Below are 115,343 nucleotides of genomic sequence, written 5' to 3'. Positions count from 1 at the left end.
GATGAGTTTGATAAATTATCGACCACCACTACGTTATGATTTGATGATAATAGTTCGATGATAGTGTGACTGCCGATATATCCAGCGCCACCAGTGACAAGAATATTCATATGCTTATTATACTACAAAAAGTCTATTTATTTTAGTTAGCACTCTTGCACTGAGAGTGCTAATTTGTTATGATAACTACATCAAATTTCACCATTCTGTCTTTTACTGGGGCGCAACAAATTAGGACTAAAAACCAAAAGGAGGATTTTATGCCACCAAACATGAATCAAGAAGAAACAACTAAACCACTCGAAAAATTTGGTACAGACATAACGGCGTTAGCACGCGAAGGTAAACTCGACCCAGTGATCGGTCGAGATGAAGAAATTCGACGCACTATGCAGATTTTAAGTCGCCGCACTAAAAATAATCCCGTCCTCATCGGTGAGCCAGGAGTTGGTAAAACCGCAATTGTTGAGGCGTTGGCGCAGCGAATTGTCAAAGGCAACGTTCCCGCTTCACTGAAGGATAAGCGACTAATTTCCCTGGAAATTTCCAGTCTTCTGGCGGGCGCTAGTTTCCGCGGACAATTTGAGGATCGATTGAAAGCCATTCTGAAAGAAGTAGAAGATACGGCCGGTGAGATTATTCTTTTTGTCGATGAAATTCACACCATGGTTGGTGCTGGAAAAAGTGAAGGCAGTATGGACGCGGGCAATATGTTAAAGCCAGCGCTGGCTCGCGGAAAATTACACATGATTGGCGCGACGACACTCGCTGAATATCGCCAGTATGTCGAAAAAGATGCCGCCTTAGAGCGAAGATTCCAACCAGTTTACGTTGGCGAACCAAGCTTTGACGACACTGTTGCCATTTTGCGCGGATTGAAGGAAAAATACGAAATTCATCACGGAGTAAAAATCGCTGATGACGCAATCGTGGCGGCCGCCAGATTGTCCACCAGATATTTGCCCGACCGATTCTTGCCAGACAAAGCAGTCGATTTGCTTGACGAAGCGACCAGCTCGCTCAAAATGCAATTAGAAAGCGTGCCGATTGCGCTGGATCGATTGAACAATAGACGCTTGCAGTTGGAAATCGAGGAAGCGGCATTGAAAAAGGACAAATCCGACCACGCCAATATTCGCAAAGATGAAATCAAGGAACAAATTGCCAAAATTCGCACAAAAGCCGAAGTAATTGATAAAAAATGGCAACACGAAAAAGACATTTTGCAAACCGTCAACATGGCTACCGAAAAAATGGACAATCTGCGCTCACAATTAGAAATTGCTGAACGCGACGCAGACCTAGCCACCGCCAGCCGCATTAAATATGGCGATTTGCCGGAGCTGGAGAAAAAATTAGCAAGCGCCCGCGAAGAGCTAGCGGCAATTCCAGCTCACGACCGATTACTCCGCGAAGAGGTTACACCTGACGATATCGCCGGCGTGGTGGCGCGCTGGACCGGAATTCCGGTGGAGCGATTGATGGAAAGCGAATCTAGCAAATTGACCAAATTGGAGGAATCAATCAGCCGCCAAGTCATTGGGCAAGATCGCGCCGTGGCAGCTGTAGCGAGCGCCATTCGTAGGTCACGCGCTGGACTTGGCGACGTTAATCGACCGATTGGCTCATTCCTATTCCTCGGACCTACTGGCGTGGGAAAAACAGAAGTAGCGCGCAGTTTATGTCGTGAATTATTCGACGACGAGCACGCCATGATTCGAATTGACATGAGCGAATATATGGAACGCCACGCCGTAGCCAGATTGATCGGCTCGCCTCCAGGATATATCGGCTACGATCAAGGCGGTCAATTGACGGAAGCCGTTAGACGACGCCCATATAGCGTGGTTTTGTTTGACGAAATCGAAAAAGCGCACCCCGACGTATTTAACGTACTATTACAGGTTTTGGACGACGGTCGATTGACGGACGGACAAGGACGAACGATTGACTTTAGCAACACCATTATCATCATGACCAGCAACGTCGGATCGCAAATGATTATGGACTACACGGGCGACGACATTAGCTCGCTTGACAATCAAATTCTAGAAACGCTTCGTGGTCATTTCCGTCCAGAATTCTTAAACCGAATTGACGACATCGTGATTTTTGATCGCATTCACCCTGAATCGATGCGCGCAATTGTTGATGTGCAATTAGAAAAAGTTGTTCGCCAAGTTAAAGATAGTCGCGACATAACGCTGGATTTCGACAATAGCGTTCGTGACATGTTGGCGCGAGATGGCTACGACCCGAGTTTCGGCGCTCGACCGCTTAAGCGTTTGATTCAAAAACGCGTGCTTGATCCTTTGGCGCTCGAACTGATCGACGGGCGAATTCACGACGGAGATACAGTAAAAGTTGCTGTCGCGGATGATCGAATTGCCTTTACGAATATCGTATAATAGACGCATGGATCAAATTCGCAACGAGTACTTGGAAAATCATACCAACAAAACCTATCAAGAGCGGATGAATCAGACAGCGTCATCCAAATTCGGAGCTATCGCAAAACATCTTGGTAAAAACGTTAAATTGCTTGATTTCGGTTCTGGTTTCTCGCCAGAATTCATCAAACAAGTGACGCAAACAGAAACTCACTACGTAGCCTATGATGTTTCACAAATTGTTCAATCTCAGCTTCAAGAAAATAACATTGATTTTGTTACTAAAGAACAACTTGAAAACACCAAAGATGAGTTCGACATCATCTATATGTCGAGTGTATTTCACGAATTGATGAGCTATCTATCCCGACCCGAACGCACTAAAACGTTCGCAATGCTAGACAGAGCACTCAAACCTGACGGTACCATTATCATCCGCGATTGGGGTCCCGGCGAGACGCCAAACCTAGTCACGTCTATCAAAGTAGCATCCGAAGATGTCAACGATGAAGTTTACACATGGATCGAAGCGCTTGTTAAAAATTCAGTAATTAGCATGCCTACTATCGTTTGCGACGACAATGATAATCCTATCGTTCCGTACATCTACAAGGCAAATAGTCAAACTATTTATGAAATCATGTTTCACGCGGTTTGGGAGCTAGATTCACTTGAACGCGAATCAAAAGAATCGTACGCTATCGAAAAACACCTTATTCACAAATGGATTTGCGCGCCACACGGTTACAAGATAATACAGTCGCAGAATGAATTCGATGAAACCTATTTGCCACATTTACAAAAATACTTCAAAATTGATAGTATTCCATGGCCAACAAAAGTTATTTACGAACTAAAAAAGGATATAGTAAATAACACACCAGCAAATTTTATAGCACAACTACCACAATGAGTTACAACGATAAGCACTACAAACTAACCATCAAATCAGCGTTTCTAGGAATCGGCAGAATGCTTGGTTTGCCGAAATATTTCCTAATAACAATTGTCGCGACCGTCGCCTTCGCCGTGGTAATTTATTTCGCAATCAACGCCAATTTTTACGGACCACTAATGATGTCGCGTTTACCAATCCTCGATAAAATCGCGCTGCTCGGTTCGATGATTATAGACATCTTCAAACAAAGTTTCACTTCACCAAATGGCGCGCTACTTATGGTAGTATCAATTCTTCAAGGCGTATCGATCGCCGCTGTAATTTTTACAGCAAAGAATAATCGCGACAATGAAAAAACTGTATCTCGACAAGTCGGATTAAGCGGAATTGCATCAATTGCCGCAACAATTGGACTCGGCTGCGTTCCCTGCGGAACATCACTAATCTTACCAATTGTAACCCTATTTTTCTCAGGAGCTGCCGCCGCCACCGCCGCAAATATCGCCAGTACAATAGTCCTTTTGTTGGCTTTACTGCTCAGTTTATTCTCGCTATATAAATCAGGTCAAATTATTTTTATGTACACAGAATTATCTAAACAGGAGAAAATATGAATCGACAAAAATCATCAGGCATAGCGCTTATTTGGGTTCTTTCGGGAATTGTAATCGTGGGAATTGTAGCTTTGTTTATCTATGGAATTGTCAATCGCCCGCCGAATCGTCACATTGGCGATAATAAACCGTGGAATGAAAAAATGTCACAAGGATCCGCTGACGCGAAAAACGTGTTCATTGATTATACTGACTACTTTTGTTCATTTTGCGCCGAGGTCGAAGCCGCAACCAGCACAGAATTCTTCAAAAATGACTATGTTAAATCCGGCAAAGTTCGTTATGAGCATCGTGTGGTAACGTTATTAAAAGAGATGACCAACAATACCGAAACCGGTGCTCACGCTGCGTTTTGCGCTGCCGACCAGGATAAATATTGGCAATATACCCACGATATCGTCCCGCGCATTAAAAGCGATTATTTCGATAAAGGAATTGGCGTGAAAAACGTTGCTGTGCCGAAAAAAATCCCTGCTCTTCCACTGGAATATTTCCTGACTTCCGCTAAAAATGTCGGCATGAATGAATCGCAATTTTCCGACTGTATGACTAAAAAACCGCACCAAAAAGAAATTGATGACAACACACAAAAAGCTCTTTCTCTTGGCGTGAATGGCTTGCCATATATGGTTATTAACGATTATCAAACCAGCGGATTCGTCGGCGGAGAAAACGGATTAAGAAGCATTCTTAAGGCTGGCGGCGTTAAATAATTGTCACTATTTCAGTTGACTCATAAATCCACGCAGTTGAGATAAAGTCCGCTCTATTCTTTCATTAGTCCAATATTTATCTGCCGTAATACTATCGTCGCCAGTTGATTCCTCTTTGTAGCGGCCGATAATCTTGCCGTTCTTGACAATCGATACATCAGGCACAAATATTCGAGGATTGCCATTTTTATCTTTTTCCAAATACGGTTCTAATTTCTTGACCAATTTTTGGTAAACTTCATTGTTGCTAGCGCGAGCATCGCGAATATTCAAATAGTATATTTTATCAACACCTTCAGCCCGAGCTGCCCGATCAACGTGTTCGCTCAAATGCTGACACCACGGACATTGCGGAAAGCCCAAGAAAACCACGCCGCTGCCGTTATCAAAGATATCAAGGACTTCTTTATCGCTGGCATAAACGAAGCGATTATTCGCCGCCACTCGCGGATATTCTGACTTGAATTTGGCGGCGTCGGACACGTTAGTAGACGGAGTCTTTGGCTGCTCGGCAGAATACTGGCGGTTATACCACAGCCCAGCCGCAGCGCCGCACAAGATGATTATGACGGAAATAATCGCAATAAGTTTTTTATTCATGCCAAACCTCTTTTTCATAACGTCGTATCCCACTTCCGCGCGCGAATATGACTCATCTCTAGCTCTTGCGCTTCTTCAAATGTCATAATTCCCCCTTCTGGTGTAGCTTCACTATAGCTAGTCTAATTATAATACAGCGTTTAGCATTATGGAAAACGGTAAAAATCGCACAAAATAGAAAGGCATTTTTCCAAAACATAAAAGCTGTTTTCGAAAACAGAAAGAATGTTTTAAGCGACAGATACGGCTATTCGATAAAAAGCAAGCGAAAACGGGCAAACTACCGATATTATTTTAATAAAACCGCCAGACGATTAGAGTTTTGCTCCCCATTTCCACCTGAAAAGCTTAATCACTAGACGGGCTTCTACTTGACTAGTCGCAATCGCTCAATCAACCAATCCCGCGGCAAAATCGACAAGAACCAGCCAGCGCGTGGCCCGGAATCTTTGCCAATGAGCACGCGGTAGATGGTGGTGAAGAGCTCCCGCGGCGGCAGCAAACCGCTTTCCTTGTAGGCGTAAATTGCTTGATGAAACCAGTTACCATCAGCCCCAGCCGGCGCCTCGGCGATATCGTCAGCTAATCGCCTCAAGTATTCTTTTTGCTCTGGCGAGAACTCATCGGGATTTACCTCGTCCGTCAGACGAAACTTCAATGACTCGGGCGCCCACTTTTCCAGCCACCGACTGACATAGCCTAGTTCTGTGATGATCACTGCTTCTTCCTCGTCGACGATGCGGGCGTATTCCGGACTACGCCGCAAAATCTCTACTGTTTTTACCATGTCGCACAGCGCCGCTTGGTATGAAATAACCAGATGCGAGAATGGAATTGAGCTGACCGCTGGCTGATCTAGCCCGTCAGTACACAAGAATAATAGCTGTTTATCAAGCTCATTTTGCGGATGCTGCTTCATCGCCGCGAAGTCGTCAACCAGCCGCACCAGGCTATCGGTCTCGTCAAAATACAGTCGCTTGGCCGGCGAATACCGGAGTATAAAGTAGCGCACTACCTCAGGCGGCAGCATATCAACAACGTCGTGTGCGTTCACGCCAGTACCCTTGCTGGCGCTCATCTTTTTCGTATCACCGGTGCGATTAATAAATTCATATGGCACTGGTACTGGCGCATCAATGTCATAAACCTCGCGAGCGATCCGCTTGCCGGTATCATACGAGCCACCCTTCGTCGCGTGGTCACGGCCAAACGGCTCGATATCAATGCCGAGCAGCCACCACCGCCCTGGCCAGTCCAGCCGCCAATCCAACTTTACCTGCCCGTCATCATACCGAACTGTGTGCTCCGAGTCATCATGGCTACGATAGGTAATTGTTTTTGTATCGCTATCCATGCTGATGAAACGGCGATTTTTTAGCCGATCATGCTCCATGATTTGAATTGGCGACCACTGATCATCCAGCTGCCGACCCGATACTTCCTGGATGGCTGACTTAGCTTTGTCAATGCGGCTCAGCGAGCGCTCGATGGCCGGCACAAAGAAGCCGCTGCGATATTTATCGCTGGCATAGACCACGTCCATAGTCACACCAATTTTATCGGCGCTGTCGAGGAATGGCTTCAAGCAAAAATCCGCCCACGAATCATATTGATCATCTGGTGACGGCACCATACAGAGCGGCATACCCAAGTACTGCTCATAACTATCCGGCAAATTAACCGGCACTTTACGAAAGGCGTCGAGGTTGTCTGAAACGTGAACGTGGCGCGCCCGAATGCCTGCTTTCTTCAGCGCCCGCACCACGGCGTCAGCAATGACGATCTCGCGCAAATGCCCCACATGATACACCCCCGACGGTGACGCACCCGAGGAAACCAAAATCTCTTTATTAGCATCCTGAAACGTATTTACTATATCATCGAGCCACTTCATGTGCTATATTATACACTAGTGAGCAATCATTCCGGTAATATCATAGACATAGTCCCATTTTCTACCTATCATGAGAGTCAAAAAAGCAATTAAAGTATTTGAAAAGATTCGCGACTTACCCTACGGAACAAGTGGCAGTAATGAAGTGTGGTCGTGTTACCAAAAATGCGTACTCCTGAAACAAGAACTGCAGCACATCGGCATTACCAGTCAATTGCTAATTGGTGTTTTTGACTGGCAAGACCTGCAGATCCCCGAACACATCCTCAAAATTCGCCGCCAACAATATGAGAGGCATGTGATACTACGCGTGTTTATTGATGAATTTGCGTACGATGTCGACCCATCAATAGATATTGGGCTTACACCAACGTTACCTATGGCTTGCTGGGATGGCAAGTCAAGCACAACAACCATGGTACCACTGCGATGCCTGCGCGTCTACCGGCCACATTCCTTACATGAGCGTATTTTATCACAACTACGACGTAAGATATTTCGAAGTAACCCCGAGAGTTTTTATACTGCAATCGACATATGGTTAGCAACCATACGAGTAAGTTGATATTTTTTATTTTAGTGTGCTATATAACAATATATAGCTTTTACTCAGAGCTGCAGAGGGTGAAAATCACCTTCTCTTTGAGTAGGCTTGAGAGGAACTACTGTATATGGAGGCAGTTACTTGTTTCTCGGATTGAAAGATCCGCATTCAGCTTGAGCTCGTTCGGCGGGCTATTTTCATTGATATTATATTATTCCCACCTAAATAATTTAATAGCCACAAGGTAAATTACGAAAGTCCAGGCTGCAATAATTCCAAATTGTGGCAAGACCTCCATAAAACTTGCGTGCTCGGTCATAATTAGTCGAAAACCATCCGTGATTGGAGTTATGGGAACAAATTGAGCAACGCTTCGCAACCATTCTGGAAATAGATAAAGCGGGATAAATGTGCCAGACAGAAACATCATTGGAAAAGAAATCAAATTGCTTAATGCAGAAGACTGATCTTCGTTTTTCGACCAGCCAGCAATCAATAGCCCCATTCCCACCATCATGAATGCCGATAATATAGATATAACCACAAACAACGCCCAATCGCCTCGCATATTAAAGTGAAATATCAAAGCGCCAGCGACAACCATCATGATCAAGCTAAGCAAGGAAATAATCGTATAGTGAATTGCCGTAGAGATAATCAACTGCCCAGAAGTAAACGGCGCTGCACGTAAGCGTCGGTACGAGCCACGCTTCTTTTCGGCTGGCATTTGATTAGCTAGGCCAAAAATACCCATACTTATCAAGCTGAAAGTTAATAGCCCCGTAAATATGTAGTCAAACGACTTTAATTGTTCATCGCCAACCGCTTTACCAACAGCTTTAAGCGGAGCTTCGGGCTGGCCCATCTGACTATTGATGTTATTGGTAATTTGATTCATCACTGCCACTAGTGTATTACCCGCTTGTTCAGAACCTTTGGCGTAAAGAACATTCATCGTGCCTGTTGGAATAGGATGATTGCCGTTATTTTTTATCGCACCAAAATCACTCGGAAGTTCAATAATACCGTTAAGTTCCGACCGCTTCATCTTTTCGCGCGCGTCATTCATATCTTTAACGTCTTTAATTTTGAGAATTGAATCCTTCGAATTTTCTTTGGCATTTTTAACGAAACTTTTGGCAAATTCCGTCTGTGAATTGTTGACAATTGCAATATTAAAACTGGTCGAATCATTACTAAAAACCGACCCGAACACTAATAGAAAAATCAGCGGAAAAAGGAAAGTAAAAAATAGCGCCATTTTATCTCGGACGAAACGCTTTTGCTGAGCGCGAACTTGCCCGAATATTCCAATCCAATATTTTTTCATATTAATCCCGAATTGCCTTTCCTGTTAAATCAATAAACACATCCTCTAAGTTGGCCTGCTCGACAACTTGCTCTTTCTTAAAACCGCGCGCCAATAATTGCTGGATAAGATTATGTGGCGTATCAATTGTGATAATCTTACCGCTGTCCATAATTGCCAGACGGTCACATAATAATTCCGCCTCGTCCATATAATGCGTCGTCAAAAGAATCGTAATTCCCTCGTCGCGAATTTCCTTAATCAAGTCCCACAAATTTCGGCGCGCCTGCGGATCAAGCCCTGTGGTCGGCTCGTCCAAAAACAACACTTTTGGATTATTCACCAATGTCGAGGCAATCGCAAAACGCTGTTTTTGACCACCAGAAAGTTGCTCGACGTAATTCTTAGCCTTTTCCGTCAATTGAACCTTAGCGAGCAGCGCCTCGGTATCAACCGTCCGACCATATAAACTACCAAACATTTTCAATTGTTCACGCAAAGTCAGTTTGTCATAAAAAGCCGTCGACTGAAGCTGAATACCAATTATATTCTTAATATCTTTAGGTTTCTTAGCGACATCTATGCCGTCAATTGTAGCCGTGCCGCCATCAATTGATCTGAGCGCTTCCAACATTTCCAGCGTTGTTGTTTTACCCGCGCCGTTAGGACCAAGAATCCCAAATATCTCGCCCTTTTTAACTTCAAACGACACGCCGTCGACCACGTTATTTCCATCATAAGTTTTAACGAGTTTATCGACTTTTATAATTGACTCAAGTTCCACTCCGTAAATTCCTCTCTGTTGTAATTTTGATCAAGCTAGTCTCTACTTATTGTCAATAATAACAAAACCAAAGTACTAGTGCTATACTTATAATATGCGCATTCAGAGAAAAAAAGCAAAACCAAAATCGAAAAAACTATTTATTATCATACCGTTTTTGATATTGCTATTTTCAGCAGGGCTATTTGGGATATATTTCCTCAATCAATCACACTCGCGACAAACGACTGCACCATCTGATGAAAAGTATTATTTTGCCGATTCGAAATATTCTGGCATTCGCTCAAAATTTGTCACCAGAGATAACAAACGGGAAAAAGTTTCAATTGAATATCCGATCACAGAAAATGAAAAGATTAATCGCTTAATTAGCGAGTCGATTGATAAAATTGATCGCGATTTTCAAAATACGGTTTTACTGGCGACGGTTTTTGATAAGCCAATGACCGAAACGATTAGCTATCAAGTCACGCACAACACTTCAGAAGCGTTGTCGATTGTCGTCAATATTAAGCAGGATATGAACGGCGCGCATCCAGCATCAATGACGCAATTTTGGACTTTCGACAAAAAATCTGGCGAAATTGTCGGCTTAGCTGATTTTACAGAACAGTCTGATGAGGCTGCCGAAGCAATTATATCCGCTGCCAAAGATAATATTTCTCAAATCATCAAGCAACGCCAACAGCCAGAAATTGACCTGAATGAAATTATAAATAAAGAGGCTTTGTCTAATTTCATCATCACCAATAACGGCAATTCATTGGCTTGGCCACTCGGTCAGGCGTCGCTACTGCCATCATCATATGGAGAATTGACAATTACCGTGCCAATCTCCTCCGTCTCTAAACATCTGCAAAACCCAACGGCGAGAAAATTCGCCAACATCCCCAAACCTGCAGAAAAACCAAAACCAGCGCCCGCAACTCCAACGCCTATCGTCGCAAATAAAACAATTGCTCTAACTTTTGACGACGGACCTGGACCATACACCGAAAAACTGTTGGACATATTGGATAGGTACGACGCCAAGGCGACATTTTTCCTAATCGGCAGCAAAGTTTCAGCACGCGCCAACACATTACGCCGTATGCAGTCGCGCGGACATCAATTAGGCAATCATTCTTGGTCGCATCCAGAGTTAAATAAGGTTTCAGCAGAGCAACTCGCTAGTGAAATTGACCAGACAAATAACGTCATAAAACAAGCCGTCGGCACCAAACCCAACATCATACGTCCACCATACGGCGCGTTTAATCGAGCAGTTTTGGATCAATTCCGTCAACGTGGAATGTCGGCAGTTGTTTGGTCTGTCGATACGCGCGACTGGGCTGATCGTAATAGCGAAATCGTCTGTTCAAGGGCTGTCGCTGGCGCTCGCAACGGAGCTGTGATTTTAATGCACGATATTCATCAGACATCCGTGAATGCTGTTCCTTGTATCCTTAGCTCACTCAAACAACAAGGATATTCATTCGTAACGGTACAAAATTTAATCGGTGATATGACACCGGGCGCCGTTTATCCGTAAACTTAATCAATCTCAAATATCTTATATTTTGAAGTTGCACCGCGCACTAATTTAACTTCGGAAGACGCAACCTTAAAATGTTTTGCCAATAATTTAATAGCCGCCGCGTTGGCTCGACCTTCAATTGCTGGGTCTTTGACATAAACCGTCAATGTGTCGTCGTCATTTTTCACAACTTCCTCACGATGGCGAGAGTTTGGTTTAATGTGTACGGAGATTTTCATAAAATCTTAAAAATCTATCACTTCCAATTCCCGTGGCAAGATTTCTCGCGCAACTTTACTCATCATATTTGTCCATTATATATATTTCTGTCTCATCAAGTGACATAATGTCGTCCAGATCGGTAATAACCGTCTCGTCTATAAAACCAACTTTAGACAGCTCTCTGAATGACGATAGTTGCAACCATGAAGAATTCCAAACACCAAACACCATTCCATCTGCAATTACAGGACATCCGTATAATATAGAAATAATTGAGTTGCGTGACACAAGTCTACACAAAGGTTCGTTAAATTTTCTATTTCTGTCTAATTTAATACTAATACGTTGTAGCCATATATCTAAGTACCCCACATTTGGAACATCGGAAAACTTACGTATAATTTTTTGGTGTATATCCCCTCGTTCCTTTTCCGCCTCAAACGATATCAACTTTGATATCACAGAAGCGCCAGTTGCATATGTCCGAGGATTATTAAGCATTATATCCACTACGGTAGCAATCATCGCATCGCTCTGAAAGGGCTTACTCTTAAGAGCTTCTATACGCTTTCGAAAATCCCCAAGCAACCTATTTACGCTTCCCGAATTTTTATGTATTTTTGAGAAGTTCCTTATATAAAGTAACTGATGCTGTAGTCCAAGATTATTATCTCCATAATTAGATAAAATCAGGCTAATCTTATCAGCCTTAACCGAAGTGTCAATAACATTATCCGCGACCACCGTCTTGTTTGGATTCAATTTGAAATTTAATTCCGCTAATATACCACTCAACTCTAGAAGAATTTTTTCAGCATCTTGACGACTATTTGTGAAAATTCTATAGTCGTCCCGATATCTAAGTATCTTATATTCTTTAATCTTCGCTTTTCTCAGCTGCTCGCTTAACAACATATCTGCGAAGCCAAGGACCATTTCCGCAATTAAATCAGACACCATGTTGCCTTGAGGTATGCCGTTTGTCTGTCTGTTATGCATATCTTGCAAACAATTGTCGATACTATTTCCTAGCAGCCCGCCTTTTCTATCTAGCCCTCTGTGGTTACCTTTCGCTATTTTTTTATCATGAAGCGCCCATGCAACTGAATGTGTATACAGAGACCCGTAACAATCTGTGATGTCTGTAGTAGTAAGATACTTGAATTCTAGCGATAATTTGATTGACGCCTGTTCCATCTCGCTCCACCAACGATTTATATTCTCTTCTTTTTCTGTATTTCCTTTACTCTCGTCAGGTTTTTGTGGAATGTTTATCGCAATAATCTTATTATTGCTTCGCATCCTTTCGAAGCGCTTCTTAATAAAAGTCCAATTCTCTTTCTCTGTAAGTAAATTCACTAGCTCAACATAAAGAATCGGGTGAACAAGTTCGTATGGTCTCCATGTGTATGCACCATCCTTGTTAGCGAGTAACGTATAATTCACACCCTCAAAAGCACCTGGACCTTTTGCATTCTTACTACTATTCCTATAGTTTCCTTTTTGCACTATGTTATCAGCACAGTCTAATAGATTTTGCATATTAAAATAAGTAGGCAAACCAAAATTGCAATATGAATTAGGTCGTAATAATAAATCTCTAGCTTCAGAATGCTCTAATTCTAAGATAAGCTTACCCATTATTTCGCAATCTTCCAAATAGTATCACCTGTTGTCATATTAAACATTATACTATGTCCCATTCTTATCTTATGATTATTTCCTGTTTTATCGAAGAGATCTTAATAGCCAAAAAACCTAGCAATTCCGCTAAAGGTAAAAACATATTGACGCCATAGCTATTCGAAGTCGTATCATCTTCCGGATTCAACGGACTGTCATCAGCCCAAATCCCCGAATAAACGCCGGATATATTTGTATTATTCGCATCATCTTCGCCACAATTATAATTAACTTTTTCCTCCGATGAATTATCTGACGAAACAGGAATTTCTTGAAGAACTGGAATATTTAATTCCCTGTTCAAAATATTATCGGTATCATCACAATAATCGCTCGATTCTTCAATTTTTACAGAGCATTTTGCCTCATCGCAATCATCCGTAGTAACCAATCCCCTACATTCTTCAGCCAATTCAGCTTTTTTCGCGAGTTTTTTCACAACCTTATCGACGATATTATTCCGATCAATTACATCATCGGCTAATTTCAAATCGGGAGTAAATTGTCCCATTATTTCAGGTCTATTGGTCGGCAATTCTTCCGATTCACGCGTAACTTCTTCGCCCAACTCTGCGCAATCACCCAAATCATCCGCCATATTATCTGTTTCATTCACGACCGTACAATTGTCAAAATCTTCATCCACAGCAATATTCTCTGAATCTTCGAAACATACTTTATGCTTTCCAAAATCACATTGCGGTAAAATTGGCAAATCCTTCTTATTTTCTGTCAATTCAACAGATTCAATTCTTTTACGCACAGCCTCATCGTTAAACTCTGTCTCAGCTGGCGCATTATTATTGTCATCTTTCATCACCACATCAATTTCATTATTGACTTGAACAAAATCACGCACAGGCGAGGAGTTTGTCTCATTATGAATAACTTTCTCAGCCAAACCTTCCTTTGAAGTAGAATCTTCCAAAAACAGTGCAGAGTTTATATTATTTTCATCCCCTATATAGTTATCTTTCTTTATAGGTAATTCTCTCGGCAATTCATCCTCTTTATCAACAGCCGGAGCTTGATTCTCAGAAGACATATCTTCTTTATGAATGTCTACTTTTTCATCAACGTCTTCCGAGTCCATCGAGTTAATTTGACTAGCCGCCTCAGTCTCGCCCGACTCTTCGTTAATTCTCGGCTGAATATTTTCTTTGATTATTTTCGCGCTTGGAATATTTTCCGACGACACACTCTCACTATTCAAACATTCATCATCATCCGTCGGCTTGTTCGCCTCATTATTTTCCGCCGACACGCGCATCGACGCATCATCATCGCTCACTTCCGACTTAACCGCAGGTTTTTCTGATACGGATTCAGGTTTTTCATTTTCCGGTGGACTATCTTTTTCAATCGACTCGGGCGGCTTCTCTTCGTTATCAGCACTGACATATCCAGCAACAACAACATCACAACCATCGTCCATTAAGGCAGACAAATAACTCTTCGGCTCTTCTGCTGCCGGCTGTAAATTCTCTTCAGCAAAATTTCGCATTCTTAGTATTGAGCAAGTTCCCGCCGCAGCGCAACTGGCGCATGCTGCGCTGGCTACGTTTTGGCAAATTTCCGATCGTCTTTCGTCATTCAAACATTCCTCTGCTACTTCCGCTTCATTTTCTTCGGCAAATGACGTATCAATTTTCTCACCGCTAGCAACCGCTTCTACCAAATTTAATTCAGTCGCATCATCATCAATTTCTGAAGATAGATCCTGAAAATTAACATCGCCATTCAACGCCGAGAAAACATTAAAATCGCCCGCTCCATCTGCCAAACCTTCGTTCATTGCTCAAAAAACGTCTCCGTTGAAATTTTCAATTCGCTCACACCAGCGACGGATAATTTTTGCCAAACATCTCTAACAAACGGCAAACTTCCACAGACCAAAAAATGCGCATCTTCTGGTGTTTCGTGAACAATTTTTTCCACATTAAATCGACCGTTAAACCAACCATCTTTTTCTTCAACTTGCTGGCGAGTGCTAAACTTCTTCACTTTAATATTTGACGCTGCTAGCTCATTTCCAAAAACCATATATTCTGGCGATTTTTGGCTAAAATATAAAAACGTCGGCTGGCTAGAACTTGCCATAACGCTCCAAATTGGACTAAGTCCGCAGCCCGCAGCAATTCCGACCAAAGGACTTTCTGTTTGCGGATTAAAATCGCCATAAGCGTGGCTAATTTGTAATTTATCGCCAACATTACGTGAACATAAATAGCTAGAAAATTCACCACCAACATTCTTCACGGTAATTGACATTAGATCATCGTCAGGAGTAGAAGAAATACTATAAGCCTTCCCTTCACGCACACTACTACCATCAATAAAAACCGTAATATATTGTCCGGCGGTAAAGTCGAACGGTCGTGTAAAATATAACGTCTTCACTTCAGGATTTTCCTGACGGACGCGCACAATTTCAACCTCTAATGAATCACACATTCTCCAACGTACCTTTCCATTATTTTCTGAGCTTCTCTAAATTCTTCGTCAGTAAAAGTGTGGTAATTCGCGAACTTTGGACTAATTGTCGTGCCAGTGCGAAAATGTTGCAAGGCAAATCTCTTCGCGCCCTTAACCAACTCGCCAATCTTCTCAAAATCGCTAACTTCCAATTGCTCGCGGACAATCGTCGTACGGAATTCGTGATCAATCCCCGAATCAATCATCAACCGGACATTCTCCTTAATTGCTTCCAAATCAATCGGTCGCGCCGCAATTTCAACATATTTTTCCAGCGGACCTTTTACATCCATCGCAATAAAGTCGATCAGCCCTTCTTCGACCATTCCGCGAACTATATCTGGATGCGTACCGTTGGTATCCAATTTAATATCAAAACCAAGTTTCTTAATCATCCGACATAACTCCGGCAAATCTTCATTTACCGTTGGCTCACCGCCAGAAATCACCACGCCGTCCAGTCGACCAACTCGCGACTTTAGAAATATCATCACTTCATCAACTGGAAGGCTCGGCGCTAACCGTTCAGGCAATACCAATTCAGGATTATGGCAATAACCGCAGCGCATATTGCAACCAGAGAGAAACAGAGCTGCCGCCACGTGCCCTGGATAATCCACGAGCGACAGCTTCTGAATTCCACCAATTGACACCTTAAGCTGCCGCGACGGCGCTAAGTCGCTGGTGTTCGGCGGCATTGTCATAATGTTCCCTCATTTCAAATTCCGCTTGCTTGCCCTTATTCCATTGAGAAACTGGACGCAAGAAACCAACCACGCGTGAGTAAACTTCAGTCGCTTCACCACACTTTGGGCATTCTGGATGTTCACCAACAATATAGCCGTGATTCTTACAAATTGAGAAGCTTGGACTGAACGTGAAGTATGGCAATTTGTAATTTTCACAAATCGTTTTCACCAATTTTTTCAAAGTTTGCGGATCGTCCATGCGCTCGCCCAAGAAGAAGTGAATCACCGTGCCGCCCGTGTACTTGGTTTGCAAATTGTCCTGAAGATCCATCAACTCAAACAAATCGTCCGTGTAATTAACTGGCAAGTGGCTAGAGTTGGTATAAAACGGACATTTAACTTCCGCGCCAATTCCATTAGCAAAATGCGCTCGATCTGGGAAGCTGGCTTTATCAAGCTGCGCCAATCGATAAGTTGTGCCTTCAGCTGGCGTTGCCTCAAGGTTGTAATTATTGCCAGTTTCCTTCTGATATTCCACCAAACGATCGCGCATAAAATCAAGCGTTTTCTCAGCAAAAGCTTTACCTTTTTCCGTGCCAATATCAACGCCCAACAAATTAAGCGCCGCCTCGTTCGTGCCGATCAAACCGATAGTTGAAAAATGGTTCTTCCAATATTGATTGAAACGCTGTTTAATGTTTCGCAAATAAAACTTAGTGTACGGATACAAATTAGCATCGGTCAATCGCTCCAAAACTTTACGCTTGGTCTCCAAACTGTCCTTTGCCATATCCATAAGTTCAGCCAACCCCTTAAAGAATTCTTTTTCGTTCTTAGATTTTAGAGCCAGTCGTGGCAAGTTTATCGTTACCACACCGACCGAACCAGTCATTGGATTTGAGCCGAACAGACCGCCGCCACGATATTCCAATTGACGATTATCAATACGCAATCGACAGCACATCGAGCGCGCATCTTCTGGATCCATGTCGGAATTAATGAAGTTTGAGAAGTACGGAATGCCGTATTTAGCGCTAGCCTCCCACAAACTTTCAATTACCGGATTATCCCAATTGAAGTCCTTGGTGATATTAACCGTTGGGATTGGGAAGGTAAAGACTCGACCATTAGCGTCGCCTTCAGAAAGAACCTCCAGCAGCGCCTTGTTTAGCATATTCATTTCTTCTTGATATTCGCCATAAGTCGTGTCCTGCATTTCGCCACCAATAATCACTGGATTATCTGCCATATGCTTTGGACATTCAAGGTCAAGTGTAATGTTGGTAAACGGCGTCTGAAAACCAACACGAGTCGGCACATTAACATTAAAGACGAATTCTTGAATAGCCTGTTTTACTTCTTCATAGCTCAATTTGTCGGCACGAATAAACGGTGCTAATAGTGTATCAAAATCAGAAAAAGCCTGCGCACCAGCCGCTTCGCCCTGTAATGTATAAAAGAAGTTCACGACTTGACCAAGCGCTGATCGGAAATGCTTAGCTGGCTTAGAGGCAACCTTACCAGCCACGCCAGTAAATCCTTCTTGTAACAAGTCAGTCAAATCCCAACCAACACAATAAACGCTTAGCAAGTTAAGGTCGTGAATGTGCAAGTCGCCTTCTTTGTGAGCTTGCCCAATCTTCGATGTATAAATTTTATCCAGCCAGTAAGTCTTCGTAATCTCCGCTGAAACATAGTTATTCAAGCCCTGCAGGCTGTAGCCCATATTAGAGTTTTCATTAACTTTCCAGTCCAAATTTTCCAGATATTTATCAATCAAATCAACGTGCGCATTAGAGGTAATTTCGCGCAATTTTTTATGCTGATCACGGTAAATAATGTATGCCTTTGCTGTCTTCTTAAACTTAGATTCAATCAACGCATCCTCAACAATATCCTGAATATCTTCAACGCTTGGTAGACGCTTTTGGTTACGAGTTTCCAAAACACCCAAAACTTTGTCGGTCAATTCAACTGCTTGAGCGGCGTCAAATTCACCAGTTTCCAGTCCCGCCTTTTCAATTGCTTTTTCAATTTTTTTCCGATCAAATTTAGCAGCTCTACCGTCGCGTTTTTTAATTGATTTATACATTCCCCCTCCTTATTTATAAAAACAGCAAACCAGCCCAACCTCTCCAGTGGGCACATGTTGCAAAAAACGTTATTTATTTTCTAAAACACCATATGTAGTGCTTAATATTGAATATACACGCGATATATAGCGTCTGTCAATGAAAGTACATTGTATTATTTACATTTATGATTTCTTTACATGGATTGCAATAAATCATAAGCAACAGCCGCTGATAACGCCTGCATTTGACGAAGATTATCACCCGGCTTGAGTGGCGGCTTGAGACTACGTATAATGAAAAATCCGACAAATGACGCCAGCATTTCCACGTTCAACTCACCTAGCCACGGCGTTACGTCATGGCCATGGCGCGCCATATCAACCAGAAATTCTGTCGCACCAGATCCCTGGGGTGCATAGGAAGCCCAGTTCCAGTCAACCAACTTCAACTCGCCAGTTTGCGGATTAAATGCCAGATTATCACTACGAACATCCGAATGATTAAAGCAGTCCTCCGTCTGCTTGGCAAATTCTTTAGCGCGCACCGAAATATCAATCAACTCATCGCGCTTTTCTAACAGCTCAATTATATTCCGACAACACCACTGATTAATCTCCAACTGACTTGGCAATAGTTTTTGATAGTTATTAATCAATCGACGACGAATATCAGTATCAGCAATAATCTGATCAATCCCATCATCTAAGCCAAACTCTCTCGCCACAAATGGTTGTAATTGCAATTCTTCAATTAGCTCCTGTGGCAATTTTATTTTTTCCAACTCGCGAACCGCGGTTATCACCGTCGAAATATAACGTTCCGCGACAGAGTTATCCGTCGGAGGTTGCCACAACCACCCATCTGACGAAGCGTAACTGCTCATCATCAACACGTAACCGTCATCAGCCAATTCAGTCCAATCAGCAACATATTGCGGATAAGTTTTCTGCAATAAGCATGTTACTGCATAATCTTTTTTTAGCCAGCCTAATTCCCGCTCACCCTCATCCGACAATAAATCAGCATCAACTTCTTTAACGAAAATCGTTCGATCGCCAGACGACACTAATGCTCGACGATTAAGCGAAAAGCCGCCACTTACTGGCGTGATCCGTAATTCAGATGAATCAACGTTCAGCTCCGTCGCCGCACACCGCAAAGCTCTGTCGGTTAATAATTTATCGTGATCTGGCAATGTTCCCATGCATAAATTATAACATCAGACAACTTAAATCCGCTTAGTAAATATCATTACTCTATTATTACGAGTTTGGGAATTTTTTATCCACTCCCCTGCGCACGTCATCAAATTCAGACCCTCAGATACACCATCAGCTGGCCGAATAAAACTATTCATATCCACATCAGATAATTTAACTGTTTGTTTTTTTATCACCTGATAACGTAGTATTTTACCGTCACCACGCTCGACACTAATCGTATCACCAGTATTTAGAGACTCTAATTTATTAAAAATCCCGCCCAACGTTGTACCGGATGCATGTCCAATAATTATTGATGCGCCTAACTGACCTGGTTTAACACTGCCGGTATACCATCCAGCATCAAAGATGTTGACAGGTGACTGCATTGAACCGTCCGAATTGACACTCATTTGCAAAACCCTAGCTTTAACCCCCAACTTCTCAATGGTGATGACTCGCGGCAAATCTGCAGCAACCCTATATTTGGCAATGGCATCATCTGAGACTTTAGTTTCATCTTTACCCTCACTATTTCTACGATCATTAGAATCATCGCTGCGTGCTGTTACTGGCGCCCCATTAACGGCGTTCTTTATTCGACTATTCAACAGCCAGGAGTCAACAAACGAATATATCGAGATTGTCAAAAGAATAACTGCAATTACGCCAGGAAGCTTTTTACGAAAATTACCACCTAAAATATTTCGCAAAGATTGCTTAATATATCTCTGCTTGCTACCCCGAAAATCACCGACAAACACAGACTCTCCATAGATATCTAGCAAGCGGGCTGCTCGAGTAAGTTTTTTATTAATTAGCGTAGGTTTCTTTGATTTTATACACTGCCGAGGCTGTTTTGTCTTAGTCGACACAGAATGATGAGCAATATCCGCAGTATGCTTCATATTCACACTATCAGTCACATTTACAACAATATCACTCATCAGCCTGCGTCGCGGTACAACCACTCGACCCCTAGCCTTTGGCGGTGTCTGTAAATTGCGTATATTTCGTTCTCCCCGTACCATATCTACCTCATTGTAGCCAACAGGCACGCTCTGCGTCAAACCGCTTATGGCGTGCCTGTCGATTTTTTAAGCCTTTACTTCGGCTCTTTACTTCTTACTAAGACTCTTTCGCTTTGTTACGAATAACAGAGCGGCTGCTGAAGCTACTCCAGCTATAGCCCCAATCAAATTAACAGACAATTTTTCACCACCTGTATTTGGAGCTTTTGGAGCTTTTGAGTCATTCTGTGCCGTCAGTACAACATCATTACCGTCACCGCCAACATAACTAATCTTGAAGGTTGCACCGCTTACAGTTACCTCTGCACCTTCAGGTAAGTCCTTAAATGTTCCTTGAACAGGGTTAGTGCCGTTGTTGCTGACTATCGTAAAGGTATCGCCCTTCTTAATGACACCACCAGCCAAGTATGTTAAGTCTAGACTACCATTTAGATAAACATCATGTGCAACAATCTGATCATAGTGATCTTTGTTTAAGATTTCCGCCTTATAAACACCGGTATTCTGTAGAGCGAAGGTTTCCAATACGGTAATTTTACCTGGTGAATTACCCGGAGCAACAACACCTGATACATAAAGACTTTTCACAGTAGCGTCACCACCGAACACGCCGCCTTCATCAACACTTACCTCAGAACGGCTACCATTTAGTAAAACTGTTTCACCTTTTTTAACAGTCACAAACTCATCAGGTTTGTCGCCGTCTAATTGTATTGTTTTAGCTTCATGAGCATTACCAATCTGACCATTCGGCGTGCCACTGGTGTTATTTGAAGACTCAACCAGTACTGTACCTTCATTATCTTTATGCGCAACCAGCTTACCTGGACCACTAAGTTTACCGGTAATCTTCAATGTGACATTTGACGCTAGCCGATATTCAACATCACCGTTAAGTACAATGTCACCAGACAGAACAGTCGTTACGCTCGAAGCACTACCACCACCGCCGCCTTGACAACCCATTCCGTGAGAAATCATCGCACCATTTTCAAAAGTGATTTTGCTAGAACTTGTTTCATTGTCATAATAATCAATATCTAACTGACCTTTATTTTTAACCAAGATACTATTAGCGCCAGCTAGCGACACACTAGCATTTTCTCCGACAATTTTTTCTGCAGCTTTTATATAACCATCTATATTATTACATCCAGCATTAGTAACCTCAAAACGGCTTATTGTCGGTTTGCCATCAAATCTACCATCAAATCCATTCGATTTCAGATTTGATAAGCCAGTGACAGCGCCTGTAATATGAACACCTGGTATTTTATCTTTACTGTCGCTACTAGTCTCGTCGCCAGTAAATTCAGCATTTGAGGTAAATCGCATCGTATCAATGCGATAATAGGCGCAAAATTTGTCGTCAGGAAGACTACCCTTTTTAACCTCTAATCCTGACAGAGCTACCGTTAAATCGTTCTGAATGTTTTCATTAGGCCCATCAACACACTTAAATACCAACTTAGAACCTTCTGTTGGTACCTGACCTTCTTTCCAGTTACCAGCGGTTGACATTTTATGGTCACCAGCTGAGCCAGTCCACGTAAATGAAGCTGGCGCAGCACTTACCGGCGAATGAAGCGCCACTATGCCAACAATAGCCGCCACCGACGCGGCGCCGATTATTTTAGTATAAGAAACACCCATTTTGTTTCCCTCCCGTACACGTTTGTGTTTTAATTTAATTTGTGACTTCACAATATCATTACTAAATGAGCTTTACAAGCATAATTGTATAAAATACAACAAAAAAAACTATATATTCTATCTGTTCTTTCGATAAAACCTTACCTTTGTTCCGCATCAAATATTCCAGAACACCATATTCCTTAGCGGTCAAGTTAATCTCCTGCGAGGTCATCGTCGCCGTAGGTTTGTTGTTAAATTAACTTGTTCTCATTTATACCTTTTTCATGGTAATTATTCCTCTAATTAATGCTATTTATATAGTAAATAATGGTTCTTTAATTTTGCTGTAAAATTGACTATTCTTCTTTTATTTTTATAATGCTTGTTGTTATAATTGGTGTCTAACATAAATTTAAGGGGAGTGTATGTTAATAAGAAAACGCTTTTTAAATACAAAAGTTAAAATATTAACCGGCATAATGATAGCTGGATTAGTTGTCAGTGGATCACTACTTACCTTGCCAACCGTACAAGCTAAGAATACTGTTAGCGATGATTATCCACTAAATGATAGCGCCAACTGGAATCAAGAGCCTGTTTGGCGTGATGAATTTAATGGCACGTCATTAGACGCAGAATCTTGGAATGTGCGCAGTGGCGGATGGGGTGCGAACCACGTTCAAAGTTGCTATAGAAATAGAGAAGAAAACGTGAATGTTAAAGATGGCAGTCTAAATCTGGTTGGGTTATATAAGCCAGGCGAAAAGTGTAGTGGCAATGAAAAAAGCGGCAATTTCACCTCTGGATTCGTAGAAACGAAGGGCAAAAAAGCTTGGACTTACGGCTATATTGAAGCTCGCATAAAAATGCCGAATAATAAGAGTACTTGGCCAGCATTCTGGATGAGTCCTAACGAATCTGCATATGGTAGTTGGCCTCGCAGTGGTGAAATTGATATCGTAGAAACTAAAGGCTCTAACTTAGATTACGCAGCAGCAGATGCTCACTGGGGAATCTCACCAGGATACAAGAAGCATGCCCAAGGTAAAAAATTGCCAGCTGGATTTAAAGACACTACTCAGTGGCACACTTACGGCGTAAAATGGACTGAAGGAAAATTGGAATATTACATTGACGGCGTAAAGTTCCATACCGTCAGTAGTTTTGGATGGCCAAACGCAGCAAACACACCTTACGGCCCATTCGACAAGCCGTTCTTTCTACGACTTAACTTGGCAATCGGCGGCGACTACATTGACGGCAATGGTAGCAAGTGGTCAAATGCCTACAACGCTCTAGCTGAATATCCAAAGTCATTCCCGGCAACTATGTCAATCGATTACGTCCGCGTATACGAAAGGCGAACAGCTAAAGAAGTTAACGTACCAGACAATAACTTGCGCGCTCAACTTAATAAAAACCTGTCAGCAGCACTTAGTACTAATCGTAAAGACGATCAAAAAATTACTGACGTAGAGTTGGAAAAATTGACAGATCTTAACCTAGATGCAGCCGACAACGCATCAGAAGCAGAAAAGATTCACGATCTAACAGGATTAGAAGCAGCTAAAAACCTTAAGACTTTATCTCTTAAGAACAACTCTGTCTTCGACCTAAGAGCGGTTTCCAACATCAAATCTCTAAAGTCAATAAACCTAACGATTAATCGCTAATTAGCTTAGGCGTTTACAGGAAAATTGTCATCTCATTACGGGGTGGCAATTTTTTATTTCAACCTGAAACTCCAGTATTCGACATCTCTATAGTTCTGTTGTTAAAATAACTACATACTAAACTTTACTTTTATTCCGCTTATTGTTATAGTGGTGTTAAATATCAAAATATTGGGAGAGATAAAAAATGTTAATAAAAAAACGTTTTTTGAATACAAAGCTTAAGTCGGTGGCTGGATTAATGGCTGCTGCGGCTATCATTGGTGGATCAATATTCACTCTGCCTATAGACAATGCCAAAAGCGCAGGAAGTCCATATCCGCCAACAGATAGTGAATATGAGAAAGTCTGGTCAGATGAATTTAATGGAGATTCACTAGATACGAACGTATGGTCTCCATACACAGGAGGCTGGAACGCTAGTGAGGTTCAGGGGTGCTATACAGAATCCGCGGAAAATATAAACGTCAGTGGAGGTAGCCTAAATCTGATCGGTCTATATAAACCAGGCGTAACCTGTAATAAGGGTAAAAATAAAGATTTTACTTCTGGATTCGTAGAAACAAAAGAGAAACAAGCTTGGACTTACGGATATTTTGAAGCTCGCATAAAAATGCCAAATAATAAAAGTACCTGGCCAGCATTCTGGATGAGCCCTAACGTAAAAAGATACGGTGAGGGGTGGCCTATGAATGGCGAAATCGACATCGTAGAAACAAAGGGTTCTGATTTGGACTATGCTGCCGCGGATGCACACTGGGGAAAATCCATAACCAATAAGACACACAAGAACAGCCACAAATCGGACCTACCGGCAGGCTTTTCAAATACTACTGACTGGCATACGTATGGGGTAAAGTGGACTGAAGGAAAGTTAGAATACTTCATTGATGGAAAAAGCTATCATACAGTTGAAGGATTTGGTCAACCAAATGCCGCAAACACACCGCACGGGCCATTCGACGTACCATTCTTCCTGCGTCTTAACATGGCAATTGGCGGTACTTATATCGACGGCCCTGGTGGTAAATGGTCGAATGCCTACAATGTCGTAGCAGAAGAACCAGGCACATTCCCTGCAACTATGTCAGTCGACTACGTTCGTATATACCAAAGACGACAACCTAAAGAGGTTGAAGTCAAAGACACGGGACTACGCAAGCTACTCAATGAAAAACTAGGAGAGAAACTTGGTACAACTCGTACAGAAAATCAAAAAATTACTGACGTAGAGTTGGAAAAATTGACAGATCTTAACCTAGACAACTCAAACATTACCAACCTAACTGGAATAGAAGCTGCCAAAAACCTTAAGAATTTGTCGTTAAATCACAACTCAATCTCAAACCTAAGCCCACTAGCTGGACTGACTTCCCTAAAAACTCTGTCACTTAAAGAGAACAAGATTACAGATATAAGCCCACTGACTGGACTAACTTCCCTAACTTCATTAAATCTTGAAGATCAACAACCTAGTATTAAACCTAACGACAAATCTTTTGCTTCACCATTAAAGGATTTGGCAGGAAATGTAGTCTCCGTGACCAACTCAGCAGACGTTATTAACAGCACGGCAACTCCTGGAAATATTCAGGTGCTGTCACTACCAGCCAGCGGAGCATCTCCTATCCTGAATACTCTTTGGACAAGAAGTGTAACAATCGGAACAGTTTCAGCTACATTTAGCGGTACTCTGGCTATTGACACATCAGTAATCCCTAGGACAGCACAGCCACAACCTCAACCGCAACCACAACCGCAGCCACAACCTGCTAGTCCGTCAGCTGCCGCCCACAATCCAGCTAATAAGCCTCAAAATGCTGTAAGTGGTCTACTCGCAAACACAGGATTTAATGTCTTCTTAGGTGTTATCGCCACTCTAGCACTAGTTGCTGCAGGACTATTCATTCTACGCTAACATGCAACTACATAAAATTACCACCCCGTGATGAGGTGGTAATTTTTTATTGAGAACTGGGTTTTTATTGTCGAGAGGATTGAGAAATTGGTTGAGGTGCTACGCCAGACTGTGAAGCGTCTGATGGTGGCGTGTTTGTTGTGTTATTTTGAGCCGATGGAGTTTGCCTAGCCGAAGATGAATCTGATTGACCGGGTTGTCCAGGTTGAGCTTGAGACGTGCTGCCATTTCCGCCAGATTGTTGCCTAGATCCGCCAGGACCGCCTTGAGATTGGCTCATTCCTGGAGGACCGCCAGCTTGCCCGCCTATTTGGCTTCCGCTTGAGCCGCCAACTTGCATGCCCGCAACAAATCCCAGTCCACACAAAACCACGCCACCAATTGCTATTCCCATTGCCGCACCGACGCTAATTGAGCGTTTTTCGTTCGAAGTGTTTTCTGAATTGTTAAAGATATTTTCTGGCGTTGTTTGAGATTCTTGATCTAATTTTCTCATAATATTTCTCCTTTGGTTAAATTTATTTCTTATGCAGATAGTTCGTATAATGTTACATCACTACCTCCATAATTAACGACTTTACCGTTTTTCTTAATCCAATTTGTGATTTCGCTATTTCCACCGTTTGGACCGCCACCATGACCGTGCGAGCTAGCGGCGTAATATTTCAATTTGCCATCCGCCACCAATTGCTTAAATTGTTCAAGTGTGAGTGGCGTGTCGCTGCCGTTAAAGCCACCAATTGCCATGACTGGTTGACCGCTAGTTAGCTGAATTGCCGCCGATTCATTAGCGCTATCCACCGCCGCCAACCAAGTCGCATTATTTTGGTTTTGTAAAAGATACTGAACCAACGCGCTATCTGCCTGAGATTTTTCATTATTACTTCCCTGCATCGCCGTTGAATTCGGGCCAGCCGTCGGAATACTGCCTGTATGCGTGACGTTGACGGTCGACAGCGTGTAAACAACTGGAGCAGTCATACACGCAGCCACAGAAGTGATAATTGCCAAGTTCTGAAGCCAACGTTTCGGCGTATACAAATTGACCAATAGCCCAATCATACCGATAGTTCCCAGAATACCAACTATCCACATTAGCCAAGTCATCGTACCAGCATAGCTAAGGATAATTATCGCAATCGCCGCCGTTACACCGACCAACATAGGCAAAATCCAAGCATACGACTTTCGCCTGACGTACGCACCCCACAAAAACGGCACACCAATTCCAACCAGAGCCGCCACAGCCGGTGCCATAACCACCACGTAGTACGGATGAATTACGCCGCTAGTCATGCTAAATATTACGATGTGAATGATCAGCCAAAGTATCCAGAATATTACTGCCGCTCGTCCGCGATTAGTCCGCGGAGTTTTGCGTAAAATCCACAAGAGTAGTCCGCCACTTGCTAATGCTAAGACTAACAACCATGCGATGTTCGGTCCGAAATCATTATTAAATATCCTAAATATTCCCGTTTGCCCGCCAAATCCAGTACCTCCAGGACCATGACCGCCACTGGGAGCGCCACCCATTCCGCCAGGACTTGCTATTACCATTCCACCACTCGGAGGAGTCCCGCCACCTCCACCGCCGCGGTTTCCTAATAGTCGACCAAATCCGTTATAGCCAAAAATCAAACTCCAAATACTATCGTCATTCGTACTACCAACCCACGGTCGATTGCCAGACGGCGTCAGCCAAACAAGCACACTCCACCATAAAGTCGACACCGTCGTAATCACGCCTGCAAACATCAAATGCAGAAATCGCGTAACAATTGGCGGCTTGGCGAACGCCAGATAGGCAATTACCATCGCAGGTAAAACCATCAAGCCCTGAAGCATTTTCGTATTAAATGCTAATCCCGTAAACAGTCCCGCCAGACCGAGCCATAAAAGCGGACGCCTACCTTCTAATGACCTGAGAAATGCGTAACCGCTGGCGGTAAGCATAAATGTCAAGATAGCATCTGGATTATTAAATCCGAACATCAACGCCGCAACAGGAGTTAACATTAATGTGACTGCAGAAATTATCGCACTAGTAAAGCCGAATTGCCGTTTCACTGCCGAATATAACAACCAAACCGAACCGACGCCCGCTAATACGCTCGGCAGTAGCATTGAAAAGCTAGAAAATCCAAACAGTCGAGCGCTAAGTCCCATTATCATCGTCGCCAGCGGAGGCTTATCGATTGAAACATAATTCGCAGCGTCCAAACCGCCAAACAGCCACGCCGTCCAGTTTTGGCTTGCTGCCTGCACTGCCGCTGCGTAATAGCTATTCGCCATACCATTATGCATCGCGCCAAACAAATACAACGCGCCCGTCGCAATCAACAGCATCGGAAGCGCCATTTTCTCAAGCCACGAACGATTGTTCAATTCTTTATTAACTCGATGAAGTCCTTTTAAGTCATCGACCGCAGTTTTTACAATCTTCACACGACTATCAGTATCTTCAATCCAAGTAACGGGCTGCTCGTGAATCGGCACGCCTGCGCGCTCCGTTTTAATCAAAAACTCGGTGTCGAAGAACCACTCATTGTCCTTAATTTTTGGCAAAAATCTCTTCGCCACGTCACGACGAATTGCCTTAAACCCGCACTGCGCATCGCTAAATTTGGTTCGCGACGTCAATTTTATAATCTTGTTATAACACCGTGAAATAAACTCCCGCTTAAAACCGCGGCTGGTCTTTGATTTTTTCATCAATCGAGAACCAATCGCCACGCCAGCTTCGCCCGCCACAAGCGGCTGAATCATTGGCAGAAAATCATCCAAGCTGGTGGACAAATCGACATCCATATACGTCAGAATATCCGCCTGACTGCTTTGCCAAACCTGCTTTAATGCTCGCCCGCGACCACGTTCAGCTAGCCTTACAACACGAACTGATTGATGATTTTGCACCAAGTTTTTCGCTATTTTTAAAGTGTTATCTTGGCTACCGTTATCTGCGATCGTTATCTGATAGCGATATGGCAAATTTTCCATCATATATTCGTCAAGCGTTTCAATGCTGCTTTGAAGAATTTTTTCCTCGTTCAGCACCGGCACGACTATGTCGACAAATGGATTAGCTATCGCCCGAAACGGCAATGGACTAGAATCGGACGTAATAAGTCGCGGCCTAGCTAATGATTGGGATGTGGTTATTACTCTCATGCAAACCACTATAAACAAGCATTCTGTAAAAATGCTTTAAATAGCAAGATAAGTAAACTGTGATACTAAAGTACAATTATTAGTTAATAAAAACTATACGAACTAGATAATGAACTTTTTTGATGATATACCTAGTCCTTCATGGATTTACGCAATTTTTCAGTGAGCAGATATACTGTTGTTGAAGGATTTGCATCTACAGGACTCTTTTTATCTTCAATAGCCTCCTTAAATATTTTTTCTGCCCGCTTCACCGCCATACTATAGTTAGAATTAATTCTATCAAAAACATCGTCACCATGAGTATAGCAGCCCAAATGAGATTTCAACTTTTTTTCAATAATACTTCTATGTATAGATGCTGAAACATCTTGTAGATGAAGTAAGAACCACAATTCAAATGAATCATTTGAATATGCTACCTGTATATCTTCTCTACATGCTAATTCTAGTGCACGATTAAATGTTTCCTTGTCGTTTGGTTTGCCAAGATCGACATCACGATCAAACACAACCCATGTCTCGTCACCTTTTATATAGCGTTTTTCTTTCTTATACTGCCCCCTTAATTCAATCGCCTTTTCAACCAGCCTAATCCTTGAATCTTGTTTATCGACAGACTCAATACGAGGTCCTGTTGTGCTCCTAAAATGTTTAAAATACCGAGATTCTGTTTTTCCTTCAGTAACAATCAAGAAAAATTTTCGCTCATCTAACTTTCCAGAAGGCCTTTTTCCGCTTAAAGAAAACTGACTTCTACTTTTACTGCTAGAATGAGTCATGTATCACCTTTATTAAGCTTCCCAAGATTTTATAACAGGCACCGCACCAAACCTACCTTCCAAATAACGCTTGGCAAGATCGTACTCCTTTTTTGTTTTGTATTCCGATAAACATCGCAATACTGAAGCTTCACCAGCGCCTTTGTCTGCAAACCAAATCTGATCTCGCCGCAGATCAAGTTTGCCGTTTAGGGAATTCTTTGCAAGAAGAAAAGTTTCATGACTTGTAAAAATAAGTTGAGCTCCATATTTATTTAATTCAGGGTTTTGAAATATCTCAACTATTCTTTTAGTCAAGAAAGGATGTAAGCTTGATCCAAGCTCATCAACCACAACCACCTCGCCTTTATTTAAAGCGTCCAACAACACAACTGCCAATATAAATATCTTTTGTGTACCCAAGGATTCATTACCAAAATTAAAGTTCCGACTCTCTGTAAGCTTATTGCCACTATTGTCATAAATAAAATGACTCGACTCTACTCTATAACTAAAGCCAGCTCCATTAGACATTGCCCTTTTTAACTCCTCCGGAATACCAGCTGGTAACTCAGCAACGCTTACTTCTGACTTGTCTATGAATATATCGTTTATGCCTATGTCTGCTTTATTTATGAAATTTATAACCTGCATTCGTAATTTTTCATCAATAATACAACGCTCTAATATATAACGCCTCAATTCATCAATATCGGTACTATCTATAATTTTTATTTGTTCTTTTACTATCTCAAGTAATTTATGTGAGTACGGATCCGCCAAATTGGCAAAGACGTTGACAGCTAACGCCGTACCTAAGACACGCCTCGATAAAGGCTCAAGGTCGCCTTTAACCGTACTGTCAAACGTAAATTTATTACCGCTTCTTTCAAAAATCATACGCGAGCGTCGATTTGTTTTCGGTCTGTCTACTATGCTAAGCCATTCAGAAACTACACCAGAATTATCAACTTCAAATCCATAATTATACTGTGAAACAGTATCTTTATCCCATAAAGATAATTCAAAATGTATTGGCTGACTACTATTATCGGTGTTTAGCAAGAATGGTTGTAAAAGTGGATGTCTATTAATAGGAGAGCCTACATGGTCTGTATTTAACATTGAATCTATCATACACGAAAGAGCTTTAATAATATTAGACTTTCCTCCAGCATTCTGGCCAAATATACCAGCAACAGGTAAAATATCATCTTTGAAATCGGTAGTTGATATTGCAATACCATCATTTTTAAGTGGCTCTGCTAACAAGGATATGTTAGCTGTTTCCTTGAATGACCTGTAATTTTTAATAGTGAAGTCTATAATCATAGTGTTCACATTGTATCATATTATCCTCTATAAAACAATGAGTAACGCGAAAAAATCGCATACTTGCTAAAAATATCTATAATTTAGCTTAATTTTTATTATTATGACTGCAGTAAGTATCCAGTTTGGTAGATGAAGTCTTATAATTCTATTTACAGCCTTTTTACAGCTCCACCTACTATGCTCACCAGCATGAATCTTCGCAAACAACTCACCACCTTCGCTGCCATTGGCGTTCTCAACACCGCCGTTAATATAACTCACTGTACTGCTACTATTGGCCGTCATCATTTCAACCACCGCAGCTATGCTATCAATAGGCAATTCACCTTCAAAACTAGCCGCCACCAGCATCAGTCTGATGTGGAATTTTGTGTGGTACCGAATCGTATTTCAAGGAACAAAGAAAAAACACCTCCACAGAAGTGTCTTTTCTTGGCTCCGGCAGCTGGGCTCGAACCAGCGACCTATTGGTTAACAGCCAACCGCTCTACCACTGAGCTATGCCGGAATATGTCTTGTATTATAGCGAGTTTTTGAATAGTTGTAAAGTTACTGACGGACAATTTCCAATGCTTTTTTTAAAATCTCCACTTCCGAGCGTGATTTTTCGTCGTCCTCGGCTTCTCTCTTCTTAATTTCTTTCGCTAAATTCTGCCACCAAACTTCTTTTTTCTCACTACTCAGCGTCAAAGATCTAACTTCGCCGTCCTGCTTCTCCAAAAATCCCGCAGCTACCAAATTATCAACATGTTTTGCTACCGTCGACACCGATTTATACCCCAAGGCGCGCATAATTTCCCGAAGTGTCGGACTGTAGCCATTGCCCTTTATAAATCCATCGATAAAATCCAGCATTATTTTTTGCTTTTTCGTCAGTTTCATATCTAAAGTATACACCATACGCTATACTTAAAATATGGCAAAAAAATACATTAACGACGTTCGATTCTGGCTATTGGCTATTATTATTTTTGGCGGCGGCTTTGCCCTGCATCCCAGTGTCGGCTTATCAATTCTGGATTTCCCGTCACTACGCGTAGGATTATATCAAATCGTCGCCGTAAGCCTACTGCTATTTTCCTTGCCATTACTACTTAAAAAACGCCAAGAACTACTGAAAAACCGATGGCTAATCGGCGGATTTTTGGCAATTTTTATCGCCATTGTCGTCGGCGTATTTTTCGCAGAAGCACGCCTGCGCACCGCGTTATATTCATTATCGCTATTATTCTTACTCACCGTCGGATTATCCGCTGGCTTAATTTATAGTGAATTGTCAAAATCAGAAAAACGTAAACTCATCAGCGTCGGACTGTGGAGCGGGCTGGTTTTTGGGATTTTAGCGATTATTCAGCTTATCGTCGCCACTTTTGAGCCAACGGGATTTGGCACGCTTTGCGCTGGTTGTAAAGCCGACGTTTTTGGATTTCCACGAATCAATTTATTCGCCGCCGAACCACAATTCTTCGCCAATTCTCTACTTCCAGTATTTTTCATTGCGCTCTTTCAATCAAAATCTCGCCTAGCCAAATTTAGCCTATTTTTCACAACTCTTGCCATATCTTTAACATTTTCCCGTGGCGGATTTTTGGCAATTTTTATCGCCATAATAGCCTTATTTATAATCGCTTTCGTAAAACGAATTGACGCATCTTTGATTCGTAAAAAACTTCCAATCATCTTCACTGGATTACTATTCGGATTCGTCTTATTATTCTCGTCAGCCAACATTAGATACGCCAACACGCCCTTCATCACGCACAATACCTTCGTCAGTATGGTCGATCAATTATCTCTCGGGAAAATTAAGATTCCGCAAAAATCCGTCACCAAAAATCCGTCACCAAAACCCGCCGAAAACATTCCACCAAGCAACAGTTCTTTCCAGCCTGCCGGTTTTGTTGAAGCTTCCGCCAATGACAGACTCAGCGCCAGTGACTTAGCCATAAAATCTTGGCTGTCATCACCACGAACGTTCTTCTTCGGCGTCGGACTCGGCAATCTCGGAAATTTCATCCAAAAACACCTTCGCGTAAACGTCCCAGCAGACCAAACAGTCTACGTTTTTTACATATTATTACTCAGCGGCTTAGGAATTGTTGGGCTATTTACCCTTCTAATCGCCCCATTGATAATCATATTTTTCGCCATAAAAAATATCCGTAAAATTAAAGCTCAATTTATCTTGTCGCTGACTGTCGCGATGTTTGTGCATTTTTGGTTTTTTGGCAGTTTTATAAATACGATTCATTGTTTTGCTATAATCGGCATATTTTTGTATAATTACCCCAGAGATTATGCGGAAAAAGTCTGATTTTTACTTCAAAATTGTTCTGGTCGTTCTTGATATCCTAGCTTTATTGAGTGCATTTACTATTGCCTATATTTTGCGAATTTCCCTGGATCCTAGACCATTCCATATCAGCATCAACGCTATAGATTTTATCACTTCCATCTTTATGACGCTGCCATTATGGATTGTGATGTTCTATTTCTTTGGCTTATACGACCGAGAGATTTACACGCACCCATTGCGAAACTTTGGACGAATACTTTTGGCATCAATCACTGGAATTATGATTATGATTTCTGTGACGTTCTTTACTAATACTCCATTATTCCCAGCCAAGCTTGTCGCGGTTTACGCCACTGGAATTGGCTTCATCTTACTAATGATTTTCCGCAGCGCCGCCAATATCGTTCGTCTGAAACTATTAAAACGCGGCTTGGGAGCTCGCCGTGTTGTATTAATTGGCAATTGTGATTTAACTCACGTTTTGACTGATTTCATAGAAACTAATCCGTTAACTGGTTTTAAGATTAGCGGAATTGTTGCGCAAACCCAATTCATTCCTATTGGATTAAAAAAGCTTCGACGCTCGTCATTAGAGTCGGCGCTCACCAGAGATAAAATTGACGTCATCATCCAAACCGACTCAAAAAACGTTAGCGAACATTATCAAATTGCCCAGAAACATTATCTGGATTTTTATCAAGCGCCAGAATTCGACGGAATTATGACCACCAAGCACACTATTGATATCATCGACTCCGTGCCGCTAATTCACACTCATCCGACGCCGCTAATGGGTTATGGGCGAATTGTTAAGCGAATTATGGATATTGTAGGCGGGACAATTGGGATTATCATCGCCTCGCCAATTATGCTTTTGGTGGCAATTGCCGTAAAAATCAGCGACCCGGCGGGACCGATTTTAATGCACGGCAAACAACAAAAACGCCTCACTCGCTACAATCGACCGTTTAAGGTCTACAAATTCCGCTCACATTATGCAAAGTTTGATGGCAAAACCGACGAAGAAGTCTTTCGAATGGTTGGCAAGCCTGAACTAATTGAAGAATACCGTAAAAACGGCGACAAGCTTGATCATGATTTTCGCGTGACGCCAGTTGGTCGGTTTATTCGCCGCTTTAGCCTTGATGAATTGCCGCAATTGTTTAACGTCGTAAAGGGCGACATCAGCCTGGTTGGACCGCGAGCGCTAGTACCGCACGAATTAAGCGCCTACGACAAAAAACACGTTTTATTAGCGGTCAAATCAGGACTCACTGGACTGGCTGTAGTGTCTGGCCGACGCAGCATCAGCTTTGAAGAACGGCGACGAATTGACTTATATTACGTCCAGAACTGGAGCATCTGGATGGACATCACGATTTTATTAAAAACCTGCTTGGTTATTTTCCAGAAAGATAATTAATGAGTAAGCCAAAAATTGCCATAGTTCACGATTGGATTTACGGCGGTGGAGCCGAAAAGGTCGTTTTGGAAATTCACAAATTGTACCCAGATGCGCCAATTTACACTTCTTTTTGTAGTGATGAATGGCGAGAAAGGTTAGATAATAAAGTCGTTACTGGCTATTTACAAAGATGGCCGTTTTCAAAAATCCGACGATTGTTGCCACTTCTTAGACAGTGGTGGTTCGCTAAGCTTGATCTTAGCGAATTTGACATTATCATCTCCAGTTCGGGAAATGGCGAGGCAAAATTTGTTCGCAAATCCAGACCAGATCAACTTCATATTTGTTATTGCCACACGCCAACGCATTTTTATTGGCGACATTATGACGAATACATCAAACGACCAAGTTTCCGTCCGCAATGGCTGGCACGCCTAGGCTTAAAAACCCTAGTTCGACCACTGAAAAAACGAGATTTCAATGCCGCTCAGCAAGTTGATGTTTTTATCGCCAACTCTACAGGAATTCAGGCTGATATTGAAGAGTTTTACCAGCGAAAAAGTACGGTTATTTTTCCACCAATTGACGCGTCGAGCTTTTCGCCGCTTGCTAAAAATCGCAAGCAAATATCCATCCCAAAAAAACCTCGCTGTCTAATTTGGGGGCGAATTGTACCGATGAAACGGCTTGATATTGCTATTAAAGCTTGTCAGAAACTTGGCTGGCAATTAGATATTATCGGAAAAGGGCCTGATGTTGATAATCTAAAAAATATCGCCGATAAACACGCTAACTTCTTAGGCTTCGTTGATAATGCCACACGAGAAAAATATATTAAAAAAGCAGATTTGTTTATTTTTTGTTCACACGAAGATTTTGGAATTGCGCCAGTTGAAGCGTTGGCATCTGGCATTCCAGTAGTCGCGTATGAAGCCGGCGGTGCACTTGATTATATAAAACCTGAAAAAAACGGCTGGTTCTTTTCTGAGCAAACAGATTCTTCATTGATAGAAACCTTAGAGAAACTTCCCGGAAAAAAAGTTTCACCAACAAAAATCTCAGTCACGGCAAACGAATTTTCAGCTGCAATTTTCCATAAAGCGATAAAAAATATAGTTGATAAATCATGGAAGGAACATTATCGTGAAAATCGTAATTGACGCCCGAACATTAAGGACTAGCACTGGTCGGTACATCGAACGGCTGATTCATTATTTGCAGAAAATTGATAATAAAAACGATTATGTTATTCTGCTCAAGCCAAAAGATTTTGACAGTTGGCAGCCAAGCAATCCAAGATTTCAGAAAGTTATTTGCCCATATAAAGAATACTCTTTTGCTGAGCAAATCGGCTTTAAAAAACAACTTGAAAGTCTTCATCCAGACTTAGTTCATTTTGCGATGGTTCAGCAGCCTGTTTGGTATAATTCCAGTCCAGTTGTCACTACAATGCAAGATTTAACCACTGTTCGTTTCAAAAATCCTGATAAAAATCCTGTCGTTTTCTGGATTAAGCAGCAAATTTATAAATGGGTCAATAAAAAAGTTGCGAAAAAATCTTCGCATATCATCACAATTTCTAACTTCGTAAAAAATGATTTGATTAAATTCACCGGTGTAAGCCCAGAGAAAATTACTGTAACTTTGGAGTCTGCGGATGAGTTACCAAAAGGCAACGAGCCTGTTGATGAGCTGATTGGTAAAAAATTCATTATGTATATCGGTAGACCGACGCCACATAAAAACCTTCGACGGCTAATTGACGCATTTGCTTTGTTACAGAAAAAATATCCAGATTTAACGCTGGCTTTGGCGGGTAAAAAAGATAGCAATTACGCTCGCCACGAGACATATGTAAATGAGCGTGGAATTAAAAACGTCGTGTTTACTGGATTTATATCAGACGAACAATTGCGCTGGATGTACGAAAATACGGCAGTTTATTGCTTCCCTTCGCTCAGTGAAGGATTTGGTTTACCAGGATTAGAGGCAATGCTACACGGCGCGCCAGTCGCTTCGAGCACAGCTACTTGCTTGCCAGAAACCCACGGCGATGCCGCTCACTATTTTGATCCTTTCAGCGTCGAGGATATAGCAAAATCAATTGACGACATCTTATCCGACGACAAATTGCGCAATGAACTAATTAAAAAAGGCAAGAAACACGTTAAGACATTTTCATGGCAACGCATGGCCGAGCAAACTTTGGCTGTGTATGAAAAATATGGTCGGAAAAGTTGAGACTGAGCTAAGCCTGAAGCTTCTTAGCTATATCGCCACATTTAGCCGCAACATCCCTGCGCGCTACTAGTACGCCATCGGACGTATTGACGACTACCACGTTATCAAGACCGATTACCGCTACTGGTTTATCTGGCTGTTCATTACGAATGTAAGTGTTGTCGATGTCAATAGTATGAATATTCTCGCCGCGAACATAATTGTCGTTTTCATCCTTAGCTACCGCATTATGTAAATCCTTGAAATTGCCAATATCCATCCAGTCAAAGTCAGCCGACACTACCGCCAATTCGGCTGCTTTCTCGATAAGAGCAATGTCAATAACTTGATTATCAAGCTCTAAGTACGTCCTATTGTATTCTTCGCCACCAAACTCAGCAACAGAAGCTAAGGTTTGATAATTTGACCACAAATCAGGAGCGCTTCGTTTCATCTCATTCATAAAAACGTCAACTGAGCCAACAAAATAGCCACAGTTCCACAAATAGTTCCCCGACTCAACATACTGCTTCGCCGTATCATAATTAGGCTTTTCTTTGAACGACTCAACGTTATAAACACCCGCTCGAGCATCAATCACACCATCGCGTTGAATATAGCCAAATCCAGTCGACGGGAAGGTAGGCTCAATACCGATAAGCGTAATGCAGCCGCGGTCACTAGAAACGCGCGCCGCCGTATCGAACGAATGGGCAAAACCTTGAATATCGCGGACGTTGTGATCGGAATGAATAAAAGCAATAGGCTCAGTGTGATCGTGATTACGATTGATATAATCTAAGGCAAATATAATACAATGCGCAGTCCCTCGTCGTCCTGGCTCAATCAAAAACGCTTCGTCTGGCAATTCTGGCAGTTGCGCTCTAAGCGCTTCAGCGTGACTGGCTTCAGTTACTACATAAACCGTATCACCAAGCTTCCTCGCTCGATCATAAGCTTGCTGAACCATAGTACGTTCACTGGTCAATGCTAAAAGTTGTTTCGGTTGAGTAGAAGTTGAAAGAGGCCATAGACGCGTACCTGAGCCACCAGCAATTATTACAGTTATCATACTACATATTATAGCGGTTTAAGCACATAAATGCTATCTGTTTCCGAGCAAGGATAAAAACTTATTTGATTAAATATATTGACGACTCTAATTTTTATAGCCAAATTGTCTTGATTTATCTTCTAGCACACCAAAAAAGTCTTTTATCTCCGCGTCTGTCGGTTTTACTGACATCAACGCAAGTGATCCTAGTACCATTTTACGCAAATCAGCTGCTTGCTGCTCAGCTTCAGGTCTTTTTAATAGATAATTAAGCTGAAGTGCAAATTGTTCATATCGCTTCCTATCGAAAGCAGGATTACCTGTTTCCTGCTCAACCTGAGCTTCTGGATACATAAGGTCGGCTTGGATATCACCTACACGTTCTCCATTAGCTCTTGCAGCTAGGGGATTATCGTACATATAAATCCAGTTATTCATCCCCGGTCTATCTGATGGGTATCTTAGCAGATGTTGCATTCCTTGACGATTATAACCTCGTGGACCGGCAAGCGCATCCGCTGGCAACCCTAGTGTACGCTCAAGCACCCAGCCAGCCAATTCTTCTGTGCGCCGTTGGAATGGCGGCATTGATTCTTTCGAACGCTCCGTCCTTCCAACAACAACAATTGAATGATCATCAAGCATATCAGCAACCTCACGAGCTATCGCTGGTGTTGATGGCTTTTCTGGTTCATGGGTGATAATTTTATCCCCACCTTGATCTAGTACGTATTGTGCGCCCTCTTGACGCTGACTAGCAATTCCTGGTTGACGAGCGGCCAGAACAGTAGCTCCACGGGCACGTAAAGCACCTGCAACTTTATTATCAGGAGACCCATCAACTACAACAAGTGGCAATTCCAATCCTTTCCATTGATTTGCGGTATCAAGCGCAATCTCGAAACGAATATCATTAAGATCAGGATAATATGTTCCAGTCACACCGACAATCGGCGCTCCTTCTATAATAGAACTTTTCACACCTAGTATTGTATCACATTGACCTTAATTAGTCAAGTTTATCAAAAATATTCCGCACAAACGAAACAGCGTCTTCCACGCGCTTCACGTTCTCGCCCTGCTCGCCTGGACGCATCTCGATTGAAACAACACCGCTATAATCAATACGTTTTAACGCATCAGCTGCGGCACGATAATCAACATCATCACGATCGTAAACTCGATCCAGCATAGGAGCGCTAATATGGAAATGCTTCAATATATCGCCATTATCTTGTATTGATTTGCTAATATCATCGCCCGCTAGAGCCATACATGCAGTATCAAGATGCAGGCCAATTCCTTCCGAGTTGATTGTGCGAACAAGTCGTGCGCCCTCATCCGCCGTTGTTATATAATCACAGTTATATTGAGGAGCGTTCGGCTCGATACAAAGCATCGTATTATACTGCTTAGCGGCATCACCAAGCTCAGAGAAAAAGCGATTGGCAATATTATCTGCCTCTTCTGTCGACATTCCGCCTCGCTGTCTATTCTTTGGCGATCCAAAAACTAATCGACTAGCGCCCATATCGCCAGCTAATCGCAAAAAATCAGCGAGGTATTGACGTGTTTCATCACGAAGCTCGCTTGATTCAAACATTTTAAGATCAGGTCGCGCAAATAACATCGACTGAAAAGCTACAATCTCAATATCGTATTTCTTCCACCATTCGATATACTCATTGATCTGTTCAATAGTAGCCTTAGTTGGATCACTCCAAATCTTAGTTGGCGCAATCTCAATATAACGCACGCCAAGCTCTTGCAGTTTAGCTGCAACATCCACCTCTTCTTCGTTAGTCCAGGCAATATTTGATATAGCTAATTTCATATTCATATGATGATTATATCACTACTAATCCTAAAGACCACACTGTTCTTTAATATATTCAATCTCCTGACCAATAACATGCGAGTCTAGAGGGCCGCCCATCTCAATCGATACCCAACCATCATATTTAGCCTTCTTAATGGCCGTTATGTAATCCCCTTGGGGAATTTCTGGCGCAAGCGAAAGTCGCGCTAACCCTGGAGCACTAATATCGATACCGCGCACATCATACCCGCTAACAGTCAAACTTAGACCTTCAGGACCATCCTTAGCACCATACATCGCTGCTGTATCGGGATGAATTCCAAAACCCGGATTATCAACACGATTAGCTAATTCCATAGCATCATTTAAGTTTTCGACAAATTTATTACCATAACCCGATAATGGCTCGAACGCTATTTGAGTACCATTATCATAAGCCACGGTAGCAACCCTACCAAGTAATTCAGACGCCAAATCCATAGCCTGCTCACCACTCAACTCACTCGGGTTGCGTAATCCAGGTGAACCAAACGACATTGAATCCGCACCAATCTTACCAGCAAGTATAGCTTGACTTTCTAGATGCTCTGCTAAACGATTACGCTCATTCTCACTTCCAAAAAGTGACATTCCCTTAGCTCTATAAGTCAAAGACTGAAATCCAAAAACTTTCAACCCAAGATCGCCAAGTCGTTTAGAATAATCTTCAGCATCTTGCCCCATCTTTTCAATACAGTCCTTACGATCCTGCCCAGAAAGATCGGTAATTTCCGGTAGGTGTGGCCAGATAGTTGGAGGCGCAACTACTATTCCATCAAGTCCATTCTGATATACACAATTTAACGCTGCTTGTTGGTCTTCACCAAAAGCGATGTTTGATATTGCTAATTTCATTGAATCTACAGACTTCATATTTATATTATAGCATAATTACCTACTTCTTGCAACAAACTTTTTAATGTCATCTAACTCTTGTTCTTTTGTATAGAGATATTCTCCCTCACCTCCATAAACAGACGCGTATTTACTATGCATATCCCAATATGCAGGATTTATTCCCTCTGGCTTATTGGTAAAATCTATACCAAAAGCAACCTTCGCAACTTCTCGCGTACTGACTGGTGGCGTAGCAAGATTGACTAATGGTAAATTATTCTCCAAAGCAATGTTAATATCTCGCCAGATGTTATCAAGATTATAATATTGGTACATACCATCAGCGTGTATTTTTTCAACCATATTGTTATTCATCAGATCATAAATAACATTCTTCTTCAAACCGTCACCAAATAAACCCGGCAAGCGGACAATAGTCGTGTCAAAATTCTCGCGACAAAATTGCTCAAGATAATACCTGTTAACTCCGTACGGCAATAGACCTTCTGTTTCAATAGGCGTATCTTCATTGGCGCCATTTGGATTTTTATAAACTCCAACTGTTGAAATTAGTACAAGTTTCTTAATTTTCGCCTTTTCGATGTGCGATATAAAATCTTCAATTTCTGCACGATCAACTTCTGGCTCTTGATTAATTCGCCACATCTCAGCACGATTCGCGGCGCTAACCACGAGATCATACTCTTTACCTTCAATATCAGATATGTTCTTACTATTATAATAATCGTCAAACTCGTGTTGGTTCTTAATATTTCCGCCAACAAATCCAGTGTATCCAATCAGTGCAGTTTTCATTAATATAATTCCTCCTATATTTATTATAGTAGATTTTATATAAAAGACATAACACTAGTTAGTATAGACATATCCCTGATATCAATTTAGAATAGTTTAAGTAATATGAATATACGTAAGACTCTAAGTAATATAAATCTTAAACGAGCGCTACTTTTTACTGCAGTATTTGTAAGTGTCGTTTATATACTAGTTTTTGTAATTTTTGCTACGCTTGCAGCACTGGGAAACGGCTTAGCTATGGATTCGTATGCAGCCAATGGAACTTTCCAATTATACAACCCACTCCGTCGCCTACTGGACGGTGAAGTTCTGGCACGAGATTTCCCATTCTTTCACGGAGTCGGAGTTCCACTTCTTCATTTTCCATTATTTTATATTATGGGACACAATTTATTCGCCGTGGAAGTTGCAAAATTGTTAGTATCGCCAATATTATTCCTCGTTTCGTCCTTTTTTCTGTTTTGGGCTTATTTTAGAAATGTTAAAAAATCCATTTTCGCAACTAGCATATTCACAATAATCTCTATTGACGCTATTGACGCTATTTGGGCAGGCAATTCTCTTCTCGGCCTCAGAACAACATTCCCGTTTATCGCTGTAGCTTTCATGTTATGGCGTCCGAATTGGCAGATGACTATTGGCAAAAATAAAATTAACCTCTATTATCCTATTTTATATACAATTATGGGACTTTCTGTCGCGTGCGGCACTGAACAAGGACTAGCCTTTATTCTTGCTTACGTTATCATTAAAGCCATTCGATACATTCGCTCAAAAGAAACCACAAAGAAAAAGATAATGATGTTTTTCGGAGAGTTGTTTGGTGTGGCAATTGCAACTTACGCCATATTATCAATTATGACGCTCGGTCATGCACACGACGCGCTTCGTTACGCATTGATTGAAGTTCCTAAAGACCAAGGGTGGTATTTTGGGGCTCCTCCAAATAGTTTCCTGCAATTAAATACCCTTGACCAGCTAGTCACAAAAAGAATGTTACTTTATATGTTACCTGTTATGATAGGCGGAATTGCTGCATATATAATAAGCATAAAGAAAAAAATATTATCCAAAAAAGAATTTTCCACCTTTTCTATATTATTGCTGTATGGAATTATAGTGTTCGCCGTCTCTATAACTGGCTATTGGGCGCCTGGCGCACAACTTATACCATTAGAAAGAGCTGCAGGGTCTATTCTTGTAATGGTCTTAATTTACGCAGCGGATAAAATAATCCGAACAAAGAAGACGAACGTTAATGCTATAAATAAGAAAGTTTCGTTTATAGTGTTCGGACTACTACTCGGCTGCGTAGTTGCTATTGGATACAACACGGCGATATTCCTGCAAAAAATTAGCTGGATGCCAGTAAAACACATTGTCACCGAATCAAGGAAGGCTAGACATTCTACTGACAACTCTGAATACGTTAGTGTTACGTGGAAAAAGCGATTAGAGGCTTTTGCGCCGTACATTAAAAATGGTGCTAGTATCTGGTCTACTTACACCAGCGTTTATGACTCTATTCACAAGCAGAAAAACGGATCTTCGGGAGGGGAAGACTATATTATACATGCATTAGGCCCCGATAGAAGAGATAAATACACTAAAGATTTTATAGAGCAGAAACCTGATTACGTCATAACATTAAATCCGTCATATTTTGTTTATGAAGAATGGCTATGGTCGCGTCATTGGCAATTTTACAAAGAACTTTTGAATAATTATACCGTAATTGCGACAAATGATTCTCACGTATTATGGAAACGCCAATCTGATAACGCAAACCAGAAAACCACAATATACCCAGAACGTCACGTGCAAAAATCTTCAAACGGAGATTACGTTATTAACACCGGCACTGGCAATAATATTAGAGTGTTTGAGATATCTGTGCGTTACAAGGCAAAAAGTACCTTACCTATGACCTCTAAGCTGCCGAGATACCTATTGGAAATATCTGGATCGTCGCTACAGGAATATCCAATATCACTGCCACCGTATAACACCAGTTGGAGTTTTCCAATAGCGCTAGGACCAAACGACTCATCTGTACGAATCTCGCCTAAAGCCTACAGTTTGATACCAGGAGTTTCGTTCGAAATACAAGACATGTCTTATCGCGAGATGCCTGTTAAAGAAGATAACTTATATATCTATAAGAGTAACTTCTGCCTACATAACGCCGATAAATGTGTAGAAACTAATAAACACTAATCGCGAGTGGTTTAACAATATTATCGTAAACGGACTATTTTTTAGGCTTACGATATTTTCCAGCCACCGCACGAAGTAATACGTTCATAACGTGCATATTCCCCTTGATTGGGCTAATCTTCGTTGGTGTTTTACCCTTCTTCGGATATGTTCGTATAACTGGCGTTTCAGCCGTTTTATACTGCTTACGACGGCTACTTTCAATAGCGAGATAATAATGAAGTTCGTAAGTTTGAAATATATCACGGAATACAGCAATATCTGGATCTTTGAGCAATTTTGCGCTATAAGCACGGAATCCATTTGTCGTATCGGTATGTCTTTTTCCAGCCGCAAGACTTATCAATGGCGCGTGAATAAGATGAAGACCAACTTCCCTCGAGAGCGGCGTATTTACAGCCTTACCGCCTGGTATAAATCGTGAGCCTTGGACGTGATCATATCCTTGGTCAAGCAATTTAATAAAGTTAGGAATTCTTTCTATACTATCCTTGCCGTTTCCATCGACAACCACAACGCCCTCATAACCTTCAGAGAGAGCCCAAGCAAACGCCATTCTCATCTGTGCGCTCAGTTTACCCTTACCTTTTTTCGTCAATAAAGCTCGCACGTCTTGAGACTTTAGAAAATCAATCCCAAGCGACCCGTCAGTACTTCCGCCGTCAGCCACCACGATATCGATTTGCTCAGCCAGCGGTTTCATCTTCTGTAGCTGTTTTTGGATGCGCTCTCCTTCATTGATAACAAAAACACACACACAATATTTATGCTTCTTCTTATTTATCTCATCAATTTCAAACTCTGGGAATTCCCATTCTGGATGTAATTGATTTATTTTCTCAGAAGTTATTTTACTCATATTATTACTCCGAAAGATTTTTCCTTTCCGTATCGGCAATAGATACCGTACTACTTAATTCATCCATCACTATATATGAAGCATCGTCTCGCGCCTCTTTAAGTATTTTTCCAACATATTCCGCTAATACAACCAAAAACATAAATAGCAAGAAAAACATCACAGAAAGCTGTAAGGACATAGTTGTCCATCCCGCAGCCACGTCGCGCTTAAATACTGACACACAGACAACGTATAATGCGTAAATTAGATTAATAACACTAGCACCGACGCCAACCCACGACATAGCCCTTAGCGGTTGAGTGGAGTGGCTAGCTGCTATATCTATAGCCTCCAACACTCCCGTGCGCAGTTTACGTGTCTTTACTGGATCTATTTTTACTTCATAGCGATATTCTGCGCATTTATATCCAATTTGACGAATCAAATGACGAATATGTCCATCGTGCCTATTTGTAGTAGAAACAGCTTTTACTGCGCGCCTACTGAGTGCGATAAAATATGTCGCGGCGGCAGGAATATCAACACCAAGATATCGACGGTTATACCAATAAAATGTTCGCCTACCTAAATCATCTTTCTTTGTATGGTTAGTTGCTATTCCATTAACGATATCGTATTTCTTGTTTTCTTCGACGATAGAAGGTATGGCGTCTATTGGGTCAATTGCTGGGTTGGTCAATACTACATAATCACCAATTGCTCCTTGAATGCCAGCCATAAGAGCGATGTCGTAACTATACTCCCTAGACATACGGATTAAGCGTATGCACGGCAACACCTTCAACATATCTATTACTTCATTTACAACTTCTGGCTTCAATTCATTATCTATCACGATAATTTCGTAATTTTCATAACTACCACCAAGTAATTTCGATAAATCCGTTAAATATTCACCCAAGCCAGTATAGTTACGATCAACTCCAACCACAACAGATACAAAAATATCTTGTTTCTTTACAGTTTTATTAGTTTGCTTTTTCTTGACCATATATCCTCCTCAATTCCTCAAAAGCATCATAAATATTATCTAATTTTCCGCCCATAATACAAATATATCCATCGTTGCCAAAGTCATTTCTGAACAATATCGGGCGACTATCATCGTCTTCACTCTTCACTAAAACTGTCTTCACTTCAACGATAGATTCACGATATTTCATATCTTTCAAGGCTGGAATAAACCTCACAACATCATTATACATCTGCCTATAGTTTGATTTAAAGGGGCGATTTTTCAAATATTCATGAGTTTTGATACGCTCGGCGCTAGTATTTTCATCATCAATCCACGATTCATGTGGTGTGTAACGAACGTGCGAAAGAGTATATAAATTCTTCGAAGGAAATGGCATAATCGAGAAAAACGGACCATCCATCACCGTTATGCTAAAATCCTTAAGCTGCCGGGGTAGCTCAACAAGACACATCTCGGTAATTTCATGCTTAAGTCCAACTAGCGGCAATCCAGATGCACGATGCAACGTATTGATATTTGAATAAGTACAGTTTAAAACAAAATCTGCTTCATAATTACCACGATCAGTAATAACATTTATTTTACCCGCGCCGCCAGCAGGCAATTCAATTTTGCTGACAGATTCTCCAGTATGAATACTAATGCCCTTATATTTATTAATGCGCTCTACCAAAAGTTCTCTTAGCTTTCGTGAATTGAACGCGTATTCTTTAACCTTAAAAACCTCTTCAATCAACGACGGATTAAACATTTTTTCTATATCATGCGGAGCACGCTCAATTTCAGAACCAATCTTTTCGCAAAAATGTTCAAACTGCTTAGCGTTAACCTTTGAAAGATGCTTAGCGATTCCATAATATTTCTCAAAATTAGATACTACAGCTGGACCGTATTCATCAACAAAAACTGGGAAGTTAACCGCTGAACGAAACCCAGTCAAAACACTGCGAGGATAATGATATCCATTATGGATGCGCGCCTGATTCACGTAAGAAGCTCTGTCCATCAACGCAGTTTCTTTCTCGATAATAATTATATTATCTACGCCAAGCTCTTCGTGCAGATATAGTGCTATTCTTAGCCCATAAAATCCACCGCCAATAATAACTGTACTATTCATATTTCACCGTCCTTTTTACTACATAATCAGCCCATAACCCAATCAATATATATACGAACAATAGCAGAGGTATGTAGAATATAATGCCGTTTATGTGAGCGTGTGGTAATGCGTGACCCGGCATAAGAGCAAGCCAACAAAAAGCTCCAATAACAGAGAAATTCATAGACCAAAGGAAAGATCTGCTATATTTCTTACCAATAATCTTTCTGGAGCTAAGAATAATCAAATACCCAAGAATAGTCCAGAATAGAATAGACTGTATAAACTCGCCAAACATACCATTAATATGTACAGGCAAAGTAATTGCTGGCAGTAGCAAATAATTAACGACATTTACAATAATATACTTATACGTTTTTCCGCTATTATTAGCCATATTGTCCAGATTAACTATTTTATTTATGAAGTTATAGGATTCAGGTCGTAGGATTTTAAAATTACCGACGGCATATGCCCTCATAGAACGTATACCAGAAATTCCCCTATCCGACGCCCTGGCATTTATGGCACTTGCGGCTTTATCAGATGATCCGTAATAATCAGTAAGCGACACAAAGTTTACCCAATAAGCACCAAAAAACGCGACAACCGTAGCAGCAAACACGGGCACTGCTTGCTTCCAAAGATTAATGATTTTCACGTTTTTATGAACTAATTCAAAGAATATTATAGGAACTAATACTGATATAGCGATTGTCGATACATATTCATATCCGTTCAGTAGCTTGAGGAACATAGCTACAGATTCGATAATGTAAAATAACCAAAGTTTTTTTGATTTCTTAAAATATTGATAGCCAACAAAAGATATTACAAACGGAGCTATCAACAGCGGTTCTATCCAATATATATTGCGAGCATACCCAGTAATCCAAGGACTAAAGGCCAGCATCACAACAAAGACAGAGGCGGTAATCCTACCGAATAGCGCTCTTATTTTTTGAACAACTAAGGCCAGTAAAAATGCGGTAAGCACAGCCAGGAATATAGACGCTCTTTTGATGTAAGCTGGAATTTTGGAAGCATCATTCGGAGATAATCCAGCTATAACTCTCGCCTGTAAACCGTATTGAGATACATAAGGTTTTACCTGAGACGGATTACAATCTTGGCTCATCATTATCTTATTGTAATCTTTACTGTCAGTTGCTATTAACGGACCTTTGTAATCATATTTATTTTTGCAATAAGCAGTTTTCTCTACTATGGCAGACGAATCTTTCTGAAAACCGTCAAACCATCCGTTCCATAGTCCTGTTCCAAAAAAATTACCAATAAATGATATTGATAATATAAACCAGACTACAAAAAAGAAAACTACCCCAGGTTTATTCTTACTCCACTCTTTCATTACAAGTATCATAATAGCACAAAATAGACTAAAGAAGCTACCTAGTCTATAATCTGAATTATGAATAAGAAAGATTGTGTATTGTCTATTATTATAACTGCCCACCGCGAGGGTCTTGTTGCGCATAAGACTATGAAATCAGTCGAGCGTGCTGTAAAAAAAATTGAGGAAGCGTCTATATCTTATGAAGTGATAGTTTCCATAGACAGAGGTGATGATCAGACTATTGATTATTTCAATAACTATACCGGCCTGCCTATACACATATATCAATGGGATCATGGAGATCTTTCAAGTTCGCGAAATAGCGCCATAAAAAAAGCGCATGGTCAATTTGTTTCTTTTATCGACGCCGATGATTTAATGAGCGAAAATTGGCTACATGACAGTGTTCAATTGCTATTAAAAAAACCTTACGGGAAATATGTTGCCCACAGCGCTTATACTATAGAATTCGAGGGCGCGGACTCTATTGTCCAAAAAACTGGCTACACCACTAAGGACCAAGATATCTTATTGAGCGTTCTATCTGGACGCTGGAATTCCGTTATCATCGCACCGATTACGCTTCTTAAAAAATTCCCGTATGCACCAAATAGCCCAGGATATGGATATGAAGACTGGTACTTAAGTTGTTGCTTGATTGAAAATGGCGTAAAAAATATTCTCATTCCACAAACAGCAATATTTGTACGTCGCAAGTCATCAGGATCAGAGTGGGCACGCCAAAAAGCTAGTCGATCATTACTGCACGCCCACTCAATATTTAAGCCGTCCAATTTTCGCTCTATAGACATCAACAAAATCCACGTTCCTCAATCAGAGCAACACCGTCAAACAAAAAACACAATCAAAGAATTAATCATAAGATCGCGCATACCGTTAGGATTGATCCGCCGACCCCTGGCTATAATACGCCGTGGACGTAGTACATTACTGAAACGACCAGCGCATTCACAAACTGCAGAATCTATACCAAAATGGCTGAAAACAGAATGGAAAGCTCTTCACTCAATAGAAAAAGAAATTTTTCCACCATCACCGCTACCAAGCACATACCACACAATCACCGACGATCATTATCGAGTTGGTCTTGCGTATTGGGAAATATGTAAGGAATTACGAAGTGACAGCTACGATTATGTCCTATTTGTACCCTGGCTTAAGAGAGGCGGCGCAGATTTATTTGCCATCAATTACGCAAACACCGCGTCTTCAATAGGAAAGAAAGTACTCGTTATCTCCACTAATGAAGTTCCTGCTGACTATTCAGAATGGAGGTCACAGCTAGATAAGAAAATAGATTTCTTACAATTTGGGACAATAACTCGGTTCTTTAGTATTGACCAAAAATACAGACTACTTGAACAATTGATCGAAAACACCAATGTTAAAACTTTACACATTCTTAATTCCGAGCTGGCTTATGATTTTGTGCGTGATCACGAAACATACATAAAAGCGACCAACAAGCGAGTAATAGCTACTGCATATAGTCAGAGTACTGATGAGACGGGACGAATTTTTGGATTTTCGCACAGTCATATACCACAGGTATATCAACTTCTTGATTTAATTACGACAGACAACGAAGCAGTAAAATCTATGTGGGTCAACGAATATGCTTACGACCCCAAAAAAATAATCGTACATCATCAACCGCTGACAAAAAATCATTATCCTGTAGTAGATGAATTACCGAATAGCCGTAGAATATTATGGGCTTCTCGACTGGCGCCAGAAAAATTGCCTAAATTAGTATCGGAAATTGCAGACCTTCTCCCTGAAGACGTTCATATAGATATGTACGGAGATCCTTCATCAGAGTTCCCTGCAAGTAGTCTATCACCGCATCCACGTGTTCATTATATCGGTGGATTTAACGGAGTAGCATCTCTGCCAGCTGAAAAATATGACGCTTTTCTATATACCTCACTTTTTGACGGTATGCCAAATACGCCAGTTGAAATAGCTTTGCGCGGACTGCCAATAGTTGCAGCTAGAGTTGGCGGACTTCCTGACTTTATAGGTGAAAACGGCTTTATAGTTGACGATATCACTAATCCAAAAGCATATGCGAAATGCATTAAGCAGACTCTGGATGATATAGAGTCATCGTTCAATAAAGCCAAAAACTTGCGGGAGAAAGCATCCCGCGAGTTCTCGGAAGATTCGTTTATAGGCGAAGTTAAGGGTATGTTCTCAAATAATTAAGGAAGAACCCTCATCTCAGCCTTCACCACCTCTTGTCCAGTTTCGAGAGGTGGTGTTTTGTAGTCTTGCCACCTTCTACCGTCAAATGTAGAGAAATATGCGTTATATGTACCTACTGGGAATGGACGAGTTGCTTTGAATTCTAACTCTTGATTTGACTGAATTGTTGATGGAGAAAGACACCCTAGATCGTAGTTTTGCCCACTTTGATTACGTAGGATTAGACAAGTGTACTCACTGGTTGTTATTGGTTGATTAGAGGAGTTTTTTAGTTTGAATGTAGTTGTGACTGAATCGCCAGAACGAGGGTTAGCGCTAGAGAATGTTATACCTTGAGTGAGTGTTAAGCTAGGGAGAACTGTGAAGGTGGCGCGAGAAGATTCCTTTCCTGTAAGTCCTGGAGGATAAGCCCCTTCGCGCCATACTCCATTGTCATAAAGCGAAAAGAACGCTTCATATTCACCAGGCTTATTAAACGTACGACTCAGAGAGAAGCTCGATTGACTCTTAGGTGGAATTCCGCCCGTAGGCAAACATCCTAAATCATAGTTACCACCCTGCCGCCTGCGAATGATGTAGCATAGCTGCTGATTATGATTAGATACACTAGAGCTAAGATTCTCTAACTTGAAAGTACCCGTTAGCTGCTCACCTACATGTGCAGTAGTGCTACTAATTGATAGTCCTTCAGAAAGAACGACGTCAGGAAGAACCCTCATCTCAGCCTTCACCACCTCTTGTCCAGTTTCGAGAGGTGGTGTTTTGTAGTCTTGCCACCTTCTACCGTCAAATGTAGAGAAATATGCGTTATATGTACCTACTGGGAATGGACGAGTTGCTTTGAATTCTAACTCTTGATTTGGCTGAATTGTTGATGGAGAAAGACATCCTAGGTCGTAGTTTTGCCCGCTTTGGTTACGTAGGATTAGGCAAGTGTACTCACTGGTTGTTATTGGTTGGTTAGAGGAGTTTTTTAGTTTGAATGTAGTTGTGACTGAATCGCCAGAGCGAGGGTTAGCGCTAGAGAATGTTATGCCTTGAGTGAGTGTTAAGCTAGGGAGAACTGTGAAGGTGGCGCGATTACCAGCACTGGCGTCCGTAGCTACAGGATACTGAGCTTCTGTCCACGTCCTACCACCGTCAAGAGTCCCGCTAATTCTTGCTCGATACAGTCCTTCTTCACGCGGTAAAAACTCTTTATTGTAATTGTATACAGCGCCTGGAGATAATTGATTAACCGTGTCAAAGACAACGTCAGCATTCTTTCCACTTGGACTTGTTATAGCTAAGCCAAAGTAACCAAGATCAACAGGTTTGGCACTATTATTTTTCACCTGAAAGCCCACGTTAACTGATTGATTTTTATGAATACGTGAAATCTGTGTCGTGACGGCAGACACTACCGTTGGAGGTGACTGAACAAATGTTGTTACTTCACGAACATTTCCCGCTGAAGATTCTGGATAATTGTCGCTCCACCCGCTACCATCACGATAATTACTGATCCAAAACTTATAATCACCTTCTTTATCTAATCTAGTGGACGCTCGATAAGTGTATGATTGCCACGGCTCAAGAATAACGCGCTGACTGCCAAAATCGTAATTATTCGAATTGCTATCCCGACCTGCAATTACCATCACACCTAAGTCGCGACGCTGATTAGTGGAATTACGAATAGTAAAAGATGCTGTTATTTCCATATTCGTAAACAATTTTGATCCGGTTTTTTCCGTCTTTATGGATAATGGCGAATCAATTTTGACAGAATTTAACGGAGAACCAAACCACTCATTGAAAAACCTCCAGAAGTTTCGATTGCCATAAGCTCCGCAATGTGCGGTTCCCGCGCCAGCATCCAAAGCCCCTTGATTCGGCTGATATGGCGTGTAGTTATACAGGCTTGCGGTCGCTTGGTTCTCAATATATACCCAACTTCCGCCACAAGATACATCTGGATTGTACTGGATGTAGTTGGTTCGACCCGCCTTGTAACGATATTCATTTGGTCTATTCGCATAAAGTCGTAGTTGGCGCGCAGCCATACGTAATTGGTTGTATAGCCCGGCATATTCGCTTGAACAATTTGCAGTATTTCCTGGACCGTTGTCCGGGCAAGCAAATCCCATAGCATATTTATATTGACTCTTTAAAGGCCACGAGTCGGTAAACAAAGACCCCTGTTCCTTCTTCAATATCACTAACATGACCTGTGGGTTAATGCCAAATTCTTTTGACACATTCCAAATAATTTGTGCAGTAGATAATCCACCACTAAACCAGCCGCCGCCTTTTTCAAATGAGGTTTCTTTAGTGTTTGGATTCTCGTGATAATTACGCAGACAAACATACGGCGGACCATGCCAGCCACGGTTAACGGCATATTGCGCTCGCGTGCCGCCACCATATTCAGACCGTCCAGTTCCCCATGTATCACAGGCAGGAGTATGGTCGTTTATAAAATTCTGGATATCTTGAACGCTAGCAAACGTATTTGTATCATAAAAAACATTATCATCAATAATCCTACCGGCATTCCAAGGAGATAGCGCTCCAGTCCTCGGCCAAAAAATAAACCCTAAGACAATAACACTCACCACAGCTAACGTGCAGCTGACATATTTTAATCTCGTCCACTTCGTACGTCTTATTTCAATCACCGCAAGCTCTCCTTACGGAATGACGGATTATTCGAAGATTCTCCTGTATACAATTTTGATGAATAACTCACCTTTACTGATATATCCGACCCTGATGGTAACTCTGACAATGACACCTCAATCATATGACAACTCGTCGAACTTGGACCAGCAAATGAACTAGATTTACGAGAAATACTTCCGCCAGCCCAATACAGTGTAAATTCACAACTACCACCGTTCTCGACAATGGAGTTAACCCCTCCATCAATCTGTAAATATTGCTTATCTGCACTCAATCCATATCCGCTCACAATTGGAACTACTGATTTTTTTGACTCTGACGACTGCTGATCTCCAGTATTAATTGATTTATCAGGACTATATCCGTCGCGTTTTTCGGGCTTCGTACTATTGTCGTCAACTTTCTTAGAGTCTTCTTTTTTATCTGTAGACTCTTTCACTACGGGATTATTAGCGTCAGTATTATTTTGTTGTGGCCTGTAAATATACGCAACTGTAGCACACACTACTAAAGCTAAAGCCAGCGTAGAGGCAAGTATAATTCTAGTTTTTTTCTTCATTTTTTGTTTGATTTTCACGATACAATCTCTCGTTTTATTTTATTGCTTATAATAATAACATTTCAGTAATAAGATTTCAACGCCGCTATAAAAAATGTTATAATATCACATATGGTAAAAAAGACTTCTGAAGATAAAACACCGCTAGTATCAATTATTACTGCAACTTATAACGATGAATTGTATATAGAAAATTCTATTCGCTCTGTTCTATCCCAGGACTTTACTGATTTTGAATATATTATCATAAACGACGGCTCCATTGATAATACAAAAAAAATCGTTCAGCGCCTTCAAAAAGAAGATAGTCGCATCCGCCTCATTAACCAGCAGAATAAGGGTCTCGTTGCTTCGCTTAATCGTGGCATAAATGAAGCCAAAGGAAAATATATCGCTCGAATAGACGGGGATGACGAATGGCTGCCTCATAAACTAAAAACTCAGGTTGATATGTTGGAAAATGATGACGAGTTGGTTCTCGTTGGCGGCGGCGCAGAAATCATTAACCAAGACAGCGTGCCTACTGGTTTTATTATTAACGTTACTCGTGACAAAGACATTCGGCTTGGTCTTTGTATTTTTAACCAATTCTGCCATTCGTCAGTAGTTTATCGTAAGCAGACAGCAATTGAGGCGGGGCTATATCCTAATACGTGTCCAGCCGAAGACTATGACCTGTTTAGTAGTTTTGCTAAATATGGCAAACTAGCTAACGTCGCTTATCCTATTTTTAGATATAGAATTAGCGATGGCAGCATATCAGCTCAAAGACGCGATGAACAAAATCTCCTTGCTAAAAAATTATCATATCGCAGTTGGGATATTATTTCCCCAAATGTTACATCTAGATCAGAAATCAAACAGTCTTTTAATTATTATATGAAAAGTTCTGTTACTGACGACTTTGGAATAAGCCTTAAACATGCGTATATATTTATACTAATGCGCGTCGGGTATCGTATGATTAAAAAAGGCAATGTTCTACAAGGATTGCATCAATTGTGGAATATAGCATCGACTGGACGAACTGCCGCCAGAATAGTTGTTAAATGGGGTCTTGATATTATTAAAATCAAGCTTCATCTATCAAAATAAATTAATAAATAGACTTTTCTCTATATTATTTCTTACTAGTATGCCACTTGCGCGGAATCATAGTTAAACCGCCAAATGAATGCTCGACTACGGAAAAATCATTCGTAATAATGAACTCTTCAGCACGGTACATCACGTCATATTTCACAGTACCGTTGTGGTTAAGTAGATTAACGTCAACATAATATGACCCTGGACCTAAATTCGCCTCGATATCAAGAGCTAATTTATTATCGCTAGGTAGTTCAGGAAATCCCTCTCTATTGGTAATAAAATTCGACACCAAATTGCTATCTTTACGATACAAATCCACCATAATAGCCTTAGTCTTATCATTATCCCATGACAAGTCAAGAGAAATTATTTCTCCTACTTTAAAGCTGCGGCGCTTCTTACCTGTTTTATCATATATGGCGGTTTTAATACTTTTACCTGTATATTGATGTTTTTGGTCTACATCTTTATCTATTACAGCTTGATTGAGCCTACTGTATTCATCCGCAACCTGCACTGGACTACCTTCTTTAATAATCTTGCCCTCGTGGATCAATACGGCTCGATTACAAAACTTTTTAACAGTATCCATATCATGCGTAACCAATATAACCGTTTGTTTACTGGACTTGTATTGTTCAAAAACATCTATACACTTGCGCTGAAAAGCTTCATCACCGACAGCCAATACTTCATCAAAAATCATAATATCATTGCGCGCTTTTATTGCTACTGAAAACGCCAAACGAACCTGCATACCCGATGAATAGTTCTTTAATTTCTGATCCATGAATGGCTCAAGTTCCGCAAACGAAACGATATCGTCATATATCAGTTCCATTTCCTTACGCGTAAATCCAAGTAGAGCACCATTCAAAAAAACATTATCTCTACCAGACAGCTCTGGATTAAACCCAACCCCCAACTCTATGAAAGGCGTCAATTTGCCATTTATTTCAATGCTTCCGCTCGTTGGCTGATAAACTCCAGCTAGCATCTTAAGCATAGTACTCTTACCTGAACCGTTTCGACCAACAACACCAAAAAAATCACCTTGATTTACATTAAAGCTAACGCCATCCAACACTTTCTGAACTGTCTTTTTATTCTTCTTAACAATGTTAACAAAGGCACTTTTGATACTAGAATTCTTTGACTGTGGAAGAATAAATTCCTTATGTATATCTTTTACTACAATTGCAGGTTTTGTCATTTAAATGTCCTCCGCGAAAAATCGTTGTCTACGCTGAAAATACCAACTTCCTAAACCAAACATCACAATAACTATAATGATTGGAATAAACCACAATAACGGATTATGAAAAGTCTGCCAAATAGTTTGAGACGCGGGATTGTTAGGCATTAAAGCGTGTCTGGCGTCTTGGATAATCTGCGTAATTGGATTTAAAAATGCAATCTTTTGTATGACTGACGGCATAGAAGTAACCGCAAAAATAATACCGCTCGCATAAAGTCCTGCCTGCAATAAGATTTCCCATATATAAGCAATATCGCGAAATATCACATAAAGAGCAGAAAGTAGCAAGGACAATCCAACGGACAATATAAATAGCTCAGCTATCGCCGGAATAAGCAGCAACCACGAAAAAGTAGGAAATAAACCACTAAGAAATGCAAAAAGTATCACCACTATCATTCCTAAGCCGAGGTTAATAAGTGCAGACACACTGCTTGCAATAACCAGAAGATGTCGCGGAATTGCCACTTTGCGGATCAACTGCCCATTATCAACAACTGAACGCGTGCCTATCATAGTAGCCTCAGAGAAAAAGTTCCACAACACAATTCCCATTAGCAGCCAAACACCATAAGATTCAATACCTTTACTACCCTGAGGAAATGCATATGTAAACAACACATACAAAATACCAAACATAAACATAGGTTTTAAGAGAGACCAAACATATCCTAAAACTGAACTTTGGTATCTGACCTTAAAATCGGTACTGACTATTGCGCGTAAAATCGCCTCATTTTCTTTATTCACAAGAATACGCATCTCCTTACGATTATATCAAATTGCATAAAAAAGATATATACTCTATAGTATGAGTGCTTTACGAATCGTCTTAGTACGCAACGCCGCATCTTATGATTTCGGCGGGGGCGAGCGTTTTCCTATCTTCCTAGCAAAAGAACTACAAAAATTAGGACATTTTCCAATAATTCTAAGTCACCATAAAAAGTTGCGTAATTACGCTGAACACGAAAACATTCCACACTATCGATCTTGGTGGTGGTCTAAACAAAATTGGAGCGGAAAAAATACTCTGCTCGTACCGTTTTATATATTGTGGCAATTATTGCTGACTATATATTACGCCATTCAATTTAGTAGATTTAAAGTGGACGTTGTGCACTTGCAAAGTAAAGATGATTTCATAGCTGGATCTATTGCTGGAAAACTTGTTGGTGCTAAAGTGATTTGGACTGACCATGCCGATCTCAAACATGTCTGGAAAAATCTCTGCGTAAAATATAAGAATCCAACAGGTAAACTGGTTGCATGGTCAGCTCGCTTTGCCGATGCCATAACCGCAGTCAGTAAAAGTGAGCAAACCCTTATTTCCAATAATCTACCTGCAAACTCACCAATTCGCAATAAAATAATCGTTATTTACAATGGAGTTGAAGATCAAAAGCAAAAATACGAATCGCCTAAGAATACGACATTTACTTTCTGCATATCTGGTCGCCTTGTTATAGACAAAGGTATCAGAGAAGCGATTACTGCCTTTAAAGAATTTAACGCTACGTATAAAAATTCACAATTAGTATTTATCGGCGACGGCCCTGATCGATTACAATTTGAGAAACAAGCCAAGAGGCTGCCCGTTACTTTTTATGGATATAAGACAAATCCCCTACCTTATGTCGCATCCGCTGATGTATATCTACACCCAACATATCATGAGGGATTTAGCGTTTCCTTAATCGAAGCTAGTATGTTAGGGCTGCCTATCATAGCGACCAATGTTGGTGGCAATCCAGAAATTATTCACAATAATAAAACGGGACTTCTCATTCCCTCTAAGGACGCAGCGGCATTACGGGATTCTATGAAAAAATTATATGAAGACAATAAGCTCAGAATCAGTTTATCTACGGCAGCTCGACAACAATATTTAGACCTATTCGTATTTCATAACATAGTGAAGACGCAATTTATTCCTATATACGAAAATGGTATACTTTAATATATGAAGATTCGTATTGAAACCGCTGCATTAACTGCCCCAAATATATCTGGAGTGGGTCACTACACACGAATGCTCACTAACAGCCTAGCTACCTATTCTCCATCAAATACGGAAATATCAGCATTTTACTTTAATTTTCTTAGCAAGCATAAAGACCCCGAATTAAATAAAGCCGTCAAGCACGAAAAACATATTTTTATGCCGCAGCGCTTGTTCACAAAACTTCAAAGTTACAATATTCCGCTACCGTATGATCTATTTTCCCCTCGCGTAGACGTATCAATATTTCCAAATTTTGATCTATGGACAACAGTAAAATCCTCCATCTCCGCCGTAGTTATTCACGACCTTGGATATTTATATTTTCCTGAGACTATCGAGCAACGCAACTTGGCGCATCTTAGGAGATGCGTTCCTCGCTCTGCCAAAAAAGCCGATATAATCATTACAGTTTCAGAGTCAATCAAATCAGAGATTATCGCCGAGTACAAAGTCCCCGCATCAAAAATTGTTGTAACGCCTATACCAGCAGACCCAATCTATCGCCAACCTAGCACAATAGACGTCGCGACCAAATACAAATTACCAACCAAACGATATATTTTTTCAATCGGCAATTTAGAGCCGCGCAAAGACTTACCGACAATGATATCCGCTTTTCGATCACTACCGAAGGAAATTCGCGAGAAATATTCCCTAGTTCTAGCGGGCGGAAAAGGATGGAAAACGGAATCCACTGAACGCGCCATAAAGGAAGCTCAAGCTGCAGGAGAAAATGTTATACGTCCAGGATACATACCTCAAGAAGACGTTCCTGCATTCTATCAACAAGCTGACCTTTTCTGTATGAGCTCTATCTATGAAGGTTTTGGAATGCCTATCGTCGAAGCCTTAACGAGCGGAACTCCTGTTGTCGCCTCAGACATTCCAGTATTGCGTGAAGCTGGAGGCGATGCTATTTTGTACGCTCAACCCAAAAATCCTGAAGATTTTGCTGAAAAGATTTTATCTATATTATCCAATCCGAATAGCCGTAAAGAAATGAGTGATCGTATGCAAGCACAGGTGCAAAGAATTTCATGGGAAAAGAATGTAGACACCTTAATGAAATCATTTGAAGAAGCTTTGAAATAATTATGAAAACCATCACCCTTCTCGTCCCAGTCTACAACGAAGAATCCGTTTTGCCGAAATTATTTAAGCGCTTGGACGAATTTACAAAAAACACACCCAATTATCAATTCGAATTTCTCTTCATAAACGACGGCAGCACCGATAAATCTTTTTCAATCATAACCGAGCAATCGAAAAAAGATTCTCGAATTAGCTACATAAATCTATCACGAAACTTCGGCAAGGAAATTGCCATGATAGCTGGAATTGACCACGTAAAAAGTGACGCTCTGGTGATTATCGATGCAGATTTACAAGACCCGCCAGAGCTCATCCAGGAAATGATTTCGTATTGGGAAAATGGTTACGATGACGTCTATGCTCGCCGCAACAATCGACAAGGCGAAACCTGGCTGAAGAAAAAAACTAGCCAATGGTATTACAGAATATTGCAAAAATCAACCAATATTCCCATTCAAGTCGATACTGGAGATTTTCGCTTGTTGGATCGCCGATGCATTGAGGCTTTGCAAAAATTCCGCGAATCTCAGCGCAACACAAAAGCAATTTTCAGCTGGATTGGATATAAGAAAAAAGAGATATTTTATAATCGTGATCCCAGATTAGCTGGTCAAACCAAGTGGAATTACCGAAAACTACTCAATTTGGCAATCGACGGAATTACCAGCTTTACTACCGCGCCGCTACGAATGGCAACTATTTTCGGCTTCATTATTTCGCTTATTGCTTTCATTTGGATTATATATCTTTTAGTTCGCCCTTTGTTCGGAGTTTCTACTGGAGCTGGCTATTCTTCCTTAATGGCAGTCATCCTGTTTCTCGGCGGAGTTCAGTTATTATCTCTGGGTATAATTGGCGAATACGTGGGACGGATATTTATTGAAACAAAAAACAGACCATTATATTTAATAGAGGAGTATCATGCAGGAAATATTAAAAAAACACGCCGATAAATTCAGGTTTCTTATCGTTGGCAGTACTAATACAGTACTAGATTTTGGCATACTTTTTAGCCTAACAATCTTCTTAAATATCCCAAAAGAGTTTGCTAATTTTATATCAACATTCGTTGCCTTTTTGTTCTCATTTTTTGCAAATAAAAAATACACTTTCAAGTCAACATCCCAAAACTTGAAAAAACAATTTCTTTTATTCGCTGCAGTTACACTATTTGGTTTATGGGTAATTCAGACAATTATTATTGCTATTATTACACCGATATTCATAAACTTCGGATTAAATAAATCACTTGCTCTATTAATTAGCAAGCTAGCCGCCACAGTAGTCAGCCTCGTCTGGAATTACGTTCTATACTCCAGAATAGTCTTTAAAGACACTAAGAACTCTTCTGACTAATAATTAGCCGTCGTTCGCGACCTTCACCTTCAGAATGCGTATCAATATCGCTATATTCACCAGCCAAGTGATGCACCGTCCAACGATCAGCAGCATTCAAATCCACCACCTTTGACTCGCCAGTTCGTCGAACTTCCTCAATCCAGCCACGCGCCTTTTCGGCAATTTTTTCAGCGTGCTGCTTTTTATAGTCCGCAATATCCAAATTCACCCGAACAGTTGACGCTTCTTTATGATGAAGCGCTGTCGACAAAAGATTCTGAATACTACGCAATGTTTCCGCATTTCTACCAATTAAAATACTACTTCGCTCACTATGTGGAATTGAAGCTACAACAATTCCATCTTCGATTTTTACCGAAACTTCCAGATTCAAGTCAAAGAATGTTAGCAAATCCTCTAAATATTTTTTTACAAATTCAACCGTTTCAATTTGGTCCATAAATCCTCCTTAATCCTTAGCCTTGATCCGAGTTATCCTGGCCTCTGTAGCCTTTTTAACACGTTTGTCAATTTTTGTCGATGCTTTAGATTTTTTATCTGCAATTTCTTGCATTTCTTTAGAGTCTTGCTTGAAGATGATATAGTTCTGGAGATATCCCACGGCGCTGGCTGTTGTCAAATAAAGCGCCAAAGCCGCTGGCAAATACACAATCACGAAGAACATCATTACTGGCATAAATTTCATCATTTTTCGCGTCATAATAGCATTTACTTCTGCCTGATCTGCTTCTTTTCCATCGCCAGCCTCAGCTAAAATGTCACGCAATTTACGATTGCTGTCAGATTGAGGCGACAATTGTTTTGAAGTTAAATATTGCAAATATGCCGCAACTGCTGCCAAAATAACCAAGCCAACAACAATACCATTCTTTGATATCGCGTGTTGTGTCAAATCTATAATTCCCAGGAAATTCTGATTAAATTGATCTGGATTATTTACTAGATTATTAGCAACCGGCAGATTTTTCATAAAATCATAAACATATTTTCCTAAGTCGGCGCGGCTAGAAACGAAAATCTGCACCACTCGATACATTGCAATCAAAATTGGCAGCTGAATAATCATAACGCCAATTGAGCCAAAAGCGCTGACGTTGTGTTTTTTATAAAGCTCCACCATCGCTAAGTTGCGCATTTGTGGATTTTTTGCGTACTGTTTTTTGATCTTCACCAACTCTGGCTGCATTTTACGCATGGCCTTTGCTTGATGAAGTTGCTTTTTAATCAGCGGCCAAAGTAAAAGTCTTACAATGATCGTAAAGATAATAACGCTAACACCAAAATCCGGAATCAGACTATAAATAGCCATTAGCAAATTTAAAATCGGTCGAACAATAAACTCATCAAAAAAACTCATGTCTTAATTATAACAAAAAAGCGCCTATTTATACAGTTGAGCTTGAGAGAAAAGATTCTTTATCGTCTGTTTCAAATCTTTATGTGACATCGATAAAACTTCCGCCGAAAATATAATAACAGCCACATCTTGGTCATTTTTCATATTAGGAAGTTCCAAACGAATAATTTCATAAACACGTCGACGTATACGATTCCGACGTACCGCTGATTTTAGAACTTTTTTACTAACAACAACCGCAAACCTGCTATGACTTCGATACGGATTTTTTACGTATTTTATCGTGGCTATAGACGAACGAACCGCCTGTCCATTTTTATAGACAAACTTAAGACTGCCATGACCATGAAACCGATTACATTGTTGTAACATATTTTACAATTATATCAAAAAATCCCGCCTTCATCGACGGGATAATTTTTAGCTATCAATTAAATAGCAATTTTAGCGCGACCCTTTAGGCGGCGGCGCTTCAAAACCAGCCTACCAGCCTTGGTAGAAACTCGTGCCCTAAAACCATGCGTCTTTGCACGGTGTCGGGTGTGTGGTTGAAATGTTCGCTTTGGCATATCAACAAATAGTATATATTCTTTCAATACTTTTTGCAAGTCGACAATGACTTTTCCACTATCGACGTATATTTTTCCACAGTTTTAACAGATGAGAATTTTAATTGTGGAAAACTCTACCCCTGTTTTGGATGATAACATTTCTACTCCGTTCATACTTGTGGAAAACTCCCCATATTTGCTATAGTAAGGATAGTTAACAGAATTTGAGGGAGTAATTTTCGTGGATAGTCATGCGGTTTGGCAGGGTGTTTTAGGTGAGATTGAAGTAACTGTATCGTCTTCGTCGTTTACTGCGTGGTTCAAAAATACCAAATTGGAAATAATCTCCGACAAAGAAGTTCTTATAATTGCGCCGAATATTTTTGCTAGAACTCAACTTGAAAAGCGATTTCATCCACAAATATTAGAGGCCTTGGCTCACAACGGCATCAATGCCCCGTCTATTTCTTATAACGTCGAATCTAGCAATAAAAAACCGCGCGTTAATCGTGAAGTTGATAAAAGCGGACAAAAAGAACCAGCGAAGCCGCTGATTCTACCGTCGAGGAAATCTCATTCTAGCAATCTTAATCCCAGGTATACCTTTGACAACTTCATCGTTGGCTCAAGTAACGATTTGGCCTATGCTGCTTGCCAAGCGGTCGCCGCACATCCAGGAGAAAAATATAATCCGCTCTATCTTTATGGAGGTTCTGGACTTGGTAAAACTCACTTAATGCAAGCTGTTGGTAACGAGATAGTTAAAAAACAACCTTCGGCGCGAGTGCTTTACATCACTACGGAAACGTTTGTTAATGAGTTTCTGGATTCTATTCGTTTCAAGAAAAAAGGTTTTTCTGATAAATATCGCAATGTCGATGTCTTAATTGTCGATGATATGCAATTTATCGCCGGGAAAGAAAAAACTCAGGACGAATTTTTCCATACATTTAACGATCTTCATCAGAACAATAAGCAAATTATCATTAGCTCAGATAAACCGCCAAAAAGTATTCCTACTCTAACCGATCGTTTGCGTAGTCGATTTGAATGGGGTATGGCAATTGATATTCAGATGCCCGATTATGAAACTCGTTGCGCTATTGTTAAAGCGAAAGCCGAACTCAGCAACACCGAACTAGATTCCGATGTCGTAGAATATCTGGCGACCAACTTTAAGACAAACATTCGCGAACTGGAAGGCGCTTTGAATCGACTGCTTGCTTATGCGGAAATGCAGAATTTCACGCCTGATTTGGCGGCGGCTGAAGGAATTTTGGGAGATATTAAACGCAATAGACCACAACACATAACCGCCAAACAGATACTTGATAAGACGGCTCGTTATTATAATATTGACGTAAAAGATATGTGCTCATCCAGACGAGACAAATTTATCGCAATGCCAAGACAAATTGCGATGTTTCTTCTGCGTAGTGAGCTGAAAATGAGTTTTCCGAAAATTGCCCAAGAGCTTGGACGAAAAGACCACACGACCGCTATGCATTCAATTGAAAAAATTACTAAGGAAAGTCTTACCAACGTCAGTATTCGCGAGCAAATTAACGACATCAAGGATAAATTATATGTTCATTAATTGTGGAAAAGCTGTGCAGATGTTGTGTTTTCGCGGTGACTTACCAACACACAGATCTGTGGAAAGAAAACGACGAGTCGGCAGGCAGTGGAATAATACACAAATATCCACTATAAAGTCCACAAATAACACACAGAGTTTTCCACCTATTTTATCGCCACTTCACCCCTGTTTGAACACATTTTTTACCCAGTTTCCACAACGCCTATTACTATTAAGACTAATTAAAAATTAAGGAAAGTATAATGAAAGTATCAGTCACCCAAGAAAAACTTGCAAAAGCACTTAATCTAATCAAAGATATCGCATCAAGTCGCAATGAACTGCCGATATTGAACAATATTTTACTTCGTACTGATGGAGGAAGATTATTGATTGCTGGAACAAATTTGGAAATTGCTTCCACTCAATACATTGGTGCGAAAATTGAAGATCATGGATCTATTACAATCCCTGCCCGATTAGTGTCAGAATTCATTACAAACTTACCAAGCGGTCCGGTGCAACTTGAAACTAAAAACGAACATTTGCATATAACTTCAGGAAAATTCTCATCAGTTATCAATGGTGTGGTGGCTGATGAATATCCTGAGCTGCCTACAATTGATGAAAAGACCGCTATGCAATATGAAATTGACGTTGAGGATCTTAAGAAAGCCATAGTCCAAACAAAGTTGGCTGTCAGCTCTGACGTTACGCGAGCGGTGCTCACGGGAGTTTATTGGCATAATTATGAAGGGTCATTGTATCTGGCTGCTACTGATGGCTACAGGTTAGCAGAAAAGCGTCTGATAAAGTCGGATAATGAAGTTTCAGCTATTATTCCCGCTTCTACTCTGACGGAAGTCAGTAAAAGCGTCGGCGATGAGAAGAAAATTACGGTTCTTTTTGACGATTCTCAAGTTTGTTTTAAGACGGGAGATATGGAAATTGTTAGCCGATTGATTGACGGAAAATTCCCTGATTATCGTCAATTAATTCCATCAACTGCTGAAACTGAGATTGTTATTAAGAAGTCTGATTTTAGTCGAGTTACGAAAATTGCGGCGTTATTCGCGCGTGAATCTGGTGGTGGAATTACAATTACCGCGTCAGAGGAAAATTCTCTGCTTTCTATCCATTCGATTGCGTCTGAGCTTGGCGAGAATACTTCAGAGGCAACAGCCAAAATATCCGCAGACGGTCAAGTAACGCTTAATTCACGTTACCTAACGGAGGTTTTGAATATTATTGACGCAGATGAAATCGTATTTTCGTTCAATGGTAAATTATCGCCGTGTGTAATTCGAGAGCAGATAAAAAATCCTGATTATACACACATTATTATGCCGCTTAAGAGCTAAATATCTCTGTAGGTGTAGCACCAGTCGGGATTTGATCCTCTACATTGAACTGCAGCTCCTGTAGATTTCTCTTTCTCTGTTGGCCAGATGTGATTATTGACTTTGATGTCATAGTCTTCTTGGTTTATCCCCTTTTCTTTTAGCTTGGCAAACGCCTCGTCAATTTGAGAGCGATTAAAATAGTCCGTTACTGTTATACATATTCCTATAGTCTTATCTCCTCCAGATCGATATCTGTCGCATGGAAATATATAGAAATCTCTGCCGTGGATAGGTAAAGATTTGATAGCGGGATTTTTATTTTCCAATTGACGAGTAGCTTCTTTACCTTTTTTACCAGCTATACCCTCCTTGATATCGGTGTACTTGTCTTTTGCGTATTCTTTTTTAGCTTCATCTGTAATAGGTTCTAAGGCGAATATTATGTTTTTCTTCTCGTTTTTGTTAATATTTATTTCTGTAGTATAACTTTCAAATCCGTTGGCTGAGAAAGTAAATTTATGGTTGCCGTGCTTTACTTTAATATCTTTCCTTGATGAAATTCGCTGGTTTTTTACGTCACCATAAGACATCGTCAAGTTGTCGGGTATGGAATATACGTATATAGTAGCGTCGAATTGTAATAGATAAATTGCGTAGATTATAAGCGAGATGGATAATCCTACGAATGAAATAATAGCAATCTTAACTTTGCGATCTAATTGCATAAAAGTATTGAACATAATTATTTATTTAACCTCGCTACTACGTTAGTTGAATATCCCAATTGAGTTTGTACACGACCAATATTTGCGTATCTAGGAGGATGATCTCCAAGAGATGCTTCTACCGCAACGTTACCATCTCCTTGATCTCCGATATATATCATTGTGTGTCCGTATGATCCTGTACCACTATGGACTAATATATCACCAGGCTGAAGGTCGCTAGGAGATTTAGTATTTATGATGGTATATTTTGATGAATTCATTACATAATCTCTTTGGATGCTGGTGCCTGCTGGTGGGTAGTCTGGGTCAGCTCCACTGGCACGCATAACGGTAGCGACATATTTTCCACAGTCTGTCATATCGCCACCCGCTTCTGGGTTATATTTGGCACGAGCGTCTTCGTATGCCTGCGAGGATGTACCTGGATTGTCTTTATTTATAAGCCCTTTTGCTGTTTCTACTATATTTCCAGAATGAACGCCGCCACTATTTGCGCAATTTGATACATTAGCTGAGCTATTTTCACTACCACCTTCTCCTGTAGATGTTGGATCCTTGTAGTTCGGGTGACCTGATTTTGTAAAGTCGCTGTTAAATAGTTCGTAGATATTTTTAAGATAGTTTTGAGTTTCTGTTGGAGCATCAGTTAAGGGGCTGGAGTCAGACGTGTGGTTTTGAATATTACCTCCGCCCCAGTTGTAAGCACCCGCTGCATATAGAATTGTCATAGGTTCCCGCTTCCATGGGCTGCCAATATCCCCTAGGGGAGTGTTCTTGTCGGTACCCATATCTTTAATTAGATCTGCAGCTGCGAAAACTGCGTCATAAGGGTTCATAATATCAGCCTTGCCGTCGCCGTCTCCGTCTTCGGCGTGACCACTCCACGTTCCCGGCATAAATTGCATAGGACCACTAGCGCCAACCGGTGAAGATGCCCATTGAGAGTTTAGTGGTTTCCAAGTGTTTCCCTGTTCTGTTAAGTATAATGCTGCTAGAAAGTTAGGATTAACGCCGTGCTTTTCTGCTGCTGCGGAAAAAATTTTCCCCCAGTCCGACGGGATATTTTTAGATAATTCGGCTGACACAGATCCTGCAGCGTTAGCGCAATCAGCCTCTCCACTTTTATACCAGAGAATATCATTTGTAACATATGAGTCTGGATATCCTGTAGCTATTGCTATTGGCTGTGTCGCAATAGAGACGGATGCAATGAAATATATGAGAATAGATAATTTCTTGCGCGTGAAATAGTTTACCTTGTATCTAATATTATGACTCATTTTAAACCTTCCTTGCATACTCCCAGTGCCACGGCTCAGGCTTACTACCGCCAGGCTTTGCCCAAGGCGGATTAACGTAGCCGTATTTATGTGCGTTCGCCTCGAGCCATTTATATGCGGGAGAATCAAAACCTCCAACATTAATGTCTGCAGCAAGACCCCAACCGTGTTTTGATATGCATGGAGGGGCTGGAGCCGCTCTTGATCCTAGTTCTTTACTGTATCTAATTTGTGTTGCGCAATCTCGATATGCTTCATTAATGGTTAAGTCTGATCCGTTATCGGCTTTGTATGCTTTATTCATTTCTTCCATAGCTGTAGCTGCTTTTTTGTGCATCTTATTTTCTGATGAAAAAGATAGAGCTTGTAAATCTGAATCTGGAATTTCTCCGTTGCTATGGCCTCCCCATCCGTCTTGTTGTGCTTCTTCTAATTGCGGCTCACCAACTGCCTCGCCATTATCTGGGGCTTTAGTCGTGGTTGAAGGAGCGTCTTCTTCGTCATCTTCACCATTGATTGATTGGGCAATTTGGAAATCAATTAGCAATACTGACATTGCGGAAAGCTTTCTATCGTCGTATTGCTTAGCGGAATTTTCAGTTCCAAATGACTCATTTGTAATATCTTTCCCTTCTTCATCTTTATATGTTTTTTCAGTAATTTTTGCGACACGTGTTGAATCTGATGGCGCTGTACACCCGCCATTACTAAACCAATAGCTTCCGGTGCTAGCATCTCCACAGTCTTCTACAAAGTCATGAAGAGGAGTGTCTTTAACTATATATCCATTATTCATGAGATCGGATATATCTGCGCCATCTGGAATGTCCATATCTTTCTGTATCCATCCTTCATCTTCGGCAATTTGAATAGCTTCCTCTACTGACATGTTTGCTTGGCTGTTGGTTATACCAGTACACGGTAATCCTGCCATATTCACGGCTGGATCTTCCGATGACCCACTGCCCATAGAAAAGTCTTTTGCATATCCGCAATATTTATCAGAATACATACCGCTTGCTGCTTTTGCAGTGGACGAATAAGATAGTGCCATAGAAGGTAGCCTGAGAATATTAGATAGCATTGCTACTGGAGTTTTACTATAAGTTCCATTAGCCATCATCATATTGCCCATATTATGGAATATACTACCTAAGAATGTATATCTACTGGATGTATCAAATGGACTTAATGAGGCGATATCCATTTCTTTTTGGAATTCTTCGTTGGCTATTTGGATTCCGTTGAATTCTGCTAATTGGCTCATTTTAAGCCCTGGTAACATCTGCCCCATAGATCCGCTTGCAAAGAATGCTGCCGCTCCGACGCCAAGTGCATCACCCAAATCCTTATACTGAGCATTATTTGATGTAAGCATACTTACTGCCAATTCTTTGAGGACTCTCTTTACGGTATCGCCAACGGCATACTTAAGTAGTTCTGTGGTTACTGTGGCTAATGTCTTTTTTGCAATCCACTTTGCTAATGATGTTAATCCAAAAGTGGCTGCCCCGGCAGCGTCTATTGTTAGATCTACTATTTGAGAAGTGTACATAGCAACTGGACTTAGTATATAATTGCACACTGGTTCGCTAGCCTCTTCGGCGGAATTGAGAGTGCGAACTATAGGATTTGTAGCTACTGAATATCCAGGAATGTAGTTTTTTGCAATTCCAGGCTTGTTGTTATTTACGCCCATTGCTGATAGTAAATACGGAGAATCCAATGCCGATCCTTCGGCGTTATCGGACCCCTTCATCTTTCCTCTTTCGGTTAGCATAGTGCCGATGGTTTCCATCGTTTCCTGAGAGAATCCACTGCCACTAGAGTCGAGTCCAGAAGCCTTAGCTTGTGAACCAGGAGATAATATTACATCCATAACTAGCCCTAATAAAGGTACTAACTGAATCGCTGCTACTCCTGATGCGATGATGTTGGGAAGTTTTAGCGCAAGGCATATTCCTGCTGCCGCGACGTATACTAGCCCGCCTTTTTTTAGTTTCTCTGTTGATTTTGTAACTCTTTCATTGATTCCACCGATAGCCTTGTCGTCGTTAAAGCCTGGTAATTTTTCTTTAAGTTTATTTGCCTTTTCTTTTACTCCGAGTTTTTTGTCAATTTTTGAAATTGCACTATTTCTTTTAAGACCAAATTTCTTGTAAAGCCTACTTATATGTTTTCCTGTCCAGGCGCGGAAACGCATTTTAAATAAGCCGGTTCTGCCATAGACTTTACTGGCAATTTTACGATTCTCTTTCTTCAGCAATTCGTCTTTTAATTTCGACGACTCAATAGGTTTCCCATCGTTTAGTCCTTCCACCTTCCAGTGTGTTGGTTTTTTTTCTGGATAACCAGTTTTCTTCAGCTTCATTTCATTGCCATCAGCATCGACTGGAATAATTCCCGATTTCTTGAATTTCGTTAGTGCTTTATAGGACAATTTTCCTGTTCTACATCGTATCTTCTTACTGCTATTAGCACAGATTCCTGGGCCATCTTTAGAATCCAGGAATCCGTTCATAACCTGTTTACTTCTGGATATTTTAGAGGGTGTAGCGGAGTCATTTTTCCAGGTGAAATTCTCCATAATATTTTGTAGCATTGTCGCTGGGCTAAGAAATATTCCCATAATTCCACCGCCCAGTCCTAATATTCCGGCAATAGCTGCAATTGGTCCGCGTTTTTTCAGTAAAGACTTGAATGTCACTGGACTTTTCTTTTTTCCCGCAGATGGCTGATAAAAACCGTTGCCTGGAACAGAAGATTCTTGGTTATTAACGGCAGCGCTGGCGGAATCGTTTTGATTAGAATTCAAATCCGAATCTTTATTATCAAACTGAGATTCAAGGTCATTTATGGCATCTTTTTCGCGATCACTTAGCTCTGACCCGCTGTCGTAGTCAGCCGAGATTTGATCAAACTTAGCCTGTTCAGCAGGATTTAATCTGCTGTCAGTTTCGGAATCTGTCGTATAATCAACTCGTGCCATATTTTCTCGCTATTTTTCTACACCGCTCCGTAGCCGCCGACTGGTGAATCTGACGGTTTTATTTGTTGTGATACAGGATTTGTATTGATCAAATTATATTCGGTGTCACTAGCCTGAATTTGAATGTGAACGTGATTTTGTCCAGCAAAGAATAATCCTTGCCCAACTGGGAAATTGGCCAGTCGTTTCTGCTCTTCGTCTGTCAATTTAAACACTTGCGCCAAAACGTCAACGGCGCTGGCAGACTGTTTCAAAAGTAGCTGCATCGAGGAGTTGGAAACGATTGCTCGCCCCATTTTACTTCCGACGAAGTCTTCCACATCCTGCGTGATAGTCGTTAAGCCTAATTGATATTTGCGGGCGCGCTTGGCTAATGAGAATAAGAAGTTGGCAGAATCGTCATATTTCATCAGTTGCCAAGCCTCGTCAACAATCAACATACGTTTCCTCTGGTCGGTACGCGTAATATTCCAGATGTGATTCAGAACAATATACATCGCCGTTGGTCGCAGTTCATCTTCCAAGTCGCGAATGTTAAAGACAACCATATTATTATTAATATCAATATTACTCTGTTGCGAGAATATTCCAGCAAACGTTCCAGAGGTAAATTTGCGAAGTCGCTGAGCCAGGCTTGGACCAGTTCCGCCCATGTGAAGCAAGGTGTCGTATAGGTCGGAAATCGTCGGTGGCGTAGAATTGTGCGTCAATGGATCCGAAGTAATGCCGACGCGCGCGTAAGTGTCGATTAATGCTTGATCAATATCAGCTTCTTCCGCTGGTGATAGTCCTGCTACAACTTGTCCACCAGCTCCTGTTCCTGCACCACCCAGCATTTGCCTGAGTAGCCCGTGTAATGTCACTAAATTAGCTCGCAGTGCGTCATCTGCTTCATCAGTATCAATAACACGCGGCAAATCAAACGGATTGATTCTCGTGTCACTACTTAAGCTCAATCGAATATAGCTGCCACCAACTGCGTCGCATAGTTTTTGGTACTCATTTTCTGGGTCAATAATCACAATATCAGCCCCGACCATCATGCTTCTTAAAGCTTCCAACTTAACGGTAAATGATTTACCAGCACCAGATTTAGCAAACACGACCATATTGGCGTTTTCCAGAGAGAATCTGTCAAAAATCACCAATCCATTATTATGCATATTAATTCCGTAAAGCACGCCCTTATTGTCCGTCAAATCGGCTGAAGTGAATGGGAAGCTGGTTGAAATTGCACCAGTATTCATGTTGCGGCGAATCTGTAGTTCATCAGTCAATTGTGGAATAGAACTATTCAATCCCTGCTCCTGCTGGCTGGAAGCCACTTTTGAGAACACCAATTGCTGACCAAAAATAGTTTCAATTTTATGTTGGATGAAGTTTAGTTCGTCCAAGCTGTCGGCGTAAAGCGTGATATATAAGCCATAGCGGAAGAACTTTTCGGCGCCAATCTGCAATTGATCGCGCAATTCTTCAGCGTCTTGCAAAGCCGCTTCCAAGCCTGGATCGCGCACCTTTCCCTTTTCCATGTTTATATTCATGGTTGCTTCCAGCTGAGTAACTTTTTTGCGCAGGTTATTCAGAACAATTTGCGTATCGACTGGATAAATGAACATACTGATATCCAGCACTTCATCGATGTTAATGATTGAGCTAAGCCAGCCGGTGTAGATTTGGCGAGGATAGCCATAAACATACATCGTGCGGCCATATTTTGAGCCAAGTCGAAAATGGTCAGAATGAAGTTCAATACTACTTGGCGCGATAAAATCACGCAAAGTTCTAACACCAGTTAAGAAGGCTTGCTCGACTTCGGCTTGCTCCCTTGCTCGTTGCTGAGCAGCAATATCAACGGCATCTAATTTCTTCTTTGCCATTATGACCTTCCTCCTCTCGGTGATGGACCAGTTCCCTTAGTTACGTAAGTGGTCGTAAGTTCGCTTGGGTCAATTTCTTCTAGTGATTCACGTGACGACGTGTCGGGATTATATGAAGTGTAGAACAACTCGCCCAATTGTCGAGTATTCAATTGCCAACTTTTTACGCCCATTTGGAATAGTCCGTTCATAACCGAATCAACGCGGTTTTTAATTTCATCTTTGGCTTTGGTGTAAGTAATTTGGTCAATTTTTGTTACGGTTGCCTCTTTTTTCCCACTGAAGAAGCTATTGAACAATCCCTTAGTCTGTTGTTTGAAGGCATTTTCCTCGCCAGCTGGATAATATGGGACGACAACATAAAAACTCTTATCCATAATGTTTGCTTCTTGCGCCAGAATATCAATGAAATCCATATAATCGTCCATTAGGACGTTGAGGAGCATATTGTCTTGATTGCGTCGAATTTCAGCCAATCTGTCCAGATACGGACCAATGTCCACGCGGCGTGAACGGATAAGAACCTGAATTGGGAAATATAGAGAGTTGATGAAGTTTTGATAGCTGAACTCAATTCCCTCTCTTTCGCGTGAACTCATCAGATCAAAGTTGATTGATTCACATTCCACTACCGCCCGAAAACTGCCATCGCTCATGATGATCATATTTTCGCGCATCTCAGAAAAAAGCAGCGTATTCTGAGTGCTAATCGGTCCTTTTTGCTTCTTATTTTCAGGGGTTTTATCTGGAGATGGCGCGGTTGGACTTGGTCCCGAACCAATTGCCCCTGATGGCTGCTGAGAGACACCAGGAAGAGCCGCATTGGTTTGCGGAACCTGCTGATAAGATTGTTGATTTTGTAACTCTGGTTGCATAAACCCCACCTAACGTAGTGAAATCACCACTTCCTCATCTGATAATTTATTTTCTTGCTGAATTCGATTTGCCTCACGCGCAATTGTTTCAATCGAGAGGTCGCGGTTATTTGCCAGTTCTATTATAGCAGGTGACACCTCATTTACGCTAGTTTGCGGCGTAGTTGTCGGTCGAGTTTGAGCTGGAGCGCTCGCGGCAGGCCGTTCGGACGCTGGATTTAATACAGATTGACGCATCGTTGGGTACGGATTCATTTGTAGTGGTGTGGCTGGAGCAGGATTATCTGGCTGAGATGATTGAGGTGGTTGCGCGGGAGGCGGCGTAGCAGATTGCCCTGTTTGCATCTTTTGGATAACTTCTTGTCGCCTACGAACATCTGACTGATTTATTAAATGATTGATATTTTGCGCCGTAGCACTATTTTCATCCAATATGTCGTTGGCTGCCTGTCCTTCGTTGAATAAATCGGCACGCATCGAGCTATTCGGATTATTGACGCCACGAATTGACCAACCTTGACTGTCTACCAAATTCGCCAAATATGACAATCTTCGCTGGACTTCGGCTTGATCATAATTATTACCGTAAGTCTTTTCCTCGACTTTTGGCGCGATAACTTCGACTAATCTTTCAATTCCATCAGGCTGCCATAGTCGCTTTTTTGGTTTTAGCATAAAAGAAATAACTGCCGCCAAATAAACTTCCATTGGCTGGTCTTTTTTAAGAGGTAAAGCCAGGGCTCCAAAGAATAAAATTATCGGCACAGGAATTATTGCCAAGGGTAGAAAAATTGTACTCAAACCGTACGCAATAGCGATTCCGATAACAGCTATAATTAAGAACACAAACTGTCGGAAACTAAACGGCCCGAGCAGTTTGTCCTCCGCCTCGACATCTTGAGGAACTTTATACACCGACATACTGCTTATATTATATCAAAATATGGGGATTATAACATGTTGCGGAAAATCTTAAATTGTTCTTTAGTTGCTTTAGTTGCATTGGCCGATAGTCTCTTGTCGGTAAGAATTGTGTCGATAGCTTCCTTAAGATCTTGGCGTCCCTCATTAGTAAGAACAGATGTAGTATTTACAGCTTCCATTAATAACTTAACAGCATCAGCATCCGTAGTCGCTAAAGTTTCTGGTTTATATTTACCGCCTTGTAGCCAGTCAGCGAAGTAATTCATGAGGTCGTCCCTGTTATTAATATCACCCTTTAGCATATCGTCAATAAGCTTACCGCCCAAGAATGACGCCTTATTCTTTACACCAGATTCTGCTAATGCTGAAGCTGCGGAAGAGTAGAATTCTGGCGGCAATTCACTAAGAAGTTCGGCAACTTCCGCTGCGGTACCGTATTTAATCTGCTCTTCAATTGCAGCTTCACGTACAAATATACTATCTCCAGATAAATTAACTCCACCAGGAAGACTTATAGATACTTTATCTAGGGCTAATCCCTGCCTCTGTTTTGCATCCAATTTGTAGTGCTTTATAATTTGGCGAGCCTCATCAATTGACTTGGCATATTCGCTACGGCTGGTTGCTATGGCTGAAGCTAAGGCTGCATTTGCACCAATCAAATTGCCATTTGCATCTTTGAATACATTGCCGCCAGCCCTCTCCCGAAGTTCCTTGCTGTTTATCAATTGCTCTGCAAATTCACTATGCTGCTGGCGTTGAGCGTTATTCTTAATTAGTCCAGACACTGCAATTTCGGTTTCTAGGTCTTTAATATCATTCATGAATGCAGTTTGCTGCTGATGAGCTTTCAAATCTTGTCGAGTTGCATAGGTAGCTGACACGGCTCGTAGAGCGCGATCGTACAGAGGTCTCTTCCCATACGTATCAGTTGGTGCGTGACCCAGCGTAGCTTCGGTGTAGCGATTGTCATCTTGTGCGGATAACAGATCTGCACGCCTGGAAGCCTGCCTGGCCTCTAAGTCTAACTTCTTATACCTGGCTGTATCTCTAAATGAATTCTCGGCATTTTTCTGTGAAGTTTCCAGATCTTTTTTGAGTGCTCTACCTTTATGATCTGCCCAACGGCGTAAACGATTTGGGTTGAATCGCGCCATATTGGGGTTAGCCAGTTTCTTGTTTTTAATGGTCTCACGACGATCTTTAGACCAGTTCTTAGACCTGTCGTATAATCCCTTATTCTTGTCATTAACAAACCCAGCGAATTTACCCAATACTCCGCCGCTAAGTTTCAAGACGATAGGAGTTAAGGCTAATGGTATAACTTGAACTGCCATTCCTAAGATTTGCATTATTCCACCATTTGCTCCAGTGGCGTTTTGGATAATTATTATTCCAGCCAATTGTGCCCCACCGAATATTACAGCGAATGCCGGGAAAAATACTAACATTGTAAAGAATAAGTCTCGCCATTTCTTAAACCATTTTTCTGTGCCAGGAAGTAAATAGCAAACGAAGGCTAAAGGTGAAATGATAATTAGGATTACAATTAAAGCTTGACGTGCTGCCATAATTAGAAGCACTAAGAGAAGCACTAGACCTATTCCTACTAATGCTGATAGTGCCAATGGTAGTAGTTCTGCTCCCATAGCCACTGTTGCGACCACCCCACCAGCTAAAGCTCCGTTGGATAATATCATCACAATAAGTTCTGACCATGTCCAACCTACGCCCGTATTTTCTCCTACGGTGGATATTGTGTTTTTAATCCCCATGAAAGCGTCTTGGAAAGCGTAACCAGTTACGTTTGACAAGTCTAGCAATACAGCACAAAACGTGAACGATAAATTGACCAACACCGCCGCAATTACTAACCTAGGGAGCATTTTTTTAACGCCGTAATTGCTAATTCCTACAGAGGTCAATTGTGAGTAGATAATCACCAGAAACGCCACGATAAACGCCACGTTGCTAATGTTTCGCATAATGACCCACGCCAGATAAATTCCGCTGTTTTGGTTGGTTGTTTCTAAAGGCTTAGTTTTTAAGAATTCCTGAAGTGCACTGTACATAAGATCAATACCATCAGCCAGCCAGTTAGAAACTGGACATATAAACCATCCTATTCCCTGCACGTCACAAGAAGTGCTGGTTGAATTTTCAGATGGCGATTCAATTGAAATAGTTGAAGTGCTGGTTTGTTCGTAGGTGTTCGGTGGCGTAAATGAATAAACCGCGTAAGTCGCGGAACTTAGTGAAGATATTTCGCTTGATGGGAAATAAATAACCTTGGTTTCTTTTTTATTCTTATCTTCATTAACATAAACAAGCGAATTATCAGGTAGGTTAAATTGTTTGATCTTTTTATCATCACTTATTTTTGTATATTTTTCTTTATTATAGGTTAAATTATGACCGCTCCATTCTGCGTCTACGGCGTAAACAGAGATTGAGTGTGTTAAGGTATTAAGAAAAATGCCCACCAGCATCCCTGCTATCAGCAATATAAACCACTGCAGCCACTTGTTAAGAAGCTGCTTACGGGAAATTAACCACTCCATCTGAGGTTATATTAGCATTTTTGATGGAAAAAGTCAAGAGAAGAAGCTGTGTATGATTTTTTCTTGCTTAATGCCTTATGCTGTATTTATTTGCCGTATTTATTGACCTCTTCTGTAGTAGGAATAATTATCCCCCAGAACTACTATTATTCTCATTATTATTCTCATTATTATTATTATTATTCTTATTATTAGCAATTTTATTTAATGCTTGAACGACTTCTGGGTCAAGCTTAGCAAAAGTTGATCCTGATGGGTTTATTGCACTTGTCGCTTGGTCACTGCTTATGCCGCCACCGTTAATCCTAGCAAGCTGGGAACTTTTTGTCATACCAGTAAATTTATCTAGGGAAATAGACTCTTTCGCTGCCGCATTATGAGCACCATCTATAGTTGAGCCTTGTCCGCTTGCCCACTTTAGTAATCCAGGGTCCTTATCGAATACACTGCTATTAGACTCTTGAATATTGCTTCTAAGTTTCGCACTCATGTCGTCGCTCATGTAGCGTTTAGATTCACTTTCACTAATCGCCTGATTATGTGCGTCAATACCCCCTGGACCTCGACCAGACAAGAGTATGTTTTGTGCGGCTCGAGCTTTTACATCGTCTCCGTTTTTGATGGCATCAGATAAGGCAGATTTCAATTCTTGTATGGAAGCATTTCCGAAACTTATTTGTGCGTTTTTAACTTCTGTAGAAATTAATGAATGAGTCATCTCTTGAATTCGCGCCTTTGATCCAGGCAATTCTAAGCTACGCAGTCTGCTATCATATTTTCCAGAGGCAAGAGATTCTTTGAACCCTTTATCTGCGTATGCTTCATAGTTTGCTTGATCAATTTGACGAAGTTTTTTATTGTCATTGAACCGCTTCATGGCTTTATGGGCGCCGATAGTGAATGGATTTTTTCGTCCACCTATACCCTTACTTAAAAACTCTGCCTTCCTAGATGACATCATGCCTGAAGCTGTATTTGACACTAATCCGCCAAGCCGTGAAGCACCCAATTTATTAGCAAAGCCACCAATGCCACCTATGATTTTGCCCATGATTGAGTTGGATTTTATAGCTATAACAGCTACCATAAATGTTCCAATAAATAGTGCAGCTAAAGCCATGAGTCTCTGTATACTACTAGACTCCCCTGATCCTAGCGTGAGTGAAGCTGCAAACTTTAGTCCGCCATAATATATGGATGCTAGAGGATAAAGAAAAACCAATCCAGTAAACATGCTTTTCCATTTGTCAAATAGTTTTTGAGTATTTGGCAATACCCAAGCCACTAAAGCTACAGGAGAAAAAATAGCCAATATAGGAATAAGCATAGATCTTACTTGTAGTGCTAACAGGCCCGCTATAATTCCAATAATTGCTGGGATGATCATGGCGCCCAAGAACAATATTATGGCAGGCCAACCCAATACTGCACCAGCCGCTAAGGTGACTCCAACACTACCAACAACAGTAGCAGAAAGAAGTATAGAATCTAATAATACAGACCATCCATTTGCTGCTTTAAGCCCAGAGTATGATTCAAATCCACTAAATATACCGTCTATACTTTTACCGGTGATATTAGCAATATCAATTATCACCTGCATGAGATAGTAAGATATATTAATAGCTACCGCCACAATAACAAGTCTTGGTAGCATTTTTTTGATACCGTAATTGGATATTCCAATGTTTGATACCTGAGATATAACAATTCCTAAAAATATAACGACTAATATAGCGTTAGCTAAATCGCGCACCTTTGTCCACGAGTCGTAATAGGCTCCACTTCTATCAAGGGGGTTGTTGATTAGAAGAAATTCAAAAATAGACCAAGCCCCATCTGCAAAACCAATAGCGACGTTTATCGCTGGACATATAAACCACCCCAATAGTCCGCTATCCAGCACATCTCCGCAGTCCTTTTTATCTTCTTTGTCTGACGCGTCAGGATTCTCCACCTTTGCAGACTGGCCTTTTTGGCAGGCGGCAATTGAGTTGGGATCTGCATATGTCGTTTGGCAATAATTTGCGTCGTCTTTGTGAGAAGCTCCGTCTTTACAGGCCTCTAGCTCTTTCCCCGCCAGCCCCGCGCATGCAGTGTCTGTGGCTGACTGTTTTAGAGCTTCTTGATACTTTGGCGCTGACTCCACTAGGCGCTGGTATATATTCATACACTGCCATTCAGGAATTTTTGCGTCATAATGATCCTGTGGCCATTCACGGTTATTTGATCCGCCCACATTATAACCCTGCCCGATGCCAGGTAGGTAATATGAGTTAGTTAAATTTCCGTTACCATCTACATCTGGTATTTCCCAATCTTTCGAGTCGTGTCGTTGAGGTTGAGGATTGCCGTCTTTTACGCAACCTTTTATCATGGACCTCGAAACCAGATATTTTATGCTAGGATCGGAGTTCTCTGAGTCTTTTTTATATCCAGAAAGACTTGCTAATACACCAAATATTTTATTTTCTGGATATACTGATCCCGCTCTAGTATATCCTAGGTCAACGGGATCAAGAAGTGGTCCAGTATCATTTATGCATGAATCTAAGCTATCTTTGCCTCCTCCCGATCTTCTATAGCCTATTTCACAAAGGAGCACCTCTGCAGCAGATGATCTTCCCTTTGGTTGTATGTTGAACTGACTAATAGCGGCATTTATTAATTCCGAATTACATTCAAAATACCCACCAGAGCTATTATATCCAGCGAATCCCGGAAAAGTTCCCACATATACTGAAGGTTCATTTTCCCAAATATCACCCTTTTTTACCTTATCTATGCCGTGAATAAATTTGTCATGTTTTTTTGCTTCCATAAAGCAGGCGTTCATGACGCGTGCATAAACATAGAACTTATATTTTCCTTGAGTATTGAGACTGTCAAAATATCCGGCAGCAAATGTAGGTAAAGAGGTTAATAATGTAGAAATTGGTAATATAAATAAAGCGCTCACGCACAAATATAAAACTATATTCTTAAAGACGTTTCTACGATCGTACCCACTCATAAACATAATCACCTTCATTTAATCATATATGAAGGTGATTATGCAAATAATTATACAAAATAAGTACTTTATTGATCTTGGGTTTTTATTGTCGTCTCTTTGCCGTCTTCCTTGTAGTTGAATCCTTTGTAGCTTAGTTCCATGTGTATTATCCATGCGCCTGTGCCTAGATTTGCGTCGTTGCTATGGTTATTGTCGCCATATAGACTATCGCCTCGTTTGTGGTGAGTAACCAGTGCCTTAAGTACGCTATTTGATTCAATATCTCCTGAATCATTGTTGAGCCCATCAGTCCTATAAAAATTAGTACCAAAAAGTCCGTACCTATCGATTTGCACATCTCCAGCACCGGTCCCATAGGGATTCCTCAAGTCTTTGCCGTGATACCATGCTCCGTAGCACCCTTCTTCACTAGCTTTTGCCTGTAAAACGGCAGAAGCTTGAGTTCCTGGAACAGAAATGGGATAAAAGTCCTTTGGATCATCTAGGTTAGCTCCTATAGATAGTCCAAGGTGATTCATGTAATCCTTAAAACCTTGACGATAATCCTCGTATACAAAAGTTTCTGCCATAGAATTGGTAATAGTATCTACTGATGTTTTGTCAAGACCATATTCTGGGTTTTGCAACATACTTGTCACAGCAATTACTGACCCTACTTGAGAGCCTAATTTATCTGCAGCATCTTTTTTTTCAACTGAAATACAATTCTGAAGTGTAGGGATTTTTTCGTCTATATGCGGAAATGAAAAGCCTTGTTTTTTAATAAATTCTGTTAATGTTTCTAACGGTTCTTCACCTCTATTTAGCTTATCTGCCGTTTCGTCAACATCTACGGGTTTTTGAGGCATAACTTCTCTGTATTCTTGTCGTACCTGCTCTGGGTTTAATAGTGGTGGAGTAGTTGTCTCTGGCGTTGGACTCTGAACTTCCTGCGCTGTGGATGTTGTAGTGTCTGGAGTTGGCTCACTGTGAGTCTCACCGCAGGCTGACATTGGTAATATGCTGGTAGCAGCAATAGTGAGCGTAGCTATAGCTTTTCTTAGTAGAGGGTTTGTTTCTTTTGAATCGCTTGGGTTAAATTGTTCACGATTTCGAACCATAACGCTTGGGATCCTTCCTCTGACATTGTCAGATATTTTATTATAAAAACTCCTTAGACCTTCCAGTCCAATTGGTGATATCATAACACAAATTGTACAAAAATGCAATAAATATGGTATATTTTCCATAAAAAAACACCCTATCAGGGTGAAAATATCTGTGGCGCGCTCGACCGGATTCGAACCGGCGATCTCCTCCGTGACAGGGAGGCGTGATAGGCCAACTTCACTACGAGCGCATATCAATATCCCTTATATTATCAGATTACTTCTGTCTTTTCAAGGAAAATGTTTGCTTTTTTCGCTTGACTATTTTACAATTTAGGTATAAGAGAAAATTTTATGACAAAAAGAAATATTGTAATCAGTATATTTATCGCAACAGTAATCGCAGGGAGCGTTTTTATACCCAGAATAGCTTTGGCCGCCAGTTGCGGTGGCGCGGAAACCTCTGTTATTTCTTGTGACGGCGAAGGCAGTACGGCAATTATCAACATAATCAAGCAAGTTATTAAAATCTTAACCGCTGGAGTTTTGGTTGCGGCAGTTGGTGCTGTTATATACGGCGCATTCTTATATACCACTTCTGAAGGTAGTCCTGATAAGATAAAAAAAGCACGTGAAGTCTGGACGAATACTGTCATTGGGATAATAATGTTTGCGTTTATGGTGGCAATTACTAACTTTATTATTCCAGGAGGAGTTTTCGATTAATGAAGAAGATTATAATAGCGATGTCTTTAATGATTATAGGGTCGTTTGGGGCGAGCGTAACTTTCCCGAATACTTCTTTTGCGGAAGGTGAAATTAATGAATGTGATAAAAAAGGTAAAATTTTAACATTAAAGCCGTGGTATTATGGATTGACGAAAGGTGACTGTTCTATTAAAGATATTGGTTCAGACGCTGATTCACAGGCAAAATTTATCTGGAAAATCGCGCTTAATATCGTTGATGATTTGCTGCAACTTATTGGTTATACGACCGTTGGATATATTATATACGGCGGATTCTTGATGATGACCAGTAACGGTGCTCCAGATAAGGCCGCACATGGGCGAAAGACTATTATGAGTGCCGCGATCGGTCTGGTTATTGCCCTAGCTTCTGTTGCGTTGGTTAACTTTATATCATCAAATATAGGGGTATAGAATGAGATATATGGAATTTTTTGCTGGATTGTTGGGGAGTGCTGATAGTCTTGGCGTGCCGCAGAATAATGATGTAGATATTATGAAGTTTGTTAATTTGGCATTTTGGGTGGCTGGTGTCGTAGCTGTTATTATTGTGATTATTGCTGGAATAAACTATTCCCTGTCCTCTGGCGATCCAGCTAAGACGGCTAGCGCAAAGAATGCTATTCTATATGCAGTCATCGGTTTGGTAATTATTGCTAACGCTATTGCTATAACAGGTTATATTATAGGAAAGGTTTAAGATGAAGATTTTTACAAAAATCCTGACGGCTGGAATACTAATGATTGGGCTTCTTGGAGTGTTCACTCCAGTGGTGTCTGCGGCTAACGGTATTAATATTTGCTCAGAGGAAAATGGAAGCAACAACTCTGTCTATTGCCAAAATAAAGATAAAGGTGAAGGTCAAGTGAACGGTATTATAAAAACTATCGTTGAAGTTCTACTTACGGCCGTTGGTGCTATTTCGATTATTATGATAGTTATTGGCGGTATTTTATTTGCACTTTCCAGCGGTGATGCTCAGAAGGCTGCAAAAGCCAGGAGTACTATTTTATATGCTGTCGTTGGATTAATAGTTTCTGTATTCGCTTCGGCGATTGTCAATTTTGTGTTTGACGGGTTTAATAAGCCTGTCAAACATGATGAATCTAGTAATCATAATAAGGAGTAAAAATGAAAAAAATGATATTATCGGCATTAATTGTAGTTTGTTCGGTGTTTGGATTTTCAGCCATATCAGTAGCTTCTCTTCCGACAAACGTTTCCGCGCAAGCTGCTAATAGCGTCGTAAAGAAAGGTATAAAAACTGCCACTACGGCGGATATGGAAAATAAAAGCATTGCAGGTGAAGGTGGACTAATAAATATATTGATTAATTTTCTACTGTGGACTGTTGGAGTTTTATCTGTTGTTATGATTATCTTTAGCGGATTTCGCTATATCACTTCAGCTGGAGATGCCTCAAAAACGAAGTCTGCTCAAACTGCCCTCACTTATTCGATAGTTGGTCTAATTGTGGCTGTTTTTGCTTGGGCTATTGTCAACATAGTACTGGATCGGATTGGAGTTAAGACGTCGTCTAACTCTACGAACTCGTCTGTATCCTCTAATTAGTTTTGCAAATAACAGATAAAAATGTATAATAGTAATATCATTAAACAAGGAGAAAATAACAATGAATAAATTAAAATTAATCTTGGCGGGACTACTGGTAGTACCAACTGTTGCTTTGGCTGTAGCTCCAGCTGCAAGCGCTGAAGGAGACTTTACTCTAAATGGCGGCGTTAGCAGCGCGCAAGGAGATGGTGTTGGTCAGGTATCTACAGATCCTGAATCTTTAGTTAAGAAATTTGTAAACATATTCTTGTTTGCCGTCGGTGCATTGAGCGTTATTATGCTTATCTGGGGTGGTATCCGCTACACTACTTCAGCCGGTGATAGCAATAAGGTCCAGGCGGCTAAGAACACAGTTTTGTATGCAATTGTCGGTTTGGTAGTTGCAATTTTGGCATACGCAATCGTCAATATGGTTATCAGTAAGATTGCATCAGGATCATAATCTTTCCTATTAATAAAAAAGAGCCTCGCTGATGAGGTTCTTTTTTTGTGGCTAAAAAAATACCGCCAACTTGTGACGGTATTTTCTGTGAAATGGTTTTTACAGAACTTGAATCTTCTTTGCTTTTTCTTGCTTTATCTTTTCAAAAGTAATTGTCAAAACGCCATCTTTTAATTCTGCCTTAACGCCTTCTTCATTTACAGCGGTTGGCAATGCTAATGTACGACTGAATTCGCCCCAGTAGCACTCTTGGATGTGCCATTGGCGAACATCTGCTTCGTCACCGCTAGACAGTGTGCCGCTAATTGTTAAAATACCGTCAGAAATGCTTACGTCTAGGTCGTTTCGATCTACGCCGGCAGTACGAGCTTTGATAACTAGGTTATTTTCTGTCTCAAAAACGTCAACAGCCAATTGACCCATTGCATCATCAGCTTCATCTTCCCAATTGTCGTCGGATCGTGTTGTTTGCGTACTGTTGCTTCTACTGTTGTCGTCGTTAAAACCAGGTAGCAGATCGTCGTTATCATCATCAATAAACGCCGCTGCCAATTCCTGTTCTGTTAGTAATGTATCATCTTGCTTTCGGGCCATAATTTCCTCCACTTTTATAATAGGCTCATTGACAAAGTCTCTATTAGTATAACTGTAATGTGCGTTATAATCAACAGAGAAAGGCTTAAAACGTAAAAATTACAATGTTTGACACGCTATTATCAATTATCGCTCCTCACCACTGTTATAAGTGTGGTAAAACGGGTGGTATTTTATGCTTAAATTGTAAAAAATACATCATGAGTCGGAAGTATGATATGTGTGTTCTATGTGGCGATTTATTGGAGAATGGCAATTTATGTAAAAAGCATAATCTTCCCTGTGATATGATCTGGTGTTTTTCGCAGCGTACAGGTGTTGTCGCAAAGATTATTGATGATTATAAGTTTAACCGTGTTCAGGCGGCGGCCGATCTATTAAGCGAATTCTTGGACGAAGCTCTGTCTGAATTGCCGTCAGAGACAGTAATTGTTCCAATTCCTACAATTTCTAAGAACATCCGGCGTCGTGGATTTGATCATATTCGAAAAATTGCTATTAAATTATCTCGACGAAGAAAAATAGAATGTCGCTCCCTGCTCCGGCGCAGAAATAACGTCACCCAGCATTTTACGAAGTCTTCTGTCCAGAGAAAACGTCAAGCAAAGGAGTTTTTTGAAATTGCGGGTAAAATTGATAAAAATAAGCGATATATCATTATTGATGATATATTTACGACTGGCTCAACTGTGTTGGCGGCGGCGGAATGTTTGAAGAAAAATGGCGCCAAACACGTGGACATTGCGGTTATTGCCAGACACGGGCGCCCGAAGCTATGAGTGATGGTAATGACTGCCGCGATGGATTTCTTGGGCGCGGTATAATTGCTCGGCTAAAATAAGCCGAACTAATTGGTGTGGAAACACTAAGTTAGATAATGACCAAACGACGTTGGATTTTTGGCGCAAGTCGCTGGTAACTCCGTAAGCACCACCGATGATGAAGACGATGTGCTTGTCAATATGTTTGGTTACTAGGTCGGATAATTCTGGCGATGATAGGTTTTTACCGCGCTCATCGAGCAAAATAACAAAGTCGTCCGAATTGAGGCGTGAAAAAATACGCTCAGACTCTTCCTGGCGCGCCCTGTCGCCTTCAAAGCTTGAATGCGGTAGAATAATCATTTCCGCAGCAAAAGGTGCTCGTAGACGCTCTAAAAAACGAGAAACGCCTGGTTGGACCCAGGCTTCATTCTTTTTTCCGATCGTTATAATGGTGATTTTCATAATATCTATGGCGGAGAGAGAGGGATTCGAACCCTCGATGAGTTGCCCCATACCGCTTTTCGAGAGCGGCCAGTTCAACCACTCCTGCACCTCTCCATATCTAACTAATTCGGGAAATTATTTTTTATCAGTCTTCTTTGAGTCTTTGGCCACTATAGTGCCGATAATACTCCAGACGATACATAGAGCTAGACCAACGCCGCCTAATTGACAAAACTTAATCATCCACTTACTGGCTTCATTCCAAGTTATCAATTCAAAAAACTCTGCGCCAGCTAAAATTGCTATAGCAGTTGAACAGATTGCAACAATTCCTAATCCTGAATATTTTACGTACTTAATAAAATTCATACCCCTCCTTAGGTTAATTGGTACACCCGGCAAGATTCGAACTTACGACCTCTGGCTCCGCAAGCCAGCGCTCTATCCAGCTGAGCTACGGGTGCATACAGCCTTTCGAAAAAAACGATTGGCCGCAACAAAAAATATAAGGTACCTTCATTGCTATAAAGCACTGAACTTTTGTATTCTACCACATAAAATATAGTCAATCAAGCTATAGCTTTATCAGCCGAATAAACTTCTCTAAGGCGTCTGGCTTAATTTCTTGCATTGGTAGGCGCGCTCCGAGCATATCAACAATTCTCTCGCCTTCTGCTTCGGAAAAATAAATAGTTAAACCTGGTGAGAATCGCTTTACTGGCAATAATAGAATCGAATGTTGGTTGTTTTCGTGAATTAATCCAAATGCGCGAAATTCGCTAAAATCGTGTAAAACGTCGGCGATGTAAATACCTTTGGGGCTAATCGCGTAGTTTATTACTTGTGGGGTTTTGTTTGATAATACAAACAAGGCTACAGCCATAATTGGTAGTAAAACTGCGAAAGTCCAGTTCTTAAACACTAAAATCGCCAAAGCCATTAGTCCTATCAACACGATGACGAAAAACACGTACCACAATTTACCGCGTTGGACTTGCACGCCTTCTGGCGCGTTCCAGGCTATTGGCTCGGTTAAATCAAGCCTGTCGGGTGATGGCGTTTCAAAGTCTTGGTTTTCTGGACTATCGTTCATGACGTTAGTATATCACGATGAGAATTAGTGAACAATTAAACGTTAGTGGTTGATCCGCCGCTTAAAGCTGCGCCAAGGATGAAGTTGATTATGGCGTAAGCAAAGACTGCGATTAGTAGACCGATGATTGCATATAAAATTGTGTTTTTGGCGTTTGTGACGGATTCTTTTTTACCGCCAGATATTACGTAGCGGAAACCGCCGAAGATTAGCATAACAACACTTAAGACGCCGACGCCGAATAGCATAATGTTGATAGCTCGTCTTACGATTGATGAATCACCGTTAGCTAAGTTGGCTGGCGTATTGTCGCCGCGTGCTGCGTTAATTCCGGCTGGCGCACCGCCCTCACCTAATGCGGAAACTGGAGCGGTTGCCAAAACTATACCGAACCCAATTGTAAGTAATCCTATTGTAATTTTAGAGACGTATTCTTTTATCATAATTCTATTATACCCTATTTACGATAAAGCTATTAATAATTACACTTATATGGTACACTAAATAGTGAATTTGGAGGAGTACCCAAGTGGCTGAAGGGGACGGTTTGCTAAATCGTTAGTATGGAGAGATCTGTAGCGGGGGTTCGAATCCCCCCTCCTCCGCCAAAATTCATAGATAGTACGGAAGGGTGACCGAGTGGTTGAAGGTACCGGTCTTGAAAACCGGCGTGCGGTAAAACGTACCGAGGGTTCGAATCCCTCCCCTTCCGCCAAAACAGTACTATTGAAGTCGAAAAATAGGAGATTCGTGCGAGTTTCCTATTTTTTTATTTCTCTTGTTTGGCTTGAATCGTACTTTCGTAACTTGCGCCAGAAAGGCGATCGAACATAAAACGTCGGTTAAATAACGCTACGACAATTGTAATTAATACGAATAATATGAACACTAAGAACGCAATTGCGAATAGACAGAGAAACAATAGCGAATTCGCTTCCTTATTAAATTCATTCGCGAGGTAAAACAAGCCTGCGGGAATGATGTGAAAATATATCGTGAGTAAGATTCCTCTGAAAATTGTGCGAACCCATTTTTTATTTTCAAATGTTAGCCCAAACTTTAATAATGCGCTACCAAAAGTTTTACCGTTCAGTAGAGGAATTAGGCTAAAATAGAGGGCTAAAAATAGCGAAAACGGAAGTTGGGTTTTTGATAAGGTGTAAGGAATACGGACGATAACAGCGTCGATTATTAGGGACAAACTAATGCGAATTCCAGAAACTCGTGAGCCAGCCTCAAGGGATTTTTCATCTATTTCCTCCCTGGACGGAAGTAGCCACATTGCAAACCAGCCCAGAAAGTAACCGATGCATCCGCCTATCGTGTTCTGGATGATATCATCGACGTCGGCTAATCGGTAAGGTCCTGAATAGATGAAATAAAGTCCAGACAGTTGCGTTAACTCAAAGAATAAACTTAAAATAGCTGTCAATAACAACGTCTTTTTAAGGTTACATTTGAAATAGTAGCGCAGGTAAATTCCGAACGGAATGAGCATTAAAACATTGAAAGCGGGAACGTAAAAAGTGGGATGTTTTATCGCCATAATCCAAGTTGAACTATCTGTTAATACAAGTGGACTATTCTTTATAAAATCTGCGACGAATGAAAACGGAATTAAATTCAGATTTTCTGCGTAAGTTGTGTGAACGGATTCTGGATTTGGCAACGGTAAAATAACTAAGAAATATACGGTTAATAAATACAGAATAAAGGAATAGAAAATCAAAGTCCGCAGCTTATTGACGGAGCCATATTTTCGATAGTTCGCAATCATATACGGCAACGTGATAAGAAAAGCCAAAATTGGAAAAAGAATTAGTGCGACCTTAATGGAAATTAGGTATCCCATAAACTCCATTATACTAAACATTTTCTCTGTAAAATTAAGGATGACTATTTCTATGCTGGGAAATATACTTGACAAAAAACAAAGCTTATGCTAACATTGTAATCAGTATTCTAAAAATAGATACAAAAAAGAAAGAATAAAAATGAATTTAGTACAACAGTTTTTCACCGTTACAACTATGTTTGTCAGTTTGAATGTAGCGTTTGGTGTGCTGCTGCACGATACCAACGTCGATAAAGCGTTTTTATCATCTTGGAAAACATATAGCGTTCAAAGTGACGTTGAGGGTGAAATAAAAATGCCAGAAACAAAGCCCCATACTCATCCAGAACATGCTCAATTGTCAAATGTGTTGAAAGAAGGTTCAGCGCGACCGCGAACTACACCTCGTAACAACGATAAGAAGCGATTACGCCAAAAATATGCTGCTCGTGGTCAACATACTTTTGACGGATATCACCTTGATTTTGAAGGTGTGAGCTAGGCTATTTTAAGCTAATTACTTCCAGTTCCGAAACAAGCCGAGTAATGATTTTTTCTTGCTCGGCTAATTGCTCGCGAGTTTCCTCGACAAGGTGGGCTGGCGCCTTTTCAACGTAAGTCGGATTTTCCAGGCGCTTCTTTAATCCCGCCAATTTCTGACGTGCTTCGGCTAGGCGCATTTCCAGATTTTCCTGATGTTGATACAGAGTTTCGCTATCAATATCTAGCCACGCTTCCCTGTTTGCAGCCGCCAAACGTAGACCGCGAGGCTGATCTGTGTGTTCAATTGCCTCAAGCCGCATCAGATGCTTAATTGTATCTTGATTGTCGGCGATAAGACTGTCGTTGCCGTATAGCAATCGATATTTCTTATTCCCTGGCAGTTCAGCAATCACCCAACGACCTTCAGCGACCAGAAGCTTAAGTTGCTCGAATTGTTCGGCGGCAATCGGATCAAACTTTTCTGGAGTCGGCCAAGCTTCACGCATCAAAATGCCGTCGGTGTAATTAAGAGTTTGCCAAATAGTTTCCGTAACGAACGGTGCAAACGGATGAGCGATTTTCAAAGAAGTTGCCAAAACCCAAGATAATAACGGACGATTGATCGCCGTTTTAGATGATTCAATGTACCAGTCAGCCACGTCATCCCAGATGGTGTGATAAACAGTTTCTGATGCCTCTGAGAAGCGATATTGCTCTAATCGAACAGCGATGTTGTTGGCGGCGTCGTTCAATTGGCGAATAATCCAGTGATCGGCCGGAGTTTGCGGCTCTAAGTCGACAACTTGGTGATTATCGCCAATCTGAGCTTCAACAAATCGGGCAATATTCCATAGCTTATTACAGAAGTTGCGAGCAGCGATAACAGAGCCGCGGTTAAAGGCCTGACTTTGAGCTGGCGCTCGCCCAGAAATAAGTCCCATGCGTGTGGCGTCAGATCCAAATTCCGCAACCAATTCCATTGGATTGATAACGTTACCTTTAGATTTGGACATTTTTTGGTTGTGCTCATCATTAACCATTCCGTGCAGATAAACTTCTTTGAACGGTATCTTCCCTGTTCGGTATAGGCTAAGCATGATCATTCGAGAAACCCATGCGCGCATAATATCCATACCAGTTTCCATCATGTCAGTTGGGAAATAATTAGCTAAATCGCCGTCGGTCAGATAATCTGTTACGATGTATGGCCATTGACCAGATGAGAACCAGGTGTCAAAGGTATCCTCTTCCCTGATATATGTTGTGCCATTTACAACAATGCTCTGCTCGTTGGTGTGAGTATCAAATATCCAATCCTTAGGGTCGTTTTCATTTACAAACGCAGGAATTGGTATTCCCCATGGAATCTGTCGTGAAATATTCCAGTCTTTCAATTGCTCAAGATATGCGATAAGTTCTTTGCGCTTGGATGCTGGATAAAAAGTAATTTCTTCTTTTTTAAGCGCGTCAATTGCTGGCTGTGCGAGTGATTGTGTTTTAATAAACCACTGCTCTTTAATCATTGGCTCAATTATGCTGCCACACTTATAACAATGTCCAACTGCGTGTTCAATTTCAGTCTCACCGCGGCGTAGCTCTAATGCTTCCAGTGCTTCCAAAACTCGAGCGCGAGCTTCTACTGGTGTTAATCCTAAGAACTGCGCTGGTACATTTATCATCTTCCCTTCTGGGCTGATAATTGACTCTAGCGGTAAATCATGGCGTTTTGCAATTTCAAAGTCGTTCGGGTCGTGTGCTGGCGTAATCTTAACCGCACCGGTGCCGTAACTCATGTCGACATATTCGTCCGCGATGATAGGAATTTCCTTATCGATAATCGGCAGTAAAATGCGAGTTCCAACCAATTTTTTGTATCGCTCGTCATCTGGATGAACCGCCACGGCAACGTCGCCGAGCATAGTTTCTGGGCGCGTAGTAGCTACGATAATCTCGCCAATTTTATCTAGCGTCGGGTAAGCTATTTTCCACAACTTCCCTTTTTCGTTCTTATGTTCTACCTCGATGTCGGCAAAGCTGGTTTGATGTTCGGTACAATAATTAACAATTCGCTCACCTCTGTAAACCAAGTTGTCATCCCACATTTTCTTAAATGTGTCGTATACGGTGTTGATAACTTTGTCGTCCAGAGTGAATGTCAAATGCTTCCATGACGCACTAACACCTAACGCGCGCAATTGCAGCTCCATATTGCCGCGTTTTTCTTGTACAAAATTCCAAACTTGACTATACAATTGGTCACGTGAAAAATCGAAGCGACTCTTCCCTTGCTTCGTCAATTCTCTTTCATACACAACCCAAGTTTCAAACCCAGCATGGTCAGCGCCTGGAATAAATACGGCGTCGTCACCCTTCATTCGGTGATAGCGAATCAGAATATCCTTCAGGTTCATATCGAGTGCGTGCCCAATGTGAAGATTGCCGTTAGCGTTAGGTGGCGGCATAATGATTGAATATGGCTTACCTACCCCTGTTGGCTCTAATGCACCACTGGTTTCCCACAGGGCATAAATATTTGGTTCGTAATCGTTTGGTATGTATTGTTTAGCTAGCTGCATAAGTTATTCCATGGTTTTTTCATGTGAAAAAAGACAAAAGAAAACAAAGTAGCTTTTCACGTGCAAAAGCCCTTATTTACGTAATCCTCTAATTTCTCCACATGTTTATATTACATTTTAATTATACCACAAATTTATGTGGTGCTATGGATGAAATTAAGGTTATTTTCTAATCGTTTGATACGCTCGATATAGCCAATATTGAAGCGGCTTCAGTGGCAGCTCCCAAGTCGCTCCAGAATAGACATCTTCGCCGCCGAACGATCGCTTGAATTTCGTAAAGCCAGCCCACGGGTGATTTTTTGGTGCATTTTCAGGAGCAATTCCGTATAAATCGACTTTCTCCATTTGACGATGTTTTGCATCGATTATCGCTTCGGTGAGCAGGGCAGTTCCAGCGTTAAGTTTGCGATATTCTGGCGTAGAATTTGCTGCTGCATGTGCGTAAATTCGAGTTGTTTTTGAGTCGAAAAATAGGGCAGTAGCAATTACTTTATTATCATATGTTGCGTACCAAAATGAAGCATCTTTGGATGGAAGTAGGGAACCAGCTTGCTTATGAAAATATGAATCTGGGTGCGGCGACATGCCGGTTCGTTTGGCAACTTCGTGTATCAATTCTAGGAAATATTTAATATCGTCTGGGTTTTGAGATTGATGAACAGTTACGCCTTTTTTGTGATAATTCCTATAACAATTCCTTACAGGTTGCGCCATACTTGCTATAATCTCTTCCTCTGGTTGCTGGAGATTGATAACGTGTGTATGTTCTGGCTGCAAATGGACATAAGTGGCTTTTTTCCAATGCTCATCAGATAATACCTTAGAGAAGGTGGGTTTAATTGGTCCGACTCTGAGGAAAGTTACGTCTAGTTTTTTGCCGAGTTCTGCTAAGTCTTTTAGCGCCAATCGTAATGCTTCTTCGTTAATAGCGGTTGGACCGAAGGGGCAATATAGGCGAGAATTGCCCGTGCCGTGCTCTAATATTGCGAAATATTCCCATCCTCCACCTCTGTTGTGAAAGACTTTTCGACCGAGAGATTGTTGGAATTTTTCCCAGGCTAATGATTGTAGAAAATGTTGATTCATGTTGTAATCCTCACAACGTTATATTGCTGTCATTGATAAGCTTGGCTGAACTTCCATATCGTATGGATCTGTAGGCTCGTCAATTTGAGATCTGAAATAACCGAGAGTGGCAATCATCGCGGCGTTATCTGTACAGAGTTGAATAGGGGCGTATTCGATGTCAATTGGCAAAGCTTCGCGTAATTGACGGCGCAATTCTTGGTTAGCTGCGACTCCGCCAGCGATCACGACGGAAGCTGGCTGGAAGTTGTCAAACGCCTTTTTGGTTTTATTTACGAGAGTTTTTATGGCTGTATACTGGAAACTCGCTGCCATATTACGTCGTAATTCGTCATCTACGAGCGCTGGAAGCTCATGAGAGGGAAAAGTGAAGTCTTTACCGACTTCGTGCTGAACGGCTCTCAAAACGGCTGTCTTAAGCCCAGAGAAGGAAAAATCGTATTCGCCGGATAATTTGGCGATAGGCAAGTGGAATGCGTGTGGATCGCCAAGTTCAGCGGCTTTGGCGATGGCTGGGCCGCCAGGATACGGCAAACCGATGATTTTAGCAACTTTATCGAATGCTTCGCCAACTGCGTCGTCTTGAGTTTGTCCAATAAGCTGATAATCACCGTGATTTTTGAATAGGACAAGTTGTGAATGCCCGCCTGAAACGATCAACGAAAGCATAGGGAATGACGGCTGCTGTTTCGGCAATGTTAGAGATAAATTGTCAGATTGCTTATTGATAAAATTGGCGTACACGTGAGCTTCTACGTGATGAATCTTAAAGAGCGGCTTATTATGGATAATAGCGAGAGTTCTAGCGGCGAGAGTGCCGATTAATAGCGAGCCAATAAGCCCCGGCGCGTAAGTAACAGCGATGGCGTCGATATCATCCCAAGTGCAATTTGCGTCAGACAAAGCTTTTTTAATGACGGGATTTACAACTTCCAAATGACTACGAGCGGCAATTTCTGGAATAACTCCGCCGTATTCTGCATGAATATCAATTTGAGAATTGACGACATTCGAAAGCAAGCGTTCGCCATCTTCAACTATTGACGCCGCTGTTTCGTCGCAACTGGATTCAATTCCCAAAATCCTCATTTGTTTTTATTATAGCAAATATAAGTGGTAAAATGGGTATTATGAAAAACGAGTTGGTAAAAATTGCTAGAAAAACGCTACCTCAAGGAGCTTTGGAGAAAACCGAAAACGCCTATAGAGTTGCGCGCACGAAGATGATTAGCTTAAGGTATGGCAATCCAGCTCGTGGCTTGAGAATTATCGCAGTAACAGGGACGAACGGGAAAACTACGACCGCTTGTTATATCAATGAGATCTTGAAAGAGGCTGGCTTTAAGACCGCGTTATTTACGACGGCGGTGATTGAAATTGCTGGTAAGGAAAAGATAAATGATTTGAATGCGACAGTTCCGACTGTAGCAAGGCTGTTTAGCTTTTTTCAGACAGCTCAGCGTGAAGGTGTGGAATATGTGATTTTAGAGGCGACAAGTCACGCTTTATCGCAGCATAAATTTGACGGCGTGCCAATTGAGGCGGCGGTGATGACTAATTTGACCCAAGACCATTTGGATTATCACAAAACGATGGAAGCTTACGCGGCAGCTAAGGCTAAATTATTTGAGAAAAAGCCAAAATATATCGTGCTGAATCGTGATGACGAGTGGTTTGAATATTTTGACAAGTTTACGGCTTCTGGCGAGAAAATGACTTACGGGACGAATCCGGAAGCTGAAGCTCACTTAACGCACGTTAAGTTATATAAAAAGGGAACAGAGGCGAGTTTACTGATTGATCATCAAACTCATTTGGAGTTGGCGACTAATTTGCCTGGCGAATTTAACGTGATGAATATGTCGGCTGCGGTGTCGTTGGCATATTTGTTGGGGATAAAGTTGGAAGATATTCAAGAGGGCGTGGCGAATTTGGAAGCGATTCCTGGACGATTCGAGCGAGTAGAAAATAAGCTTGGAATTGATATTATTGTGGATTATGCGCACACGCCAGACGCGTTGGAAAAATTGCTAAAAACCACTCATAAAATTACCAAGGGGCGATTAACTTTGGTGTTTGGTGCGTGCGGCGACAGAGATAAGACAAAGCGTCCAATTATGGGCGAGCTGGCGGCTAATTTGGCGGATAGGATTTTCCTGACTGACGAGGAAAGCTACAACGAAAATCCAGATGAAATTCGGGCTATGATTCGTCAGGGAATTGAGAAAACGAAAAAGGCTCATAAAATGACGGAAATTGCTGATCGAAAACAGGCGATTTATCAAGCTCTGAGGTCGGCTGTTCGTGGCGATACGGTTCTGATTACGGGTATGGGTCATGAGCAGTACCGAATTGTGAATGGCAAGCGAATTCCGTGGAATGACAAGAAGGTCGTTCAGGAAATTATTTCTGAGATTGAGAAAAAGAGTCGTAAAATTTCGCTTTAATCTGTTTCCAGCTTTGTGATTGGCGAACTAATTTTTCTGCATCATTTGGGTTGAGTAGCAATTCTTCCACGGCGTCTTCAAGGTAAATGCCGCCCTGCGAGCCTTTGAATAGAGTTGTCGTATCTTTAATGTCGCTATTTTTCAGGAATTCTCCAACTTCAAGCGCTGTGTCAAAAGAAATTACTTTACAGCCATTTTTTTCAGCGATTGGTGCAAGGTGTTTCTTGGTCATTTTACCGACGGTGACGAGTAATTCTAACTGTTTAGGGTCGCAAATTTCACCGATTTTTTTATGCTCCGATTCGGATGTCTCGCCCAATTCATTCATATCGCCCAATACGGCAATTTTATGATCGGCAGAGATGGAATAGAGTGTTTTTAGCGAATTTTCCATGGCAATAGGACTGGCGTTGTAAGTGTCGTCCAGTAACGTACAGCCGCGTATGCCGCGTAAAATATTCATTCTTCCTGAAACTGGTCTGATTTTTGTTAAAGCTGCCGCAACTTCTTCAATATTCATTCCGCAAGCTAACCCCGCCGCCGCTGCGCCAGTGATTGAGCGAATATTATGTTTACCTAATACAGAAATATTGATGTCCTGAGAAGTTCCCTCGGAGTGTTTCAGATTGACAATACAACCAGTGTCTGTAGTCTTTTTAATTTCCAGGAAAACGTCGGCAGATTCATCGCCGTAACTTACGCGATTTCCAACTATGAGATTATGATATTTTTCATCGATATCGTGAAGGTTGAAGATGGTTTTTTTAGCGACTTGACTAATTGACAATTCCTCATGAGCTACCGTATCCATATTTTTGAAAAACTCCATATGTTCAGGAGCAACAGAGGTAATTATGGCAATGTCGGGCTGAATATAGCGCATAAAAGTAGCCATTTCACCAGGGCAATCAATACCGCATTCTTGAATAATTACATCTGGCGATTCGGGGTTTTTTACGCTGGCGTGTGCTGCGAAGAAGACTTTTAGCCAGGCTAGGGGAGATTTGGCGTTTTTTGGCCCGTCTACGCCTAAGATTTCCAGCGGCGCACTTAAGGTCGTATTCAAATTGCCACGGCTATGGCGCACGGTGAATTTTTCTGATAGAACAGTGGCGGTTGCTGATTTTACGCTAGTTTTACCAACGCTGCCGACTACGGCAATTAGCTTAACATTGGGATGAGATTTAAGATATTTCTTAACGTAAGAGCCGAGAATTGTTTCTAAGAGATGTTTGAATAATTGCATGGAGTTATTATAACAGATTGAGGAACAGTAGGGAGAAGGGCGTGGGGTTGCTTTTTTAATGATTTTATGGTATTATAGCAGTTATGAATACAAGCAGATCCAATAGAGAGCGAATGAGATTGAGTGAGGTTGCTGCTGAGGTCACGAGATCTTCTGAGTATATGGAAATATGCTCAAAGCTAGGTGGGACGGCATTAAAAATGGTAGGGGCAAAACGGTATGTTGTGTCTAAAGCTATAGATATTCAGCGTAGTAAACAAGAAAGTCAATATGAAACAGACGAAGATAGAGCTCTGAAATTAATACAAATTATGCCGTATTGGCTTGATGCTCAGGTAAAGCTTAATAATCATAAGAGTGATATGTCTCACAAAGAGATAAAAGAGTGTAAAGAAACAGTTACGAGATTCAATAAAATCATACGTACTATGATAGATGAAGAGCAGTGTAGTAGTATGAAGGAAACTATGGATTCTATCAATAAGGTTATGTTAATGCTTAATTATACTCGCTCGGAGATTGAGTACGCTAGACAGTCGTTTTATGCTGTGATTCAGGGAATGCGCCATGAAATTGCTGCTGAAAGTGCCTTAAACTGGACTCCGGGAGTTGAACTTGCTGAAATGACTAGTACTGAAGATGATCTTAATGGAGGAGATATTCATGTTTACTATGTTGATGATCAAGGCGAAAGGTTTGAATTTTACATTGATATAAAAGCGACTAAAATTTCTGCCTATAAGGCAAATGAAAGGAATCGTAGGCCGGGTTATTATGTAAGCTGGTCGGGATTTGATGATGATGATTTTTGTGGTAGAGTGCTTCCTGAAGACAGAACTATCAAGAGTAAATGTTCTTACTATGAGAAAAAAATTAAGGAAATAGTTGCCGCTGAAAGGCAAAGGCGTAGCAAAGCTCAAAGAACGCTGGGAAGGGCAGTCTAGGTAGGGTATGAAAGCTTATAAAGTTATTGACCCAGATACTCTTCCGAAGCTTGATGCTAAATTGCGTGCTAATCCGTTTGGCTCAGGATTTACAATGACGATTGAGGAGGACTTTGGTGGTAATGCTATTGCAAAAAGAAGAGGTATTGTTCCTGAGAAAAAGGAAGTTATCTTTTCACCTACTTCTATTGATGTTGGGAAGAGCAGTGAAAATACCAGAATTATTATGATAATGGGGGAAGTTGCTATTAAGAATGATGTTTTTACGGGAAGAATCTATGCATCGGAAGAAGGTGATGATGGTGATGATAATTTCCCTGAGCTACTAATCGTATAATACTGAATAATATCTAGATAATTAGCACTCACACTTGACGAGTGCTAAATTAGTGCGTTACAATAGATACGTTGTTAACGAAATGGAGGATAACGTGAGTACACCTATTAAGCCTCTTGGCGACCGTGTTGTAGCGGTGCGTGAAGAAGCAAAGACTCAGACAGCGAGCGGAATTTACTTGCCTGATAACGCTAAAGAAAAGCCAGTAGTTGCGGAAGTTAAAGCAGTTGGCGGCGATGTGAAGAGCGTCAAAGTCGGTGATCGAATTGTCTATAAGGAATATTCGACTACGGATTTGAAAATTGACGGCACGGAATATTTGGTTGTTCGCGAAGAAGATATTTTAGCAACGGTTGTTGGATAAAAAGGGGAGTTTAATTATGGCAAAAAAAGTTTTTTATGATGATGATGCGCGAAATCGCGTGCTTGGCGGGGCTAAATCGCTATACGATGCAGTTAAGGTAACTTACGGTCCAAAGGGTCGCAATGTTGTGATTGCGAAGGGTTTTGGAGGTCCAACTGTTACTCACGACGGCGTAACCGTGGCCGAAGGAATTGAATTGCCAGAAAACGATGACGAAACGCTAGGCTATAAAGTCGGTGCCGATTTAATCAAGCAGGCTGCTAAGAATTTGAACAAGCAAGCAGGCGACGGCACAACGACTGTAACGGTGTTGACATATTCGATTTTGAAAGAGGCGAATCGATTGATTGCGGCTGGACATAATCCGATGGAACTTAGGAAAGGCATCGAGCAAGCTGGCGCGGAAATTGTTAAAGAATTGAACAAATTGGCTGAGCCGATTGAAGGCAAGTCTGACCGCGTGGCTGAAGTTGCTACGATTTCGGCGGGAGATGCGGAAATCGGTAAATTGATTGCTGGCGTAATCGAGAAAGTCGGTAAAGACGGCGTGGTTACTGTTGAGGCTGGTCAAGGCTTGGAGTTGGAGGCTGAAGTTGTCGAAGGTTTTAGCTTGGACAAGGGTTGGGTGAGTCCGTTCTTTGTTACTGACGCGGGTCGCCAGGAGGCTGTGTACGAAAAGCCAGCAATTTTGATTACTGATAAGAAGATTTCTAGTGTACAGGAATTCTTGCCAATGTTGGAAAAATTGGCACAAAGCGGTAAAAAGGACGTTGTTCTGATTGCTGACGAAGTTGAGGGCGAGGCATTGAGTATTTTGGTGCTGAACAAGCTGAAGGGCGTATTCAATACCGTAGCTGTTAAGGCGCCAAGTTTCGGTGATCGCCGTAAAGACGTTCTTCGTGATATCGCTGTGCTAACTGGCGCGACTGTGATTTCTGAAGATCACGGATTGACATTCGAAAACGCTGGCTTGGAAGTTTTGGGTTCGGCGCGTAAGGTAATTGTCGGTAAAGACGAAACGACAATTATCGAAGGCGCGGGCAAACCTTCAGGCGTGAAGGAGCGAATTGCTGAGATTAAGTCGCTTTCAGAAAATGCTTCAAGTGAGTATGAAAAAGAGCAATTCGACAAGCGCGCTGCGGCATTGTCTGGCAAGGTTGCGGTTATTAAGGTTGGCGGCGCGACTGAGACGGAAATTGACGAGAAGAAATTCCGCGTTGATGACGCTGTGGCGGCTACTAAGGCGGCTTTGGCTGAGGGAATTGTCGCTGGTGGCGGCGTAACTTTGGTCAATTTAGCTGGTAATCTAAAAGTTAGCGGCGCGGATAGTTTGTCGGTCGGTCGACAAATCTTGAAGGATGCCCTGAAGCAGCCGTTCTTGCAGATTATGAAAAATGCTGGGTTGAATGCCGACGCGCTGCTTGCTCAAGTTGAATCTGGCAAACCTGGATTCGGTGTTAACGTTATGAAGCCAGAAGATGGTCTAATTGACGTGAAGAAGGCTGGCGTCATCGACCCAGCTCGTGTGACTAAAGAAGCTGTTCAAAATGCAGTGTCAATTGCGTCAACTGCGGCAACTATGGGTGCTTTGGTGGTTGATATTCCAGAGGCTGAAGTTGCAGCTGCTCCTGGCGGTATGCCGGGAATGGGTATGATGTAAATCTGCCCCGAGCAATAAAAATCCCGCCGAAAATGGCGGGTTTTTATTTTGGAGAAATGGCTTAACGAGGATTTGAGAAATAGTCGATTTCTTTAATGATATCCAGTAGAGCCTGAGCGCGGCGAGCTTCGTCAACAATAGCTACGGCAGCGTCGTGTGCTGGTGCGATCAGAGTTTTATCGTCCGTAGAACGAAGAAGTAATAGGTAAGTGTCAAACTTTTCCTCTGGAGAAACATCTAGCTTGTCGACTAATGGACGCAATTCGTTCAAGGCAGTTTGCTTAATCGTATCGAGCGCAGGATCTGCGGCTGCAGCTGGAGCTGGTGTGCTGATTGTTGGAGTTGGCGTAACTGGCTCCGGAGCGGCAGTCTTCGCTATATCAATAGCAGGCTCATCGTTCTGATCTGTAGCGACAGGATCCGGTGAGATGGTTGCAGGATTAATTACAGGTGAAGCTGTAGCATTTGTCTCTTCGAATTGTAAATTATTGTCTGTACCTTGTGACACGCCAGCTAATACCTTAGCCAGTTCTTGGTCGTCACTGAATGATTGATTAGCTTGAGAATCCATTATAACCCACCTTATATATTAAATTGTTTAAGCTTATATATGTTACACTATAACATGAGTTAATCAAGGAGCGCAAGATGTTAGATGATATGAATGTGATAAAACAATATGATCCAGGCGACGTTTTAAGCGGCGTTTTGAATATTCCAGAACAAGCTCGATATGAAGTGTCGATTCACGAAGGTGCGAATCAGCGTCGAGATTTTAAGAATATTGTGATCGCGGGAATGGGCGGTTCGGCTTTAGCGGCTGATATGGTTCGAGTTTTGACCGCGGGCTGGTTGCATATTCCGCTTGAAGTGGTGAAGGGCTATGATTTGCCGGGATTTGTGAGCGAGGAAACATTGGTTATTGCGGTTAGTCATTCGGGCAATACTGAGGAAACTCTGAGTTGCTATCAGCAAGCATTGGAAAAGAAGGCGTGTTTGGCAGCTATGTCGACTGGCGGAGCGTTGATTGAGCGAGCGAAGAATGACAACGTAACTTACGCTCAAGTTCCAGCTGGCGCGCAGCCGCGAATGTCGACGGTCTATCATCTGCGAGGATTGTTGAAACTATTGCAACATTTTTGGGTGATTGATAATGATTTGTATGATCAGGTGAAAAATAGTGCTGATTGGTTGGCGAGCGAAATATCTAATTGGACAGCTAAAATGCCAGAAGCTGATAATTTGGCGAAGCAAATTGCGAAATTAACAATTGGCAAGACGTTGGTTGTTTTTGGTGGTGAATTGACTTGGCCGCTGGCGTATAAGTGGAAAATTAGCTGGAATGAATCGGCGAAGAATTTGGCGTTCTCGAATCAATATCCAGAATTTAATCATAACGAGTTCATTGGTTGGTCGTCTCATCCAGTAGAGAAGCCGTTTACGGTTTTTGATATTCGTAGCAATTTGGAGCGGGACAGAATCCGCGAGCGAATGGAGCTTAGCGATCGTTTATTGAGCGGCAAGCGACCAAAGGCACACGTACTGGAACTTCGAGGAAAGACTCTTATGGAGCAGTTACTGTGGGGCTTGGTGCTGGCTGACGCGGCTAGTATTTACACAGCTATTCTTAATGGAGTCAATCCTGGTCCAGTTCAGTTGGTTGAAAAATTGAAAGCGGAACTTAGTTAATTTAATATCGTAGAGATTCGATTGGGTCGCGTCTGGTGGCGCGAGCTGCTGGATATACGCCAGAAATTACGCCGATGATTATCGATAATCCAATTGACAAGACGGCTGTTTGCCAATAAATATAAGGTGTGAGAGGTAAGTATAAGCTGGCAATATAAGCTCCCGCCAAGCCTAGTCCATAGCCCAATATTCCGCCGAGGAATCCGATAATTGCTGCCTCGATTAGGAATTGATTGACGATGTCCCAGCCCGTGGCGCCGACGGCTCGTCTGACGCCGACTTCACGCTGGCGCTCGGCGACATTGACAAGCATCACGTTCATAACGCCTATTCCACCGATTAACAGAGAAATAATGCCGATGACAGTTAAGATTATCGAGAGAAACCTCGCGACATTAGACTTCTTTTCGTTTATCTCTTCGCCAGAAACGATTCGATAATTCTTATCGCTATCATGATTCTTCTTCAAAATATCGTCAGCCGATTTTATGACTGAATTGAGATTTTTATGATCTTTGGTAGTTACGATGATTTGCTGAATTTGCGGCGTTCCTTGAGTGAATTTTTTAATCACGGACAATGGAATAATGGCGGCGTTATTAAAATTCACGTCCAAATAACTGGCTTGATTTTCAATATTCTTCAACACGCCAACAACAGTCAATGGTTGATTTCGGATGTAAATAACGTTTCCGATGGATCTTTCTGTGCCGAACAAATCGACCGACAATTGCTGACCGACGACAACTCCGCCGATGTCGTTGATAAATTGTCCAGTAGCAATTTGCAAATTAGCGACGTCTTTTAGCGATTCCGTACTACCGATTAACGCGGCGTTTTGGATATCGACTTTACCTTCGCGGGCGCGCAGTTCGGCGTGCAGGAAAGCAATTGGCGCGGCTTTCGTATTGGCAATTTTTCCTATATCCCTGGCGTCCGTTTCGGTCAATGTGTTGACTGTCGTCGTGTTGTCGGATTCGGTCAGTAGATTCGGGACGGCTTTTTGATTGCCAGACTTAACAATGGCGACAGGAGTGGATGATTGGTTGGAATTGTCGCCGAATAGGTGATTAAATCCGCCAGTTAGAGATAGAACCATGGTGATGCTGGCAATACCAATAGCTACGCCTACAATTGTCAAAAATGTTCGTCCACGATTAGCTCGTAGCGCCTGAGTAGCGTTTTCAAAATGATTTTTTACTAATATTTTCACGATTTTTTCGCCCTCGATTTCTTTGAAGATTTTTGCTTCTTAGGTTTTTCTTCTTTTTCGTCGTCTACAATTAACTTCTTAGTGAACTTGCGCTTTTCCTTGTGTTCGTCAGTGTCGATTTTTCCGTCCAACATAGTGATGACGCGACTGGCATAATGAGTCAATTCTGGGTTGTGAGTAACCATAATTATAGTGTTGCCGCGACGATGTAGGTCGGACAATTCTTCCATGATAAGATGACTCGATTTGCTGTCCAAATTTCCTGTTGGCTCGTCGGCTAAGATAATTGACGGACTATTAACCAACGCTCTGGCAATTGCTACGCGCTGAACCTGACCGCCAGATAATTGATGCGGCATATAATATTCACGCTGTCCCAGATGGAAAGTTTTCAGAATGCGGCTAGCTTCTTGGAGTCGTTTGACTTTTCCAAGTCCTTTATACGTTAGCGGCAACGCTACGTTTTCAATTACAGTCAGGCGAGGGATAAGATTGAAATTCTGGAAAACGAAGCCTATGTGCTTGGAGCGAATTTTGGCGCGTCGTCGTGAGCTGAGATTATCGACAGCGACATCGTCCAGATAGTATTCGCCCTCTGATGGCTGGTCTAATAGTCCAAGGGTGTTTAATAAAGTAGTTTTTCCGCAGCCACTTGGACCCATAATAGCGATAAACTCGCCCTTTTTAACAGTTAAATCGACGTTATCTAAGGCGCGAATCTCAGCATCACCAAAGCCAAATTTTTTGGTGACATTAACAAGCCTAATGCGTGGTGGAATAGTTTCTTTCATCTTTGACTTATTATAGAGAATGAACGTCAGTAAGTGCAACCATAAGGGGCAATAAAGTTGTGGTATAATTATCAACAAGGAAGGGTGCAGGAGTGGTTGAACTGGCACGCCTGGAACGCGTGTAACGGAGCAATCTGTTCGAGGGTTCGAATCCCTCTCCTTCCGCCAAGAGATATTTTAGAGGGTATTATAGAAACAAGAAAACATTATACGTACTTAATCAATATTTTGATAGACGCATATAATGCTGGTAAGCTACCAGAGATAAAAGATATTATTGTCGAACCTGAATATGGGTATGTGGCGTCAATTGAGTATAATTCTGGAGAACACAGAGTTTTATATGGACATGATCCTGGGTTTAATTCAGGAAGTGCAGAGCAATTAGCTAATGATAAGGGGTATACAAAGTTTTTGCTTAGAGAAAATGGCATAGATTGTGCAAGAGGTTCTGAATTTCTTTTACCTTGGTGGGCGGATATGCTGCGTCAATCAGACCGTCAGCAGTTTAATCACTCTATGCGTGACACAAAAGAAGCCCTTGGCTATATTGATAAATCTTTAGGATTTCCTGTCTATGTTAAACCTAGCAGAGGTTCTCAAGGAATTGGTGTAGCTAGAGTTGAAACCGCTGAAGAACTTGATAAGCTTCTTAATCAGTATAACGAGGAGCGTGTTAAAGTAGCTGTCATTGAAGAAGAATTAAAAATGCCTGACTATCGCATATTGGTTTTTGATGGTGAGGTAGTTAATGCCTATGAGAGACGACCTTTTTCTGTTAAGGGTGATGGAGTAAGCAATTTAGAACAGCTAATTGATTTGAAACATAAGACCTTGGTAGATTCTGGTAGAGATATACATTTTGAAAGGCAGCTACCTATAATTATGAATAAATTAAGGAAAATGGGTCTGTCTATGACCGATATTATACCGGAAGGCGCAGATGTTCAGTTGATGGATATATCAAATTTATCAGCAGGAGGAACGCCAGTTGATATCGGTGAAGTTATGCATCAGCGGTGGCGAGATCTAGCTGTCAGGGTGGCAAGAATCTTTGATTTACGAATATGTGGGGTTGATTTGGCATGTAAGGATATTACGCAATCAGATAGCGAATACGGCGTAATAGAGGTAAACGCAACGCCTGGTGTCAAACAATTTATGGCAAGCGGTGTGGCTCAGCAGGGAAAGCTAGAAGATATTTTTGTTAAATTCTTCCGAACATTATAATGATCTACCTTGCCGCAAATTCACTCACCAAATAAAACGACCTAGCAACAACGACGTACGTATCAAGCTGCTGGGCTTTCTCGATGGCTTTTGTGAGAGCTCTGTCTGGATTGTATTCAATCTCGACTGCAGATTTCATACCGTATCTGATTATAACAAAAATAGGTTGTAATTTTTACTAAATAGCTTGCAAAACACTAGATATAGCGGCTATAGTTATTATTGTACGCTATATATATAGCGAGCCCATAAATAAACAAAAACACAAGCTACGAAGACAAGCCACCAGATGAGGTGTTGGTGGTTTGTTTTTGAGAGGGGAAATTAAGGAGGGTATGTGAAAGAAATTAACGTAATTAAGCGAGATGGAACGAAAGAGCCGTTTGATGCAAATAAAATTAACACGGCTATTTTAAAAGCATGCGAAGGTTTGCCGGACCAAATCTCTAAAGTCGTTCAGGTGGCGACTGAATTGCAACTGACATTATTTGATGGAATTACAACCGAGCAATTGGATGAGGCGGTTATTCAAACGGTACTCCAAAATGTTAAAGACGATCCAGACTATGATAAAATTGCGGCACGATTGCTACTGAAAACTGTCTATAAGCAGATTTTGGGCGATTACGAGACGGCGGAAGAATTGAAAAAGCTTCATGCGCGCGAATTTCCGAAGTTCGTTAAGGCGGCGGTAAAAGAAGGATTGTTGGATAAGCGTATGGCTGACGGTCGATTTGACTTGAAAAAGCTGGCGGCGGAACTTGATCCAGCGCGTGATGATTTGAGTAAATATTTGGGCGTGGTGACTAATAAAAATCGTTACGCTCTTCGCAAGCAAAACGGCTCACCAATTGAAACACCTCAGTTTACGCACATGCGAATTGCTATGGGACTTAGCTATAACGAATCTGACCCAACAACTGCGGCGATTGAGTTTTATAATCACATGAGCAATTTGGAGTACGTCCCAGGCGGCTCAACGCGAGTTAACGCTGGCGGTTCTTTTCCGCAGCTCAGTAACTGTTTCTTGCTTAATGTCGATGATGATATGGAATCAATTGCTAAGGCTGTTCGCGACACAATGTGGATTGCTAAAGGAACGGGCGGAATTGGCATTGGCTTTACGAAGCTACGTGCAGCGGGCAGTCCAGTTAAAACCACCAATACTGAATCGACTGGCCCAATTCCATTCATGAAGATGATTGATACGGCACTTTTTGCGGTTTCTCGTAAGGGAAAAAAGGCTGGTGCGGCTGCAATTTACATGGAAAACTGGCACCTGAATTTTGATCAATTTGTTGATCTTCGTCAAAACTCTGGCGACCCATATTTACGAACCAGATTTGCAAATACCGCGGTATTTATCTCTGACGAATTTATGAAGCGAGTAGAAAAAGATCAAGATTGGTATTTGTTTGATCCTGCGGAAACTCCAGATTTGACAGAGTTATATGGTGAAAATTTTTCGGCACGATATAAAGAATATGTAAAGATGGCGGAAGCTGGTAAATTGCGTACGTTTGATAAAGTTCCAGCTCGTCAGCAGTTTAAGCGTATTTTGACCAGTTTGCAGGCGACATCACATCCGTGGCTGACTTGGAAAGACACGATTAACGTGCGAGCATTGAATAACAATACGGGCACAATTCACCTCAGTAACTTGTGTACGGAAATTACATTGCCGCAGGATAAAAATAATATTGCGACGTGTAATCTGGTGAGTATCAATTTGTCAGCGTTTCTTAGCGAAGATAAGACTTGGGATTGGGATAGATTGAAAGAAGCGGCTCGTGCGGCGGTGCGACAATTGGACAATTTGTGCGACATCACTCAAACGCCAATTCCAGAAGCGATGCATTCGAATCAGCAAACTCGAGCGATTGGCCTCGGGATTATGGGTCTTTCTGACGTGCTGGAAAAGTTGGGCTATTGTTACGAATCGAAAGAAGCGTATGATTTGGTTGATCAATTGACGGAGTTTATCAGTTATCACGCCATTGATCAATCGGCTGACCTGGCGAAGGAATTGGGCAGCTATCCAACATTCGCAGGCAGCGGTTGGAGCAAGGGTCTTCTTCCGATTGATACGGTCGATAAATTGTCGAAAGATCGCGGCGTGAAGGTGAAAATAGACCAAAAGACGCGACTGGACTGGGATGGTTTGCGAAAGAAAGTGAAGAAGGGAATGCGAAATGCGACTCTTATGGCAATTGCGCCGACGGCTAACATTGGTCACGTGGCGGGAACGACTCCTGGAATTGATCCGCAATTTGCACAGATTTTCAGTCGCTCGACTTTGAATGGAAAGTTTTTGGAAGTGAACCATAATTTAGTTCGCGATTTGAAGAAACTTGGATTGTGGGACGATTTGAAAGATGAGATTTTTGCGGCGCAAGGCGATATTCAAGATATTGACGGCATTCCTCAGAATATCAAGGATGTTTATAAAACAAGTTTCCAGCTCAGTCCGTATGCGTTTATTGAGGTGGCGGCTAGGGCTCAGAAGTGGGTCGATCAAGCGATTTCTCGAAATATGTACCTGGAGACGCGAGATATTGATGAATATGTGAAGATTTATTCGGAAGCGTGGAAACGTGGCTTGAAAACGACATATTATCTACACGTTAAGCCGCGTCATCAGTCGGAGCAAACGACTGTTTCAGTTGATAAAATTGCAGAACAAAAAGTCCGCACAAATAGTAAAGTGCGCGGATTTGGATTTGCGAAAATTAATAAATAAGGAGGAAATTAAGATGGGAATTTTAGGTTCAGGATTACGCGATGGATTGTCACTTCACCCAATTCGTTACCCTTGGGCGTATGATCTTTATAATCAAGCAGTGGCTAACACGTGGTTTCCAAACGAAGTTCAATTAGTGCAAGATTTGGCAGATTTTGAAAAATTGTCAGACGATGAAAAGCACGCATTGAAAACGGTTATTAGCTATTTGAACCCAAACGAGTTATTGATCAATAAATCATTGGCGTTTGGTATTTATCCATACGTGAACGCGGCGGAAGCTCAACTATATTTGTCAAAACAGATGTGGGAAGAAGCTAATCACTTCATGACGTTTGAATACATTATTGAGACATTTCCGTTTGATCGTGAGGAAATTTACGCTGCGGGATTTGGTAAAAAATCATTGGCTGATAAGGCTGACTTCCAGAATAAGCATTTGGACGTGATGCTTGATCCGAATTTGGATATTTATTCGCTAGAAGGTAAGAAGGACTTTGTTAGGTCTTTGGTGGCGTATAACATCGTGCTTGAGGGAATTTGGTTCTATTCAGGCTTTATGGTTGGTATGAGTTTCCGTCAACGTAATTTGTTGCGCAATGTCGGCTCGCTGCTGGACTGGATTACTCGCGATGAAAATCTTCATTTGACGTTTGGTATCAATTTGCTTTTGACAATTTTGGACGAGAATCCAGAATTGCAAACACAGGAATTCGCAGAAGAAATCCGTAACTTGATTTTGCAAGCGGTAGAACTTGAGAAGGCTTATAACAAAGACATGCTACCGAAGGGAATTTTGGGATTGAATGCTGATTATGTCAACCAGTATGTTATGCATATGACCGACCGACGCTTGCAGGAGTTGGGTTTTGAGCCTGAATATAACGTTCCGAACCCAGCCAAATGGATGGCGGCTGCTAACGACACACTGGAATTGGTGAATTTCTTTGAAAGCACAAACACTAGTTACGAGGTTAATACTACGAAGTAATGGGAGTTGATGACATGAATGAATTAGCGAAAGAAATATTAGATACAGTCGAAGTTGGTGCGTTGGCAACGGTGAATGTTGATAGAACGCCTCTGGTAACGCCGCTGCACTTTGCGTGTTTTGGCAATTCTATAATTTGGATATCAGAGCCGACTGCGCGCCATTCAGAAAATGCGTTTCGAAACGGTAAGGCGGAATTTGTGGTTTGGGATGATAAAAAGCGAGCAGTTTTCTTAAAAACTAACGTGACTGAACTTCCAGAATCTGAGAAAGAGGCGGCAATGGCGGCTTATAAAGAGAAGTTGGCTGATTTTATGCCACGTTGTCAAAATCCGCAAATATACGTTGCACCAATTGGTGAACTTGATGAAAAAACTACAACGGGCAATTGGCTGCATTTTATTGCATAAGCACTATATCTAGCGTAAAATTAGTTAAGTAACTACTAAATATAGGGGAAAATGAAAATGAACGCAAATCAGATTATTACTGATGACATGACTTTGGAAGAAAAATTGAGTGCCATTGACGCAGCTCTTAAAGCAGCGCAAGAAGCGGCTGATGATCAAGCAAAGTCGAACGGCACTGTTGCGGCACCAGTTGACCCAGCAAGTTTGACTATTTGTGACGGTTGCGAATAGAGTTTCGAGCAGCGTTTTACTATTGACAGCATAGCCAATTATGTTGTATAATTAAGAGCATCGTGAAAAAAATTGAGACTTTTTCAGGATCTGAGGCTATAAAAGAGATTAAACAGTGCGCTAAAAAGGGCGCATCTGAAGGTCTATATGATCCGAGCCCAAGAAGACTGCGCGTTCCTCTTGAATTGGTTACTGATTTGCTTTTTGGTAATGTGGGGGATGTTGTCGTTGAGGGGGCTGATAATCTTTTTAAGGCAACTAAGAAAACCGAGGAAAACAAGGGTGTTATATTTGCTACGAGTCACCTAACGGACGTTGATGTTTCGACTGTTGCTAGCGTAGTTTCTAAGTTTAGAGATATAGGCGTGACAGTAGCCTCCACTAATATGGGTCTTTGGCATCAGAGGATACCATATAAACTTGTTGGGATGGATAACTTTTTTCAGGTTCCGTATGGAAGAGATCTGTCTGTGGGAAAAGATGCTATTGATAATAAGTACGCGTTGCCGTTTAATGGTGACGATTACTTAGGTCTGCAAGAAAAAATAACAGATAGTGGACTTTCTGTTATTACTGCAGCGCATAACCCGATGAGCAATATTGGGATAAAAAATGACGGTGAACTGCCAGAAAAGGCGGGTAAATTAGCTCCTCATCTAAGCCTGGCGACGGGTGCCACCATAATTCCTGTACTTATGCAGGTTGAGGGTCAGAAGAGAAATCCTAATCAACTCAATGACAATGCGATACATCTAAAGTGGCTTTTGGGTAAAAAAGTTGTGCGACTGGTATTTGGTGAGACTATTAAGCCTAGTCCTGATGAAGTTGAAGCTTATGCCAATGTTTCGCATGAAGCGTCTTACTCAAAGGCGGCTCGTGAAGAGCAGTGTCGCATATTGGAGGCGTTTGGTGGGAAGGCGATATTGGGGTATATGCGTGATAAATATGATCTGGTATTGGCTGCGTAATAAGGAGAGATAGTTAAAATGACTGCAGGAATAGATAAATTTACTCCAACCCCAGAAGAGCAAGGATTGTTCAATAAAGTTTTCTATCCAGAAATCACTGAAGAGTCTGATATTGACGTAAAAGAAATTGAGCCACAGAGAGAGGGTTTTTCTCTGCAGGTTGCGCTTGATTCTCTTAAGAAATGGATGTGTGGTAAACGAGAAAAGCATAGCAAACCTTTTGGGCTAACTAACAATTCGGCGGTAGAAAAACTTGAGGCAGCCGGAGAAGAATTGGGATTGCCAGAAACAGACGTTCGTCTTTCCTCTGGACTTAGGCTGTTGATGGGCTTAATGCATGGCAAAAAGGAAGTTGAAATAATTGGCGAAGATATCTTGATTGAAGCCGCCAAAAAGGCCAAAGAAGAAGGCAAGGGAAGTGTTATAGCGCCAACACATTTCAATGGAGAGGATGTTCCTACGGCTAGTTATTTGGCGTCTTTGTTGAACAAAATTAATATCGGCGTAGCGTCGACTAATAGAGATTGGATTAAGAAGGGCGTTGGCGGAATCAACCTAGAGGCTATACAGTATCTTGCGTTTGGCACTAAAAACTTTTTTGGGGTGCCATATGAATGGGTAGATAAAAAGAGTAAAAAACCGGTTCACTTTTCAACAGACCATTACGAAGAAGCGGTTAAATTTGTTGAGGATGGTGGGTCTTTGGTTTTGGCTGGATATTCAGCGGATGACTCAGTAGGTCGAAAGCCTCGCAGTGAAATGGGCTCTGCAGCGATTCATACGGCATTGAAATCTGGCGCAGACTTGATATTTGTTTACGTATCGTCAGAGGACAAGAAACTTACTATTAGGGTCATGGAAGATGAGGATGGTATGTTTGCAGCGTTTAGTAACTCATATAGAAAGGCGCTAAAGATGAAGGATTCTGATGCATCCAAGCGTTTATTGTCATCATGTAAAGAGTACTTAAAAGACAGCGAAATAGGTAGGGTTATAGCAGAAGAATATAAGCGCCGATCAGACAAAAACAAAGTCTAGCGAGCAGCACAGAAGTCTTAGTTATTGACAAAATAAAAATAATGTGATATCATTTCACTGTATAAAAAATTAAAACAAAAAGGAATAAAATGGCTGAAGAAAAAGATATTCACGGACTTACCGAAGGCGTATTGAGTCGAGACGATATGTCGGCATTGACTTACGTATTGCAACACGTGAAAGGATCTAGCCCAAGTTCGGCGACGAAATTAAGCCTGGAACTGGAAGAGCTTGACGAAACTGCGTAGAGATTTAGCTAGATAATAATCCACCTCTGTTGTATACTGGACAGTATGGAACAGATTATTTCTCAAGTAGTGAAGCAACTTTTTGATCAAGATATATCGGTACAATTGACGCGTCCTGATCCGAAGTTTGGTGACTTTGCTACAAATGTGGCGTTGCAATTGGCTAAGCCGCTAGGGAAGAATCCGCGTGAAATTGCGGAGATGATTGCTGAAAATCTGCGCAAGGAAGAGGAGTTTAGTGAAGTAAGCGTGGCTGGTCCAGGTTTTATCAATGTAAAACTGAGCGATCAATCCGTTCTAAATTCTTTGAAAAAAGAGCCAACGACGAAGCGCGCCGGTCAGACGGTTGTAATTGAAACCAATTGCCCGAATCCATTTAAGGCTATGCATATCGGACACGCTTTGAATGCGATTTTGGCGGACACGATGGCTAATCTGTTGGCGGTTGATGGCGCAATTGTGCATCGAGTGAGTTATCACGGTGATGTTGGAACACATGTTGGTAAAAGTATGTGGGCGATTTTACGTGAGATTGACGGCGATGTGAATAAATTGAACGAAATCCCAGCTGATAAGCGAAATGAATTTATGAGTCGCATGTACGTTGAAGGTGCGCGTGCGGCGAAAGAATCTCCAGAGGCGAAGGCGGAAATTGATGAACTAGCCAAGCAATCATTCGTCCTGGATGATCCGCTATATAAACAAGTTTACGAAATCTGTAAAAGTTGGAGTTTTGACGAAATTGACTCTAACGTTGGGCGACTTGGAAACGTGCCGATTGAGCGACGTTATGTTGAGAGCGAAACTGAAGAATTGGGAAAATCTTTAATTAAAGAGAAAACTCCAGAGGTGTTTACCAAATCTGACGGCGCATACGTCTTTAAGGGTAGCAAATACGGCGCGTTCGACAATGTATTCATCGGATCTCATGGCAATGGTCTTTACGGGGCGCATGATATGGGATTGATTCAGTTGAAGTATAAGGACTATCCGAATTTGGACTTGTCAATTACAGTAAATGGTGAGGAGCAGGCAGCATACTTCCGTGGCGTGATTGCGGCTAGTGAATTGTCGATTCCAGCCTTGAAGGGAAAATTGTTCAATTACGCGACTGGCTTGGTTAAATTGACAACTGGGAAAATGAGTTCACGAACAGGTGAGGTTGTTACAATTGGCTGGCTGTTCGATGAGTTTAAGAAGGCAATTGAAAATGCTGGCGGCGAGCCAACTGACGACGTGATTGCTGGTGCACTTCGTTATCAATTCTTGAAAGTGAAGATCGGCAGCGACGTCATATTTGATATTAACGACGCGGTAAGTTTGACAGGAAATACGGGAAGCTACCTGCAATATGCTCACGCTCGAGCGCGAGGTATTTTAGCTAAATCCGATAAAGAAATTGCTTTTCCGACAGAGTTGTTTGACGAGGATAAAATGCTGGTCAGAAAATTGAGTGAGTACGTGGACGTGGTTGATCGCGCTAAGGAAAGTCTGGAGCCTCATCACATCTGTACATATTTGTTTGAATTGGCGCAAGAATTTAATCGATATTACGAGAAAAATCAGGTTATTGGTAGTGACAAAGAGGCACATCGCGTAGGAATCGTGGCAATTTACGCCGACATTCTTAAGGCTGGACTGGCTATTTTGGGAATCGTGGCGCCAGATCGCTTGTAAAATATACTATATTAGTATATAATATAAATTCGTGAATGAACGACCGAGTAAACAATTAGATGAGCAACCATATACATCATTTGATGATCGATATTTATCTGCTCAATTATTAACTCCGAGAAGTGATATAGCAGAGAAAAGAGGCGTTAAGCGAGAACTCTTGTTAGAGTCAGAGAAGCTTTGTGACATAAAAAATGTGTACGAAAAGTCAGATAAGACGTTTGATGATATAGCAGAGGCCGCTAAATCTGTTGCAGAGCTTGTTTGCGAAACGCTTAATTTTAGGTCAACGGGTAATTTTTCAAGTCCGCTTGAAGCGGTAAATATTGCCAAAGACGAAGCTGCTAATTGTTATGGACATACAATCGTTGCGTCAGAATGTTTAGAAAAATTAGGAATTGAACATTTCATTAGTTACGCAAATCAGCATACATTCATCACGCTATTTGGCCGTAGTAGCAATAGGTCGTTTATAATAGATGTTTTGACAGAGGAGTTGCGCTGTGAAATGACTGACGCCATTGGCTTTGATGGAATAGATCCAGCTGAGCAGTTGTATTATGGTGAACTCAGAGCTAATAGTACTTTATATACAGATTTATTATTGCAGAAATTGCCTTCGTCCGTTAATAGAAGTGATTTTGTAGCTCGACGAGAATGGTTGATATTCTCGGATGGTATGAAATATCGAGATGGCTACGGAAGAAATGCACGACTACAGATGCTTACTCTGCCGTCCATTCCAGGTAGATTATTATTGCTAGATGAATATAATGCTCGAATTGATCAGTTGAATGGGCGATATAAAGAGGCTGCGGATAAAATAGTAGACTTGTCTGGTATATATTTGGATGTTGATTCTCGGAATGATTTGAAAGAAGCGGATAAATTATGTAGAGAATTAATAAAACAAGGCAGTAGTGATTTGGCTATTCAAGTAGCGTCCGTGGTAAATGATAGTTTGTTGTCGGGAGATTCTTCAAAGAACAGGCTGTTTCTGCCTGATGTTATACGTAAAGTAGCTAAACATGATAGGGATATTAACTTATTAAATGAGGCAATTATGTTGTACAAGGAAATTATCAATAGTAAACCTAAGTATGATAGCTTGGCTGTGGGGAAGTTAAGGGCTGCCGAAAAGTTGCTGAGGTCTATGAGGGCTGCTGGTGTGATAGTACGCGATGCTACCTGTGATAAAATTAGTGAATAAATATATAATAAAAGGAGTTTTATAGTTATGAAATCTTCAGAATCAACTAAAGGTTCAAAAGTATCAGCTAAGAAATTAGCTTCGAAGAGTGTAAAAGCCGCGGCGAAAGTTGCCGCTCTTAAGGAGAAGAAAATTGTAAGTGCAGCTATAAAAGACACTCATATGGGTGGGTTTATAAACTTTATCCGTGAACAGGGTGTTGTCGGTATGGCGGTTGGTTTGGCAATCGGTACCGCAGCTGGCGATACGGTTAAAAAGTTGGTGACGGCATTTGTTGACCCGTTAGTGCAGTTGATCGTTGGCTCTCAACAAGGATTGCAATCAGCTTCATTTACGGTTGAAATTGCTGGACGTAAAGGCGAGTTTTTATACGGCGCATTCGTTAGCTCGTTAATTACGTTGATAGCCGTTGCATTTGTTGTATATGCAATCATTCACTTCTTGAAACTCGATAAATTAGATAAGAAAAAAGATTAAAACCTTAACTAATAAGTGTGCCTACTGATTCTCCGCGGGTTGCGCGGAGAATATTTCCGTCTGTAAGCAAATCACAAATTACAACTGGAATGTGCTCGTCCATAGCTAGTCCAATTGCCGCCTTGTCCATGACAGCAATGTTAGGATTTGTTAGAGCTTCTTGATAAGATAAATGATCAATTTTTACGGCGTCAGGGAATTTCATAGGATCTTTATCGTAAACTCCGTCGACTTTCGTTGTTTTAACCACGGCGTCACACTGCATTTCTAGTGCTAGGTTTAACGCTGCAGTATCAGTAGTCAGAAACGGTCTGCCGGTGCCGCACGCTACGATTACGATGCGGTTTTTCTTAATATGGCTAATGGCGCGTCGGAAAGTATAGTGGTCAATAAATTGATTGACTTCAACCGTAGATAATGCGCGAGTTGGCAGCCCCGCGTCATTTAATACGTCAGCTAGAGCAATTGCATTCATAAGTGTAGAAAGCATGCCGATATTATGTGCGGAAACAGGTTGAATTCCTTGACCGATGATTTGATTGCCGCGAACGTAATTGCCACCACCAACCATAATTACAATTTCAGCGCCGTCGTCCAGCGCTGGTCGAATTTGTTCGGCAATCCAGCGAGCGCGTTTTGGGTCAAAGCCGCTGGCGAAATCGCCCTGAAGTTGTTCACCTGATAATTTGAGTAGGATGCGTTTTGTCATGATTTTAGTTTAGCACGCCTTATGGAAGTGGTAAAATAGAAATATGAAAGCAAGTTTTAAGCCGAAAAAGATTTTGTGGGTGGATTTGGAGATGACCGGTTTGGATCCGGTTCGTGATGAAATTTTGGAAGTGGCGGCAATTGCGACGGATTGGAATTTTAAGGAAATTGCGACGTACGAAGGAATTGTGCGTCACGATTCGGAAAAGCTGGCTAAGTTGTTAGATCGAAATGCTGGCTTCTGGAATGAGCATCCGGAAGCGCGACGCGGGCTGGAAGAGCAGAATGAATCGGGCAAACCTTTGGCGGAAATAGAACGCGAATTGTTGGCGTTTTGTGATGAGCATTTTGCGGGTGAAACGAAGATTTTGTTAGCAGGCAATTCAATTCATCAAGATCGTCGATTCATTGACCAATGGTGGCCGACGTTGTCAAAAAAACTACATTATCGTGTATTGGATGTGAGTGCTTGGAAGGTTGTGTTTGAAGGCAAATACGGTAAGAAATTCGCCAAGCCGG

109 protein-coding genes and 7 tRNA genes (2 of these 116 only partly in view) are annotated in these 115,343 nt (G+C 41.4%); 50 read left to right on the top strand and 66 right to left on the bottom strand.

Features of this window, described 5'->3' with window-relative positions:
• Nucleotides 1-110: the 5' end (the start) of a UDP-glucose 4-epimerase GalE gene (galE, locus tag LRM50_RS02720; protein WP_243809774.1), read on the bottom strand. It extends 904 nt beyond the left edge of the window; only the first 110 of its 1,014 coding nucleotides appear in the window; it begins with the start codon at nt 108-110; its stop codon lies beyond the left edge, outside the window.
• A 150-nt stretch (nt 111-260) separates the two neighbouring features.
• Here galE and LRM50_RS02715 point away from each other — a divergent pair, with 150 nt between their 5' ends.
• From LRM50_RS02715 to LRM50_RS02700, 4 genes are read left to right on the top strand one after another with little or no spacing between them, the layout of a single operon-like run.
• A complete protein-coding gene (locus LRM50_RS02715) occupies nt 261-2,408 on the top strand; it encodes an ATP-dependent Clp protease ATP-binding subunit (protein WP_275973371.1) in 2,148 nt (715 codons plus the stop codon).
• Nucleotides 2,409-2,415: 7 nt separating this feature from the next.
• On the top strand, nt 2,416-3,303 hold the full coding sequence (locus tag LRM50_RS02710; protein ID WP_243809773.1) for a class I SAM-dependent methyltransferase: 888 nt from the start codon (nt 2,416-2,418) through the stop codon (nt 3,301-3,303).
• Entirely contained in the window at nt 3,300-3,902 is a 603-nt protein-coding gene (locus LRM50_RS02705) for a hypothetical protein (protein ID WP_243809772.1), read from the top strand. The genes LRM50_RS02710 and LRM50_RS02705 overlap by 4 nt, the downstream gene beginning before the upstream one ends.
• Nucleotides 3,899-4,615, top strand: coding sequence for a DsbA family protein (locus LRM50_RS02700; RefSeq protein ID WP_243809771.1), 717 nt, complete (start codon nt 3,899-3,901; stop codon nt 4,613-4,615). The genes LRM50_RS02705 and LRM50_RS02700 overlap by 4 nt, the downstream gene beginning before the upstream one ends.
• Before the next feature lie 6 nt (nt 4,616-4,621).
• Here the strand turns inward: LRM50_RS02700 and LRM50_RS02695 are convergent, their stop codons facing one another.
• On the bottom strand, nt 4,622-5,215 hold the full coding sequence (locus LRM50_RS02695; protein WP_243809770.1) for a hypothetical protein: 594 nt from the start codon (nt 5,213-5,215) through the stop codon (nt 4,622-4,624).
• A 367-nt stretch (nt 5,216-5,582) separates the two neighbouring features.
• Nucleotides 5,583-7,109 (bottom strand): lysine--tRNA ligase, encoded by a 1,527-nt coding sequence (gene lysS / locus LRM50_RS02690; protein WP_243809769.1) that lies wholly within the window; start codon nt 7,107-7,109, stop codon nt 5,583-5,585.
• 70 nt (nt 7,110-7,179) lie between these two features.
• On the opposite strand from lysS, the gene LRM50_RS02685 reads away from it, so the two are divergent.
• Nucleotides 7,180-7,674 (top strand): hypothetical protein, encoded by a 495-nt coding sequence (locus LRM50_RS02685; RefSeq protein ID WP_243809768.1) that lies wholly within the window; start codon nt 7,180-7,182, stop codon nt 7,672-7,674.
• Between the two features lie 190 nt (nt 7,675-7,864).
• On the opposite strand, the gene LRM50_RS02680 is transcribed toward LRM50_RS02685, so the two are convergent.
• A complete protein-coding gene (locus tag LRM50_RS02680) occupies nt 7,865-8,983 on the bottom strand; it encodes an ABC transporter permease (RefSeq protein ID WP_243809767.1) in 1,119 nt (372 codons plus the stop codon).
• A 1-nt stretch (nt 8,984) separates the two neighbouring features.
• Complete coding sequence (locus LRM50_RS04060; RefSeq protein ID WP_243809766.1) at nt 8,985-9,746, bottom strand: ABC transporter ATP-binding protein; 762 nt, start codon at nt 9,744-9,746, stop codon at nt 8,985-8,987.
• Nucleotides 9,747-9,840: 94 nt separating this feature from the next.
• Between LRM50_RS04060 and LRM50_RS02670 the strand changes: the two genes are divergently transcribed.
• Entirely contained in the window at nt 9,841-11,277 is a 1,437-nt protein-coding gene (locus LRM50_RS02670; protein WP_243809765.1) for a polysaccharide deacetylase family protein, read from the top strand.
• Between the two features lie 2 nt (nt 11,278-11,279).
• On the opposite strand, the gene LRM50_RS02665 is transcribed toward LRM50_RS02670, so the two are convergent.
• The 10 genes from LRM50_RS02665 to LRM50_RS04085 all read right to left on the bottom strand — a co-directional run bounded on the left by LRM50_RS02665 (nt 11,280) and on the right by LRM50_RS04085 (nt 22,506).
• Nucleotides 11,280-11,501, bottom strand: coding sequence for a DUF167 domain-containing protein (locus LRM50_RS02665; protein WP_243809764.1), 222 nt, complete (start codon nt 11,499-11,501; stop codon nt 11,280-11,282).
• A 55-nt stretch (nt 11,502-11,556) separates the two neighbouring features.
• Nucleotides 11,557-13,125: an RNA-directed DNA polymerase gene (locus LRM50_RS02660; RefSeq protein ID WP_243809763.1), complete on the bottom strand. Its 1,569-nt coding sequence runs from the start codon at nt 13,123-13,125 to the stop codon at nt 11,557-11,559.
• Nucleotides 13,126-13,189: 64 nt separating this feature from the next.
• Entirely contained in the window at nt 13,190-14,962 is a 1,773-nt protein-coding gene (locus LRM50_RS02655) for a hypothetical protein (RefSeq protein ID WP_243809762.1), read from the bottom strand.
• On the bottom strand, nt 14,959-15,621 hold the full coding sequence (locus tag LRM50_RS02650; protein ID WP_243809761.1) for a ferredoxin--NADP reductase: 663 nt from the start codon (nt 15,619-15,621) through the stop codon (nt 14,959-14,961). Before LRM50_RS02650 ends, LRM50_RS02655 begins: the two co-directional genes overlap by 4 nt.
• Complete coding sequence (locus tag LRM50_RS02645) at nt 15,606-16,346, bottom strand: anaerobic ribonucleoside-triphosphate reductase activating protein (protein WP_129631838.1); 741 nt, start codon at nt 16,344-16,346, stop codon at nt 15,606-15,608. The genes LRM50_RS02650 and LRM50_RS02645 overlap by 16 nt, the downstream gene beginning before the upstream one ends.
• Nucleotides 16,297-18,423 carry a ribonucleoside triphosphate reductase gene (locus tag LRM50_RS02640; RefSeq protein WP_243809760.1) on the bottom strand — a complete coding sequence of 709 codons (2,127 nt, stop codon included), beginning with the start codon at nt 18,421-18,423 and terminating at the stop codon, nt 16,297-16,299. The genes LRM50_RS02645 and LRM50_RS02640 overlap by 50 nt, the downstream gene beginning before the upstream one ends.
• A 176-nt stretch (nt 18,424-18,599) precedes the next feature.
• Nucleotides 18,600-19,610 (bottom strand): protein kinase family protein, encoded by a 1,011-nt coding sequence (locus tag LRM50_RS02635; protein ID WP_243809759.1) that lies wholly within the window; start codon nt 19,608-19,610, stop codon nt 18,600-18,602.
• 24 nt (nt 19,611-19,634) lie between these two features.
• Nucleotides 19,635-20,639 (bottom strand): class F sortase, encoded by a 1,005-nt coding sequence (locus tag LRM50_RS02630; RefSeq protein WP_243809758.1) that lies wholly within the window; start codon nt 20,637-20,639, stop codon nt 19,635-19,637.
• Between the two features lie 87 nt (nt 20,640-20,726).
• Complete coding sequence (locus tag LRM50_RS02625) at nt 20,727-22,292, bottom strand: hypothetical protein (RefSeq protein WP_243777881.1); 1,566 nt, start codon at nt 22,290-22,292, stop codon at nt 20,727-20,729.
• 61 nt (nt 22,293-22,353) lie between these two features.
• Nucleotides 22,354-22,506 carry a winged helix-turn-helix domain-containing protein gene (locus tag LRM50_RS04085; protein ID WP_445082938.1) on the bottom strand — a complete coding sequence of 51 codons (153 nt, stop codon included), beginning with the start codon at nt 22,504-22,506 and terminating at the stop codon, nt 22,354-22,356.
• 247 nt (nt 22,507-22,753) lie between these two features.
• Between LRM50_RS04085 and LRM50_RS02620 the strand changes: the two genes are divergently transcribed.
• The gene (locus LRM50_RS02620; RefSeq protein WP_243809757.1) at nt 22,754-23,947 is read left to right on the top strand and encodes a glycoside hydrolase family 16 protein; all 1,194 of its coding nucleotides are present in this window, start codon (nt 22,754-22,756) and stop codon (nt 23,945-23,947) included.
• Between the two features lie 187 nt (nt 23,948-24,134).
• Nucleotides 24,135-25,865 carry a family 16 glycosylhydrolase gene (locus LRM50_RS02615; protein ID WP_243809756.1) on the top strand — a complete coding sequence of 577 codons (1,731 nt, stop codon included), beginning with the start codon at nt 24,135-24,137 and terminating at the stop codon, nt 25,863-25,865.
• Nucleotides 25,866-25,929: 64 nt separating this feature from the next.
• On the opposite strand, the gene LRM50_RS02610 is transcribed toward LRM50_RS02615, so the two are convergent.
• From LRM50_RS02610 to LRM50_RS02580, 7 genes are all read right to left on the bottom strand, one after another.
• The gene (locus LRM50_RS02610) at nt 25,930-26,361 is read right to left on the bottom strand and encodes a hypothetical protein (protein WP_243809755.1); all 432 of its coding nucleotides are present in this window, start codon (nt 26,359-26,361) and stop codon (nt 25,930-25,932) included.
• Nucleotides 26,362-26,390: 29 nt separating this feature from the next.
• The gene (locus tag LRM50_RS02605) at nt 26,391-29,036 is read right to left on the bottom strand and encodes a mannosyltransferase YkcB-related protein (protein ID WP_243809754.1); all 2,646 of its coding nucleotides are present in this window, start codon (nt 29,034-29,036) and stop codon (nt 26,391-26,393) included.
• Nucleotides 29,037-29,167: 131 nt separating this feature from the next.
• Nucleotides 29,168-29,818 carry an RloB family protein gene (locus LRM50_RS02600; protein WP_243809753.1) on the bottom strand — a complete coding sequence of 217 codons (651 nt, stop codon included), beginning with the start codon at nt 29,816-29,818 and terminating at the stop codon, nt 29,168-29,170.
• A gap of 12 nt (nt 29,819-29,830) precedes the next feature.
• Nucleotides 29,831-31,129 carry an AAA family ATPase gene (locus LRM50_RS02595; protein WP_243809752.1) on the bottom strand — a complete coding sequence of 433 codons (1,299 nt, stop codon included), beginning with the start codon at nt 31,127-31,129 and terminating at the stop codon, nt 29,831-29,833.
• 66 nt (nt 31,130-31,195) lie between these two features.
• Complete coding sequence (locus LRM50_RS02590; RefSeq protein WP_243809751.1) at nt 31,196-31,483, bottom strand: hypothetical protein; 288 nt, start codon at nt 31,481-31,483, stop codon at nt 31,196-31,198.
• 82 nt (nt 31,484-31,565) lie between these two features.
• Nucleotides 31,566-31,640: transfer RNA gene (locus tag LRM50_RS02585), tRNA-Asn, on the bottom strand.
• Between the two features lie 41 nt (nt 31,641-31,681).
• A complete protein-coding gene (locus LRM50_RS02580; protein WP_146424139.1) occupies nt 31,682-32,014 on the bottom strand; it encodes a LexA family protein in 333 nt (110 codons plus the stop codon).
• Nucleotides 32,015-32,048: 34 nt separating this feature from the next.
• Between LRM50_RS02580 and LRM50_RS02575 the strand changes: the two genes are divergently transcribed.
• From LRM50_RS02575 to LRM50_RS02560, 4 genes are read left to right on the top strand one after another with little or no spacing between them, the layout of a single operon-like run.
• Entirely contained in the window at nt 32,049-33,446 is a 1,398-nt protein-coding gene (locus LRM50_RS02575; protein ID WP_243809750.1) for an O-antigen ligase family protein, read from the top strand.
• A complete protein-coding gene (locus tag LRM50_RS02570; RefSeq protein WP_243809749.1) occupies nt 33,430-34,851 on the top strand; it encodes a sugar transferase in 1,422 nt (473 codons plus the stop codon). The genes LRM50_RS02575 and LRM50_RS02570 overlap by 17 nt, the downstream gene beginning before the upstream one ends.
• Nucleotides 34,851-35,993: a glycosyltransferase gene (locus tag LRM50_RS02565; protein WP_243809748.1), complete on the top strand. Its 1,143-nt coding sequence runs from the start codon at nt 34,851-34,853 to the stop codon at nt 35,991-35,993. Before LRM50_RS02570 ends, LRM50_RS02565 begins: the two co-directional genes overlap by 1 nt.
• Complete coding sequence (locus LRM50_RS02560) at nt 35,977-37,074, top strand: glycosyltransferase family 4 protein (protein WP_243809747.1); 1,098 nt, start codon at nt 35,977-35,979, stop codon at nt 37,072-37,074. The genes LRM50_RS02565 and LRM50_RS02560 overlap by 17 nt, the downstream gene beginning before the upstream one ends.
• Nucleotides 37,075-37,081: 7 nt before the next feature.
• Here the strand turns inward: LRM50_RS02560 and LRM50_RS02555 are convergent, their stop codons facing one another.
• The 5 genes from LRM50_RS02555 to LRM50_RS02535 form a co-directional block, all read right to left on the bottom strand.
• On the bottom strand, nt 37,082-38,125 hold the full coding sequence (locus tag LRM50_RS02555) for a mannose-1-phosphate guanylyltransferase (protein WP_243809746.1): 1,044 nt from the start codon (nt 38,123-38,125) through the stop codon (nt 37,082-37,084).
• Nucleotides 38,126-38,212: 87 nt separating this feature from the next.
• The gene (locus LRM50_RS02550; RefSeq protein WP_243809745.1) at nt 38,213-39,088 is read right to left on the bottom strand and encodes a glycosyltransferase family protein; all 876 of its coding nucleotides are present in this window, start codon (nt 39,086-39,088) and stop codon (nt 38,213-38,215) included.
• Between the two features lie 28 nt (nt 39,089-39,116).
• On the bottom strand, nt 39,117-39,947 hold the full coding sequence (locus LRM50_RS02545; protein ID WP_243809744.1) for a sugar phosphate isomerase/epimerase family protein: 831 nt from the start codon (nt 39,945-39,947) through the stop codon (nt 39,117-39,119).
• A 24-nt stretch (nt 39,948-39,971) separates the two neighbouring features.
• Nucleotides 39,972-40,838 (bottom strand): sugar phosphate isomerase/epimerase family protein, encoded by an 867-nt coding sequence (locus LRM50_RS02540; protein WP_243809743.1) that lies wholly within the window; start codon nt 40,836-40,838, stop codon nt 39,972-39,974.
• Nucleotides 40,839-40,856: 18 nt separating this feature from the next.
• Nucleotides 40,857-41,618, bottom strand: coding sequence for an NAD-dependent epimerase/dehydratase family protein (locus tag LRM50_RS02535; protein ID WP_243809742.1), 762 nt, complete (start codon nt 41,616-41,618; stop codon nt 40,857-40,859).
• A 105-nt stretch (nt 41,619-41,723) separates the two neighbouring features.
• Between LRM50_RS02535 and LRM50_RS02530 the strand changes: the two genes are divergently transcribed.
• A complete protein-coding gene (locus tag LRM50_RS02530; protein ID WP_243809741.1) occupies nt 41,724-43,838 on the top strand; it encodes a hypothetical protein in 2,115 nt (704 codons plus the stop codon).
• Nucleotides 43,839-43,872: 34 nt separating this feature from the next.
• On the opposite strand, the gene LRM50_RS02525 is transcribed toward LRM50_RS02530, so the two are convergent.
• From LRM50_RS02525 to LRM50_RS02510, 4 genes are read right to left on the bottom strand one after another with little or no spacing between them, the layout of a single operon-like run.
• On the bottom strand, nt 43,873-44,697 hold the full coding sequence (locus tag LRM50_RS02525) for a glycosyltransferase family 2 protein (protein WP_243809740.1): 825 nt from the start codon (nt 44,695-44,697) through the stop codon (nt 43,873-43,875).
• A gap of 4 nt (nt 44,698-44,701) precedes the next feature.
• Entirely contained in the window at nt 44,702-45,691 is a 990-nt protein-coding gene (locus LRM50_RS02520; RefSeq protein ID WP_243809739.1) for a glycosyltransferase, read from the bottom strand.
• Nucleotides 45,669-46,799 carry an FAD-dependent oxidoreductase gene (locus tag LRM50_RS02515; RefSeq protein WP_243809738.1) on the bottom strand — a complete coding sequence of 377 codons (1,131 nt, stop codon included), beginning with the start codon at nt 46,797-46,799 and terminating at the stop codon, nt 45,669-45,671. Before LRM50_RS02515 ends, LRM50_RS02520 begins: the two co-directional genes overlap by 23 nt.
• Nucleotides 46,792-48,153 carry a hypothetical protein gene (locus LRM50_RS02510; RefSeq protein WP_243809737.1) on the bottom strand — a complete coding sequence of 454 codons (1,362 nt, stop codon included), beginning with the start codon at nt 48,151-48,153 and terminating at the stop codon, nt 46,792-46,794. Before LRM50_RS02510 ends, LRM50_RS02515 begins: the two co-directional genes overlap by 8 nt.
• Nucleotides 48,154-48,213: 60 nt before the next feature.
• Here LRM50_RS02510 and LRM50_RS02505 point away from each other — a divergent pair, with 60 nt between their 5' ends.
• Nucleotides 48,214-50,367 carry a glycosyltransferase gene (locus LRM50_RS02505; protein ID WP_243809736.1) on the top strand — a complete coding sequence of 718 codons (2,154 nt, stop codon included), beginning with the start codon at nt 48,214-48,216 and terminating at the stop codon, nt 50,365-50,367.
• Here LRM50_RS02505 and LRM50_RS02500 read toward each other — a convergent pair.
• Together LRM50_RS02500 and LRM50_RS02495 are read right to left on the bottom strand one after the other, a co-directional pair.
• The gene (locus tag LRM50_RS02500) at nt 50,364-53,027 is read right to left on the bottom strand and encodes a COG1361 family protein (protein WP_243809735.1); all 2,664 of its coding nucleotides are present in this window, start codon (nt 53,025-53,027) and stop codon (nt 50,364-50,366) included. The genes LRM50_RS02505 and LRM50_RS02500 overlap by 4 nt on opposite strands.
• A complete protein-coding gene (locus tag LRM50_RS02495) occupies nt 53,024-53,608 on the bottom strand; it encodes a hypothetical protein (RefSeq protein WP_243809734.1) in 585 nt (194 codons plus the stop codon). The genes LRM50_RS02500 and LRM50_RS02495 overlap by 4 nt, the downstream gene beginning before the upstream one ends.
• Before the next feature lie 93 nt (nt 53,609-53,701).
• Here LRM50_RS02495 and LRM50_RS02490 point away from each other — a divergent pair, with 93 nt between their 5' ends.
• Nucleotides 53,702-54,685: a glycosyltransferase family 2 protein gene (locus tag LRM50_RS02490; RefSeq protein ID WP_243809733.1), complete on the top strand. Its 984-nt coding sequence runs from the start codon at nt 53,702-53,704 to the stop codon at nt 54,683-54,685.
• Nucleotides 54,686-54,710: 25 nt separating this feature from the next.
• Here LRM50_RS02490 and LRM50_RS02485 read toward each other — a convergent pair whose 3' ends face one another.
• Both LRM50_RS02485 and LRM50_RS02480 read right to left on the bottom strand, forming a co-directional pair.
• Entirely contained in the window at nt 54,711-55,892 is a 1,182-nt protein-coding gene (locus tag LRM50_RS02485) for an ABC transporter ATP-binding protein (protein ID WP_243809732.1), read from the bottom strand.
• Nucleotides 55,893-56,687 (bottom strand): ABC transporter permease, encoded by a 795-nt coding sequence (locus tag LRM50_RS02480; protein WP_243809731.1) that lies wholly within the window; start codon nt 56,685-56,687, stop codon nt 55,893-55,895.
• A gap of 61 nt (nt 56,688-56,748) precedes the next feature.
• On the opposite strand from LRM50_RS02480, the gene LRM50_RS02475 reads away from it, so the two are divergent.
• The 4 genes from LRM50_RS02475 to LRM50_RS04080 are packed head-to-tail and all read left to right on the top strand — an operon-like array spanning nt 56,749 to nt 60,390.
• A complete protein-coding gene (locus LRM50_RS02475) occupies nt 56,749-57,897 on the top strand; it encodes a glycosyltransferase family 4 protein (RefSeq protein ID WP_243809730.1) in 1,149 nt (382 codons plus the stop codon).
• Between the two features lie 3 nt (nt 57,898-57,900).
• Nucleotides 57,901-59,034 (top strand): glycosyltransferase family 4 protein, encoded by a 1,134-nt coding sequence (locus tag LRM50_RS02470; RefSeq protein ID WP_243809729.1) that lies wholly within the window; start codon nt 57,901-57,903, stop codon nt 59,032-59,034.
• Between the two features lie 2 nt (nt 59,035-59,036).
• On the top strand, nt 59,037-59,987 hold the full coding sequence (locus tag LRM50_RS02465) for a glycosyltransferase family 2 protein (RefSeq protein WP_243809728.1): 951 nt from the start codon (nt 59,037-59,039) through the stop codon (nt 59,985-59,987).
• The gene (locus LRM50_RS04080) at nt 59,956-60,390 is read left to right on the top strand and encodes a GtrA family protein (protein ID WP_243819523.1); all 435 of its coding nucleotides are present in this window, start codon (nt 59,956-59,958) and stop codon (nt 60,388-60,390) included. The genes LRM50_RS02465 and LRM50_RS04080 overlap by 32 nt, the downstream gene beginning before the upstream one ends.
• Here the strand turns inward: LRM50_RS04080 and LRM50_RS02460 are convergent.
• From LRM50_RS02460 to rpmH, 4 genes are read right to left on the bottom strand one after another with little or no spacing between them, the layout of a single operon-like run.
• Complete coding sequence (locus LRM50_RS02460; RefSeq protein ID WP_129636891.1) at nt 60,371-60,832, bottom strand: Jag family protein; 462 nt, start codon at nt 60,830-60,832, stop codon at nt 60,371-60,373. The genes LRM50_RS04080 and LRM50_RS02460 overlap by 20 nt on opposite strands.
• 9 nt (nt 60,833-60,841) lie before the next feature.
• Nucleotides 60,842-61,750: a YidC/Oxa1 family membrane protein insertase gene (locus LRM50_RS02455; RefSeq protein WP_243809727.1), complete on the bottom strand. Its 909-nt coding sequence runs from the start codon at nt 61,748-61,750 to the stop codon at nt 60,842-60,844.
• 24 nt (nt 61,751-61,774) lie between these two features.
• Nucleotides 61,775-62,122, bottom strand: coding sequence for a ribonuclease P protein component (rnpA, locus tag LRM50_RS02450; protein WP_243809726.1), 348 nt, complete (start codon nt 62,120-62,122; stop codon nt 61,775-61,777).
• 59 nt (nt 62,123-62,181) lie between these two features.
• Nucleotides 62,182-62,319 carry a 50S ribosomal protein L34 gene (gene rpmH / locus LRM50_RS02445; protein ID WP_129631950.1) on the bottom strand — a complete coding sequence of 46 codons (138 nt, stop codon included), beginning with the start codon at nt 62,317-62,319 and terminating at the stop codon, nt 62,182-62,184.
• Nucleotides 62,320-62,542: 223 nt separating this feature from the next.
• On the opposite strand from rpmH, the gene dnaA reads away from it, so the two are divergent.
• Both dnaA and dnaN read left to right on the top strand, forming a co-directional pair.
• On the top strand, nt 62,543-63,898 hold the full coding sequence (dnaA, locus tag LRM50_RS02440; protein ID WP_243809725.1) for a chromosomal replication initiator protein DnaA: 1,356 nt from the start codon (nt 62,543-62,545) through the stop codon (nt 63,896-63,898).
• 245 nt (nt 63,899-64,143) lie between these two features.
• Nucleotides 64,144-65,241, top strand: a complete 1,098-nt coding sequence (gene dnaN, locus LRM50_RS02435; RefSeq protein ID WP_243809724.1) for a DNA polymerase III subunit beta — start codon at nt 64,144-64,146, stop codon at nt 65,239-65,241.
• Here the strand turns inward: dnaN and LRM50_RS02430 are convergent.
• The 10 genes from LRM50_RS02430 to LRM50_RS02385 form a co-directional block, all read right to left on the bottom strand.
• Entirely contained in the window at nt 65,238-65,948 is a 711-nt protein-coding gene (locus tag LRM50_RS02430) for a PEGA domain-containing protein (protein WP_243809723.1), read from the bottom strand. The genes dnaN and LRM50_RS02430 overlap by 4 nt on opposite strands.
• A 17-nt stretch (nt 65,949-65,965) precedes the next feature.
• Nucleotides 65,966-67,231, bottom strand: coding sequence for a lytic transglycosylase domain-containing protein (locus tag LRM50_RS02425; RefSeq protein WP_243809722.1), 1,266 nt, complete (start codon nt 67,229-67,231; stop codon nt 65,966-65,968).
• Between the two features lies 1 nt (nt 67,232).
• Entirely contained in the window at nt 67,233-70,220 is a 2,988-nt protein-coding gene (locus tag LRM50_RS02420; RefSeq protein ID WP_243809721.1) for a M15 family metallopeptidase, read from the bottom strand.
• Nucleotides 70,221-70,237: 17 nt separating this feature from the next.
• Nucleotides 70,238-72,097 carry a VirB4-like conjugal transfer ATPase, CD1110 family gene (locus tag LRM50_RS02415; protein WP_243809720.1) on the bottom strand — a complete coding sequence of 620 codons (1,860 nt, stop codon included), beginning with the start codon at nt 72,095-72,097 and terminating at the stop codon, nt 70,238-70,240.
• Nucleotides 72,097-72,972, bottom strand: coding sequence for a TraC-like domain-containing protein (locus LRM50_RS02410; RefSeq protein ID WP_243809719.1), 876 nt, complete (start codon nt 72,970-72,972; stop codon nt 72,097-72,099). The genes LRM50_RS02415 and LRM50_RS02410 overlap by 1 nt, the downstream gene beginning before the upstream one ends.
• A gap of 9 nt (nt 72,973-72,981) precedes the next feature.
• Complete coding sequence (locus LRM50_RS02405; RefSeq protein WP_243809718.1) at nt 72,982-73,893, bottom strand: PrgI family protein; 912 nt, start codon at nt 73,891-73,893, stop codon at nt 72,982-72,984.
• 29 nt (nt 73,894-73,922) lie between these two features.
• A complete protein-coding gene (locus tag LRM50_RS02400; RefSeq protein ID WP_243809717.1) occupies nt 73,923-76,457 on the bottom strand; it encodes a TrbL/VirB6 family protein in 2,535 nt (844 codons plus the stop codon).
• Nucleotides 76,458-76,584: 127 nt separating this feature from the next.
• Nucleotides 76,585-79,470 carry a hypothetical protein gene (locus LRM50_RS02395; RefSeq protein WP_243809716.1) on the bottom strand — a complete coding sequence of 962 codons (2,886 nt, stop codon included), beginning with the start codon at nt 79,468-79,470 and terminating at the stop codon, nt 76,585-76,587.
• Between the two features lie 68 nt (nt 79,471-79,538).
• Complete coding sequence (locus tag LRM50_RS02390; RefSeq protein WP_243809715.1) at nt 79,539-80,657, bottom strand: hypothetical protein; 1,119 nt, start codon at nt 80,655-80,657, stop codon at nt 79,539-79,541.
• Nucleotides 80,658-80,734: 77 nt separating this feature from the next.
• Nucleotides 80,735-80,812: transfer RNA gene (locus LRM50_RS02385), tRNA-Asp, on the bottom strand.
• 103 nt (nt 80,813-80,915) lie between these two features.
• Here LRM50_RS02385 and LRM50_RS02380 point away from each other — a divergent pair.
• The 6 genes from LRM50_RS02380 to LRM50_RS02355 all read left to right on the top strand — a co-directional run bounded on the left by LRM50_RS02380 (nt 80,916) and on the right by LRM50_RS02355 (nt 83,328).
• Complete coding sequence (locus tag LRM50_RS02380; RefSeq protein WP_243809714.1) at nt 80,916-81,287, top strand: hypothetical protein; 372 nt, start codon at nt 80,916-80,918, stop codon at nt 81,285-81,287.
• Nucleotides 81,287-81,724 carry a hypothetical protein gene (locus tag LRM50_RS02375; RefSeq protein ID WP_243809713.1) on the top strand — a complete coding sequence of 146 codons (438 nt, stop codon included), beginning with the start codon at nt 81,287-81,289 and terminating at the stop codon, nt 81,722-81,724. The genes LRM50_RS02380 and LRM50_RS02375 overlap by 1 nt, the downstream gene beginning before the upstream one ends.
• 10 nt (nt 81,725-81,734) lie before the next feature.
• A complete protein-coding gene (locus LRM50_RS02370) occupies nt 81,735-82,010 on the top strand; it encodes a hypothetical protein (protein WP_243809712.1) in 276 nt (91 codons plus the stop codon).
• Nucleotide 82,011: 1 nt separating this feature from the next.
• On the top strand, nt 82,012-82,440 hold the full coding sequence (locus tag LRM50_RS02365; RefSeq protein ID WP_243809711.1) for a pilin: 429 nt from the start codon (nt 82,012-82,014) through the stop codon (nt 82,438-82,440).
• Between the two features lie 2 nt (nt 82,441-82,442).
• Nucleotides 82,443-82,883 (top strand): pilin, encoded by a 441-nt coding sequence (locus tag LRM50_RS02360; RefSeq protein WP_243809710.1) that lies wholly within the window; start codon nt 82,443-82,445, stop codon nt 82,881-82,883.
• Nucleotides 82,884-82,944: 61 nt separating this feature from the next.
• Nucleotides 82,945-83,328 carry a pilin gene (locus LRM50_RS02355; RefSeq protein ID WP_243809709.1) on the top strand — a complete coding sequence of 128 codons (384 nt, stop codon included), beginning with the start codon at nt 82,945-82,947 and terminating at the stop codon, nt 83,326-83,328.
• A 99-nt stretch (nt 83,329-83,427) separates the two neighbouring features.
• Here the strand turns inward: LRM50_RS02355 and LRM50_RS02350 are convergent, their stop codons facing one another.
• On the bottom strand, nt 83,428-83,922 hold the full coding sequence (locus tag LRM50_RS02350; RefSeq protein WP_243809708.1) for an Hsp20/alpha crystallin family protein: 495 nt from the start codon (nt 83,920-83,922) through the stop codon (nt 83,428-83,430).
• A gap of 104 nt (nt 83,923-84,026) precedes the next feature.
• On the opposite strand from LRM50_RS02350, the gene LRM50_RS02345 reads away from it, so the two are divergent.
• Nucleotides 84,027-84,701 carry a ComF family protein gene (locus LRM50_RS02345; protein ID WP_243809707.1) on the top strand — a complete coding sequence of 225 codons (675 nt, stop codon included), beginning with the start codon at nt 84,027-84,029 and terminating at the stop codon, nt 84,699-84,701.
• On the opposite strand, the gene LRM50_RS02340 is transcribed toward LRM50_RS02345, so the two are convergent.
• The 6 genes from LRM50_RS02340 to LRM50_RS02315 all read right to left on the bottom strand — a co-directional run bounded on the left by LRM50_RS02340 (nt 84,696) and on the right by LRM50_RS02315 (nt 86,666).
• Nucleotides 84,696-85,148 carry a 23S rRNA (pseudouridine(1915)-N(3))-methyltransferase RlmH gene (locus LRM50_RS02340; protein WP_243809706.1) on the bottom strand — a complete coding sequence of 151 codons (453 nt, stop codon included), beginning with the start codon at nt 85,146-85,148 and terminating at the stop codon, nt 84,696-84,698. The two genes, LRM50_RS02345 and LRM50_RS02340, sit on opposite strands and share 6 nt — an antisense overlap.
• Nucleotides 85,149-85,156: 8 nt before the next feature.
• Nucleotides 85,157-85,244: transfer RNA gene (locus tag LRM50_RS02335), tRNA-Ser, on the bottom strand.
• A 21-nt stretch (nt 85,245-85,265) separates the two neighbouring features.
• Complete coding sequence (locus tag LRM50_RS02330; RefSeq protein ID WP_243809705.1) at nt 85,266-85,499, bottom strand: hypothetical protein; 234 nt, start codon at nt 85,497-85,499, stop codon at nt 85,266-85,268.
• 18 nt (nt 85,500-85,517) lie between these two features.
• Nucleotides 85,518-85,594 (bottom strand) — tRNA-Arg (locus LRM50_RS02325).
• Nucleotides 85,595-85,704: 110 nt separating this feature from the next.
• The gene (locus LRM50_RS02320) at nt 85,705-86,223 is read right to left on the bottom strand and encodes a hypothetical protein (RefSeq protein WP_232736231.1); all 519 of its coding nucleotides are present in this window, start codon (nt 86,221-86,223) and stop codon (nt 85,705-85,707) included.
• Nucleotides 86,224-86,258: 35 nt separating this feature from the next.
• Nucleotides 86,259-86,666, bottom strand: a complete 408-nt coding sequence (locus LRM50_RS02315; protein ID WP_243777833.1) for a hypothetical protein — start codon at nt 86,664-86,666, stop codon at nt 86,259-86,261.
• Nucleotides 86,667-86,738: 72 nt separating this feature from the next.
• Between LRM50_RS02315 and LRM50_RS02310 the strand changes: the two genes are divergently transcribed.
• Both LRM50_RS02310 and LRM50_RS02305 read left to right on the top strand, forming a co-directional pair.
• Nucleotides 86,739-86,831: transfer RNA gene (locus LRM50_RS02310), tRNA-Ser, on the top strand.
• Between the two features lie 17 nt (nt 86,832-86,848).
• A tRNA-Ser gene (locus LRM50_RS02305) sits at nt 86,849-86,938 on the top strand.
• A gap of 54 nt (nt 86,939-86,992) precedes the next feature.
• Here LRM50_RS02305 and LRM50_RS02300 read toward each other — a convergent pair.
• Entirely contained in the window at nt 86,993-88,075 is a 1,083-nt protein-coding gene (locus LRM50_RS02300; RefSeq protein ID WP_243809704.1) for a VanZ family protein, read from the bottom strand.
• A 142-nt stretch (nt 88,076-88,217) separates the two neighbouring features.
• Here LRM50_RS02300 and LRM50_RS02295 point away from each other — a divergent pair, with 142 nt between their 5' ends.
• Entirely contained in the window at nt 88,218-88,559 is a 342-nt protein-coding gene (locus LRM50_RS02295) for a hypothetical protein (RefSeq protein WP_129743614.1), read from the top strand.
• A 1-nt stretch (nt 88,560) separates the two neighbouring features.
• On the opposite strand, the gene LRM50_RS02290 is transcribed toward LRM50_RS02295, so the two are convergent.
• The 3 genes from LRM50_RS02290 to tsaD all read right to left on the bottom strand — a co-directional run bounded on the left by LRM50_RS02290 (nt 88,561) and on the right by tsaD (nt 93,294).
• Nucleotides 88,561-91,116, bottom strand: coding sequence for a valine--tRNA ligase (locus LRM50_RS02290; protein ID WP_243809703.1), 2,556 nt, complete (start codon nt 91,114-91,116; stop codon nt 88,561-88,563).
• Nucleotides 91,117-91,278: 162 nt separating this feature from the next.
• Entirely contained in the window at nt 91,279-92,205 is a 927-nt protein-coding gene (locus LRM50_RS02285) for a lipid II:glycine glycyltransferase FemX (RefSeq protein ID WP_243777830.1), read from the bottom strand.
• Nucleotides 92,206-92,223: 18 nt separating this feature from the next.
• Nucleotides 92,224-93,294 (bottom strand): tRNA (adenosine(37)-N6)-threonylcarbamoyltransferase complex transferase subunit TsaD, encoded by a 1,071-nt coding sequence (gene tsaD / locus LRM50_RS02280; RefSeq protein ID WP_243777829.1) that lies wholly within the window; start codon nt 93,292-93,294, stop codon nt 92,224-92,226.
• Nucleotides 93,295-93,335: 41 nt separating this feature from the next.
• Here tsaD and LRM50_RS02275 point away from each other — a divergent pair, with 41 nt between their 5' ends.
• Complete coding sequence (locus tag LRM50_RS02275) at nt 93,336-94,652, top strand: UDP-N-acetylmuramoyl-L-alanyl-D-glutamate--2,6-diaminopimelate ligase (protein ID WP_243777828.1); 1,317 nt, start codon at nt 93,336-93,338, stop codon at nt 94,650-94,652.
• Here the strand turns inward: LRM50_RS02275 and LRM50_RS02270 are convergent.
• Complete coding sequence (locus LRM50_RS02270; RefSeq protein WP_243809702.1) at nt 94,609-95,898, bottom strand: Mur ligase family protein; 1,290 nt, start codon at nt 95,896-95,898, stop codon at nt 94,609-94,611. The genes LRM50_RS02275 and LRM50_RS02270 overlap by 44 nt on opposite strands.
• Before the next feature lie 83 nt (nt 95,899-95,981).
• Between LRM50_RS02270 and LRM50_RS02265 the strand changes: the two genes are divergently transcribed.
• The 4 genes from LRM50_RS02265 (at nt 95,982) to groL (ending at nt 99,203) form a co-directional block, all read left to right on the top strand.
• Nucleotides 95,982-96,842 carry a hypothetical protein gene (locus LRM50_RS02265; protein ID WP_243809701.1) on the top strand — a complete coding sequence of 287 codons (861 nt, stop codon included), beginning with the start codon at nt 95,982-95,984 and terminating at the stop codon, nt 96,840-96,842.
• A gap of 7 nt (nt 96,843-96,849) precedes the next feature.
• The gene (locus LRM50_RS02260) at nt 96,850-97,179 is read left to right on the top strand and encodes a hypothetical protein (protein ID WP_243777825.1); all 330 of its coding nucleotides are present in this window, start codon (nt 96,850-96,852) and stop codon (nt 97,177-97,179) included.
• 94 nt (nt 97,180-97,273) lie between these two features.
• A complete protein-coding gene (locus LRM50_RS02255; protein ID WP_243809700.1) occupies nt 97,274-97,543 on the top strand; it encodes a co-chaperone GroES in 270 nt (89 codons plus the stop codon).
• Nucleotides 97,544-97,559: 16 nt separating this feature from the next.
• On the top strand, nt 97,560-99,203 hold the full coding sequence (gene groL, locus LRM50_RS02250) for a chaperonin GroEL (protein ID WP_129632049.1): 1,644 nt from the start codon (nt 97,560-97,562) through the stop codon (nt 99,201-99,203).
• Nucleotides 99,204-99,264: 61 nt separating this feature from the next.
• Here groL and LRM50_RS02245 read toward each other — a convergent pair whose 3' ends face one another.
• Entirely contained in the window at nt 99,265-99,774 is a 510-nt protein-coding gene (locus tag LRM50_RS02245; RefSeq protein ID WP_243809699.1) for a hypothetical protein, read from the bottom strand.
• Between the two features lie 77 nt (nt 99,775-99,851).
• On the opposite strand from LRM50_RS02245, the gene LRM50_RS02240 reads away from it, so the two are divergent.
• Nucleotides 99,852-100,892: a bifunctional phosphoglucose/phosphomannose isomerase gene (locus tag LRM50_RS02240; RefSeq protein WP_243809698.1), complete on the top strand. Its 1,041-nt coding sequence runs from the start codon at nt 99,852-99,854 to the stop codon at nt 100,890-100,892.
• Nucleotide 100,893: 1 nt separating this feature from the next.
• Here the strand turns inward: LRM50_RS02240 and LRM50_RS02235 are convergent, their stop codons facing one another.
• Together LRM50_RS02235 and LRM50_RS02230 are read right to left on the bottom strand one after the other, a co-directional pair.
• A complete protein-coding gene (locus LRM50_RS02235) occupies nt 100,894-102,105 on the bottom strand; it encodes an ABC transporter permease (RefSeq protein WP_243809697.1) in 1,212 nt (403 codons plus the stop codon).
• Nucleotides 102,102-102,896, bottom strand: coding sequence for an ABC transporter ATP-binding protein (locus LRM50_RS02230; protein ID WP_129634543.1), 795 nt, complete (start codon nt 102,894-102,896; stop codon nt 102,102-102,104). Before LRM50_RS02230 ends, LRM50_RS02235 begins: the two co-directional genes overlap by 4 nt.
• Nucleotides 102,897-102,974: 78 nt before the next feature.
• On the opposite strand from LRM50_RS02230, the gene LRM50_RS02225 reads away from it, so the two are divergent.
• Both LRM50_RS02225 and LRM50_RS02220 read left to right on the top strand, forming a co-directional pair.
• Nucleotides 102,975-103,064: transfer RNA gene (locus tag LRM50_RS02225), tRNA-Ser, on the top strand.
• A 60-nt stretch (nt 103,065-103,124) separates the two neighbouring features.
• Nucleotides 103,125-104,126, top strand: a complete 1,002-nt coding sequence (locus LRM50_RS02220; protein ID WP_243809696.1) for a hypothetical protein — start codon at nt 103,125-103,127, stop codon at nt 104,124-104,126.
• Between the two features lie 4 nt (nt 104,127-104,130).
• Here LRM50_RS02220 and LRM50_RS04055 read toward each other — a convergent pair whose 3' ends face one another.
• Nucleotides 104,131-104,265 carry a hypothetical protein gene (locus LRM50_RS04055; RefSeq protein WP_275973370.1) on the bottom strand — a complete coding sequence of 45 codons (135 nt, stop codon included), beginning with the start codon at nt 104,263-104,265 and terminating at the stop codon, nt 104,131-104,133.
• Nucleotides 104,266-104,463: 198 nt separating this feature from the next.
• Between LRM50_RS04055 and LRM50_RS02215 the strand changes: the two genes are divergently transcribed.
• The 10 genes from LRM50_RS02215 (at nt 104,464) to LRM50_RS02170 (ending at nt 114,116) form a co-directional block, all read left to right on the top strand.
• On the top strand, nt 104,464-106,866 hold the full coding sequence (locus LRM50_RS02215) for a ribonucleoside-diphosphate reductase subunit alpha (protein ID WP_243809695.1): 2,403 nt from the start codon (nt 104,464-104,466) through the stop codon (nt 106,864-106,866).
• Nucleotides 106,867-106,879: 13 nt separating this feature from the next.
• On the top strand, nt 106,880-107,857 hold the full coding sequence (locus LRM50_RS02210; protein WP_129634551.1) for a ribonucleotide-diphosphate reductase subunit beta: 978 nt from the start codon (nt 106,880-106,882) through the stop codon (nt 107,855-107,857).
• A complete protein-coding gene (locus tag LRM50_RS02205; RefSeq protein ID WP_243809694.1) occupies nt 107,857-108,267 on the top strand; it encodes a pyridoxamine 5'-phosphate oxidase family protein in 411 nt (136 codons plus the stop codon). The genes LRM50_RS02210 and LRM50_RS02205 overlap by 1 nt, the downstream gene beginning before the upstream one ends.
• Nucleotides 108,268-108,318: 51 nt before the next feature.
• On the top strand, nt 108,319-108,498 hold the full coding sequence (locus LRM50_RS02200) for a hypothetical protein (RefSeq protein WP_129634555.1): 180 nt from the start codon (nt 108,319-108,321) through the stop codon (nt 108,496-108,498).
• A 62-nt stretch (nt 108,499-108,560) separates the two neighbouring features.
• Entirely contained in the window at nt 108,561-109,466 is a 906-nt protein-coding gene (locus LRM50_RS02195; RefSeq protein ID WP_243809693.1) for a hypothetical protein, read from the top strand.
• Nucleotides 109,467-109,484: 18 nt separating this feature from the next.
• Nucleotides 109,485-110,504, top strand: coding sequence for a hypothetical protein (locus LRM50_RS02190; RefSeq protein WP_243809692.1), 1,020 nt, complete (start codon nt 109,485-109,487; stop codon nt 110,502-110,504).
• 89 nt (nt 110,505-110,593) lie between these two features.
• Nucleotides 110,594-110,752 carry a hypothetical protein gene (locus LRM50_RS02185; RefSeq protein WP_164999857.1) on the top strand — a complete coding sequence of 53 codons (159 nt, stop codon included), beginning with the start codon at nt 110,594-110,596 and terminating at the stop codon, nt 110,750-110,752.
• A gap of 45 nt (nt 110,753-110,797) precedes the next feature.
• Entirely contained in the window at nt 110,798-112,429 is a 1,632-nt protein-coding gene (gene argS, locus LRM50_RS02180) for an arginine--tRNA ligase (protein ID WP_243809691.1), read from the top strand.
• A 31-nt stretch (nt 112,430-112,460) separates the two neighbouring features.
• Nucleotides 112,461-113,639, top strand: coding sequence for a hypothetical protein (locus LRM50_RS02175; RefSeq protein WP_243809690.1), 1,179 nt, complete (start codon nt 112,461-112,463; stop codon nt 113,637-113,639).
• Nucleotides 113,640-113,666: 27 nt separating this feature from the next.
• A complete protein-coding gene (locus LRM50_RS02170; protein ID WP_243809689.1) occupies nt 113,667-114,116 on the top strand; it encodes an MscL family protein in 450 nt (149 codons plus the stop codon).
• 4 nt (nt 114,117-114,120) lie between these two features.
• Here the strand turns inward: LRM50_RS02170 and pyrH are convergent, their stop codons facing one another.
• Nucleotides 114,121-114,825 (bottom strand): UMP kinase, encoded by a 705-nt coding sequence (gene pyrH / locus LRM50_RS02165; protein WP_243809688.1) that lies wholly within the window; start codon nt 114,823-114,825, stop codon nt 114,121-114,123.
• A gap of 43 nt (nt 114,826-114,868) precedes the next feature.
• On the opposite strand from pyrH, the gene orn reads away from it, so the two are divergent.
• Nucleotides 114,869-115,343: the 5' portion of an oligoribonuclease gene (orn, locus tag LRM50_RS02160; RefSeq protein ID WP_243809687.1), read on the top strand. It continues 77 nt past the right edge of the window; the window shows 475 of its 552 coding nt (coding positions 1-475); it begins with the start codon at nt 114,869-114,871; the stop codon falls past the right edge of the window.

The sequence above is a fragment of the Candidatus Nanosynbacter sp. TM7-053 genome, assembly GCF_022828375.1.
Taxonomy (GTDB): Bacteria; Patescibacteriota; Saccharimonadia; order Saccharimonadales; family Saccharimonadaceae; genus Nanosynbacter.
Note: the sequence above shows the minus strand (reverse complement) of the source record. Positions and strands in the feature narration are given on the sequence as shown.

Bases quoted from the DNA above. Each gene is read 5' to 3' on its own strand.
- LRM50_RS02475 (WP_243809730.1), top strand. From the start codon at position 56,749: ATGAGTGCTTTACGAATCGTCTTAGTACGCAACGCCGCATCTTATGAT.
- LRM50_RS02185 (WP_164999857.1), top strand. From the start codon at position 110,594: ATGGCTGAAGAAAAAGATATTCACGGACTTACCGAAGGCGTATTGAGT.
- LRM50_RS02205 (WP_243809694.1), top strand. From the start codon at position 107,857: ATGGGAGTTGATGACATGAATGAATTAGCGAAAGAAATATTAGATACA.
- LRM50_RS02320 (WP_232736231.1), bottom strand. From the start codon at position 86,223: ATGAACGATAGTCCAGAAAACCAAGACTTTGAAACGCCATCACCCGAC.
- LRM50_RS02595 (WP_243809752.1), bottom strand. From the start codon at position 31,129: ATGATTATAGACTTCACTATTAAAAATTACAGGTCATTCAAGGAAACA.
- LRM50_RS02525 (WP_243809740.1), bottom strand. From the start codon at position 44,697: ATGAGTAAAATAACTTCTGAGAAAATAAATCAATTACATCCAGAATGG.
- rnpA (WP_243809726.1), bottom strand. From the start codon at position 62,122: ATGTTACAACAATGTAATCGGTTTCATGGTCATGGCAGTCTTAAGTTT.
- LRM50_RS02415 (WP_243809720.1), bottom strand. From the start codon at position 72,097: ATGGCAAAGAAGAAATTAGATGCCGTTGATATTGCTGCTCAGCAACGA.
- LRM50_RS02655 (WP_243809762.1), bottom strand. From the start codon at position 14,962: ATGAACGAAGGTTTGGCAGATGGAGCGGGCGATTTTAATGTTTTCTCG.
- LRM50_RS02430 (WP_243809723.1), bottom strand. From the start codon at position 65,948: ATGCAATTAGATCGCAAAGTTAAGATTGCTATTATTTCATTCGTAGGA.
- LRM50_RS02290 (WP_243809703.1), bottom strand. From the start codon at position 91,116: ATGCAGCTAGCTAAACAATACATACCAAACGATTACGAACCAAATATT.
- LRM50_RS02545 (WP_243809744.1), bottom strand. From the start codon at position 39,947: ATGAATATGAAATTAGCTATATCAAATATTGCCTGGACTAACGAAGAA.
- LRM50_RS02315 (WP_243777833.1), bottom strand. From the start codon at position 86,666: ATGATAAAAGAATACGTCTCTAAAATTACAATAGGATTACTTACAATT.
- LRM50_RS02610 (WP_243809755.1), bottom strand. From the start codon at position 26,361: ATGAGAAAATTAGATCAAGAATCTCAAACAACGCCAGAAAATATCTTT.
- LRM50_RS02360 (WP_243809710.1), top strand. From the start codon at position 82,443: ATGAAAAAAATGATATTATCGGCATTAATTGTAGTTTGTTCGGTGTTT.
- LRM50_RS02395 (WP_243809716.1), bottom strand. From the start codon at position 79,470: ATGAGTGGGTACGATCGTAGAAACGTCTTTAAGAATATAGTTTTATAT.
- LRM50_RS02340 (WP_243809706.1), bottom strand. From the start codon at position 85,148: ATGAAAATCACCATTATAACGATCGGAAAAAAGAATGAAGCCTGGGTC.
- LRM50_RS02605 (WP_243809754.1), bottom strand. From the start codon at position 29,036: ATGAGAGTAATAACCACATCCCAATCATTAGCTAGGCCGCGACTTATT.
- rpmH (WP_129631950.1), bottom strand. From the start codon at position 62,319: ATGCCAAAGCGAACATTTCAACCACACACCCGACACCGTGCAAAGACG.
- LRM50_RS02460 (WP_129636891.1), bottom strand. From the start codon at position 60,832: ATGGACCAAATTGAAACGGTTGAATTTGTAAAAAAATATTTAGAGGAT.
- LRM50_RS02410 (WP_243809719.1), bottom strand. From the start codon at position 72,972: ATGCAACCAGAGTTACAAAATCAACAATCTTATCAGCAGGTTCCGCAA.
- LRM50_RS02570 (WP_243809749.1), top strand. From the start codon at position 33,430: ATGCGGAAAAAGTCTGATTTTTACTTCAAAATTGTTCTGGTCGTTCTT.
- LRM50_RS02380 (WP_243809714.1), top strand. From the start codon at position 80,916: ATGACAAAAAGAAATATTGTAATCAGTATATTTATCGCAACAGTAATC.
- LRM50_RS02470 (WP_243809729.1), top strand. From the start codon at position 57,901: ATGAAGATTCGTATTGAAACCGCTGCATTAACTGCCCCAAATATATCT.
- LRM50_RS02345 (WP_243809707.1), top strand. From the start codon at position 84,027: ATGTTTGACACGCTATTATCAATTATCGCTCCTCACCACTGTTATAAG.
- LRM50_RS02555 (WP_243809746.1), bottom strand. From the start codon at position 38,125: ATGATAACTGTAATAATTGCTGGTGGCTCAGGTACGCGTCTATGGCCT.
- LRM50_RS02695 (WP_243809770.1), bottom strand. From the start codon at position 5,215: ATGAATAAAAAACTTATTGCGATTATTTCCGTCATAATCATCTTGTGC.
- LRM50_RS02700 (WP_243809771.1), top strand. From the start codon at position 3,899: ATGAATCGACAAAAATCATCAGGCATAGCGCTTATTTGGGTTCTTTCG.
- LRM50_RS02535 (WP_243809742.1), bottom strand. From the start codon at position 41,618: ATGAAAACTGCACTGATTGGATACACTGGATTTGTTGGCGGAAATATT.
- LRM50_RS02390 (WP_243809715.1), bottom strand. From the start codon at position 80,657: ATGATATCACCAATTGGACTGGAAGGTCTAAGGAGTTTTTATAATAAA.
- LRM50_RS02425 (WP_243809722.1), bottom strand. From the start codon at position 67,231: ATGAGTCATAATATTAGATACAAGGTAAACTATTTCACGCGCAAGAAA.
- LRM50_RS02645 (WP_129631838.1), bottom strand. From the start codon at position 16,346: ATGACAATGCCGCCGAACACCAGCGACTTAGCGCCGTCGCGGCAGCTT.
- LRM50_RS02240 (WP_243809698.1), top strand. From the start codon at position 99,852: ATGTTAGATGATATGAATGTGATAAAACAATATGATCCAGGCGACGTT.
- LRM50_RS02670 (WP_243809765.1), top strand. From the start codon at position 9,841: ATGCGCATTCAGAGAAAAAAAGCAAAACCAAAATCGAAAAAACTATTT.
- LRM50_RS04055 (WP_275973370.1), bottom strand. From the start codon at position 104,265: ATGAAATCTGCAGTCGAGATTGAATACAATCCAGACAGAGCTCTCACA.
- LRM50_RS02230 (WP_129634543.1), bottom strand. From the start codon at position 102,896: ATGAAAGAAACTATTCCACCACGCATTAGGCTTGTTAATGTCACCAAA.
- LRM50_RS04085 (WP_445082938.1), bottom strand. From the start codon at position 22,506: ATGACCTCGCAGGAGATTAACTTGACCGCTAAGGAATATGGTGTTCTG.
- LRM50_RS02295 (WP_129743614.1), top strand. From the start codon at position 88,218: ATGAATTTAGTACAACAGTTTTTCACCGTTACAACTATGTTTGTCAGT.
- LRM50_RS02620 (WP_243809757.1), top strand. From the start codon at position 22,754: ATGATAGCTGGATTAGTTGTCAGTGGATCACTACTTACCTTGCCAACC.
- LRM50_RS02640 (WP_243809760.1), bottom strand. From the start codon at position 18,423: ATGTATAAATCAATTAAAAAACGCGACGGTAGAGCTGCTAAATTTGAT.
- dnaN (WP_243809724.1), top strand. From the start codon at position 64,144: ATGAAAGTATCAGTCACCCAAGAAAAACTTGCAAAAGCACTTAATCTA.
- LRM50_RS02370 (WP_243809712.1), top strand. From the start codon at position 81,735: ATGGAATTTTTTGCTGGATTGTTGGGGAGTGCTGATAGTCTTGGCGTG.
- LRM50_RS02355 (WP_243809709.1), top strand. From the start codon at position 82,945: ATGAATAAATTAAAATTAATCTTGGCGGGACTACTGGTAGTACCAACT.
- LRM50_RS02665 (WP_243809764.1), bottom strand. From the start codon at position 11,501: ATGAAAATCTCCGTACACATTAAACCAAACTCTCGCCATCGTGAGGAA.
- LRM50_RS02465 (WP_243809728.1), top strand. From the start codon at position 59,037: ATGAAAACCATCACCCTTCTCGTCCCAGTCTACAACGAAGAATCCGTT.
- LRM50_RS02565 (WP_243809748.1), top strand. From the start codon at position 34,851: ATGAGTAAGCCAAAAATTGCCATAGTTCACGATTGGATTTACGGCGGT.
- lysS (WP_243809769.1), bottom strand. From the start codon at position 7,109: ATGAAGTGGCTCGATGATATAGTAAATACGTTTCAGGATGCTAATAAA.
- LRM50_RS02715 (WP_275973371.1), top strand. From the start codon at position 261: ATGCCACCAAACATGAATCAAGAAGAAACAACTAAACCACTCGAAAAA.
- LRM50_RS02510 (WP_243809737.1), bottom strand. From the start codon at position 48,153: ATGAAAGAGTGGAGTAAGAATAAACCTGGGGTAGTTTTCTTTTTTGTA.
- LRM50_RS02300 (WP_243809704.1), bottom strand. From the start codon at position 88,075: ATGGGATACCTAATTTCCATTAAGGTCGCACTAATTCTTTTTCCAATT.
- LRM50_RS02170 (WP_243809689.1), top strand. From the start codon at position 113,667: ATGAAATCTTCAGAATCAACTAAAGGTTCAAAAGTATCAGCTAAGAAA.
- LRM50_RS02515 (WP_243809738.1), bottom strand. From the start codon at position 46,799: ATGAATAGTACAGTTATTATTGGCGGTGGATTTTATGGGCTAAGAATA.
- LRM50_RS02630 (WP_243809758.1), bottom strand. From the start codon at position 20,639: ATGGTACGGGGAGAACGAAATATACGCAATTTACAGACACCGCCAAAG.
- LRM50_RS02420 (WP_243809721.1), bottom strand. From the start codon at position 70,220: ATGGCACGAGTTGATTATACGACAGATTCCGAAACTGACAGCAGATTA.
- LRM50_RS02660 (WP_243809763.1), bottom strand. From the start codon at position 13,125: ATGGGTAAGCTTATCTTAGAATTAGAGCATTCTGAAGCTAGAGATTTA.
- LRM50_RS02530 (WP_243809741.1), top strand. From the start codon at position 41,724: ATGAATATACGTAAGACTCTAAGTAATATAAATCTTAAACGAGCGCTA.
- LRM50_RS02350 (WP_243809708.1), bottom strand. From the start codon at position 83,922: ATGGCCCGAAAGCAAGATGATACATTACTAACAGAACAGGAATTGGCA.
- LRM50_RS02455 (WP_243809727.1), bottom strand. From the start codon at position 61,750: ATGAGTTTTTTTGATGAGTTTATTGTTCGACCGATTTTAAATTTGCTA.
- LRM50_RS02485 (WP_243809732.1), bottom strand. From the start codon at position 55,892: ATGACAAAACCTGCAATTGTAGTAAAAGATATACATAAGGAATTTATT.
- LRM50_RS02375 (WP_243809713.1), top strand. From the start codon at position 81,287: ATGAAGAAGATTATAATAGCGATGTCTTTAATGATTATAGGGTCGTTT.
- LRM50_RS02330 (WP_243809705.1), bottom strand. From the start codon at position 85,499: ATGAATTTTATTAAGTACGTAAAATATTCAGGATTAGGAATTGTTGCA.
- LRM50_RS02575 (WP_243809750.1), top strand. From the start codon at position 32,049: ATGGCAAAAAAATACATTAACGACGTTCGATTCTGGCTATTGGCTATT.
- argS (WP_243809691.1), top strand. From the start codon at position 110,798: ATGGAACAGATTATTTCTCAAGTAGTGAAGCAACTTTTTGATCAAGAT.
- pyrH (WP_243809688.1), bottom strand. From the start codon at position 114,825: ATGACAAAACGCATCCTACTCAAATTATCAGGTGAACAACTTCAGGGC.
- LRM50_RS02705 (WP_243809772.1), top strand. From the start codon at position 3,300: ATGAGTTACAACGATAAGCACTACAAACTAACCATCAAATCAGCGTTT.
- LRM50_RS02260 (WP_243777825.1), top strand. From the start codon at position 96,850: ATGAAAGCTTATAAAGTTATTGACCCAGATACTCTTCCGAAGCTTGAT.
- LRM50_RS02600 (WP_243809753.1), bottom strand. From the start codon at position 29,818: ATGACTCATTCTAGCAGTAAAAGTAGAAGTCAGTTTTCTTTAAGCGGA.
- LRM50_RS02245 (WP_243809699.1), bottom strand. From the start codon at position 99,774: ATGGATTCTCAAGCTAATCAATCATTCAGTGACGACCAAGAACTGGCT.
- LRM50_RS02275 (WP_243777828.1), top strand. From the start codon at position 93,336: ATGAAAAACGAGTTGGTAAAAATTGCTAGAAAAACGCTACCTCAAGGA.
- tsaD (WP_243777829.1), bottom strand. From the start codon at position 93,294: ATGAGGATTTTGGGAATTGAATCCAGTTGCGACGAAACAGCGGCGTCA.
- LRM50_RS02540 (WP_243809743.1), bottom strand. From the start codon at position 40,838: ATGAAGTCTGTAGATTCAATGAAATTAGCAATATCAAACATCGCTTTT.
- LRM50_RS02405 (WP_243809718.1), bottom strand. From the start codon at position 73,893: ATGTCGGTGTATAAAGTTCCTCAAGATGTCGAGGCGGAGGACAAACTG.
- LRM50_RS02520 (WP_243809739.1), bottom strand. From the start codon at position 45,691: ATGGTCAAGAAAAAGCAAACTAATAAAACTGTAAAGAAACAAGATATT.
- LRM50_RS02490 (WP_243809733.1), top strand. From the start codon at position 53,702: ATGGTAAAAAAGACTTCTGAAGATAAAACACCGCTAGTATCAATTATT.
- LRM50_RS02505 (WP_243809736.1), top strand. From the start codon at position 48,214: ATGAATAAGAAAGATTGTGTATTGTCTATTATTATAACTGCCCACCGC.
- LRM50_RS02635 (WP_243809759.1), bottom strand. From the start codon at position 19,610: ATGGGAACATTGCCAGATCACGATAAATTATTAACCGACAGAGCTTTG.
- LRM50_RS02710 (WP_243809773.1), top strand. From the start codon at position 2,416: ATGGATCAAATTCGCAACGAGTACTTGGAAAATCATACCAACAAAACC.
- LRM50_RS04080 (WP_243819523.1), top strand. From the start codon at position 59,956: ATGCAGGAAATATTAAAAAAACACGCCGATAAATTCAGGTTTCTTATC.
- LRM50_RS02615 (WP_243809756.1), top strand. From the start codon at position 24,135: ATGTTAATAAAAAAACGTTTTTTGAATACAAAGCTTAAGTCGGTGGCT.
- LRM50_RS02190 (WP_243809692.1), top strand. From the start codon at position 109,485: ATGACTGCAGGAATAGATAAATTTACTCCAACCCCAGAAGAGCAAGGA.
- LRM50_RS02680 (WP_243809767.1), bottom strand. From the start codon at position 8,983: ATGAAAAAATATTGGATTGGAATATTCGGGCAAGTTCGCGCTCAGCAA.
- LRM50_RS02650 (WP_243809761.1), bottom strand. From the start codon at position 15,621: ATGTGTGATTCATTAGAGGTTGAAATTGTGCGCGTCCGTCAGGAAAAT.
- LRM50_RS02200 (WP_129634555.1), top strand. From the start codon at position 108,319: ATGAAAATGAACGCAAATCAGATTATTACTGATGACATGACTTTGGAA.
- LRM50_RS02210 (WP_129634551.1), top strand. From the start codon at position 106,880: ATGGGAATTTTAGGTTCAGGATTACGCGATGGATTGTCACTTCACCCA.
- LRM50_RS02265 (WP_243809701.1), top strand. From the start codon at position 95,982: ATGAATACAAGCAGATCCAATAGAGAGCGAATGAGATTGAGTGAGGTT.
- LRM50_RS02685 (WP_243809768.1), top strand. From the start codon at position 7,180: ATGAGAGTCAAAAAAGCAATTAAAGTATTTGAAAAGATTCGCGACTTA.
- LRM50_RS02270 (WP_243809702.1), bottom strand. From the start codon at position 95,898: ATGCAATTATTCAAACATCTCTTAGAAACAATTCTCGGCTCTTACGTT.
- LRM50_RS02365 (WP_243809711.1), top strand. From the start codon at position 82,012: ATGAAGATTTTTACAAAAATCCTGACGGCTGGAATACTAATGATTGGG.
- LRM50_RS02590 (WP_243809751.1), bottom strand. From the start codon at position 31,483: ATGCTGGTGGCGGCTAGTTTTGAAGGTGAATTGCCTATTGATAGCATA.
- groL (WP_129632049.1), top strand. From the start codon at position 97,560: ATGGCAAAAAAAGTTTTTTATGATGATGATGCGCGAAATCGCGTGCTT.
- LRM50_RS02285 (WP_243777830.1), bottom strand. From the start codon at position 92,205: ATGAATCAACATTTTCTACAATCATTAGCCTGGGAAAAATTCCAACAA.
- LRM50_RS02580 (WP_146424139.1), bottom strand. From the start codon at position 32,014: ATGAAACTGACGAAAAAGCAAAAAATAATGCTGGATTTTATCGATGGA.
- LRM50_RS02400 (WP_243809717.1), bottom strand. From the start codon at position 76,457: ATGGAGTGGTTAATTTCCCGTAAGCAGCTTCTTAACAAGTGGCTGCAG.
- LRM50_RS02625 (WP_243777881.1), bottom strand. From the start codon at position 22,292: ATGGGTGTTTCTTATACTAAAATAATCGGCGCCGCGTCGGTGGCGGCT.